Below are 115343 nucleotides of genomic sequence, written 5' to 3' on the forward strand. Positions count from 1 at the left end.
TCGGGCATATCAGCGGCTGCCATCTCAACCCGGCAGTGTCAGTGGGGCTGGTCGTGGGCGGGCGGTTTCCGGCCAAGGAGTTACCGGCTTACATCATCGCGCAGGTGATCGGCGGCACCGTCGCCGCTGCGCTGTTGTACTTCATTGCCAGCGGCAAACCGGGGTTCGAAATGGCGTCGGGCCTGGCTTCCAATGGCTATGGCGAGCATTCGCCCGGCGGTTACTCACTGGCAGCAGGGTTTATCTGTGAACTGGTGATGACGGCGATGTTCGTGCTGATCATCCTCGGCGCCACCGACCGTCGTGCCCCGCCGGGCCTGGCGCCCATGGCCATTGGCTTGGCCTTGACCCTGATCCACTTGATCTCCATTCCCGTGACCAACACTTCGGTCAACCCGGCGCGCAGTACCGGCCCGGCACTGATCGTCGGCGGGTGGGCGCTTCAGCAGTTATGGCTGTTCTGGCTCGCGCCGATACTTGGCGCGGTAATCGGCGGCGTGGCCTATCGATGGCTGGGCAAGGAGGAACCGGCCTGAGGCAAACGGGTTCAGCCCTGCCGATAAGGCAGGGCTGAGTTAAATAAGCTGTCGTCAGCCTTGATGGGCCTGCATGTACTGGCGCAATAGCTGGTTTATGCGCGTCTGGTAGCCAGTACCCTGACCTTTGAACCACTCCAGAACATCAGCATCCAGTCTAATAGTAACCGCCTGCTTCACCGGCACACGTAGCTCCGCACGCCGGAAAAACTCGGCGTCCAGCTCAGGAATATCGCTGGTATCGATTTCTTCATCACTCATCTTGGCCAGGCGCTCCCAATCAGTTTTCGATGTTTGCGTCATAGTATTTGGCCTCCTTCTTGGTTGCTTTTCGGGCAGAGATGATTCGGATCACATCACCACACCGTTCGGTGTATACGACCACACCCATTAACAGTTTTATCCAGCCAATACTGATCCAACGCTCTTCGCCATAATCTGCCCGATCATCGCGCAAGGCCAGCATTGGATGCCGAAAGATATCTGGAACGTCATTAAAATCGATGCCGTGCTTGGTAATATTGGCTTTATTTTTGGAGTCATCCCACTCAAAAAGCATGGCACATCCTGTATGTACTTTTGTACATACAGCATAAAAGATTTCGTCACTTTTGGGTGGGCTCGCCAGACCGATGGTTCAGCCCTGCCGATAAGGCAGGGCTGCCCTCGCCTCTTCGGCATACGCCAGAATCCCCACGCGCTCGCGCTCCAGGAAGTCCTCTACGGCACTCTTTAACCCTGGATGGCGCAGGTAATGCCATGAACGAGTAATCACCGGCTCAAACCCACGAATCAATTTGTGCTCGCCCTGGGCGCCGGCGTCGAAGCGTTGCAGGCCATGGGCGATGGCGTAGTCCATGCCTTGGTAGAAGCAGGTTTCGAAATGCAGGCGGTCGAACTCCGCCAGGCAGCCCCAATAACGTCCGTAGAAGCTATCGCCACCGATCAGGCTGAAGGCCATGGCCACCGGGCGTGTGCCTTGTTTGGCCAGTACCACGCGGATCGCCTCGGGCATGCGCTCGGCCAGCAGGCTGAAAAAGGTGCGGGTCAGGTAGGGTGACTGGCGACGCACGGCGTAGGTGTTGGCGTAGCAGGCGTAGACAAAATCCCACTGCGCTTCACTCAGCTCATGGCCTTGCAGCCATTCGAACTCGATGCCCTGCCCCGCCACTTGTTCGCGCTCTTTGCGCATCTGTTTGCGCTTGCGTGAGCTCAAGGCGTCGAGAAAGTCCTGAAAGTCGCGATAACCGCGGTTCTGCCAATGAAACTGGCAGCCCAAGCGCTGCAGCCAGCCCGCTTGCTCCGCCAACGCCGCATCGGCCAAAGGGTCAGTGAAATTGATATGAGCGCTGGAGAGCCCTTCGATTTCCAGGTAGCCCGGCAAGCTGTTCAGCAACTCGAAACCGTCCTCAACCGTTCTCGCCAGCAAGCGCGGCCCACTGACCGGGCTGAACGGCACCGCCGTCAGCAACTTGGGGTAGTAATCGATACCGGCGCGCTCACAGGCATCCGCCCAGCCGTGATCAAACACGTACTCGCCGTAGGAATGCCATTTGCGATAACTGGGCAACGCCGCCACCAGACGATCGCCTTCCCAATGCAGCAAATGCTCCGGCTGCCAACCCGAGTGCGGGCCCAGGCTGGCGCTGTCTTCCAGCGCGCTCAGGAACGCATGCCGCACAAACGGTTGGGCCTGCGGCACGAGGGCGTCCCATACCTCGGGGGCGATTTCGGACAGGTTATCCAGGCGTTGCAACGGCATCGGCATCCTCACTACTTCGGGGCGTGAAAGCCTGGCGAGTATCGCTTATCGACGGGCTTTACACATCTTCAAATCGCGGGACAAGGGCTAAAACCAATAGTTCCGTTTCTAAATGTTTTGTCATCTAGATGACATCACTTAGCCACTCTTTCGTCATAAGTGATCGCGATACTGACGCTTGTTTTTAGAGCGCCAGGTTCTACCAGGCAGCTATTTTCCGTCCGTCATCGGTCGGTTGTGTCCTGGATGGTTTGCCATCCCTCCTCACTTTCGGAGATTGATATGCGTCTTGCTTCCACTAAAACTGCGGCGCTCCTGTGTGGCGGCCTGTTGCTGGCCCTGAGCGTTCCGGCCAGCGCCGCAGTCGACGCTAAGTTGCTCGACATGCTCAAGGCCAACGGCCAGATCACCGCTGCGCAGTACACCGAACTGCAAGCGGAATTGGCCAAGGACCAGAAAGAAAAGCAGATCGCACGGCAAGCTCAACAAGAGACCAACGAGCAGATCGCGGCCACCGCGAAAAAAACCAATGACTTGAGCGTGTTCGACCAGAAGCTGGCCTGGGCTGCCAAGACCCAGTTCAAGGGTGACGTACGCTTCCGTCAGGAAACCGTGAAGATCCAGGGCGAATCCAACAACGGCGGCCGTGACAAAGACCGTCAGCGCATCCGTGCCCGCCTGGGTGCCTACACCGAGATCAACTCGCAAGTCGACACCGGCATTCGTATCGCCACCGGCAGCAGCGACGACGCGCGCTCCACCAACCAGGACCAGGACAACTACTTCGACAAGAAGTCGATCTGGCTGGACCTCGGCTACATCGACTACCACCCGGACCAGATCAAAAACCTGCACGTGATCGGGGGCAAGATGCTCCAGCCGTGGGTCAACATGGGCGACGTGATCTGGGATAGCGACATCAACCCGGAAGGTCTGGCCCTGACCTACAAATACCCACTGGGTAGCAGCGCGGAGCTGTTTGGTAGCCTGGGTAACTACAACCTCAAGGACAACGTTGACGGCGACGGCGTGCAATTTCGCCACGACCTGCGCCTGACGTCCGGCCAGTTGGGCACGCGTTTCTCGGTGACCGACAACCTGAAAATGACCCTGGGCGGCAGTGTCTACGCCTACCAGAACGACAAAGACAGCCGCTGCACAACCACCACCACGCCTTGCGCATTGGCGGTTAACGGCAACTCGGCCGACAACCAATTCCGCCTGTATGAAGGGTTTGCCCAGGCTGACATCGGTGGCCTGGCGGTACCGCTGGCGTTCTACGGCCAGTACGTGAAAAACAACGATGCTGTGACCGACCAGGACACGGCCTGGTTGATCGGTGCCAAGTCCAAAGTGTTTGGCTTCAACCTCGACTACAACTACCGCGATATCCAGCGTAACGCTGTGGTTGGCGCCTTCACTGACTCGGACTTCGCCAACGGCACCACCGGTTCGCGCGGTCATAAGATGAAGGTCAGCTACGACATCGACAAGAACTTCGCCCTCGGCGCCACGTACTTCCTGACCAAGGCTGACTACGCCAGCCGCACGCAGCGTGATGCCAACACCAACACCCTGCAGTTGGATGCCGAAGCCAAGTTCTAAATGTGCATGCAATAAGCCTTGGGCCAGGACGGCCCGAGGTCGTTTTTAACAGCCTTGCGTGGGTGGTTCGATCCCCATCATCCGTTCGACTCCCCCACGCGAGCCTGCCCTTCGCAGACTTTACTGATCCTTCAACCGCTCGGCTGCCAACCGTGTAGCCAAATCATCAGCGTCGCTTACCGGTTCCTCCGGCATGAGCTTCAATGTCGCCTGCATCAGGCGCATCTGACGGATAAATCGCCGGCAGTTAGGGCAAAACATCAGGTGATGACGCACCAGCAGGCGCTCACGAAAGGTCAATTGCCCGTCGAGGTAATCACTGGAACGCGCCACTTGCTCTTTACAGGTCAACATTCGCCCGTTTCCTCAAAATGCTCCACCGTCGCGAAGACTTTAAGCCGTGCTCGATGCAACAGCACACGAACATTGGAGAGCGAGAGCGTCAGAAGATTACAGATCTCTTCCAACTCCAATCCTTGGCGTTCACGCAACACCAGCACGCTGCTTTGCAACTCCGACAAACTCAGCAACGTATGCTCCAGGCATTTGCGCAATTCATCTTCGGTCAGCAAGGCTTCCGGGGTGTCTTGGTGCCAGGCGTACGGCGCGACGGCCCAATGGCCATCGTCGGGCACGAAGCGGTCATCGCCAATGGTGCCGTGGGGTGAGGGCAAATCGTCGAGCAATACTTCTCGGCGATTGCGTTTATAGCGGCCCTTGGCAGAGTTGGCGGTGATAGTCAGCAGCCAGGTCTTGAGGCTGGAGCGCCCTTCGAACTTGGCCAAGTTGCGCACCACCGACAGCCAGGCGTCCTGCACCACTTCGTCGGCGTGGCGCTGGCCGACGATGGCATAGGCCACCGCGCGCATGGCGCTCTGGTAGGTGGTAACCAATTCTTTATAAGCCCGCTGCTCGCCCTTGAGCAGCCGTTCGAGCAGGTGCGCGTCGTCCGCTACTGCCATTCAGAACCTCGATTTCAAAATGCAAACCCAATCAATGTGGCAAACCGACTCCTATGGGAGCTGGCTTGCCTGCGATGCAGGCACCTCGGTAGTTATGATGCGCCGAGGTGATGCTATCGCAGGCAAGCCAGCGCCCACATTGACCGCGTTTAGCGTTTGCGCAGGATTACGCTGCCGATTGAGTAACCCGCACCGAACGAACTGAGCACCGCCACAGAGCCCTTGGGCAGATCGTCCTGGTAGGTGTGGAACGCAATCACCGAGCCCGCCGAGCTGGTGTTGGCGTAGGTGTCGAGAATCACCGGAGCCTCTTCCACCGAGGCTTCGCGGCCGAGCAGTTTTTTCACGATCAGGTGGTTCATGCTCAGGTTGGCCTGGTGCAGCCAGAAGCGCTTCACATCGGCCACATTCAACTGATTTTCTTCCAGGTGCACACCGATCAGTTCGGCAACCATCGGGCAAACATCACGGAATACCTTGCGGCCTTCCTGCACGAACAGTTTGTCCGGCGCGCCGATGCCCTCTTCCGCCGCGCGGTTGAGGAAGCCGAAGTTGTTGCGGATGGTGTTGGAGAACTTGGTCAGCAGCTTGGTGCTCACCACATCGAACTGGTGCTCGGAGGTCGCCAGGTCAGCGCGCTCAAGAATCACCGCCGTGGCCGCATCACCGAAGATGAAGTGGCTGTCACGGTCGCGGAAATTCAGGTGGCCGGTGCAGACTTCCGGGTTGACCATCAGGATCGCCCGCGCCTGGCCCAGCTTGATGCTGTTGGCGGCGTTCTGGATACCGAAGGTCGCCGACGAGCAGGCCACGTTCATGTCAAAACCGAAACCTTCGATGCCCAGGGCTTCCTGGACTTCAATGGCGATGGCCGGGTAGGCGCGCTGCAGGTTGGAGCAGGCGACGATCACGCCATCGATGTCGGCGGCGGTCTTGCCGGCGCGCTGCAGGGCTTGTTCGGCAGCGCCGATGGCCATCTGGCAGAGTACCGACCATTCATCATTGCTGCGCTCGGGCAGGCGCGGAGCCATGCGCTGCGGGTCGAGAATGCCGTCTTTGTCCATGACAAAACGGCTCTTGATGCCCGACGCCTTTTCAATAAAGGCCGCACTGGACTCGGTCAGTGCCTGCACGTCACCGCACTCAATGGCGGCGGCGTTATCGGTATTGAACTGCTGCACATAGGCATTGAAAGACTGCACCAGCTCTTCGTTGGAAATGCTGTTGGCCGGGGTGTACAGGCCAGTGCCGCTGATGACGACGTTATGCACGGTCGTTCCTCTAAATCTGTCAGGCAGAAGATATTGGTACCGTCGTACCAAACTTTAAGTCGTTCGATTCCGTCCAGCGGGCATCAAACTGGCAACGCTTTATTCCATCGCACCGTGGTTGCAACAGCCCTTCACGGCGATCCCGGCATTTATAACCGCGAAGTTTGCCACAACCCCAAGGATTTGGCGCCATTTCCCGGATAAACCCGGTACACCTGTGGGAGCTGGCTTGCCTGCGATGCAGACACCGCGGTGTATCAGTCAAACCACTGTGATGCCATCGCGGGCAAGCCAGCTCCCACATTGGATGGGGTTTGTCTGGGGAGCCAAGCACCACGTCAGGCCTCCACCAAGCTCCACTGCTTGCTCAATCGCTTGTCAGAAATCGGCACTTTGGTGCCCAATTGCTGGCCAAACAGTGACACGCGATATTCCTCCAGCCACCAGCGATACAGCTCCAACTGCGGGTCGCGCTTGCCTTCCTGGGTATGTTTGTTCAGGCGGTTCTGGTACTGCGCCCACAGGCCGCTCAGCTCGGCGCTCCACACCCGATCTTTTTGCACCTGGCTTGGCAGTTTCTCCAGGCGCAGCTCGATGGCCTTGAGGAAACGCGGCAGTTCCTTGAACCACTGCGCCGGGGTTTCGCGCACAAAACCCGGGTACACCAAATGACTCAGCTGCTGCTTGATGTCATTCAAGGCCACGGCCTGGGCCAGATCGATCTTACCTTTGAAGCGTTTTTGCAAGCCATGCCACAGCTTCAGCACTTCCAGGGTCAAGCGTGCCAGGCGTTCGGCGTGCTCGGTCCAGCTGCCGCGCTTACGTTCGGCCAAAGCGGCCAGACCCGCACCGTCACGCGGCAAGCTGGCTTCGCCTTCCAGCACGCAGGTGTCCAGGCTGGCCAGCAGAATGTCTTCGACCAGCGCATCGATGCGCCCCAATTCGCGGTACATCAGGCCCAGCTCAGTCAGGCCGGGCAATTTGCCGCGCAGGAATTTCGCCGGTTCGGCCAATTGCTGCATCAGCAGACGCTGCAAGGCGCGGCGGTGCTGGAACTCGGCCTCGGCGGCCGTCGAGAACCGCCCTTCCTTGACCGTGCCATTCTCTTCGACCAGCGCCGGGTAGACCGTCATCGACAGGCCGGCGATCTTTTGCTGGGTCTTCTCGGCCACCGCCGCAAACACCTTAGCCTCCACCGGCTGCTGGCTTTTCGCGGTCTGCGGTACGGCCAATGCGACCTGGCTGGCCTCGGCAAAACGTGCCGTCAGCTCGGCCAGGTCACGGCCTTCGCCGAGGAACTTGCCCTGACCGTCGACCACTTCCAGGTTCATCTTCAGATGGTTTTCCACCTGCTGCGCCGCTTCCGCCCAGGCTTCATCACTGACCCGCGCGCCGGTCATGCGCAACAGTTCGCGCCCCAGCGCCTGGGGCAACGAGCCCTGGCCAAATTCGATGCGTTGCAGCGCCGCCTTGATGAAATCCGGCACCGGTACAAAGTTTTTGCGCAACGCTTTAGGCAGGTTGCGCACCAGCGCGATGCACTTGGCCTCGATCACCCCCGGCACCAGCCATTCCAGGCGCTCCGGCGGCAGTGCCGGCAGCAGTGGCGCCGGCACGCGCAGGGTCACGCCGTCGCGCGGGTGGTTGGGTTCGAAGTGGTAACTCAAGGCCAGGGCCAAATCGCCCAAGTGCAAGGTGTCCGGGTAATGCGCGGCGGTGACTTCGCTGGCCTCGCGGGCCAGCACGTCTTCCTCGCGCATGATCAGCAGTTGCGGGTCTTTCTGGCTGTTGACCTTGTACCAGCTGTCGAACGTGGCGGTCTGGTGGATCTCTGCCGGCAGGCGCGCATCGTAGAAGGCGTACAGGGTTTCTTCGTCCGCCAGGATGTCGCGGCGGCGCGCCTTGGCTTCCAGTTCGTCGAGCTGCTCCAGCAGTTGCTGGTTGGCCGTCAGGCACTTGGCCCGGGACTGAATCTCGCCACGCACCAAGCCTTCGCGGATAAACAGCTCGCGGGACACCACCGGGTCAATCGGCCCGTAATGCACAGGGCGGCGCCCGACCACAATCAACCCGAACAGGGTGATCTGCTCAAACGCCACCACTTGGCCGCGCTTCTTTTCCCAGTGCGGTTCGAAATGGTTTTTCTTGATCAGGTGCCCAGCCAGCGGCTCGATCCAGTCGGCATCAATCTTCGCCACCATGCGCGCATACAGCTTGGTGGTTTCCACCAGTTCGGCGGCCATCAGCCATTGCGGGCGCTTTTTGCCGATGCCCGAGGACGGATGAATCCAGAAGCGCCGCTGCCGCGCGCCAAGGTAATCACCGTCTTCGGTTTTCTGCCCGATCTGACTGAGCAGGCCGGACAACACGGCCTTGTGCAGCTTGGCAAAGTCCGCCGGCTCTTTATTGACGGTCAACTGCATGTCGCGGCAAATCAGGCTCAACTGGCGATGCGAGTCGCGCCACTCGCGCAGCCGCAGGTAATTCAGGAAGTTCTTACGACACCAGTTACGCAACGGGCTGGCCGTCAGTTCCTGGCGCTGCTCTTCAAAACCGCGCCATAGGTTAACCAAACCGGCGAAGTCGGAATCCGCATCCTTCCACTGGGCGTGAGCCTGATCGGCTGCCTGCTGACGCTCGGGCGGGCGCTCGCGCGGGTCTTGGATCGACATCGCGCTGGCGACGATCAGCACTTCCTGCAAACTGCCGAGCTTGGCGGCTTCGAGCAGCATGCGGCCCATGCGCGGGTCCACCGGCAGGCGCGCCAGCTGGCGGCCCAACGGCGTGAGCTGGCTGTTGCGGTCCACCGCCGAGAGCTCTTGCAGCAAGTTGAAACCGTCGCTGATGGCCTTGCCGTCCGGCGGTTCGATAAACGGGAAATCGGTGATCTCACCCAGACGCAGGTGCAGCATCTGCAGGATCACGGCGGCAAGGTTGGTGCGCAGGATTTCCGGGTCGGTAAATTCCGGGCGGCCGATAAAGTCTTCTTCGCTGTACAAGCGGATGCAAATGCCCGGTTCGACCCGCCCGCACCGACCTTTACGCTGGTTGGCGCTGGCCTGGGAAATCGCCTCGATCGGCAGGCGCTGCACCTTGGCGCGGTAGCTGTAGCGGCTGATGCGCGCAGTGCCGCTGTCGATCACATAACGAATGCCCGGCACGGTCAGCGAGGTTTCCGCGACGTTGGTCGCCAGCACCACGCGACGACCTGGGTGGGACTGGAAAATACGCTGCTGTTCGGCCGGTGACAGGCGCGCGTACAGCGGCAGAATTTCAGTGTGCTTGAGCTGGGCCTTGCGCAGCATTTCGGCGGCGTCGCGAATCTCGCGCTCACCCGGCAAGAACACCAGCACATCGCCGGGGCTGCGGCGTTCGCTGCGCTCGTAAGCGGCGATTTCATCGAGGGTGGCGAGGATCGCCTGGTCAACGGTCAAGTCGTCCTCGACGCGGTTGCCCTCCTCGTCCTGCTCCAGGGTCAGCGGGCGATACCACGTGTCCACCGGGAACGTGCGGCCCGAGACCTCGACAATCGGCGCATCGTCGAAGTGCTTGGAAAAACGCTCCAGGTCGATGGTCGCCGAGGTGATGATGACTTTCAGGTCCGGGCGACGCGGCAGCAGGGTTTTCAAGTAGCCGAGCAGGAAGTCGATGTTCAGGCTGCGTTCGTGGGCTTCGTCGACGATGATCGTGTCGTAGCGTTCCAGGTAACGGTCGTTCTGGGTTTCCGCCAGCAGGATGCCGTCAGTCATCAACTTGATCAGGGTGTTGGAATCACTCTGGTCTTCGAAACGCACCTGATAGCCGACCAATGCGCCCAACGGCGTGGCCAGTTCTTCGGCGACGCGGCTGGCGACGCTGCGAGCGGCAATTCGGCGCGGCTGGGTGTGGCCGATCAGGCCGTACTGGCCACGGCCGATTTCCAGGCAGATTTTCGGCAGCTGGGTGGTTTTACCCGAGCCGGTTTCGCCGGCAATGATCAGCACCTGATGCTTGAGCAGCGCTTCTTTGATCTCGTCGCGCTTGGCGGCAATCGGCAGGCTGTCGTCATAGCGGATCACCGGCAGGCTGGCACGCCGCGCCGTGACCTGGGCGCAGGACGCCTGCATGCGCGTAACCCACTGCGCCAGCTTCTCCTCATCGGGCTTCTTGCGCAGCTCGAGCAACTGGCGCCGCAAGCGGTGGCGGTCGGCGAGCATGGCGTGATCGAGGTTTTTCAGCAGTGGGTCGATAGCGGGCGCTTGGTCAGTCATCAGGTACGTATGGGTCGTCTATTTATGCAGGGGGCGGATTGTCGCAGAAAACCGCCAACGCGCGCGCCCCTCATTCGTTATCGCGGTCTTTGCGCCGGTACGGGAACACGTCGATGACCTTGCCGGCGCGAATCGCTTCCTGCAGGCCTTTCCAGTAGTTCGCGTCGTACAGCTCACCATGCAGCTCATTGAACAGCTTGCGCTGGCCGGCGTCGGCAAACAGGAACGGCGGGAATTCTTCGGGGAACACATCCAGCGGGCCGATGGAATACCAGGGCTCCGACGCCATTTCATCCTCCGGCGTGCGCGGTGCAGGGATGTGGCGAAAGTTGGCTTCGGTGAGAAAGCAGATCTCGTCATAGTCGTAGAACACCACGCGGCCGTGGCGGGTGACGCCGAAGTTCTTCAGCAACATGTCGCCTGGGAAGATATTCGCCGCCGCCAGTTGCTTGATGGCCAGGCCGTAGTCGTCCAGGGCTTCGCGCACCTGAGCGTCGTTGGCGTTCTCCAGGTAGAGGTTGAGCGGGGTCATGCGCCGCTCGGTCCAGCAGTGGCGGATCAGCACCGTGTCACCTTCCACTTCGACGGTGCCGGCAGCGACTTCCAGCAGCTCGGCCAGGCACTCGGGTTCAAACTTGCTCAAGGGGAAGCGGAAGTCGGCGAACTCCTGGGTGTCGGCCATGCGCCCTACGCGGTCGACACTTTTGACCAGGCGATACTTCTCGATCACCGTGGCGCGGTTGACGTTTTTCGACGGCGAAAAACGGTCCTTGATGATCTTGAACACCGTGTTGAAGCCCGGCAGCGTGAACACGCTCATGACCATGCCGCGTACGCCGGGCGCCATGATGAACTGATCATCGGTGGTCGCCAGGTGGTTGATCAGCGCGCGGTAGAACTCCGACTTGCCGTGCTTGTAGAAGCCGATGGACGTGTAGAGCTCAGCGATGTGCTTGCCCGGCAGGATGCGCTTGAGAAAGCCGATGAACTCCGCCGGCACCGGCACGTCGACCATGAAATAGGAACGGGTGAACGAGAAAATGATCGACACATCGGCTTCGTCAGTGATCAGCGCATCGATCTGGATGCCGCGCCCTTCACGGTGCAGCAGCGGAATCACCAAGGGCCATTGTTCGTCGCGGGTGTAGATGCGCCCTACCAGATAGGCACCTTTATTGCGGTAGAGCACCGAGGAAAACAGCTCGACGTTGAGGTCCGGGTCTTTGCACACCCAGTCGGGCAGGTTCTCGCGCAGTTGGGTTTCGAGGCGGCGCAGGTCGGCCGCCAGGTCGGCGTAGGGCTCGCTGAACGCGTAATCGGCGAAGACCTGCGCCAGCATCGCTGCGAGGTCGCCGGCTGGTTTATAGGTACGGGTTTGCGCCGCCCGCGCGCGGCGCAGGCTCGGCCGGGTGGTGTGGATGAACATGCAGCCGTCGCTGATCAAGTCATGGCTGAACAGGCCGCAGAAGATCGAGTTGTACCAAGTCTCGGAGAGTTCATCGTCGAAGCGCAGGTCAATCAGGCTTATATAGGCGCTCTTGACCACCGGCCACATGTCGATCTCCAGCAACGCAGCCTCATCGAAGCTGGCCTGGAGGCGCGCCGTCACTTCAGCGACTTTTTCCTCATACAAGTTGATGCGCGCCGCCGAAGCCGCCTGCCCCTGCTGCCACTGGGCCTTTTCGAACCGTTCACGGGCGCCGTCGGTGATCTGGCGGAAGTGCTCACGGTAATCGTCGAAGCCGTCGAGGATCATGCGGGCGATAGCGAGGGCGGATTGCGACATGCGGGAAACCTCTAGCGGGCATCTGGAAGCCCTGAGCTTAGCCAGTGAACGGGGGCAGGAGAAGGAGGATTTTTCGGGTCACTTTGTACAAGTTTGTACACATCGCAGATTTATTTTCAGATTCCATAATTCGACCGTACGGTCAATAAACACAGCAACACGTCGCACTGCCATCACTTACAGGCCCGCAACCGCGTGGCCTGGCGCTTTACGCCGAAAAAACCTGCGAAACCGACCTTTCACAACATGTGCAACCGAATTGATACAGCGTAGGGGAAACCCTGATTACCACCTTAGTGGCACTTTGATATACAGCGCGCCCTCTCCCATCCTAACAAGGTCTGAAGACCGATCCGGGAACAGGTTCTAATCGCCTAAGGAGCATTGAGATGTCATTGAGGAATATGCCGATCGGACTGCGTGCCAGTCTGAGTTTTGCGGTTTTGGCCAGTATGTTGGTCGTTGTCGGATTGTTTGGCCTGGGGCAGATGGCCAAGTTGCGCGAAAGCGCGCTGGTTATCGAGGAATCGTGGATGCCGAGCATCGAGAATATCCACGACGCCGCAGCCTCTGTGGCCAGTATTCGCCTGGAAGCCTTGCGCCTGGCGAGCACCGACGAGTCGCGGATTCGCGACAACAGCAAAAACCTGATCAGCCGCCAGAGCAACGAGCTGCAAACGCTGCTGACCCATCACGAAGGCCTGAACAGTGGCGAGACAGAAGCCGACCTGCTGAAAAAGCTCAAAGGCGACGTAGCCACCTACCTCACGATCGTTGGCCAGATGGTTGCCCTGGTGGACAAGGATCAGCAGCAAGACGCCATCGACCTGCTCACCAGCCGCCTTGCGCCACAAGGTAGCGTCCTCAACAAGCGCTTGGAGGACATGATCACCTTCAATCAAAAAGGCGTGGAAGACGCAGCCAGCTCAGCCGCACAGATGTATTCCCGCGCGCAATGGGTGGTCGGCCTGATCATCGCTTGCGCGTTGATCGCCACCTTACTACTGGCCTGGCTGCTGACCCGCAGCATCACAACCCCCATCGGCCAGGCCCTGGCCGTAGCGCGCACGATCGCCGGTGGCGACTTGAGCCAACCGATCAAGGTGCACGGCAGCGACGAAGCGGCGCAATTGCTCAGCGCCCTGGCCACCATGCAAGCGCAGTTGCAGACCACTGTCCGCAGCATCAGCGAGTCAGCGCAGCAACTGGCCTGCGCCACCGAAGAGATGAGCTCGGTGATGGAACAGAGCACCCGTGGCCTGCAAGCGCAGAACGATGAAATCGAACAAGCCGCGACTGCCGTGACCGAAATGAGCGCAGCGGTGGACGAAGTGGCGGGCAATGCGGTGTCCAGCGCCGAGGCGTCCAAGGCATCCGACGAAGACAGCAAGCACGGCCACTATCAGATCAGCGAAACCATCAGCTCGATCCAGAGCCTGGTGGACGAAGTGCTCGGCGCCTCGAACAAAGCCGAAGGCCTGGCGGTGCAGGCCCAGGACATCAGCAAGGTACTGGAAGTGATCCGCGGCATCGCCGGGCAAACCAACCTGTTGGCCCTCAACGCCGCCATCGAAGCTGCGCGAGCAGGCGAAGCCGGGCGTGGGTTTGCGGTGGTGGCCGATGAGGTGCGCTCGCTGGCGCAACGTACTCAGGACTCCACCGAAGAAATCGAGCAGATGATCACCGGCATCCAACAAGGCACCCAAGACACCGTCGACGCCCTCAACAGCAGCGCCGAACATGCCGGCCAAACCCTGCAACGCGCCAACAGCGCGGGCAGCGCCCTGGAGAAAATCACCGCCGCCATCTCGCAGATCAGCGAGCGCAACCTGATGATCGCCAGTGCCGCCGAGCAACAGGCACTGGTGGCGCGTGACGTCGACCGCAGCCTGGTCAACATCCGCGACCTGTCCACCCAAACCGCCGCCGGCGCCACCCAGACCTCAGCGGCCAGCCAGGAACTCTCGCGCCTGGCCGTGGACCTCAACGGCATGGTGACACGGTTTGTCCTGTAATTAGCAATTGTGTCGAACAGGCCTCTGCGCAACACTCGCCGCCTTATTGATGTAGGAGTATTCCGTGAGACCTGTCGACACCCTGTACCTACTGGGGCTGGCTGCCATCTGGGGCGCAAGCTTCCTGTTCATGCGCATCATCGCGCCAGAAATCGGCAGCGTACCGACGGCGTTTTTCCGCGTGTCGATCGCCGCCGCCGGTTTGCTGGTGATCCTGACCGCAATGCGCGTGAACTGGGACTTCCAGGGCAAATTCAAGACCGTACTGCTGCTAGGCGTGATCAACTCCGGCATCCCCGCGACCATGTACTCGGTGGCGGCACAAGTACTGCCGGCGGGTTACTCAGCCATCTTCAACGCCACCACACCGCTGATGGGCGTGCTGATCGGCGGGCTGTTCTTCAGCGAACGCCTGACGCCGTCGAAAATCGCCGGGGTGAGCCTGGGCCTGTTCGGCGTGGGCATACTGACTCGCGCCGGACCAGTGGCGTTTGACCTGCAACTGTTGATGGGCGCGCTGGCCTGCTTGCTGGCGACCACCTGCTATGGCTTTGCCGGGTTCCTGGCGCGGCGTTGGCTGGATCAACGCGGCGGGCTGGACAGCCGACTCGCGGCGCTGGGCAGCATGCTCGGCGCCACCTTGTTTCTGCTGCCCTTCTTCGCCTATAGCGCCATCAGCCATCCGCCAGCGAGCTGGGGTGGCTGGCAGGTGTGGGCGTCTTTGCTGGGATTGGGATTGGTGTGTACGGCGTTTGCCTACATCCTGTACTTCCGCTTGCTGTCGTCCATAGGGCCGGTTAAGTCGATGACGGTGACGTTTATGATTCCGCCGTTTGGGGTGCTGTGGGGGGCGTTGCTGTTGGATGAGCCGTTGTCGATGGCGCATGCGTATGGCGGGGTGTTGATTGCGGGGGCGTTGTGGTTGGTGTTGCGGCCTGGGAAATTGGCTAAAGCGTTGTAGGAGATCGTGCCCACCCCAGGACGGGTGTGGGCACGCTGAAGTGCCTGACAGGAAGGTCAACTAGGCGAAGGTTTCAGCATCAGCAAAACGGGTGGCATTGGTATCTTTGGCCGACAGCGTAGGCGGCTCGGAAATCGGCCAATCGATAGCCACGTCGGCGTCATTCCACGCAAGACTGCGCTCATGCTCTGGCGCCCAGTAATCGGTGGTTTTGTACAGAAACTCAGCACTTTCAGACAGCACTACGAAGCCGTGAGCGAACCCCTCGGGTATCCAAAGCTGGGCTCGGTTGCTCTCGCTGAGGTAGGTGCCCGCCCACTGGCCGAATGTGGGCGAGCTTTTACGCAGGTCCACTGCCACGTCAAAGACTTCCCCGCGTATCACACGCACTAGCTTTCCTTGGGCCTGCTTGATCTGATAATGCAGGCCGCGCAGCACGCCTTTTGCAGATTTTGAGTGGTTATCCTGCACGAAATGGACAGGTTTTCCGACAGCCTCCTCGAAAACCTTCTGATTGAAACTTTCGTAGAAAAACCCGCGCTCGTCCCCAAATACTTTCGGTTCAAACAGAATAACGTCCGGGATAACGAGGGAAGTGGCTCTCATCTTTACGGTGTCTCCAACATGTTATCGGGCCAGCTTGGCGGCGCCACGGCTCGACCTTAAGGCAGCAACTGGGGATGCCGCGTTCCACTCAGGCCATCAAAAAATCTTGTCACTCAGCAAACGCTTGAGATATTGGCCATAGCCATTCTTGGAAAGCGGCACCGCAAGTTTCTCCAACTGTTCGGCGTCAATCCACTTCTGGCGAAACGCAATTTCTTCAGGGCAGGCCACTTTAAGGCCCTGACGATGCTCAAGCGTTGCAATGAAGTGGCTGGCCTGTAGCAGTGAGTCATGCGTGCCTGTATCCAGCCATGCGTAGCCACGCCCCATGATCTCAACCGACAACTTGCCCCGCTCCATGTAGAGACGGTTGAGGTCGGTAATCTCGAGTTCGCCACGCGGCGATGGCTTGATGCTTTTAGCCATTTCAACCACGTCCTGGTCGTAGAAATACAGACCGGTAACCGCGTAGTTTGACTTGGGTTGCAGCGGCTTCTCTTCCAGGCTGATCGCTTTGCCCTGGGTATCGAATTCTACAACGCCATAACGCTCCGGATCGGTCACGTGATACGCGAAGACACTGGCGCCGTCCTGACGCAACATTGCGCTATTGAGCAGCTCATTAAAATCATGACCGTGATAGATGTTGTCACCCAGCACCAGTGCAGATAGGTCATTACCGATGAAGTCCTCACCGATGATGAACGCCTGCGCAAGGCCATCCGGAGACGCCTGTACAGCGTAGGAAATGTTCAAACCCCAGTTGCTGCCATCGCCCAAAAGTTGCTCGAAACGCGGGGTGTCCTGTGGCGTGGAAATGATCAAAATGTCGCGAATACCCGCCAGCATCAACGTGGTCAGCGGGTAGTAGATCATCGGCTTGTCGTAAACCGGTAGCAACTGTTTGGAAATAGCCAAGGTTGCAGGGTGCAGGCGCGTGCCCGAACCGCCGGCCAAAATAATTCCTTTGCGTTTTAGCATAGTCATTTCTCTAGAATTTCTTTAAGCATCCGTGCCACACCGTCCTGCCATTCAGGCAAGCGCAGCGAGAAGGCATTCTGCAGTTTTTGAGTATTGAGTCGAGAGTTGCCAGGACGTTTGGCAGGCGTGGGATAAGCGGCCGTGGTTATCGCGCCGACGGATGCCGAAGGGACTTTGAGCACCACGCCTGCCGCCTGCGCCTGTTCGAGCACGAAGCAGGCATAGCGGTGCCAAGTGGTCTCACCGGCTGCCGCAAGATGGTAGATGCCTTGCAATTGAGGGTTCAAACGCATCGCACGGATAGCATGTGCGGTGACGTCCGCCAGCAGGTCCGCCCCGGTGGGGGCGCCGAATTGGTCGTCGATCACATTCAGGCTGTCACGTTCTGCTGCCAGGCGCAGCATGGTCTTGGCGAAGTTATTACCGCGCGCCGCATACACCCAACTGGTGCGCAAGATCAGGTGCGCGCAACCGGAAGCCTGGATCGCCTGCTCACCTTGCAGTTTGGTCGCGCCATAGACACTCAGCGGGCCCACTGGGTCGCTTTCCTGCCACGGCGTATCACCCTGGCCGTCAAACACATAGTCCGTGGAGTAATGCACCAGCAAGGCATTCAGCTTTCGGGCTTCTGTCGCCAGCACCGCGGGGGCTTCAGCATTCACGCGCAGCGCCTGATCCGGCGCACTTTCGGCCTTGTCGACGGCGGTGTAAGCCGCTGCGTTGACGATAACCTCAGGCGCAAACCGCTGCACGGTAGCTGCCAACCCTTGCAGATCGTTCAAGTCACCGCAGTAGTCCCGGCTTTTGGAGTCCAACGCCAGAACTTGACCCAAAGGGGCCAGACTACGTTGGAGTTCCCAGCCTACTTGGCCATTTTTGCCAAGCAGCAAGATTCTCATACCGAACGCTCGGAGTAGTGCTTCGCTACCCGGCCCAATGCCACGTTTGCACCGATAAAGCCTGCACCGCCGGTTACTAAGATAGTCATTGAGTTAAATCTTTTCAGTGATGTCGCAAGGATGGGCCCGAAGTTTCCCATCAACGTCTGCCGATTCACACCGGCCAACCGAAACCCTAGCACTCGTCTGATAAAACCGCCTCGCCAATTAACAGGCAAGCAACACGCTGAATGAGCGCGCTTGAAACGCGAAGAGGTCGGCGAAACGGGGGGAAATTAGGCGTTGCACCAACGAAACCGCCACATTGAGTACGACGACAGTATAGAGACGGATTTTAAACAAATACGGCCTGCAACCACGACTTTGTCACTAGAGAGAAACCCTCGACCGAAGCCAGCAGCATTGCTCAGCCCACCGCCTCCTGCAGACGTACCGATTACCCCATATAAAATAATAACTTACATTCTAAAGGTCGGAATTATTACAGCATTGCCCTACAGGTACAACATGACCCTCTGATGACCAAGGGGGCGTTTCGGCGTGCGATCTACCGCCCCCTTGGTGCTCACCTTCTAGTGTTTACGGAAAACAAACGCCAAACCGATGATGATCAAAACCATCCCCAGCACACTCAATACCGCGAGCCGATTGCCAAAGATCAGATAGTCCATCACGGCCGTCACCGCTGGCACCAGGTAAAACAAGCTGGTGACATTCACCAGATTGCCTCGGGCGATCAGGCGGTACAGCAGCAACGTCGCCAGCAATGACACCACCAGCCCCATCCACAGCACCGGCAGGTAAAAGCCGGCACTGTGCTCAAAGTGAAAGGGTTGGAACGGTACAAATACCGAGCACAGCAGCAACCCAGCCAGGTACTGCAGCGGCAGCGTACCCAAAGGATTGTCGGTGATGCGCTTCTGCATGATGGAGCCGAAGGTCATGCTCACCAGCGCCAGCAGCCCAAACAGCATCCCCGCAAGGGACATCCCCGCCAGGCCAATGCCTTGGTAGACCACCATGATCAACCCCGCCAACCCGAGCCCCAGGCCGAACATCCGGCGCCAGGAGCGCTGGCGCTCCATCAGCACCACCGTGAGGATCGGCTGCACGCCCATGATGGTTGCCATCACACCGGGAGTGACTTTGAGGTCCAGGGCCAGCAGATAGAAAATCTGATACGCCCCCAACAACACCAACCCGGTCGCCGCCGCATAGAACATGGGCTTGCCGGGACGTGGCAGTTTCAACTTCAGGATCGGCACCAGGATCACTAGGCCCGCCAGGGCAATAGCAAAACGAATCAACAGAAAGGCGAAGGGCGAAGCATGGGCCAAGCCCAATTTGGAGAAAATCGCCCCGCTGCTCCACAGCAAGACAAACAGGCTCGTCGAGGCCGCCGCGGCCACGGATTGTTTCGAAAAAACAGACATGGATACCACCTGTAATCAGGCAAAAAAGCCAATTCAGCCAAGGCTGAAACTCAGTAGGTTTTTCAGGCGGGCACAGGGCAACAGCTATTCGCTGATCAGCCCGGAATGCCAACACCCGGCGGTGATACGACTGCGTACACCGGCGTGCTACTGACAGGTGGGGGGTATTGACCGATCTGCGCAGGCTGCTGATTCCCACACGGCACGACCACAGCGTTGACCGCTGAATCGACTACCGCTATGCATTGGGAAGCAGGCATGGGCTGATCTTGTGTGAAGGGATGTAGAGGCAGTGACTATAACCAGCCGTCGACCGGTTTTGCAATCGACTCAATTCGCGCGGAGGAGTTTTTACTTTGAGACAAAGACACGGTCGTTATAATGCCGACCAGTTTTTATCCAAGGATTTCACATGCTCGCTCTACCCTGGCTGTACCTGGCGCTTCTCTCCATTGGCTATGTACTGGCCTTGACCTATGGGCAACTCGGCGCGCTGGCGGCGGTGTCGGTCGCCCTGCTGCTGATCGCCGGATACGCCGTGCGCCAGCAACGTACACCTTGGGCGCGTTACGTCGGTCACGGGCTGTTCATCGTACTGGCCCTGGGCCTGGCGATGCACTGGCTGCCGGGTTTCTACAACGGGCGCGGGATTGACCCCCAGCGCTTTACACCAGACGCCGTACCGTTCTCGATGTACCTGAACCAAGACAAACCGCTGATTGGCTTTTGGCTGTTGCTGGCCTGCCCATGGATTGTGGCGCGGCGCTCATTGCGCCTGACGATTTGCGTTACGGCCCTGGCCTTGAGCCTCACGGCCATCGCCGCATTGGGCGGCGCGCTATTGCTGGGGATGACCAACTGGGCACCGAAATGGCCGGAACAGGCGTGGATTTGGGTGCTTAATAATCTATTGCTGGTGACACTGGTGGAAGAGGCACTGTTTCGGGGCTACATCCAGGGCGGATTGAGCCGGCGCTTTAAACAACTGCCTTATGGGGAAAACCTGGCGCTGCTATTGGCTTCACTGTTGTTTGGGCTGATGCATGTCGGCGCTGGGTGGCAGTGGACGTTGTTGGCGGGGGTTGCGGGGGTGGGGTATGGCTTGGCGTACCGGTTTGGCGGGTTGGGGGCGGCGGTTGTGACGCATTTTGGGGTGAATTTGGTGCATTTTGGGTTGTTTGTTTATCCGATGGTGGGAGGAGTGGTTGGCTAATCAAAATCTAACCAACAAAATCAAAGGCAGTTTGGCATGCCAAAGCAGGAGATGTTAAAGTGCATAGGGGCTAGAATTGTTTCTAAGATTTACCAACGTGGCGTTAATGAATGTCACTAGGAATCATCCATTTTCGAGGTGTAGGCCAAGCATTCTCATTCTGTTTCGTCACATCTTGGGAAGTGAAACTTTTTCCAGTCCAGGCAGGAAGCCAGCGGGTTTCTCTATACACAACCTCGACACATGCCAGTTCGTCACCAGAACTAAATCAGAGAGTAACCATGACCTTTTTCCCTTGTTTTTTGTCAGTTGTATTCGTAGTAAGGAACCGGTCGGCAACCATTGAAAGAATACTATCTGAGGCCGTGTCAGCCATCTCAAAAATCGTTCCTGACTACGAACTAATTATTGTTGACAATGCCTCTACTGACAACAGCGTTGATGTATTAAAAGCGCTAACGAGTGAAACAGGCTTGGCTAATTTGCAAGTTTACGCACTGACAAAAGAAGTTGATACGGATACCGCGTCCTGGGTTGGCCTGGAAAATGCCCTGGGTGATTTTGTTGCAGTGGTTGACCCAATGACAGACGACATTCACTTCCTCCCACAGATGCTCGACAAAGCCGTCAGCGGTGCCGATGTGGTTTTTGCCAACAACGAACAGAAGCCTACGCAGAGTTTTGCATACCGTAGCGCTTATGCAATATTCCATGGCATTTACAACAAGCTAAACGGCGTTCATTTAGCTAAAGAAGCCCCGCTCTATCGAATTTTGAGCAAACGAGTAATAAATTTTATCTTGCAACACCCACAACCAGTCATTACCTATCGCCACCTTCCTGCAACTGGCGGTTTTACGCGTGCGCACCTGACCTATAGCGCCCCGCCTAAGGAGCTAATAAAGAAGAAGCTAGGCGATAGTATTGACCGCGGCGTCCGCCTATTGGTTTCTACAACGCGCGCGCCCATGCGCCTAGTCACCTACTTATCTCTCTTCGGGGCACTCGCCAACGTAGTGTATTCAATCTATGTCCTTACAATAGGATTGCTAAAGTCAGACATCGCACCAGGATGGGTCAGTTTTTCCCTACAACAATCCGGGATGTTTTTCCTAATATCACTCGTTCTACTGGTACTGGGTGAATACATTATCAACATGGCCAGCCTTTCAAATGAAGGCCCGCTTTATCATGTAGGGCAAGAGTTCACAAGCGCGCGCATGACCCGACTCGAAAAACTCAACATTGAAGAAGCGCCTTCTTCCCCCTCGAACGGCGACTACAATAAAGAGCGAATACTCTGATGGTGGACACGGCCCAACATCAAGATGCTGTGGTGATTGGAGGTGGTTTTTATGGGGCTGCTATCGCAATTTATCTAGCTAAACAGCGTGGCCTGAAAAAAATCGTCCTGATCGAAAAGGAACCAGCACTTCTCATGCGGGCATCTTTTAACAATCAAGCTCGAGTACATAACGGGTATCACTACCCGCGTAGCTTTACGACTGCTTACCGCAGCCGGATAAATCTACCGAAATTTGTATCCAACTGGCCAAGCGCGGTAAAACAAGATTTCACAAAATTATATGCGATCGCTCGGCGCAATTCTAAAGTCACCGCCAAACAATTTGTACGCTTTTGCGAAAGTATTGGATCAACGATCGAGCCGGCAGACACAGCGTTACGAGAACTTTTCGAGCCCAGATTAATCGAAAATGTATTCCTAGTGGAGGAGTATGCCTTCGACTCGAAAAAACTCGCCAACTGGGCTGAGACGGAACTGAAGGAACTTGGCGTTCAGATCTATTACAATACGCGCGCAGTCGACATAAAGAATACTGAGAACTCGGCACTAAAAGTAATGACACATTGCGCTAAAGGAAAAGAGCAACCAATAATATGTGATTACGTATTCAATTGTAGCTACAGCGGCCTAAACCAATTTGAAGGCGATTTCCCGGGCACGCAAACAGGGTTGAAGCAGGAAATTACGGAAATGCCCTTGGTGCTGATGCCCGAACCGTTGAATAACCTTGGTATTACCGTAATGGACGGTCCTTTTTTTTCCATCATGCCTTTTCCAACACGAAATCTCCATACGCTATCGCACGTACGGTACACCCCACACTTGCATTGGACCGATCAACAAGGCGTCGACCCTTATCAAAAGCTAAAACAATACGATAAAGCCAGCCGTGTGGACCGAATGGTCAGAGACGTGGGGCGATACATTCCGGCTGTACTGGATGCAAAATATATAGACTCACTGTTTGAAGTCAAAACAATTCTTACAAAAAGTGAAGGCGATGATGGCCGCCCCATACTGTTTGAAAAACATTCAAACTTACCAGGCTGCTACTCAATACTGGGCGGAAAGATAGACAACATTTACGATGCTCTAGAAAAATTAGATACAGAAGTATTTTGTCAACGCGCAGCCAACATACAGAGTATACAATGACAAACACCATTGAGATAACTATACCCATCCTGAATGAAGAAGACACTCTGGAAGCGCAAGTAAACAAAGCACGAGACTATATTCAAGAAAATCTTCAACACCTCGGCAACATTACAATTGTACTCGCCGACAATGGATCCACTGATGATACACCGAATATAGGCAACCGTCTTGCAGAGCAGTTTTCAGATGTGACATTTTTACGGCTCGAGAAACGAGGTGTAGGCCTGGCACTCAAGTCATCATGGGGACGATCCAACGCTGACATCGTTGGTTACATGGACCTCGACCTGGCGACAGATTTAAGCCACTTGCAGCCTGCGCTGGTCAGTCTGATTTCCGACCAAACAGATATCGTAACGGGCTCGAGACTGGCTCGCGGCGCACAGGTTATTGGCAGAACACAGCTAAGAAACTTCACAAGCCTATGCTTTAATCAACTCATTAAAATATTTTTCAGAACGTCTTTCACTGACGGCATGTGCGGCTTTAAATTTCTTAAAAGGAAGATATTACCTCAGTTAATGGAGACCGGGGCTCAAGCAGATGGGTGGTTTTTCGCGACCGAAGTACTCGTTATCGGAGAACACCTCAAATATAGAATTTTTGACCTGCCAGTTACATGGACAGATGACCCCAACTCCAAGGTAAAAATAGTAAAACTTACAGTCGAGTACCTAAAAGCCATGAGACTTTTAAGGACAAAACTGAAAAACTCCACAGGAGCGGTTTAATATGTTCAATTTTTCCACAGACAATAAATCTTTAATACTGGGTACCGCATTGTGGGGCTGGGGAGTCTCCAAGGCAGAAGCGTTTAATTTGATTGATAGCTTCCTTGAACAGGGCGGAAAGTTTATTGACACGGCAACAAACTACCCGATCAACAAGAGAGAAGCTGATTTCGGGCTAGCCATTAACTGGATAGAAAGCTGGATTAAGGAAAACCCTAATTCAAACCTTTCCGTCATAGCCAAAGTCGGCTCGCTTGATAATTCCGGAGCACCTAACTCAAATCTAACACCTGAAAAGTTAATTGCCGACGTTGACGCTCTAATGGAACGGTTTGGCAACATGCTAGGCTGTGTTTCCGTACACTGGGATAACAGGGGCGATACCACTGAAGATCAACTCGCGATTGAGAAAACAGCCGACTCGCTTAACAACCTTCGAAATCAGGGTATTGAAATTGGTCTTTCTGGAATAAAAAAACCCGAACTCTATCACAACGCTCTGCCTGAACTTTCAGAGCAGTGGATCATACAAGTCAAAGAAAATTTGACTACCTCTAATGCACGATCGGCATACACCAAATACTTCCCCAAAGCCAGGTACCTCGCCTATGGAATAAACCTCGGCGGCATGAGTAGCATACCCGCTAAGAAAGATAGCTCTTCAACACTTAGAGCGATCACTCACTCAAAGGCCCTGATTGATCATGTTTCAGACCTGATTAATTCCGAGCACAACTTCAAACCATGCCCTCGGACGCTAAATGAGCTCGCGCTACTCAGTACCTATATGAACGCCGCTCTGTCCGGAGTAATCATTGGCCCGAGAACCGTCGAACAGCTCTCGGACACGCTGACCTACTGGAAAAAACTGAAGTCTTTAAAAAAAGACGAGATCGATATTAACTTTATCAAGCAACTGAAAGACTATAGCCAATAGGCAGTGTACGACATGCAAATTATAAAATACATCATTAGCGGAGTTATCAACACTGCAATTGGCTATTGCACTTTCTTATTCTGCCTCAATCAATTGAACTTTAAAGCAGAATATGCAAATACCGCAGGCTACGCCGTAGCTCTAATAGCTGCATTCTTTCTAAATAAAGTCTTTGTCTTCAACGATACAACATTTCGAAGCGGGATGATTTTTAAGTTTATTATAGCATTCGTTATCGCATTCTTAACAAACCAGGCGATACTACTGATAGGTATTCACCTTGTAAACCTAAAAGCAGAGACTGCTCAAATATTTGCAATGTGCACATACACTATTATCTTCTACGTTTTAAATAAAAAATACGTATTTAATACATTGCCTGACTCAAACTCCCTACCTTGAAACAGCCCAATAAATAGCAAGCCCCCCCCTGACAGAGACATACAGCATGCTCCCCAAGCGCCCAGTAAAACAGATATCGTTCCATGCTCATTTAGATAAGAATACCACCAGTGCATGGGACATGCTCGCTAACCCTCTGGTACTAGTTTTTATCGCTTTGGTGTGGCTCTTGTCCATCGACATGCATCTTTCCGCTGACGGTGTTGAACATCTACGCCTGACCTTGGCGAATAAAGAAATCTTCATTGTCAATGAAGCGAGACTGCATGCATATTGGCTTCTTCAGTGGCCTATTGAGGTAGCATTCTTTCTGGGGGCGCACCAGCTAGGCACATTTGTAAAAGCTTTTGCAATTGGCGTGCTCTTTGTACTTGTGGCCCCGTGGATTCTATTATCGTTTAAGATTAGAGAGCGCGGCCGCTATACTTCACTTTGTTATTTGTACCTGCTTGCAATTGCGTCGACGACCCTACCAACAATTTATATTTTGGGAACAGACCATCAAGTCATAATACCCCTGACATTCATGGCAAGTCTGTTGCTATCTCAACTTCATAAAAATACGATGCCCTGGAACATCCTTGCACTGATCTTTATGTTCCTACTGTGCAAGACCTACGAAACCAATCTTATTCCACTTACTACATTTCTTGTCTATCTTATATACACCGCCTACAAAAAAAACCTAAGCACTAAAACACTATTTATTGTTGGCGCGGGCATTCTTATCTGCCTTACCGGAATATATGACTCAACCATCAGCATCATTTATCCACGCGACTTATCCAATCGTGATAGTTTTGTTGGCGCTTTTAAAAACTCACTTAGCAACCCAGCCTTCATCACATTTATGCTTGTACTTTCCGCCATCATAGCTCTACAGTGGAAAAAAACAGTCGCCGTGCTACTCCTATTCGCAGCGGCACTCTATCAATTTTATTGTTATCAAACGCCTAACCTGTACCAGTTCGCCGCAGGCATCAGCTTTTCCTCAAGAACACTCACCTTACTGTTTCCTAGTTTCTTTGCAGTCATTATCCTGACGAAAACAAAATTCAAAGTCACCTTTCCCATCATGTGGTTCTCAAGCTGCGTCTTGGCCATCAGCCTGACTCTTCTGGCTTACCCTTTCTATGATTTCAAACGTAAAGTTGTTGCAGAACTTCAGCACACTCAAGGCTTTGTAGCAGCAGCAGACCATAAATTGGGCAACCATCCGGCCGCCTGGCCATGGACATTTCCGAGCATTAGCATGGTCTGGCAGCCCCTTTGTGCGGGAGGAGCGCTCTTGAATCCGAATCCAGGGGGCTGGCAGCCCTACGACCCTGAAAACGTTTCCGGGTTCGGAGATTATCTTTCCTACAAACCCTGGATGTATGCAGATAACTCTGAATTGAGCCGTTGTCTGTAGGTTGGTGACTGCTGTAGATGTGACGGCACCTGTGCTTCGATTCCTATCGCAGCACTGCTATCCCTGCAGGAGCAATAAAGTTAGGCGGGGGCCCGTAACAACGAATAACCACCCATTGCGGGGGCAGGATTATCCGCTGAACTGGTCAATTAAATCAGAGACGGACGCGTAGAGGGTGCAAACGCTTCCTAATTGAAAATCAGATATTCAGCATTTTTATCCGTAGTCATAACACGTATAACTATGTGACATGGTTAGCGAGCCAACAATTTAGAGTAAATGTTAACGTAAGACTCACCCATGGAATGGGAAGTAAATACCTCCAAATAACGCTCCCGAGCTGCCTGACCATAACGAGAGGCCAAAGCAGGAGAGTTCCATAACTGCTCCATCGCAAGACGCATGCTCAAGGCGTCACGCGGCGGCACCACCAAACCCGACACACCATTTTGGTTGATAAAACTGGTGCCCGTACCGATCTCACTACACACCATTGGCTTACCAAACATGGCGGCCTCCAGCAGACTGATGCCAAACGCCTCTGAGCGCAGGTGGGAGGGGAATACTACCGCATAACATGCTTCCAGTAAGTTAACTTTTTGCTGCTCGGTGACCTGCCCAATGAAATGCACATTGTGTAGCTTTCGCTCAGCCGCAATCTGAATTAACTCTTGTTCTAACGGGCCGGCGCCAACAATCAACAATGGCCAATCCTTTCCTTCCATTGCTTGCAGTAAAAACTCTAAACCTTTGTAATAACGCAGCACGCCGATGAACAAAAAGAACTGACCGTGCCGCTCACGCAATTCCGAAACCTTATCAGCCTCGGGTGCCGGATACATGGTTTCTTCCAAACCAATAGGAACTGCACTTGACTTTTCTCTAAATTTAGCGAGAACCGTTGAGCTTTCAAGATAATTGGGGCTGGTCGCAACAATGGCATCTACGTTGTTTAGAAAGGCGTATTGCAAGGGGCTGTACAAATACTTCAGAATTTTCTGTCGAACGATATCTGAATGGTAAGTCACTACCGTTGGTTTATTCACGCGCGTTGCAAAATGGACCAAGTCCATAAAGGGCCAGGGAAAATGGTAATGAACAATATCTGCAGTTTTAGCCAACTCCTTGAATGTCTTGAAGGAAGACAAAGAAATACCTGTCGATGCAAGATTGTAATCTTCCTTTGCTTGCACTAGTTGATAGTCTGCCTCCTGAACCGAAGATGCGCCATCCCTGGAAAGGGAGAGTACAATATTCTCGCAACCTTGCCGGCTAGTAGCGTGTGTGAGATGGCGGATAAACATTTCCACACCACCATGCTGGTCCGCCGAAAACGTTTTATAAAAATGTAGAATTCTCAAAATACACCTACTTAAAACGGTGGCATTCTTTGCATATTACCAAAAGAAACTTCGCCATCGTTATTATAGTCTCATATAAAAATTATTTAACTTTTACGTTGAACTCAAGCGGTTTGACATCTTTAGATTCGAACCACGACACACCTTCCTGAACAAGGCTGACCTGAAGGATATAATTCCCAGGAGCAGTAGGAGCCGCCACACCCAGCTGGATAGTCTCTCCAGAATTGGGTGCGACAGGAGCTGTAAATGCAGTGCGATTACCATCTACCAACAGCATTTTTTTATCTGCTCCCAGCCAATGATAAGCAGCCAGAACAGGCCTCTTCGTGGCCTTGGAGTCCCAGGCGGCGGTACTGGTGTTTTTGACGGTCAGCGGCAAAGTAAAATTACTAGACGCAGTCACTTCCAAACTATTTTGAGGCGCACTGTACTGTGCAGAAAAAACGCTTTTCGGTTTACCGCTATCACATGCGCTCAACACAGCAACACATGCCATTGCCACTATCAGCTTACCTAGCTTCTTCATAACTACCTCGTGAGTGATTTTTTTCAGCCTCTGCATAAACCTGCAGAGTCTCCTGCGCACAACGAGCCCATGAAAAACTATTTGCTTGAGCCAGAGCGACATTCGCCATTCGCAAACGCTGCTGGGGGCTCTCAAGCAACTCCACGATAGCCAGTGCGAGCGCATCGCAATCATCTACATCAAAGAGCTTGCAACCCCCTTGGGCGAACTCGGCCATTGAGGTGCCTTTACCGCAAATTACCGGTACGCCACTCGCCATCGACTCAAGCACTGGCAAGCCAAAACCTTCGTACACCGAAGGATAAATAAAAGTTGCAGCCCCGGCGTAAATAAACGGCAACTCGTAGGCATTGACGAACTGGAGAAACCTCACCTCGCCTTTAGCCTGCAGCGTTTGCATGCGTTTAACGAATTCAGAATTGCGCCACCCTGGAGCTCCCGCAATAACGAGCGGCCAGTTTTGGCGCATCGTTGCAGGTAAACGCTCCCAAGCGTCCAGCAGCACTGATAGTCCCTTGCGTGGCTCAATCGTACCCACAAACGCAAGATATCCGCCATGTACCAACCCATACTTGGCCAACACGGCCCTACACTCTTCTGGCGACCGAGGGATAAATCGGGCATCCGCACCAAGGTAAATAGCCCTTACTCGATCAGGTCTGACACCGAACTGCTGGATCAGTTCGGACCGTACCACCTCTGAATCAGCAATGACATAATCCGCCCGCTCAAGCGTTCGTGGCAGTTGACGACTCAACCATCTGACACGTTCCGGCGGATGGAATTCAGGGTGTCTAACAAACGACAAATCGTGCACAGTCGTCACACACGGCCCGTCGTGAGGTTTAAGGATAAAGTTGGGCTCATGATAAACGAAGCCCGAACGAGCTTCCCCTCCTATCTTGAAGCGCACATTTGACCAAGCTGATTTCAAACGGTAAGCCAACGGCAGCCCACGCAGCGTTTTACGCAACTGCGCCTTCGCGCCCCCTTGGTGGCGACTTTCGGTAACCGGTTCAATTAACAGATCCGCAGTCATCAACACGCGCTCAGCTGTTGAAAACCGATCACCGTTGAAACAGTCAATCGCCTCAACATCCGAGCGCAACTGCAATTCTCGTATGAGATTAAGCGTGTAATTGCCAATACCCGTCAACGGTGGACGAAGTGACTCGGTACCGATCAACACCTTCACTGTTCGGCTTCCACACGTAAACGCCAGTCAGCCAATAATGAGGCTAACGTTTCATTCAGCGGAACCTTTGGCTCCCAGCTCAAGACATTACGTATGCGATCACACTTACCAACCGCAAACGGGACATCCGAAGGGCGCAAACGTTTAGGGTCAAGCTCTACAGAAATAACCGCAGTGCTTTGGCTCACCAGCTCATCTAAAATGTCGCGAATTTTGCGTGCGTTCCCGGATGCAATATTAAATACACGCGGGTGATCCTGAACGTCACTGAGCCCGAGCAACTGCAAATAAGCCGCGCAAACGTCCCGCACATCAAGGAAGTCTCGGCGAGCCTCGAGATTACCGACCTGTATCACTGGCGCCTGTTTCCCACTTTCGATCAATGCGATCTGTCTGGCAAAGGATGCAGTTACAAAGTCTGGCGACTGGCCAAGCCCGATATGGTTGAACGGGCGTGCGATCACACCGCGGATACCTTGTTTAAAGTACTGCTCAAATGCCAGTTCCGCAGCCAACTTACTCGCGGCATAAGGGTTAATTGGCAAGCAAGGGCTAGTTTCATCCAGCGCAACACCGGATTGGAAAGACTCTCCATAAACTTCAGAAGAGCTGGCAAATACCACAAACGCATCAGGAGTTTGCTGTTTAATTGCCTCCAGCAGATTCAGACTTCCCAGCACGTTGGTATTCCACGTCAACAAGGGGTGACGAAAGCTGGTCGGCACATGCGAGATGGCCGCCAAATGAATAATATGAGTAGGTTTAATCCGCTCAAGCGTTGCAACACAGGCACTAGCGTCACGGATATCCAACCTGACCTGATCAATACCCACGCGAGGTGTAGGATTCGATGTAGAGCAAGCACAGCTTACCTGATAACCTGCCATCAATAATTGATCAAGCAATACTTTACCGACAAAGCCATTAGCTCCGGTCAACAGAACATGTTTCACGACTCTTTACCTCTGGCCTGAATAACACGACTAGGACGAAAGGATCGAAAATTCGGTCCTTTCGTTTGGAACACAAAACCGCGCCCCATTGGCCTTAGAAAGAAAAACCTTGCTCATTGCGGCGCAAGTCTTCCTGAACCATCATCCGACAAAGTTCTTCTAGATTCGTTTTCGGCTCCCAACCCAACTTTTCCTTGGCTTTAGCAGGATCACCAATCAGCAACTCAACTTCAGCTGGGCGGTAAAACTTCGGATTGATTTGCACGACGGTCTTGCCGCTTTCCGCGTCAATTGCATGCTCCTGGTCGCCCTCACCTTTCCAGTCGAGATTGATGTCCACGGCCTTGAAGGCGAGCGATACGAAGTCACGTACAGTTTCAGTGCGATTGGTAGCCAAAACGAAAGTATCGGGTTCATCGACCTGAAGCATGCGCCACATGCCTTCAACGTATTCTTTTGCAAAGCCCCAATCACGCTTTGCATCCATGTTCCCCAGCTCCAGAACCTCCAGTTTTCTTTGGGTAATCTTGGCGACGGAGTCAGTGATCTTGCGGGTCACAAACTCACGACCACGCAGCGGAGATTCGTGATTGAACAAAATACCGCTCGCACCAAAGATGCCGTAGGACTCGCGATAGTTGATAGTCATCCAGTGCGCGTAAAGCTTGGCAACGCCATACGGGCTACGCGGGTAAAATGGAGTGGTTTCGATTTGGGGGACAGCTTGAACCTTACCAAACATTTCCGAAGTGGACGCCTGGTAGTAACGAACCTTTGGGTTCACGATACGAATTGCTTCTAACAAGTTAACCGCGCCTAACCCTGTGATTTCAGCGGTGGTTACCGGCTGGTCAAAGGACACGCCGACAAAACTCTGCGCTGCCAGGTTATAGACTTCAGTCGCCTCCGTGCTCTGCAGCAAACGAATGCTAGAGGAGAGGTCAGTCAGGTCATATTCAACCAGATGCAGGTTCGGATGTTGGGTAACGCCCAGTTCATCCATACGCCAGAAATTGACCGAGCTGGTGCGACGATAAGTGCCATAAACCATGTAGCCTTTTTCCAGCAACAGCTGAGCAAGGTAGGCACCATCTTGGCCCGTAATGCCTGTAATAATTGCTTTTTTCACGTGTTACTCCCTGAGCGAACTGCACTTAATCTATAAAAAACTCAGACAAAGAAACTTTCTGAAGTTTCTCATGCATAAAATGATAAGTCGTGCTTAACGACTCATCCTGTTCAAACACCTTTTTAAAATTCAAGCCTTCCGTAGCACTTATCGCTTCGCGTAGTGCATACGCCCTGACCCAAGGATCAAAGAAGGCGTAAAGTGCTCGATACAACATCTTCAGATGCACCGTGGATGGATCATAAATTATTTTAACCGTCGGTAAGTAACACGGAAAAATAACATCACCATCGTCAATACCAGGCGCCATGTAAAAGCAACTGGCAGAGGTGCGCCCCTTAATCAACTGAGACCAGAGAACACCATCAGCTCCACGAACATCTGGCAAATAGCCTGGGTGAACATGGATAAATTTTAAGTGCGCAAGCTGCAAGCTCCGAGCAGGAACGATCCCCCCACCGGTGAACAGCAAGTTTGTCTCGGGTAAAACTGCCAAATAATTGTATAAACGATCATCTGCCAAGTCATTGATCATCAGTGTCTCGACATTTGGGCAATATCCGCGCAAGTCCGATAACGCTAAAGCATTCTCCAACACTTCCGAATCAAAAAACAAACTCTGTGCCACAGACGATCGAATAGCAACGCACAACTCGGGTTCTTTTTTTAGCAACTCGGATGCCCAATAATGAATACTATTTTTTTGCACCCCTTGGGCATAACCGTCACGCAAAAAGCTTGGCAGATATCGCCCTACGGGCTTTTTGCTAACCAAGTCTAAGGCAGATATTAGATGTATGATTCGCTCCGGACGATACCCCATGCTTTTGATGGCAGCGAGGTATGCCCGAGCAATTGGCCCTTCCCAAAAAAGCACGGTAATCGGAAGGACCTTTTGCTCAGATGCCACCGCTGAAGGGAACGTCAACCGGGCACTTTCAGATGCAACACCAACTGAATAACGATTCAAAAACAGCGCTGACTGGATATCGATAGCCTCACGCAGGTCGGTAAAAACTTCCCGTTTCGACCCAATAGAATGAATTGAATCAACGAGTTTGAAAATCGCGTTCAAGCGCTTGAACGCTACTGATTCATGCCCTGACATTTCGGACAGTCGCAAAAAATCGCAAAAAAACACACCCAACGCAACCTCGCTCCACTGAGTCTCTACAGGATCGTCAGCGATTTTTTTGCCTTCTGGACCGTAAGCACAGAATAAGCGTCCCGCAATCTCCACGCGCATGGATAGAAAAGCAAGCAGCTGGTCTTGCTCCGCTGAGGGCACCTGATTGCTGGCGAGCCGATACAATTCAAAGACCGTATCAACGTATACGTTCTCGTCTCTGGTCGGCACCTGTTCGGGCAAAACCCTCAACAGCAAAGAATCTATCATCCGCTCCTCAATCATTACGCGCAGCCAATTGCTGATGAACAAATTGCAGAATATTGGCCATCGTCCAATACAGCACCATTCCAGAAGGGAACGAATAGAACAAGAGAAAAAAGACCAATGCCATAAGCGAGAGGAAAAAATTCTGGCGAAATGCTTCTCTTGCAGTGGCCGCTGGCGCTTGAGAAAACTTGATACTCATCAATGTACTTAATGACATCAATACCGGCAGTAAATTGAAATACGCACCAAAAAAAGGAATGTCCACCCCGAAGGAAAACAACTGGTCAGGTTGCGCGAGGGTATCCATCCACAAAAAAGGTTCATTACGCAGCTCAAATGCCTGGCCCAGCAAGTGATAAAGCGCCACAAAAATGGGAATCTGTATTAATACAATCAGCAAGGGTTTCAACCCAGCTAAAGGACTAACCTTATGGCATTCGTAGAGTTCTAAAATGCGCTCACTCTGTTCTCCACCCTTGTAGTTTCGCCGAATTTCCTGCAGTTCCGGCTGAATACGCTGCTGAATGGCGACAAACTTCTTTTGGGCAGCGATGGCTCTTTTCGCCACTGGATACATTGCCAGTCGGACCAGAACAGCCAACAGTATAATTGACACTCCCCAACTGCTGACAGCCCGATGAATAACTCCGAGTACAAACATTATTCCAAAGATGAGGGTGCGCATCCACCCCCATAGGCCCGCGAACATTATATCGGAGAGCATCGGCTGTTGGGCAGACAATGCTACGTATGATTTGCCACCACCGTAGACATCCCAACGCAGAATTTTAGGCAAATCACTATTACCTCCTACCAAAGGAATCCCGATTTGAAGAGTCGTTTCAAATGAAGGCTGCCGAGGATACCAGACACCCTCTACTGGAGCATGAACCTTCCATTCCAGACTCTTCTCGACAGCGCCTCTAGGAATCAAGATCAACGCAAAATAACGACTTTGTAGCCCGACCCATTTGGCAGCGTCCTGGTCAACGAGCGAAGTGTATTCATAGACACCATCATGACCTAGGCGTTTCGTATCTATACCTGCTGCGCTGCGATAAATCAGCTCGGCGAACGAATAAATCGACTGACCCACCCCTAGGCCGTGCGTAGGCACTTCCCCCAACCCGGGCCCAAGTTCCAACCATAGATTATCGCCCTCTTGCTTGCCCACCCCACGGAATTGAACACTCAATTCAAACCCGACACGCGAAGGCTGCTTGGTCAGACTCCAGGTTTTACGAATAACAAATGGCACGCTGTCGCCTTGAAGTGCAACAGACAAAGTTTGTGCGTCACTTAAAACAGTTTTCCAGCCCCCAGCAATGTCGGCCCACTCTTCAAGCGTCTTGCCTCGCAAGACCCCCCTGAGCGCGAACAACTTTCCAGCGGGTGCTGCAAGATCCTGCGGTAGCCCTTGAGCGTTGAGCACCTGAGGTAAGCGCCAATGCTCAATCGTACCTGCAGCCAAGTCCAGCGACAACTCTACACTCGAGTCGCTCGACAACAATATTGTCGGTGCGGTGGCATCCGCAAATGCAACCGGTGCCAGAATCAATAATAACCAGAGCGTCATAAGCCGCTGGATTTTTTTTCTATGAGTAGACATTAGGCAACTTTATATAATCAGCTCAAACAACTTAGATTGACTGACAGTCATTATGCGTATTGACACCTGTATAGAAGCGGCCAACTTCCGAACATTAGATCTCACGCGGTTCTAGCGCTAAATCCTCACTTCTCTGTCGTTTTGCTGGCGGGCGTGTCTTTCTTGACCGTATTTTTACGAAAACCCAACATTTTTAAAAACCGATACCAGTAAAGCTTCAGCACTACCGCAATCGCTGCCAACGCACCGAGGATACCCTGTAATACAGCGCTGCCAGTACCGGGATCCAGGTAAGCGAACGCATTGATCGGCAACACAACCAGGCAGATAAGGGCCACCAGGGAGAAACTTGAGTTTTTCATGCGAGATACTCCAAATCAATCCAACAAAGAAACCAGATGAGCCGCAGCGACGCTGCCACTGGTGCCCGAATTAAAAACCCAATGCTCGCGGGCAGTCCTGATACTTGACTGCCACTGGTGCGCATCACCTATCAAATCGGCAGCTATGCTGCCTAAGCTGGCAAGGTCCTGAGGTGCGACAATAGTACCAATTTGAGTCCGAATACGGGCTTCCAAGGGATCAAGGCCAATGGCCTCATAACCTGGACTAAGGATTTTACGCGCAACGTCAACAAAAAGGGTGGGTCTTTCAAGCCCAAGCGAAAACTCAAGTGCTGCTCCCGACCAATCGCTTACCATCAAGTCAGACTCAATCAATGATGCGCGACCGTCGCCGTCTTCATCCAGACGGAAAAGAGGCTCGTCACGATAATGTTCGCAAATGGCATCCAAAATCTCTGGTCGAAGCTTACGAGTGCGTGAATGAGGGCGCAGAATCACCCGTAACCCCGCATCCACAAGTGGCCTGATCACGTCCAGCCCATGTTGTTCCAACAGCCCGCTTTCGCCCCAGGAGGGTGCGACCAGAACCTGTGCAGATACTCCTACTGATCGCGTCAAAGGCCCAGTGTTCCCCTCTACGAGAATTGCGTCGAGACGACCGTAGCCGTGCTCAATCAACACCTTGGCGCGTAACCCGGCCAACTGTTCCCGAACACGGGTTTCCTGAACATGGTGAGGGCCTACGCACAGAATGGAATCGAAGTGATCAAACGCCGCCTGGCGGTACACCATATGAGTGCTGACAATTGAATGATGAAGATAAACATAGTGCACAGGATGAAGCGAACGCTTGATATGAAAGCTTTGCAAATCAGGCATGGTCATCAATAACACCCGTACGTCCAGCGTCGAGAAGAACAGCGTTCGCATGCTACCCTCACCGACATAAAACGCTTGCATCCCCTCGGGAGGATTAAGCAACAAAGGATCATTTTCAGCGGACGTCACGTAGACTATGGGATGAGCGTGTTCATCCTGCAATGCCTTGAATATCGCCTCGAAATAAGTCCAATAACCTCGGCCCTCGGAGTAAAACACCAGTTGCCGCTGGGCCTTGGGGAGCTTCTTGAATGCCTCCAAGCCTTTCCATTCGCGGTATGTTTTGCGCAAAGACTCAAACATGATTAAACCGAAAGCAGCATAAACGATGCCAACTGCCCAGCTTCGTGCATGTGATGATACTGATCGAGGTCTTCGACGGTATCAACTTCCAGCCATCCGTTGTCCGTAAACGCAGCCTTGGCTTCCCACCCTTCGTTAATCAGATGCTGAAGGAAGCTGGTCATATACATGTTGTCGAAGTCTTTACCGTCATAGGTAGCCTGGCGATCCAAGACGTGCCAGGCAGCTCGAAAGGCTGCGACCTGATCACCGCGCACTTTGATCAGGCCCAAATATTGGCCCTGAATTTCACTGTAGTCATTAGGCTTCTTGCCCAACTCAACAATGCAGTTCTGTGCATCCAACTTGAGGGTTTCGGCATCGGCCAGCGGATTTTCCATGCGAATCGCCCAAAATTTGCGCCATTGACGATCAACCGCAACGGAGAGAAACGCGTTGTTTTGCAACACGGCCTGAAGTACCCGCGGTTCATAGATGATATCGCCGTACGTAATCAACAGGTCTTGCCCTTCTTGCATCAACGCTTCTGCACAAAACAACGTCGACACCATATTGGTTTCGGCATATCGCTCGTTGATCACTACATCGATACCTTCTGCCTGCAAGCCATCGGCGCAGTATCCACCCACCAAGGCAATGTCGTTAAGTCCGCAGGATCGCAATACTTCGAGTTGGTGGTGCAACAGGGGCTTGCCAACTAACTCGACCATGCATTTAGGCCGGTCATTGGTATACGGACGAAGACGAGTACCCTGACCTGCAGCAAGAATGATTACTTGCATCACGTATTCCTTGATTCGAAAAGCTTGCGAATGAGCTGAATATCAAGCGAGCTGAACGGCACTTCACGCTCGGGATGCCACATCACTCCAACCCAAGGCAATTGATTGTGAGTGAACGCCTCGACTGTATCGTCACCTGCGCGGACCTGCGCGCAGAGCCCCAAAGCCAGGTCGCTGGCGCCGATCCCCCAACGATGATAGCTGTTGACTTCCCGGTAGGAACTGAACAGAGGGTCATCATTTAATGCTGAAACCGAGTGCTTGACGGCACTATGGTTGGCCACGGGCATCAGTGCTCCCCCCAGAAAATGATTCAGCATTTGCATGCCCCGACAAACCCCTAATACCGGTATCTGGTTAGAGGCAGCCCATGATAATAGAGCGAGCTCCGTAGCATCCCGCTCCGGTGCCGAGCGCAATGCATCAACCAAGTGGGCCAAATCGTTGCCTCCGGTCAAAAGTAGCCCTCCCACATTTTGACGCGCCAGCCATGCTGCGGGGTCCTTCAATTTATTAGGTACCGCTACTGCGTCAATCCCCAATATTTCCAACAAGGCAGACCATTGCTGATCTAGACAATCGCGGCGTTCGTTATAGCTTTGCACCCACTCAACTCGCTGGGTAATTGCAATACGCATCAGCGAATGATCCTGATCAGACGATTAGCAGCATTGAGTTCAAGCACCTCAGCCGCAGACAACATCTGATACTGCGTTTCGCCAACTCCGATCGCTGCAGGCATCCCAAACTCGGCAGCGCGAATTGCCATATGTGAATTAGCCCCACCGTACATAGTGATCAAGCCTGCAATTTGTCGACCAAAGAGCCAGTCATAACCTGGGTCGGCTTGAGGTATCAAGGCAATTTTCCCAGTCAAATCAACATCGTCATCGCTTTTGCTTAATTCAACACAATCAGCTGAAACCTGACCACTACCGACGAAATTAGCTTGTGTAGATGGGTAAAGGAAAACTGAGAAATCTGCCTCCCGGCACAGCAATGGAGGGAGTTCGCCGGCGGAAGCCAAGCCATTCATTGCCTTGCCTTCTGCAGCACGTTGCAATAGCCAAGAACCCGGCGTCGAAGTCGCCACAGAGCCCGTACGTAATCCCAAAATGTCCTCCAGATTTACATGGGCGAGCGCCTCCCGGGTCAACCCCATGGGAGCTGCCCATTTGGCCAATTCATCCAGCGCCAAGGACAAATTTCGGGTAAAGGCAAACTTGGCGTATTCGCGTCCTTCAATGGCCTCATGGAGGAACGCCTCAAGGCCAGCAGCATCACACTGCAGGCCCTGTTCTCGCAATGCGTCCACAAAACGCTGACGAGCGGCACCCCACAAGCTCCCCACCATCTTGTTATCCACCCCAGCTCCAGTGAGGTGTGCAGTGCTGGTGACAATAGGCCTCAAATAATACTCGGGATCAGCGTTATAGCTAGGTGAAGCGATATCGTAAGTTCCAGGCCGCAAATGCCCGTACATTTCGACAAAGTCTTCCCAACTCAAATTCCCCGACGCACAAGCGATGGCATCACGAGTCAACTGATGGCTGACAGTACGAATTGTGCCGAAAAAATCCTCGAGCTCCGCCGCACTCAAAACGCCGACACTGACCGCCGAGCGCAACAGCGTGACGGCGACAAATGCGCTACGCGCAAGATGAGCAAACGGCAACGTGCCGTACTTGCGACAATCATGCAAAAGCGCCCACACTTTCTCCAACGGCGGTAACGGTGACTGCCGCAAACGTTCAAAACGCTGTTCAAGATTCTCGATCTGCGCCAAATCGTCATAACTACGCGACATGGCCTTGGTCGTAACTTCACGCAAGGCAGTACGTAGCGCATTCAACTCTTCAGCGCTGAACCCCCCCTGTTCAATCAAGCGAGTTTCCCAACGCTGGAAATCAAGTGCAAAACAGGTCGGCACGACGTCAAACTCAACTTTATCGTGCAAGTGAGGATGGCGTTTAAGCCAATCAAGGTAAAAATCCACCAGACGCGTTGCCAACTGGTCATTCAACGACGCCGGCACAAATGAGTTAAAGCTGGCGCGTACATCTACATAAGGGTGCCCGGCAAACGCAATCAACAACGGTTGCGGCCTTACATCACGGTAACCATACTCAGCGCGCTGAGTGGCCCACACCTGATCCATGATCAAAAACCGGTATAGACTGAACGCTAGCAATCCCGGTTTGGTACCGATGATCTCTGCAGGGTTCCAATCCGGCATGATGCCGAAAATCCCGCTGTGCCCAACAACAAAGGGCGAGGGTGTTTGCAGCATAGTAAAACGCTCACAGGCCTCGTCGATCAGGGAAATCAACTCGACGTCATTGCCACTCCACCCGGAATGATCAACGGCAATCGGCCGCACCTGCAGGATATGCACGCCCCCCTTGGCAGTGATTGCAAACTCAACATCAAGCGAATCATAGCCGAGCAAACTCTCTATCTCACGCAAGGCAGGCAGTAACTGAGTCAGGTGCGTGGGAATGTTGGGATTATCCTGCGCAGCATCTCGGCGCATAACCAAAGTCTTATGTTCGCGGCTGCTGCCATTCGTGATCGATTCGGTACTACCACTGACATCATCGTAATTGGCTATGTAGTAAGGCGCACCACTGCTCAAGCTGCGGGTGAACACGACGCCACTGGCCAAAACTTGTGCCAGCATCGGTTGCACCAACACCTGGTCTTCGGGATTGAAGCCCGGATACGAGGCTACAACCTGTTCGATTGCAGAATTCAGCACCGATAGGTTGCTACCATCGATACTCAGCAAGCTTGTGTAAGCACCCGCATTAGAGTTAATGAAGCCATCTTCTGATAACGCACTACTCCGAATGACAAGCTCCTGCATCGGGAAATGCCGTTGAATGACCAACATCAAAGCTTGGGCATTCTGGCGCCACTCAGCAACAGTAAAACTGACCTGATCCTCAATACGACTCAATGTGACCATGCCATACAGACGCTGTAATGTCTCAGCTTTGGTCCCCAGTACAAAATGTGCCAAATCTCTCGGCTCATTCAGCTCGGCCCAATCGCCCAAAACATCGACTGCCCGAACAACGAAGCCTTGCATACGCAAAACCTCAATCAGATCGGATAAGTTTCCATGGCGCAAACGCTCACGCAGATCAGCCTTCGCCAGTGTCAGCGCTGCCACAACCCTAGGTGCAAAGCGAACACACCCGAGGAATTCCGCTGAAGCGATTTCAGGCGCGATATCTGCCCCAAGTCGGGTGACCAGCGTTTCATACAAGCAGACTTTTTCACAGCGAGTCAAATCCCCCTGAGTCCGTCCGGAAAAACGCTTCCGCCAATGGCTATCCACCGCAATCACAATATCTGCGTCCACAGCAGTCAGTGCGGAAACTAAGTTCTTACGTATGAGGATGTCGGAATAAGATACCAGGCAGTCTCTTAAGGCAGGTAACTCCCCATGTAGCAAAGAGTAGGCTGAACGCGTAGTTTGCCATTCTTCATTTACCCAATAGGTGAACTCGGGATAGCGATCTTGGATAGTTTCAACCTGGTAACCGCCCACAAAATAAACAGTAGGCTGGATTGGACTTACTGCACGTAGTAGCCAATCCAGAACCCGCGACTGGCCAAGGGCGTTGCGCAGCGCAACGTGCTCTTCTCCCCGATGCGGCCGACCGGCACCGAGAATAATGAAGACAGGCTGCATCAGTGAGTTGCTCCCTGCTCGATGATCACAAGTGACTGAGCAGAAATACCCAGTAACCGGCAGTCTTTGGACTCCATTACATCACAAGGTCGGGCAGGAGCGTTGAATTGGAACTCGACATTGAGCTCTCCCGTTCCGACAACTGCTGCGGGAATCTCAACCTCATACCAGGCGAGGCCTGAAACCTGCCAAGAGCCGATCTTCGTCTTATTCACTATGATATCGACATTTTGGAACTGGGTACCCGGAGGCAGAAATGAACTCGCATAAAGCTTGAGCGTAAGCCCTCGCTTACCGAGAGGATCCGTATTAAATGCAGCGTAACTAACAGTACCATCACTCCAGCGATGACCGGGCTCTTGATAGCTCCAACCACGTTTGAAATAACCGGTTGCGCCACCCTCCTCGCCCACAGAAAGATATTCGCCAAACTTATACTCTTTTATCTTAGGCACGTCATGATGGCGCGCTTCCTCATACACCCGATAATTACTGCTCCAGGAAGCCATATCGCGGATATCACCCTTGACAGCGTACTCATACATAGGAGGCATAAAATCTTTACTGCCATCAAAATAGTCCTTAGTCCAATGGTAATAAAAGAACGTACGAGAATCCTGTGAGTGCCCACCAAACGTTGTATCACATCCAAATTCGCTACTATTCCTGGAGAAAACACAAGGAATGTTACGTAATTGCATGGGTGCTTCCGATATCGCGAGCACCGCTAAAGAATCAGCTGGCTTGTACAAAAATAAAGGTCGAGAAGAAGCTAAAACGTTATCAGGAATTTCGTCAACGTTGGATAGCTTACTAGCCCGCATGTCGTTAGGGACTATATAGTGGCTGCCGTGATCACCTACGACCACTATTTCAGCACTGTCGTACACACGGAGTTGCTTGAGCTTCTCAAGCTTTCGACGCAGCAATGTCAAAACGCCACGTGACTGTTGAATGTAGGACTCGCGCTCCTCTGGCATACCCGCTTTATAGTTTAAATGCTCATCCAACTGCAACGGCCAGTGTGCACCGGCGTAATGATAAAATTTAAACTCTCCGGCCGTTTTCAAATCCACAGTCGCTTGCTGTTCAAAAGCCTCCAAAAAGCTCAGGTCCTGGCCATGGATGCCGGGCAGCGCATTCGTATCAGAGCTCAAGCGCGAGAAGTACCAATTTCCCTCGCTATAAAAGCCAGGCTTCCAATGTGTAGGCAATGCCCTGAAAAAACCGCCATCAAGCACTAGTAAATCATTCTGCAACACTGCGCGCCATCCAATGCGCCCAGCGGTACTGATAGGTTGAGCGGGGTAGCGTGTCCCTTCAAGAGTAGAGGGAAGTATCGTAACGAGGCTGACGCTAAACCCATGATCACCTAGAAAATTTGCTATGTTCTTATGTTCATGGGTTTTACGTGTCCATTCCCTGATAGGAATTTCATTTTTGTATTGTTCACCTGTCATGATTAACGGGACGGACGCAACAGTAGTCGGGAACCCACCAGCGGTATCAGGATAGAACGTAAAACCTTTTAAAAACTCAACTTCTTCAGGCCATCGCTTGGAGATCTCCAAGAACACGTCAGACTGAAACGTATCCAGAATGACGAGAATCTTGTTGTTACGCTCACTAAAAGTAAATGCACTGTTACTTGCATCTCCGCCCGAGGCATCACTACGCTGCAGGCTCGCAACTATTCCTGAGCTTACAAGCGTTAGTATCCCAAGGAAAATAGTTCCTTGCGCAAGAAGACGCACCCCCTTGAACGAGCGAAATGCGAGGACTACTGAAACGAGAAGGATCGCGCCCCACGCCCAAAGCTCCCATTGAGCGTGGCCATCCCATTTAGCCCAATCAACCCCCCGGCCATCCAGAGGCCCAAAATCCCATGCGAAAATCTGGCTTTGAACCCAAGCAGCAACCGCAGTCCCAACCAATAGCCCACTGAGCACATTAAACACAGATGGGAGCTTGCGAACGTTCAGCAACAGCAAAAAGAACAGCAGAAATAAGCCAACAGCCACGGTGCAAAGTAACAACAGTATTGACGAAAAAGACGCCACATACTCCAAGACATTACCAAAATAGAACGCCAATGGCACAACTACGAATATGACAAATGGCAATACCCCTGCCACCACAGCAATTTTCTTATTCTGCTCGCCCACAACGCCCCCATTGCAATTTTTAAATATTAATTCGCAAATACAAGCAGCGACCAATCATATGCCTGTCAACAGTCGACACTCGGCCAAGAAGCCATCTCCAACTTCACGCCAGCTGTATTTCAATGCGGTCACTCGTCCCGCAATTGAGAGTTTGGTACGCAACGGCTCATCCTCTACTAATTTTTTAATTGCATACTGGAGCTGTGAAGGCGTCACCATCAGCGCATTTTCCCCATCGATCGCCATATCATGAAACGCAGCACAACCTTTGTTCACGATAACGGGCTTTCCGGCGAGCCACGCTTCTAGTAGCACAATACCAAAGCTCTCACTGACGCTCATATTTACCAAGGCTACGCAGGACATCAACGCCCCACGTACGACATCACGTGGTTGGCGCCCCAAATAGGTCGCGCAGGATGATGTGACGGCCAGACGGTCATCATCTGGCCCGATGAGCACTACCCTCAGAGGAGTGACTTTATTTATAGCCGCTACCGCATCAATAACATCCCTGTAGCCCTTCGCTGCTGCTTTACGGCCCAGAACAAGAACGAAAGGGCCGTCAATGCCATAAACATCTTCGAAAGCGGTCACGTCACTGGCGGTAAACCGCTCATCCACATTAATCCCGGCAGGCAAATAGCGGACAGCTGCCCCTCGTTCTGCATAGAAATCACACGCTGCGTGAGGAGCAGCCAAGACTAGTGTGGCATTTAACGCACTGTCCAGTACATCCGGAAAGTGATAAAAGTCATCATCCAAATGCGCATGCGGGATCATGATGCTCGGCACATTGTTCTTACCCGCGTGTTCAATAGCGACAACCGCAGGCCGGAAGATATTGTTATGGGTAATCACAAGATCGTATTGATGTATTGAGTTTTCGAGAAAAGACTCCAACTCGGAAGAAAACGGCCCCCTCATGTTCGTCAAGTTGATAGACATTGGGCGCCTAACAGAATCGGCAGCGTTTGCCAAAGCATTGAAACCAGCGCGTGGACTAAGGTTTGAAATACTGGTTATCAGCGTGCTACCCAGATCAAGTTCGCTCCCATCCACGGTAACCTTGAGTAACATAAAGGCCAGTGGTCTTGCGTCCGCAGTACTAACCTTGGTTTTTGATGACAGGATTTCAACCTGTCCTGCTTCTGCTGAGCAACTGACTTCAAATGCGCCCGAGACAGTACTATTAAATAGCAGGCACCCTTCACCGTCTTGTATCACTAGCGTGATCGGGTCGATAGCATATCCACTGATCACAACTTGTGCGTGGGACGCCAAGTGTAGCGCGCATGCCGTATACGCCCAACGGAAGATTCCGCCGTCGCCGCCCGACTCGGCATTGCCCCACCCCCATGCCAGAGCATGACGATTCAATAAGTCGCCTAGCCCCTGGTAGACTTTTCGCTCGAACTCTGGCTGAATCGACCACGCTCTACGAATCTCGTCGCTGATTTCGTTAGCAGATCGCTCGAGAACAGGGAATCTGGCAAAACGAGTGTTTTTCAATTCAACAAACGCACCAGTCACCGCCTCAAAACCATAATGCTCAGAAAAACGGGCGTTATTGGAAATGGTGCTAACTTCTGGGGCAACTAGATCGATATCAAATTTGTCGGAAGCGTCCAGACTCCTCAGCAAATTTTCGATCATGAACTCCGCGCCTCCAAGACAAGGAGCAACATAGCGATAAGTCACGAACAGAATGCGTTTCTTTGGTACTTCAAAATTTCGCAGGAGATCTACGAAGTCTTTTGCGAGCGCTTGCATCGACAGGAAGCGATCAAACATCTGTTTGCGTTCGACCTTGACCTCGACGGACTCATGAGACAACGCATCGATAGCGTCACGCGCCGCACTGGAGAACTCATCCAGTGAAACAGATCTGACATGCGGCTCCACCACACTCGGGTAGCCACGCTGGCCAAATTCGGTAGTGACGACATACAGCCCATTACCCAAGTAGTCTGCGAGTTTCACATTCGACCCACTGCCCTCTATCATCGGGTTGATTGCGATCGCACAAGACTGCATGACAGCAGCTTTGTCGTCTTCGTCCAAAATCCCCCAAAGTTTGATATTTTTTTGCTCTAGAGACCCAATCGCGCTACACACCGATCCAATCAAGTGAAACTCGATGTCCGGACAGGTGGGCGCAAGCACTTCAACAATAAAACGCGCAGCATCCACGTTAGGCATGTGCGCGGAGCCTAGAAACACAGCAGATTGCCGCTTGATCGTTTTTTGGTGCTTTGCCAGTAAAACAGGTTCTGGTAGCGCCGCTTTAGAAGCGCCATTCCTAATAACCCGAACGGGTCCGGCCGTCTCGATACCTTGCACCAGAGAGTCAGCATCCTCTCTGGAAACCGCAACCACCAAGGCCGCACGCATTACTGCCGCGCGCTCAAGCATCGCGACACTGTTCGTTAAACGCGAAACCTCTGGGTGATATTGCAGAAGCCGAGTTTTAAGCAGCGTTTCATTATTCTGCGAGGAATAAACAAACTTGTCAGAATACGTCAGAGGCAACGCCGTCAAATAAGGATGCTCAACAACAATCGAACGTGCACTTCTTGCCAGTGCCTTATACAACAGCACCAGCGTATTATTTGAAAGAGAAAACTCCCCAGCAACAATATCGTCACAACTAACATGAAACAACGAATTAAGTCGCCGCAGCTCGGTCCAATGGTCAGTCGTTTTCGGCACCGCAACAACCGTTATTCGCTCACCTTCACTACGAACCGTTAACTTATCATCACTCGAAAAACACAGAAACACTATACGCGACCACTCACTAACAGCCGCACATATACCCTTCGTCCGAGTCGCACCCCCTCCTACGCTGGCGAACGAATCATAGTCATTCAAGAAAAGGACGTATTTATCCGAACAGTTTTTTTGCTCAAACAAACTATCAATATGTTTGACAAAACGACGAACAGTGACATCCCACGTATATTCAGTCTTCGCAACTCTATACCCTTGCTCACCTACACGTTTTAGCTCATCAGTAGCGCCAACCCACTCTTTCAGCAACCTGGTAAAATTCGCTCGATCAGCGCTTATATAGCTATCCTCATGAATAAGTTCGATACCGCGCACACCAACGGGGGTCGACAGGAGCGCCAAGCCGATGGAGAGATAGTCAAAGACTTTAATATTTGACCCACTCCCTCCCGCCATAGGATTGAGTGCAATTGCTGCCCGCGACAGTAACTCAATTTTTTTCGAGCTATCAACAAACCCGTGCCGGGTGAGATTCGCAAGATACTTACCTTCCGGCAGACAACCACCCACTATATGGAAATGAATATCCGGGCATTGCGGGGCGAGAGTGTCGACAATAAATCTCGCTGCCTCGACATTAGGTGGATGCGCGCTACCAATAAAGATTGCCGTGCGCTTCTGCACTGTTTTCGACAGGCGCAAAGGTTGCGCAAGCATTCCATTGGGCGCAAATAGTGATTTTGCTACTACACCGGGTACCATCCGCTCGAACGCGTCAAGGTCAGCCTCACCGCAATACAGTATGCAATCAGCCAGAGAAAGCAGCTTTACCTCTTCACCTTCAATAAGTTTATGAATAGATACTGACTTTTTCTCAGGATGCAGGAGACGATAGAGTTCAGATTCGCAATTATAAGAGTTGTAAACTCTTAACTTCTCATCCAACCCCAAAAAAGTATCATAGCTGGCAGTAAACGGCGAATCATGAATAATAACATCCGCTGCCTGATACTCTTCCAAATACGCAGTATGTAGCGGTGTTACGTATTTAGAGCACGCCGCTAGACAAGGGCCAGAGAGGTCCCCACCACTGCCAATCGACTCTAGCAGCCCCCACTCGTGAGCAAAATAAGAGTCTTTCGGAATTCGACGTTCAACGAAGTTTGGCCCGTGCTGAATAACCTCTTCGACAACCCCCATGTGACTGGACGTAAGAAGCGTGACATGATGATAACGGCTCAAGGATCTGTAAAAGTTGAACAGCCTCACTTCTCCACCGTTAGACGGTGGAACAAATGCAGGAAAAAAGCTGAAGGCTAAAATTTTTTTCATAAAATATTCACTTAAAAAACCAGGACTCAAGCGGCCCCTTCGTATCCCTACGAGCATTACCTTCAGGAAGGTAAAAATTCTGAGGTTGCACACGCTCATTCGAGTGAGATTCTTGCGCACAACTCTCTCTATCTTCTACATGCCGAACACCATCGGATCTGTTCGACACCGTCGACCGCTCCGCAGCCAGAAAAATGCTCAAATCAGAGAAGTCAGGTGCAGTAGATGTTGGATTTGACGTCACCAGAAAAACGCCTGGTGCCTGAGGCAATATACCTTGACGTACTGAGAATTTTTTAAGATGCGCGTGCAACCGCGGATAACGCTTAAGTTTCGCGTTTAAACGCCCACGCAGTCCTGGGCGAGCCAATACCACACCGATAAATGGCTTCAAAGCCGGCTTAAGAATAGCTTTAGTCAAGACAATAGGCGCTTTTAGCAAGATGCTCGCTCCTTTCCTTACACCGCGCAACGACATAGTAAGACGCCAAGAGGTACTACCGAGAATCTCCTTCACCCTCGTTTCATGAGTCTGCGCATGTGTCCACCAATGATGGGCGCTTCCAATAGTTTCCTGAAGGCGTGAACTAAGCTCTTCGACTTGCGCGGCTAACTCTTCGACATGGCTGAGTGCCGCATCACGCTGAGCCTCGATAAGGTGTGCTGAATGGTTACTCTCAGCCACTGCCAGTTTCGATTTTTCCAGCGTTTCATTAACTTGATAAACAAGCGAGTCAGCCTGCACGGTCTGGCCATTCACGCGCTTCAAGCAAGACTCGTCACCTTTCAGCAACGCAACCAACAACGCCTCATCTTCGCTGAACGCCTTCAAACGACGCTCTTGTTCACCTAGCATTACTTTTAAGGCGCGAATTTCTTCGGTTGCCTGATAGCCAGACGACTCCAACTGCTTGATTAGTTCTTCGGCATCGGTGATCTGGGCACTCCTTACCTCCAGATTAGCTTCAAGGAGCTCCTCACGGTCCCTCCCATCAGCCAGCTGCATGGACAGCGTGGCCAGCACCTCGTGTTTATCAAGCAGTTCGCTTTTTAGGTATTCTACTTCAATGCCAAGCTGGGCATGTGCGGTCTTCAGCAGGTTGATCTGCTCATCGCTCGCAACGATCTGTGCTCTGCTGGCCAGATAATCAGCCTCATTTAGCTCTTCACGCTCCTGCGACTCTTCTAGCAGTCGCATGAGCCGCGCAAGCTCTACTTCCTTTGGCGCCAGTTGCTCCAATGCTACTTTTTGATACTCTGCCTCCAACTCTGTCAGCTCGAATTCAAGACGTTGAGTTTGAGCGGCTTGCTCGGACGCTGTGCCGTTGAGGATACTCACTTGAGTCTGCAGCACCACGGCTTGATTTGACGCTGTTTTGAGTTGCTCCTGAAGCATATCATTCATCTGTTGAGCAGCGTGTAAGCGGGCTTCTGCCTCACTTGCGTGACTAACTGTCTCTTGGAACTGTCGGCTTACTTCGGTTGAGTTTATTACCAGTGCTGACAATTTTGAATCGCTAGAAGCATTGCGTCCGCACAGGTCGCGGACAGCCTCCTCCAATAGCGTATTTTGCCGCGCGACTTCTTCAATTTTTTGAGTAACGGCACCTAACTGCTCACCCAATTCATCTGTACGACCTTGCAGCTGGTTATGACGCCACTGAGCCTCTGCGTCATACCGATGAGCCAATACCTCTAACGCTAGACCATAGTCTTGTTGGAACACCTCATCGAAATGTTCCAGGTCCACGGATAACGCACTCTTTTGTGCGACAATCGCATAATCAGGGCTTACAGCTCCGAGAACACTCATTAACGCGGTTGAAGATGCAGTAGCGATCTCTTTCGACTCCTGCAAGCGCAGCAGCTTGGATCGGCAAAACCCGCTGTACTCAGTAAGAAAACTGAGCAGCAAGTGTGGAATGGGTCGCTCATGAGTAGGATCTAAATAGAAACTCTGCGTACCGACCACAATATTTTCAGAGTTTGGCGTTTCCAGAATAAGTAACCCAGCAGGCTTCAGGACGCGGAACGCTTGCGCCACCAACTCTTTCAAGTTTCCGAAAGGAATATGCTCGGCAATATGAAAACCCGAGACTACAACCTGACTCTCATCTGGAAGGCTTTTAAGAATATCAAGCGCATCTCCCTGAATGGCCGGCAGGCTAAGTGCCTTACAGCCTTCCAGCATCCCCTCATCCAAATCGATCCCTGTGGGTAGAAAGTCATTTTGCAACAAGACCTCCAACCACTCACCACGGCCACACCCAAGATCCAGCGCTGGACGCTCACCGTATAACCGTTTCAAGGGGCTGATAAAAGGCACATAAATATTCAGACGTCCCAGTATCAGAGCACGCGAACCACGGTGACGATCCTCAAAAGCACGATAAAATGGCGCCGTCATTTTCTGGTGCACTCCACGTTAGGTGGTATCCAGGCCAAACCTACGAACTCGGCCTTTGAAATATTTACGACATTAAAAACCAATGCCAGATCAAGCCATTCAAAATTTTTCGAAAGGTGGGTTTCCGATGTGTGCAAAGCAACGGCCACGGAGTAGGAGCCAACACCCAGATTCGCGGGAAAGGAGAAGTCATACTGGGCGACCTCATCAGCATGGAGATTTTCCAATTTGCAACCAAGATAGTGCGTATTAGTACCGAACACAGGTTGCCCCAGACGATCCTTGATAACGTAACCTACTACCAGCTCTGGAATATCTGCATTAATGTGTATTTTGACGCTCAGAGAAACTGCCTCTGCAACTGGCACATAATCAATGGATTCACCAGCCGCATTATGTAAATTGACCGACTCTATACGGGCTTCCCCCGTTCCGGAGCGAGTCTGAGATGAGCCATCTCCCAGTTCATGTACCTTGACCGTACTGCTCTCTTTTTCTGCAATCAGGGCATTATAGAAATCCATAACTTCTTCGGGATTTCCGTCCTTTATAACAGTGCCACTCTCGAGCAGTAGCGCACGACTGCATAAAGCCTGAATAGCTGCTTTGTCGTGTGAGACTATCAACAGCGTAGTACCGAGCTTCTGAAACTCACGAATACGATCAAAACTTTTATGTTGAAAATATGTATCCCCGACAGACAGCGCTTCGTCAACAATCAGAATTTCGGGACGGATCGCGGTAGCGACAGAAAAGGCTACCCGCATTTGCATCCCGCTCGAGTATGTTCTAACCGGATCGTCAAAGTACTCACCGATCTCTGCAAACGCTTCGACATCATCAATAACCCGATGCGTCTCTTCGACGGTAAACCCCATCAACCCTGCTGCATGATAAACATTCTGGCGCCCAGTCAAGTCGGGGCTGAAACCCATGCCAAGCTCGAGAATGGCGGCAATTCGCCCATTGACCTGAACACTACCCTCCGTCGGTTGCAGCGTTCCGGTAATCATTTTCAGCAGCGTCGACTTACCTGCGCCGTTCTGCCCAACGATACCAATTGCCTCTCCCGCGCGTATTGAAAAACTGATGTGTTTAATGACCCAGTGCTCTGAACTATGCTTTGTCGGCAGCCCAAACCATCGTCCAATTCGCTGAAACTCAGACGTGTAAGTCCGGTAGGCTTTACCTAGGTTAGTGACCGTTAAAAGACTCATAAAACATCCACCATCTCCGGCGCTGCCCGCCTGAATATAAACAGACCAAACAACATCATTATTACGGAAACACCTAGCGGCCCAACAAGAGTCTGCATGTCAGGCGGCTGCGCATATACCAAGACATTATGATATGCGGACACAACAGGGAACATGGGATTAAAGGCCATGAGTCCTTTAAATTCTTCAGGGATAATATTCGCCGGATAAATAATAGGCGTAAACCAGAACCATGCCTGAAGGACGATTGGTATAACTTGCCCAACATCACGAACAAATACGTTTAAAACACCTAAAATCAACCCCAGCCCTACCGCTAACGCAGCTACGATAAACGTCAGAGGAAAAACCCACAACATTTGTACGCTGGGAAACTGCCCAAGAAGCGCAAATACAAAAAGCAGGGCACCAAACAACAAAACATAATTTAGTAAGCATGAACCCACGACGATTACAGGCAATGTGATGCGGGGAAATCTTATTTTCTTCATTAGATTACCCTGATCGATAAATAACGTCAGGCAACGTCCAATAATTTCAGAAAAAAGACTCCACGCCAAAATGCCCGCCATCAAGTACAGCGCATAGGCATATTTGTTATCAATACCCGGCAACTTCGCCGCCAGCACGTTGGACAGCACTAGCGCATAAATCGCAACCTGCGCCAGCGGGTTAATAATCATCCACAACCCGCCCAAGCGACTTCGGGCGAAACGGGCAACGAATTCATTACGAATGGACGACCAGACGAAGCCACGGTATTCCCAAAGGCTTCTAAACAACCCCAACATCGCTGACTCCTGAAAAAAGGTCAGGCGTACGCCTGACCTAGTGCAACACCTAACACCGGCTCCGCACCCTCATACCTCAAGCATTAAGAGTACAAAACACGAGCCACTAGCCATATATCTTCGGTCGCATACTCAGCCTGCGACCCGACCATAGATGTCCTCGAACCGAACGATGTCGTCCTCACCTAAATAATCGCCACTCTGCACCTCAATCAACACTAGATCGATAACGCCTGGGTTCTCCAGGCGATGGGTATGACCTGCCGGGATGAACGTTGATTCATTTGTGTTGAGCAAAAATTCGCGATCGTTGTTAACAACGCGTGCCATGCCGCTCACCACAATCCAATGCTCGCTCCGGTGATGGTGCATTTGGAGTGAGAGCGATGCCTGGGGTTTGACCACAATACGCTTGATCTTGAAACGCTGGTCTTCTTCCAAGGTCGTGTAAGCGCCCCAAGGACGGCGGACAGTGGTGTGATCAAGGTGCGAGCAATGCCCACTCTTCTTTAACTGAGCGGTGATTGCCTTGATGTCTTGTGCATGGTCTTTGTGTGCGACCAGCAGGGCATCCGGTGTGTCGACGATTATTAGATCCTCGACGCCAACCAAAGCGGTCAGACGACGCGGACTACGCACGTAGTTGTTGCTGGCACCATGAAAAATGGCTTCACCCTCGACACGGTTGCCCTGTTCATCAGCCGGTGAAAGCTCACTCATCGCATTCCACGAGCCAATATCACTCCACCCGATATCACAAGGCACGGTTGCTACCTTGCTTGAGCGCTCCATCAGGGCGAAGTCGATGGAAATATCAGGGACCTTGGCAAAGCTTTCCGGCTCGAGGTGCAGGCTTCGGTGGCTATTGCCAGTCATCGTGCCGGAACCTGCCAGGCACAGGTCTACTGCACTGGACACATCCGGTGCACAGAGTGCCATTTCTTCAATTAACGTACCGGCGCGGAAACAGAACATACCGGAGTTCCAGAAGTACTCACCTGAAGCCAAATAGCCTTGGGCGGTTTCCAGGTCTGGCTTCTCGACGAAACGTTTGACCTTGAAGCCATTACCGAGAGGGCTGTCATTGTCTTTCTGGATATAGCCGTAACCGGTCTCAGGGTACTCAGGCTTAACGCCAAAAGTTACCAGCCAACCGTCTTTGGCCAACTCGGATGCCGCCGAAACTGCATGAGCGAATGCCGCATGGTTATCGATCAGGTGATCAGCGGGCAGCACCAACATGATGGCATCTGGCCCATGAGTGCGCGCTACTTCTTGAGCCGCCAGCGCAACAGCCGCTGCGGTATTACGCCCAAAAGGCTCAAGAACAAAACTTAGATTCGTGAACTGAGGCGCCTGCGCGCTGTATTCGTCGAGCGTTTTGAAATAGAGGTCACGATTAGTGATCGTCAGCACTTCACTGACTGCGTCCAAAGCCAATGCGCGGCCATAGGTTTTGCGAATCAAGTTACCGCCACCAGGCAGTTCGATAAACGGCTTGGGATGTGCTGAACGAGAGACAGGCCAAAGGCGACTGCCAGCACCGCCGCAGATAATGACTGGAACGAGTGTCAAATTGTAACTCCTTTACGTACTGCCACTTCATTTCGACTGCAGCGCTCGCCCCTCGATGCGGCAGCCCCAAAAGCGAAGTGACGTAGAGTCTTTCAGCTAAATTAAAGTAAGCAGGCTAGGCACCCGGGGGGGGAAAATATAGTGTTTTCCTGACACATAAACGCGAACATTCTTATTTAAATGGTCATTTATGTCTAGGAAAACACTGAACAATCCGACAGCAAAAAATCCTTTTCTCCGAGTGAAAATAATAGCAGGCCAAAAACGTGTCATTTTTCCACCTCCAAGATTACATGCGGACTCACAAAGAGCCGCAAGCCTTGATCCCCCTTGATCTAGAGCCTTCGCGGGTGCTGTCGCTTTTCAGTGTGTCGTTTTGACTACACTGCTGATCGGAAAATTCCCTCAACAATTACAGATTGCTGCCGATACCCCCTGAAAGCCTTGCGGATTGAACAACCATGCGTAATAACCAACCCGTTACCCAGCGCGAACGTACCTTCCCCGCTCAGCAACGGTTGATCTCCACCACAGATGCCAAAGGGGTCATCACCTACTGCAACGACGCGTTTGTCGATATCAGTGGGTTCACCCGTGAAGAACTGATCCGGGCACCGCACAACTTGGTGCGTCACCCGGATGTGCCGCCGGCGGTGTTCGCGCATATGTGGTCCACGCTCAAACAAGGCTTGCCATGGATGGGCATCGTTAAGAACCGCTGTAAGACCGGCGATCACTATTGGGTTAACGCCTATGTGACGCCGGTTTTCGATGGCACCCAGGTGGTCGGCTATGAATCGGTGCGCATCAAGCCCACCGCCGAGCAGATCCGCCGGGCCGAAGCGCTTTATCAACGTATCAACCAAGGCAAGTCGGCTGTTCCTCGGCGTGATAAGTGGCTGCCGGTGTTGCAGGACTGGCTGCCGTTTATCCTGGTCAGCCAGTTGAGCTTCATGATCGGTGCGTCACTCAACTCTCACTGGGGCTTTGCCCTGGCTGCAGGGTTGTCGGTGCCGTTGGGCCTGCTGGGCCTGAGCTGGCAGCAGCGTGGGCTCAAGCGTTTGCTGCGCTTGGCCGAGCAGACCACTTCCGACCCGCTGATCGCGCAGATGTACACCGACAGCCGGGGTGCACAAGCACGCTTGGAGATGTCGATTCTCAGCCAGGAAGCGCGCTTGAAGACCTGCCTTACGCGCTTGCAGGACACTGCTGAACACCTCAACGCCCAAGCGGCGCAGTCCAATACCCTGGCGCATAACAGCTCCAGCGGCCTGGAACGCCAGCGCGTGGAAACCGAACAGGTGGCCACCGCCGTCAACCAGATGGCGGCGACAACCCAGGAAGTGGCCAGCCATGTACAGCGCACGGCTGACGCCACCCAGGAAGCCAATCGCCTGACGGGCCGTGGCCGCGATATCGCCGGGGAAACCCGCGAGGCGATCCAGCGGCTGTCGGTTGCCGTGGGTGAAACCGGTGTGACCGTGACCCAACTGGCCAAAGACAGCGACGAAATCGGCGGCGTGGTGGATGTGATCAAGGGCATCGCCGACCAGACCAACCTGCTGGCACTGAACGCCGCCATCGAAGCGGCCCGTGCCGGGGAGATGGGCCGTGGTTTTGCGGTGGTGGCTGACGAAGTTCGCCAACTGGCGCAGCGCACGGCCGAATCGACCGGGCAGATCCATGCCTTGATCGCCAAGCTGCAGCAGACGGCCGCCGTTGCCGTGCAAGCCATGGACGCCGGGCATCGCCAGGCCGAAGAAGGTGTGGCGCGGGTGCTGGAGGCGGATCAGGCGTTGGTAGGCATCAGTGAAGCAGTGGCCAATATCACCGACATGACCACGCAGATTGCCGCTGCCACCGAAGAGCAAAGCGCGGTGGCCGAAGAGATCAGCCGCAATATCAGCACGATTGCGCTGTTGGCGGACCAGACCTCGGAACAGGCGATGAACTCGGCGCAGTTGAGTGAAGAGCTGACGCATACGGCGAATACCCAGTATTCGCTGGTGGAACGTTTTAACCGCTGATACAGATCGTTCCCACGCTCTGCGTGGGAACGCCTCCCGTGACGCCCTGCGTTACGACTTTAGAAGCGGACGCAGAGCGTCCAGGCTGCATTCCCACGCGGAGCGTGGGAATGATCAGTGGAGAAACCCAGCCACTTCCACCGCCGCCGCCTCCAAATGCTGCTCATGCGTAAACCCCGAAGCCTTCAACGGTTTCAAGTCATGATCCCCCGCCACCAACCACATCACCTCGATGCTCGGCGACAAGTCATAGCCCTGCACCGCCGCCCGATTACCCAGGGCATCGCGCTCGCCCTGCACAATCAACGTCGGCGTCTTCAGCCCGGCCAAATGCTCGACCCGTGGCTTTTCCGGTTTGCCCACCGCGTAAAACGGATAACCCAGGCACACCAGCCCATCAGCGCCTAACTCATCAGCCAAAATGCTCGCCATCCGCCCGCCCATGGACTTGCCGCCAACGGCCAGTTTCCCCGCGACATGACGTCGCACCTCGGCATACACCTCACGCCAGCATTCCAGCAGTTTCGGCGCCGGGTTCGGTGGGCGTTTGCCACCGTCCAAACGGCGTTGAGCCATGTATGGAAACTCGAAGCGCAACACGTTCACGCCATGCCCGGCAAGGCGTGCAGCCATGTCGTTCATAAAGGCTGAGTCCATCGGTGCGCCTGCACCGTGGGCTAGGATCAACGTCACAGGTTCGCGCGCGATAGACCCCGTCGCCGCATCCCACAACCAGCCACGTTCCCGCACACACTGCGCCCATTGATCCCCGTCAATACTGGCCTTGTGCTCTTTGCCCATGCTTGCCTCGCTTTTTAGTCTGCCTATAACTCCAGCCCAAGTGCCGCATTTGCTTGGGTTGAACCGTGGATGGGGAACCATGAACACTACTTTAAGTACCGCCTATAACTACAAGGTGGTCCGCCAATTCGCCATTATGACGGTGGTGTGGGGCATCGTCGGCATGGGGCTCGGGGTTTTTCTCGCCGCTCAATTGGTTTGGCCTGCACTCAACTTCGATTTGCCTTGGACCAGCTTCGGCCGCTTGCGCCCGCTGCACACCAACGCGGTGATCTTCGCCTTCGGCGGCTGCGCGCTGTTCGCCAGCTCGTTTTACTCGGTGCAACGTACCTGCCAAACACAGCTGTTCGCGCCGAAAATCGCCGCGTTCTGCTTCTGGGGCTGGCAGTTGGTCATCCTGTTGGCCGCGATCAGCTTGCCGCTGGGCTACACCAGTTCCAAGGAATACGCCGAGCTGGAATGGCCGATCGACATCCTGATCACCATCGTCTGGGTTGCCTACGCCATCGTGTTCTTCGGCACGATCATGAAGCGCAACACCAAGCACATCTACGTCGGCAACTGGTTCTTCGGTGCGTTCATCATCACCGTGGCCATCCTGCACATCGTCAACAACTTGGAAATCCCGGTCAGCCTGACCAAGTCTTACTCCCTCTACGGTGGTGCGACAGATGCCATGGTGCAGTGGTGGTATGGGCATAACGCGGTAGGCTTTTTCCTCACCGCCGGCTTCCTTGGCATGATGTATTACTTCGTGCCGAAACAGGCCGAGCGGCCGGTGTATTCCTATCGCTTGTCCATCGTGCACTTCTGGGCGCTGATCACCCTGTACATCTGGGCCGGCCCTCACCACCTGCACTACACCGCGCTGCCCGATTGGGCGCAGTCGCTGGGCATGGTGATGTCACTGGTACTGCTGGCGCCAAGCTGGGGCGGCATGATCAACGGCATGATGACGCTCTCGGGCGCCTGGCATAAGTTGCGCAGCGACCCGATCCTGCGCTTCCTCGTCGTGTCCCTGGCCTTCTACGGCATGTCGACCTTCGAAGGGCCGATGATGGCGATCAAGACGGTCAACGCCCTCTCCCACTACACCGACTGGACCATCGGCCACGTACACGCCGGGGCGCTCGGTTGGGTGGCGATGATTTCCATCGGCGCGCTGTACCATATGATCCCGAAAATCTTCGGCCGCGAGCAGATGTTCAGCCTCGGCCTGATCAACGCGCACTTCTGGCTGGCCACCATCGGCACCGTGCTCTACATCGCCTCGATGTGGGTCAACGGCATCGCCCAGGGCCTGATGTGGCGTGCGGTCAACGAAGACGGCACCTTGACCTACTCCTTCGTCGAAACCCTGGTGGCCAGCCACCCAGGCTTCATCGTGCGGCTGGTGGGCGGAGCGATCTTCCTCAGCGGCATGTTCCTGATGGCTTACAACACTTGGCGCACCGTGCGTTCGGCGCAACCCGCTGAAGTCGCCACCGCCGCGCAGATGGCCTGAGGAGTCTGTGATGAAACACGAAACGATTGAAAAGAACGTCGGCCTGCTGATGCTGCTGATGGTGCTCGCCGTGAGCATCGGCGGCCTGACCCAGATCGTCCCGCTGTTCTTCCAGGACGTGACCAACAAACCGGTCGAAGGCATGAAGCCCTACACCGCACTGCAACTGGAAGGCCGCGACATCTACATCCGCGAAGGCTGCGTACAGTGCCACTCGCAGATGATCCGCCCGTTCCGCGCCGAAACCGAACGCTACGGCCACTACTCGGTCGCCGGCGAAAGCGTGTGGGACCACCCGTTCCTGTGGGGCTCCAAGCGCACTGGGCCGGACCTGGCCCGCGTCGGCGCGCGTTACTCGGACGACTGGCACCGCGCGCATTTGTACAACCCGCGCAACGTGGTGCCGGAGTCGAAAATGCCGGCGTACCCATGGCTGGTCACCGCGCAGGTCGACAACAGCCACACCGAGACCAAGTTGAAAGTGATGCGCACCCTCGGCGTGCCGTACACCGACGACGACATCAGTGGCGCCGTCGCCAGCCTCAAGGGCAAGACCGAGATGGACGCGCTGGTTGCGTACCTGCAAGTGCTCGGCACTGCCATCAAGAGCAAGAGGTGAGCCATGGGATTTGAATTCGATGCAGGCACCATCCGCGGCCTTGGCACGCTGGTGGTCGCCATCGCTTTTATCGGCCTGTCGCTGTGGGTGTTCAACAACCGGCGCAATGAGGAATTCGAGCAGGCCCGCCTGCTGCCCTTCGCCGATGAACCTTCTCCATCCGACGCTCAAGAAGAGCCTGTAACAAGGAGCACTCGCCCATGACTACCTTCTGGAGTACATGGATCTGCGTATTGACCCTCGGCAGCCTGATCGGCCTGACCTGGCTATTGGTCGGCACCCGCAAGGGCGAGACCAAGGGCAGCGTCGACCAGACCATGGGCCACGCCTTCGATGGCATTGAGGAATACGACAACCCGCTGCCGCAGTGGTGGTTCATGTTGTTCGCCGGCACGTTGGTGTTTGCCGTTGGCTACCTGATCCTCTACCCGGGCCTGGGCAACTGGAAAGGCGTGTTGCCGGGCTATGAAGACGGCTGGACCTCGGCCAAGGAATGGGACAAGGAAATGGCCAAGGCCGATACCAAGTTCGGGCCGATCTTCGCCAAATTCGCGGCCATGCCGGTGGAAGAAGTCGCCAAAGACCCGCAAGCGCTGAAAATGGGTGGCCGCCTGTTTGCCTCCAACTGCGCGGTGTGCCACGGCTCGGATGCCAAGGGCGCCTACGGTTTCCCAAACCTGGCGGACAACATCTGGCGCTGGGACGGTTCGGCGCAAGCAATCAAGACGACCATCCTCAATGGTCGCCACGCGGCAATGCCCGCCTGGGGTGAAATACTGGGCGAAGACGGTGTGAAGAACGTCGCCGCCTTTGTGCGTCACGACCTGGCCAAGCTGCCATTACCCGCCGACAGCACCGCCGATCTGGCGGCCGGTCAAGCCGCTTTCAACACCACCTGCGTCGCCTGCCACGGCCCACAAGGCCACGGCATGGAAGCGATGGGCTCGCCGAACCTGACCGAGCCCGCCGGTTTCATTTACGGCACCAGCCTGGCGCAACTGCAGCAGACCATCCGCCACGGCCGCCAAGGCCAGATGCCAGCGCAGGAAGTGCTGCAAGGCAATGACAAGGTGCACCTGCTCGCAGCCTATGTTTACAGCCTGTCCCACAACGCTGATGGCGCAACGCCAGAAAGCCAACCGCAGTAACCGGTGACTGCCGCCCCAATGTGGGGCGGCAGCACTACCTTTCTAAGCGACCAAGTGTCGCACCCTTCCCGACATCCACTTTCCCCTCCTGCCATTCGGGTCTACGCTTGCCCAACAGCGGGCCGGTTTTGGCGCACGTAGCTGCTGGCGTTGCGACCTGAAATTTTTCCTGTCTACTCGATCAGTTTTTTATTTCTGGTTTTGTCCTTACACCAAACATGGAAAGGGCGCAGAATCTGGCGTGGAACGTATTGATACAGGTCAGCCATTGCGTTGCAATGACCCCTCGCTTTCTACATACTTGCGGCCGATTTTACCTATAAAAAAACCTAAACCGTGGAACCTTAGAATGAGCACAGCAATCAGTCCGACTGCTTATAACTATAAGGTAGTCCGCCAGTTCGCCATCATGACGGTGGTCTGGGGGATCCTTGGCATGGGGCTCGGGGTGTTCATCGCCTCGCAATTGGTTTGGCCGGAGTTGAATTTCGGTTTGCCATGGACGACCTTCGGCCGCCTGCGCCCGCTGCACACCAACCTGGTGATTTTTGCCTTCGGTGGCTGTGCGTTGTTTGCCACCTCCTACTATGTCGTGCAGCGAACCTGCCAGACGCGACTGATCTCCGATGGCCTCGCCGCCTTCACCTTCTGGGGCTGGCAAGCCGTGATCCTCGGCGCCATCATCACCCTGCCGCTGGGCTACACCACCACCAAGGAATACGCCGAGCTGGAATGGCCGATCGCGATTTTGCTCGCTATCGTCTGGGTGACCTACGCCGTGGTGTTCTTCGGCACTATCGTCAAGCGCAAGACCAAGCACATTTATGTGGGCAACTGGTTCTACGGTGCCTTCATCCTGGTCACGGCGATGCTGCACATCGTCAACCACGCGTCGTTGCCGGTCAGCCTATTCAAGTCCTACTCGGCCTACGCCGGGGCGACGGACGCAATGATTCAGTGGTGGTACGGCCACAACGCCGTGGGCTTCTTCCTCACCACCGGCTTCCTGGGGATGATGTATTACTTCGTGCCCAAACAGGCCGAGCGTCCGATCTACTCGTATCGCCTGTCCATCGTGCACTTCTGGGCGCTGATCACCCTGTACATCTGGGCCGGCCCTCACCACTTGCACTACACCGCGCTGCCCGATTGGGCCCAGTCGCTGGGCATGGCGATGTCGATCATCCTGCTGGCCCCAAGCTGGGGCGGCATGATCAACGGCATGATGACCCTGTCGGGCGCCTGGCATAAATTGCGCACCGACCCGATCCTGCGTTTCCTGGTGGTGTCGTTGGCGTTCTACGGCATGTCGACCTTTGAAGGGCCGATGATGGCGATCAAGACCGTCAACTCGCTGTCCCACTACACCGACTGGACCATCGGCCACGTCCACGCCGGCGCTCTGGGTTGGGTGGCGATGATCTCCATCGGCGCGCTGTACCACATGATCCCTAAACTGTTCGGCCGTGCGCAGATGCACAGCGTCGGGCTGATCAATGCGCACTTCTGGCTGGCCACCATCGGCACCGTGCTCTACATCGCCTCGATGTGGGTCAACGGCATCACCCAAGGCCTGATGTGGCGTGCGATCAACGATGACGGCACCCTCACCTACTCCTTCGTCGAAGCGCTGCAAGCCAGTCACCCGGGCTACATCGTCCGCGCCATCGGTGGTGCATTCTTTGCCAGCGGCATGCTGTTCATGGCCTACAACGTGTGGCGCACCGTGCGTGCCTCCGACCCTGTAGAGGCTGAAGCCGCCGCCAAGATCGCCGTTGTGGGAGCTCTCTGATGAAGCATGAAGTAGTCGAGAAGAATATCGGCCTGCTGGCCTTCTTCATGGTTATCGCCGTGAGTATCGGCGGCCTGACCCAGATCGTTCCGCTGTTTTTCCAGGACGTGACCAACAAGCCGGTCGAAGGCATGAAGCCGCGCACCGCGCTTGAACTGGAAGGCCGCGACGTCTACATCGCCAACGGTTGCGTGGGCTGCCACTCGCAGATGATCCGCCCGTTCCGCGCCGAAACCGAACGCTACGGCCACTACTCGGTCGCCGGTGAAAGTGTGTGGGACCACCCGTTCCTGTGGGGTTCCAAACGTACCGGCCCGGACCTGGCCCGTGTCGGCGGGCGTTATTCCGATGACTGGCAGCGTGCGCACTTGTACAACCCGCGCAACGTGGTGCCGGAGTCGAAAATGCCGGCGTACCCGTTCCTCGTGGAAAACAAGCTCGACGGCAAGGACACCGCGAAGAAGATGGAAGTCTTGCGCACGCTGGGCGTGCCCTACACCGACGAAGACATCGCCGGTGCAGCCGCAGCCGTCAAGGGCAAGACCGAAATGGACGCATTGGTGGCCTACCTGCAAGGCCTTGGCACCATCATCAAAAGCAAACGGTGACCTACATGGATATCGGGATGATTCGTGGCCTGGGCACCGTTGTGGTGATGGTGGCCTTTATCGGCCTGGCACTGTGGGTGTTCAGCCCAAAGCGCAAGTCGGAGTTTGACGACGCAACCCTGTTGCCCTTTGCGGATGACCCCGAAGCCATCAAGCACGTCGAGCAAGCGTCTAGGAGTAACAAAGAATGACTACGTTCTGGAGTCTGTACGTCACAGTCCTCAGTCTGGGTACCATCTTCGCCCTGACCTGGCTGCTGCTGTCGACCCGCAAGGGCCAGCGCACCGAACAAACGGACGAGACCGTCGGCCACTCGTTCGACGGCATCGAGGAGTACGACAACCCGCTGCCAAAATGGTGGTTCATGCTGTTCGTCGGCACCATCATTTTCGCCCTCGGCTACCTGGTGCTGTACCCAGGCTTGGGCAACTGGAAAGGCCTGCTGCCGGGCTACAACTACCTCGACAATGACAAGCAAACGGCCTTCGCCAACGGCCAGACCGGCTGGACCGGCGTGCACGAGTGGGAAAAGGAAATGGCCAAGTCGGACGCCAAGTTCGGGCCGATCTTCGCCAAGTTCGCCTCGATGCCGATTGAAGAAGTCGCCAAGGACCCGAAAGCCTTGAAGATGGGTGGCCGCCTGTTCGCCTCCAACTGCTCGGTGTGCCACGGTTCCGACGCCAAGGGCGCCTACGGCTTCCCCAACCTGACCGATGCCGACTGGCGCTGGGGCGGTGAACCCGCGACCATCAAGGAAACCATCATGAAAGGCCGCCACGCGGTGATGCCGGCCTGGGCCGAAGTCATTGGCGAGCAAGGCGTGGCCGACGTGTCAGGCTTTGTGCTGACCAACCTCGACGGCCGCAAACTGCCGGAAGGTGCCAAGGCCGATGTGGCCAACGGCGCGAAACTCTTCGCCGCCAACTGCGTGGCCTGCCACGGCCCTGCCGGTAAAGGCACACCCGCGATGGGCGCACCCGACCTGACACACCCGGGCGCATTCATCTACGGCTCGAGCTTCGCGCAACTGCAGCAGACCATTCGTTACGGCCGTCAGGGTCAGATGCCTGCGCAGGAGTTGTTGCAGGGCAATGACAAGGTGCACTTGCTGGCGGCGTATGTTTACAGCTTGTCCCATGGCGATAAGCAAGCTGAGGAGCAGTAAGGCCTCGGCAACGAAAAAGCCCCGCATTGCGGGGCTTTTTCGTTTCTAACGCCTGAGCGATTCAATGGACGCATGACCGCTGGTAACGACGAGCTTGATGCCTGCCATCGGCAAGTAGTAACGTAACTACATATAGCCTGCCGAAGGGGGATTCCCCATGACCATCACCACCATTTCCAGCCGTGAATTTAATCAAGACACAAGCGGTGCCAAAAAAGCCGCCCGTCAGGGGCCGGTTTTTATCACCGATCGCGGCAAGCCTGCCCATGTACTGCTAAGCATTGAGGACTACCAGAAACTGACAGGCCTCAACGCCGACATCGTTGACCTGTTGGTGATGCCAGAAGCGGCCGAAATCGACTTCGAAACCGAACGCGCCGTGATCACTCATCGACCCGTGGACCTCTCTTGATGTATCTACTCGACACCAACGTAATCTCTGAACTTCGTAAACCCCAGGCCGACGCAAACGTGGTCGCCTGGGCCAAAAGCGTCATTGCGCTGCGTATGTTTATCTCCGCGATTACGCTTAAAGAATTGGAAACCGGGGTACTGCGCATGGAGCGCAAAGACCCGGCCCAGGGAAAGGTTTTGCGTACCTGGCTCAAGCGTCATGTCCTGCCGGCATTCGATGCCAGAATCCTGCCGGTCGATGCCGCAGTCGCTTTGCGTTGCGCCCATCTGCATGTGCCAGACCAGGCGAATGAACGTGATGCGCTGATTGCTGCCACTGCTCTGGTTCATGGACTTACTGTCGTCACGCGCAATGTCAGTGACTTCAAATCGAGCGGCGTTCCATTGCTTAATCCGTGGGGCGAATGACCAGCCTGCGCGCAAAAACCAGCCATACTTCACAAGTCAATTGATCCACGTCACCTACACCATCAATTGATTTCCCCCAACGCGACCAAAGGTCGCACCCTTTCAGCAGTATCAGGGGCGTATCATTACGCCACTGCAACAGCCTATTTTTGACCCCGGTTGGCACGTACTGGCCGAGGCAAATCTCCACCGCCGTGGGATGCAATGATGAGCAACCAAATACCGGTACATGACGTTACCCCGCCTGCCAAAAACTCGAGCCAATCCGTCGACCTCTATGCGTCGCGAGAGAAGATCTACACCCGTGCCTTCACCGGCCTGTTCCGCAATTTACGCATGCTCGGTGGCGCTGGCTTGTTCCTGCTCTACTTCGGCACTGTGTGGCTGAACTGGGGTGGCCATCAGGCCGTGTGGTGGAACCTGCCGGAGCGTAAGTTCTTTATTTTTGGCGCGACTTTCTGGCCCCAGGATTTCATTCTGCTGTCGGGCATTCTCATCGTCGCTGCCTTTGGCCTGTTCTTTATCACGGTGTACGCCGGGCGCGTATGGTGTGGCTATACCTGCCCACAAAGCGTGTGGACCTGGATCTTCATGTGGTGCGAAAAGGTCACCGAAGGCGACCGTAACCAGCGCATCAAGCTGGATAAAGCGCCGATGGGCGCGAATAAATTCCTGCGCAAATTCAGCAAGCACACGCTGTGGTTGTTGATCGGGTTTGTCACCGGCATGACCTTCGTCGGTTACTTCTCGCCGATCCGTGAATTGGTGTTCGATTTCTTCACCGGCCAGGCCGATGGCTGGTCGTATTTCTGGGTCGGTTTTTTCACCCTCGCCACCTATGGCAACGCCGGCTGGCTGCGCGAACAGGTGTGCATCTACATGTGCCCGTATGCCCGGTTCCAAAGCGTGATGTTCGACAAAGACACCTTGATCGTGTCCTACGACCCGCGCCGTGGTGAGGTGCGGGGCCCGCGCAAAAAAGGCATCGACTACAAGGCCCAAGGCCTGGGCGATTGCATCGATTGCACGATGTGCGTGCAGGTGTGCCCCACCGGTATCGACATCCGCGACGGCCTGCAAATCGAGTGCATTGGCTGCGCCGCGTGTATCGACGCCTGCGACAACATCATGGACAAGATGGACTACCCGCGCGGCCTGATCAGCTACACCACCGAGCACAACCTTTCCGGGCAGAAAACCCACAAGCTACGCCCGCGCCTGATCGGTTATGCGTTGGTGTTGCTGGCGATGATCAGCTTGTTGGCCGGCGCATTTTTCATGCGCTCACTGGTGGGCTTTGATGTGAGCAAGGACCGTGTGCTGTACCGCGAAAACGCCGAAGGCCGGATCGAAAACGTCTACAGCCTGAAGATCATGAACAAGGACCAGCGCGACCACACCTACGTGCTAGACGCCTCGGGCCTGCCGGACCTCAAGCTGCAAGGCCGTCGCGAGATCAAGGTCGCCGCCGGAGAAATCTTCAGCATGCCGGTGGAGCTTTCCAGCGCACCGGAACAATTACCGTCGAGCACCAACGAGGTGCAATTCATCCTCAGGGATGCCGACGACGACAGCGTCCACATTGAAGCCAAGAGCCGATTCATCGGCCCCCAGGTTCGTTAATAAAAAACTCCGTTAACTAGAGAGCACAACAATGCCCGCAGCCACTGCCGCAAGCCCTTGGTACAAACACCTCTGGCCTTGGATCATCATTGGGATCCTGGCCTGCTCGGTGACCTTGACCTTGTCCATGGTGACCATTGCAGTGAAGAACCCGGACAACCTGGTCAACGACAACTACTACGAGGCCGGCAAAGGTATCAACCGCTCTCTGGACCGCGAGCTGCTGGCCCAGACCCTGCAACTGCGCGCCAAGGTGCACCTGGACGAGTTGACCGGTGAAGTCGAATTGCACCTGACCGGCAACAGCAACCCGTCGACCCTGGAGCTGAACCTGATTTCCCCGACCCAGCCAGAGAAGGATCGCAAGATCAACCTGGCCCGCAGTGACAGCGAACCCGGCCGCTACATCGGCCAGGTCACCGACAAAGTCGAAGGTCGGCGCTTCGTGGAACTGCTCGGTGTCGAGGGCGATAGAACCTGGCGCATGTTCGAAGAAGAACAGGTCAGCCACGACAAGGACTTGCTGCTGGGTGATGAGCCGTTGCAGGGCGCTGAAGACCTGAAGAATTAAACAGCCTGCGCTTAGATCGTTCCCACGCTCTGCGTCACAACAGCGGACGCGGAGCGTCCAGCGAGGCGTTACCACGCAGAGCGTGGGAACGATCATCGGACAGCCGACTAAGATCTATACCCATGAGCACCCCAACCCCCTGCTACCACTGCGCCCTGCCCGTGCCGCCCGGCAGCCGGTTTACCGCCGTAATCCTCGGCGAGCGCCGCGAACTCTGCTGCCCGGGTTGCCAGGCGGTGGCCGAGGCCATCGTGGCCGGTGGGCTGGACAGCTATTACCAACACCGCAGCGAAGCCTCAGCCAACCCCGAGGCGCTGCCGGTGCAACTGGTCGATGAACTGGCGCTGTACGACCGCGCCGATGTGCAAAAACCCTTTGTGCGCCACGACGGCGACCTTGCCGAAACCATCCTGTTGATGGAAGGCATCAGTTGCGCCGCCTGTGGCTGGCTGATCGAGAAACACCTGCGCAGCCTGCCCGCTGTGGCCGAGGCGCGGCTGAACCTGTCCAACCACCGCCTGCACGTGCGCTGGGCCGACGGGCAATTGCCGTTGAGCCAACTGCTCAGCGAGCTGCGCCACATCGGCTATGCCGCCCACCCTTACCAGGCGGATCGCGCCGCCGAGCAACTGGCTGGCGAGAACCGTCTGGCCCTGCGCCAACTGGGTGTGGCAGGGTTGCTGTGGTTCCAGGCGATGATGGCGACCATGGCCACTTGGCCGGAATTCAATGTCGACCTGAGCCCCGAGCTGCACGTGATCCTGCGCTGGGTGGCGATGTTTCTGACCACGCCCATCGTCTTCTACAGCTGTGCACCCTTCTTCAAAGGTGCCCTGCGTGACTTGCGCACGCGCCACCTGACCATGGATGTGTCGGTGTCCTTGGCGATTGGCGGCGCGTACCTGGCGGGCATTTGGACCGCCATCACCGGCGTCGGCGAGTTGTATTTCGACGCAGTGGGCATGTTCGCGCTGTTCCTGCTGGCCGGCCGCTACCTGGAGCGCCGAGCGCGGGAACGCACGGCCGCCGCCACCGCGCAGTTGGTCAACCTGTTACCCGCCTCGTGCCTGCGCCTCAAACAGGATGGCCAGAGCGAACGCATTCTGCTCAGCGAATTGGCCGTGGGTGACCGCGTATTGGTGCATCCCGGCGCGGTATTGCCTGCGGACGGGGTGATCCTCGATGGCCAGTCGAGCGTTGATGAATCGCTGCTCACCGGCGAGTACCTGCCGCAACCACGCCACGTGGGCGATGCGGTCACCGCCGGCACGCTCAATGTCGAAGGCGCGCTGACCGTCGAGGTGCGCGCCTTGGGCCATGACACACGCCTGTCCGCCATCGTGCGCCTGCTGGAACGCGCCCAGGCCGAGAAACCGCGCCTGGCGCAAATCGCCGACCGCGCCGCGCAGTGGTTCCTGTTGTGTTCGCTGATCGCCGCCGTATTGATCGGCCTGTTGTGGTGGGAGCTGGACGCGTCGCGGGCATTTTGGATTGTGCTGGCGATGCTGGTAGCGACCTGCCCGTGCGCGCTGTCGCTGGCCACGCCGACCGCCCTCACCGCCGCCACCGGCACCCTGCACACACTCGGGCTATTGCTGACCCGTGGCCATGTGCTGGAAGGCTTGAACCAGATCGATACGGTGATTTTCGACAAGACTGGCACGCTGACGGAAGGTCGCCTGGCGTTACGTGCGATCCGGCCCTTGAGCGCACTGAACAGCGATGAATGCCTGGGCCTCGCCGCCGCCCTCGAAAACCGCTCCGAACACCCGATTGCCCGCGCCTTCGGCCGAGCGCCGCTGGCGGCCGAAGAAGTCCTGAGTTTCCCTGGCCTGGGCCTGGAAGGCTGCGTGGGTGAGCGTCCGTTGCGTATCGGCCAGCCCGGCTTTGTCTGCGAACTGAGCGGTTGCCCGATCCCCGCTTCGCCGGATGAGGCGGGCCAGTGGCTGCTGCTCGGCGACCGTGACGGCGCCCTCGCCTGGTTTGTGCTGGATGACCGCCTGCGCAGCGACGCGCCTGCCCTGCTGGCCGCGTGCAAGGCGCGGGGCTGGCGCACGTTGCTGCTGTCGGGGGACAGCTCGCCGATGGTCGCCAGTGTCGCCGCCGAATTGGGCATCGACGAAGCTCACGGCGGCCTGCGCCCCGACGACAAGCTGCAGGTGCTGCAACAACTGCACAAGGAAGGCCGCAAGGTGCTGATGCTCGGCGATGGCGTCAACGATGTGCCGGTGCTCGCCGCCGCCGATATCAGCGTGGCGATGGGTTCGGCCACCGACCTGGCAAAAACCAGCGCCGATGCCGTGCTGCTGTCCAACCGCCTCGACGCGCTGGTGCAGGCGTTTACCCTGGCGCGGCGCACGCGGCGGGTAATCATCGAAAACCTGCTGTGGGCCGGGCTGTACAATGGCCTTATGCTGCCGTTTGCCGCGCTCGGTTGGATCACCCCGATCTGGGCGGCGATCGGCATGTCCCTCAGCTCGTTGACCGTGGTGCTCAACGCCTTGCGCCTGACTCGCCTGCCGAGCGCGCCGGCTAAAAGCGCCACTTTAGTAAACCGCCCGTTGCCGGCTTGAGCCGCGCGGGCATGGAGTGCAGATGCCAGCTCTATACGTGATGATTCCGGCGGCACTGCTGTTAGTGGGCGTGGCCATTTACATCTTCTTCTGGGCAGTGGACAGCGGCCAGTACGACGACCTCGACGGCCCTGCCCACAGCGTGCTGTTCGACGACCAGGACCCGAATCACTTGGCGGCTGTCGACGAAGCCAACGGGCCAGAGCAACCGCCCAAAGACCCGCCCCATGCTTGAACTGGCGCCGCTGCTGGTCTCCGCACTCATCCTCGGCCTGCTGGGCGGCGGCCACTGCTTGGGCATGTGCGGTGGGCTGATGGGCGCGCTGACCCTGGCGATCCCCAAGGAGCAACGCAGCCGCCGCTTTCGCCTGCTGCTGGCGTACAACCTGGGTCGCATCCTCAGCTATGCCGCTGCCGGGTTATTGATCGGCTTGGCCGGCTGGGCGGTGGCCAACAGCCCGGCGGCGATGTTCATGCGCGTGCTCGCCGGCTTGCTGCTGATCAGCATGGGCCTGTACCTGGCCGGCTGGTGGAGCGGGCTCACCCGTATCGAAAGCCTCGGGCGCGGCCTGTGGCGCTACATACAGCCCGTCGCCAACCGTTTGCTGCCGGTGTCCAGCCTGCCGCGCGCGTTACTGCTGGGCGCGCTGTGGGGCTGGCTGCCGTGCGGGTTGGTCTACAGCACGCTGCTGTGGGCCGCGAGCCAGGGGAATGCGTTGGACAGTGCATTGCTGATGCTGGCGTTTGGGCTGGGCACGTGGCCGGTGTTGCTGGCCACTGGGCTGGCAGCGGAGCGCGTTACGGCGTTGTTGCGCAAACGCAGCGTGCGTGTGGCCGGTGGCTTGCTGGTGATCCTGTTCGGCCTATGGACTTTGCCCGGTCCGCATCAGCACTGGCTAATGGGCCACTAAATCGCCATGTGGCATAGCGCCGCTCCCCGTTGATGCAAATCAAGATGCCATACCCGCCACGCCTCTAGACTCGGCCCACTAGCCAATCCCGGGGACCGCCCGCATGCTCGACGCCATTCGTTGGGACACAGATCTTATTCACCGTTACGACTTGGCGGGGCCGCGCTACACGTCCTACCCCACCGCCGTACAATTCGACAGCCAGGTCGGCACTTTCGACCTGCTCCATGCCCTGCGCGACAGCCGCAAGGCCGTGCGCCCCTTGTCGCTGTATGTGCACGTGCCGTTCTGCGCCAACATTTGCTACTACTGCGCCTGCAACAAGGTCATCACCAAGGACCGTGGCCGCGCCCAGGCCTATCTGCAACGCCTGGAGCAGGAAATCCAGCTGGTAGCCTGCCACCTCGACCCGAAACAACCGGTGGAGCAGTTGCACTTCGGCGGTGGTACGCCGACCTTTCTCAGCCACGACGAACTGCGCCAGTTGATGGCAAGCCTGCGTCAGCATTTCAACTTACTCGACGATGACTCGGGCGACTACGGCATCGAGATCGACCCACGTGAAGCCGACTGGGCAACCATGGGCCTGCTGCGCGAGCTAGGCTTCAACCGCGTGAGCATCGGCCTGCAGGACCTCGACCCCGAGGTCCAGCGCGCGGTCAACCGCTTGCAAAGCCTGGAAGAAACCCGCGCAGTGATTGATGCGGCGCGCACCCTGCAATTTCGCTCGATCAACATCGACCTGATCTACGGCTTGCCCAAGCAAACGCCGATCAACTTCGCGCGCACCGTTGAAGAAGTGATCAACCTGCAACCGGATCGTTTGTCGGTATTTAACTACGCACACCTGCCGGAACGTTTCATGCCGCAGCGGCGCATCAACACCGACGACCTGCCCTCCCCGGCGGAAAAACTGTTGATGCTGCAAACCACCATCGAGCAGTTGACCCGCGCCGGCTATCGCTACATCGGCATGGACCATTTCGCCCTGCCGGATGATGAGCTGGCCATCGCCCAGGAAGAAGGCACGCTGCAACGCAACTTCCAGGGCTATACCACCCACGGGCATTGCGACTTGATTGGCCTGGGCGTGTCGGCGATCAGCCAGATCGGCGACCTGTACTGCCAGAACAGCAGCGACCTCAACCATTACCAGAACGCCTTGGCCGGCGCGCAACTGGCTACAAGCCGTGGCCTGGTGTGCACCACGGACGATCGGTTACGGCGTGAGGTCATTCAGCAGTTGATCTGCAATTTCAGCCTGAGATTCGAGCAGGTCGAACAGACTTTCAATATCGATTTTCGCGGCTATTTCGACGAACTATGGCCGCAACTGGAGACAATGGCCGCAGACGGGCTGATCGAACTGGACGCACAGGGCATTCGCGTACTGCCCGCCGGGCGCTTGTTGGTACGCTCGGTGTGCATGGTGTTCGATGCCTACCTGGAGCATCAGAACAGGCAGCGCTTCTCGCGGGTGATCTGAAGCAGTTACTTCATTGCCAGGCCGGCAGCCTTGACCGCATCAGCAGCGCTCATGTCTTTCATCGCCTTGGACAGGGACGCCTGGGCAGTGGTCAGCGCGCTCTGCAGCCCAGCCAAGGCAGTTTGCAGCCCGGCCACTTTGGCCTGGGCCTGCTCAGGGCTAAGACTTCTGTCAGCCATCACCGCAGCCATTTCGGCCTGCTTCTCAGCAATCTGTTTTCTGATCTCGCGAATCCTCTTCAGCAGATTTTTGAGGGTGTCAGACAGGCCGCTGTCGTCAATATCACTGTTAGACGTTTTTTCACCCGCTGCCGCTTTCATCGCCGCACCGGAAATGGTCACCGACACTGCAGGGTTGGAATCTTCAGCCGCAGGGTTAACCGCGTCGCTCTGAGCTGGCTCTTTTTTGGTCGTCTCGGGCAGCTTCTGAATCAAAGTGCGAGAGGCGAGTTCAGTACTAAGGGGAAGCATCTCTTGAACCTCCGAGTTCATGATCGATAGCTCCTTATCGACTATTTTCTCAAAATCTTTATACCCTGCTGCTTTTTTGTACACGCTGGCCTGATCGCCCCCCAGTGCGTTACCCTTACGTCTTATGTGTGTTTTCCCACAAGGATTTAAGAAATGTCCGAGCCAGCTAAACTGCGCGCTCACAGCCAGGTTCACTGCAAGGATTGCAGCCTGGCTCCCCTCTGCCTGCCACTTTCGTTGAATTTGGAAGACATGGAAGCGCTGGACGACATCGTTAAACGCGGCCGCCCGCTGAAAAAAGGCGAGTTTCTGTTCCGCCAGGGCGACAAATTCGATTCCGTTTATGCAGTGCGTTCGGGGGCATTAAAGACGTTCAGCCTGAGCGACAGCGGCGAAGAGCAGATCACCGGTTTCCACCTGCCCAGCGAACTGGTTGGGCTGTCGGGCATGGACACCGAGATTCACCCGGTGTCGGCCCAAGCGCTGGAGACGACTTCGGTGTGCGAAATCCCCTTCGAGCGCCTGGATGAACTGGCCCTGCAATTGCCACAGTTGCGTCGCCAACTGATGCGCGTGATGAGCCGCGAAATTCGCGACGACCAGCAGATGATGCTGCTGTTATCGAAGAAAACCGCCGACGAGCGCATCGCCACGTTCCTGGTCAACCTGTCGGCACGTTTCCGTGCCCGTGGGTTCTCGGCCAACCAGTTCCGCTTGAGCATGTCGCGCAATGAAATCGGTAATTACTTGGGCCTCGCGGTGGAAACCGTGTCCCGCGTATTCACCCGTTTTCAGCAGAACGAGCTGATTGCCGCCGAAGGCAAGGAAGTACACATCCTCGACCCGATCCAGCTGTGTGCGCTGGCCGGGGGCTCGCTGGAGGTCTGATCCAGACGCTTGCGGCCGCGCCAATCGGCGAGGCCGCAGGTATACTTCGAGTCCGTTTTCCGCTTCCAGGACTCTTCGACGATGACCTTCGATTCGTTCGACATCAAATCCCTGATCCGCCCTGTCATCGACTTCCCCAAGCCAGGGGTGATCTTTCGCGATATCACGCCGCTGTTCCAATCGCCGCGCGCCCTGCGCCTGGTCGCTGACAGTTTTGCCCAGCGTTATGTCGAAGCCGACTTCACCCATATCGGCGCGATGGATGCGCGTGGCTTCCTGATCGGTTCGATCATCGCCTACCAACTGAACAAACCGCTGATCCTGTTCCGCAAACAGGGCAAGTTGCCAGCTGACGTGCTGGCCGAGGGTTACCAGACCGAATACGGCGAAGCCTTCCTTGAAGTGCACGCCGACAGCTTGTGTGAAGGCGACTCGGTATTGATGTTCGATGACCTGATCGCCACGGGCGGCACCTTGATCGCCGCGGCTAATCTGGTGCGGCGCATGGGGGCGAAGATCTTCGAAGCGGCGGCAATTATCGATTTGCCGGAGCTGGGTGGCTCGCAGCGCCTGGAAGACATGGGGATTCCGACGTTTTGCCTGACGCAGTTTGCGCTGACTGAGCGTTAAAGGTTGTCTGTTAGGGCCTCATCGCGGGCAAGCCCTAATGCCGTTCAGTTAAGCGAACGCAATGCCCAAAGCAGCGAAGATTAAATGTGGGAGCGGGCTTGCCCGCGATGACGTCGGCCCAGCAAACATTGATGTTGACTGACCCACCGCTTTCGCGGGCAAGTCGAATCGTCGCACCGCCGCTCCCACAGGGGATCTGCGCTTAACTGAACGGCATTAGGGCTTGCCCGGTTCCCACATTGGAACGCGGCCACCTGTGGGAGCTGCGGTGCGACGATTCGACTTGCCTGCGATAGCGTTCGAAAGAGCACCACCGATCAAAGCCCCATCTGCTTACTGATGATTTCATTCATCACCTCACGCGTCCCCCCGCCGATGGAGAGGATGCGGTTGTCGCGGTACAGCCGCTCCACCAGACTGCCGCGCATATAGCCCTGGCCGCCGAGAATCTGCACGGCGTCGTAGGTCACGCGGTCAGCGGTGTCGGTGGCAAGGTTCTTGGCCATGGAAATTTCCTTGATCACACTCTTGCCGGCCGCCATCTTCGCCGCCTGGCGGTAGGTAAATTCCCGCGAGACCTCCACCGCAGTGGCCATTTCCGCCAACCGATGCTTGAGTACCTGAAATTTGCCGATGGGCTTGCCGAAGGCTTCGCGCTGGGCGGCCCACGTGAGGCTTTCCTCCAGCGCCAGCTGCGCGGTCATATTGGCCATCAACGCCAGGGCCAGGCGCTCGCTCTGGAAGTTGCCCATGATGCAGGCAAAGCCCATGTTCTCGACGCCGATCAGGTTGCCCACTGGCACCTTGCAATTATCGAAGAACAGTTCAGCCGTGTCCGACGCCCACCAGCCCATTTTCTTCAGCGGTTGGCCGACAGTAAAACCCGGCGTGTGTTTTTCGATGAGCAATAAGCTGATGCCGCCAAAGCCCGGCCCGCCGGTGCGTACAGCCACGGTGTAGAAATCGGCACGGATGCCGCTGGTGATAAAGGTTTTACTGCCACTCACGCGGTAATGCTCACCGTCACGGGTGGCGCGGGTTTGCAGGTTGGCCACATCGGAGCCGCCACCGGGTTCGGTCACGGCCAGGGCGATGATCTTTTCGCCGGCCAAGACCTGGGGCGCAACACGCTCACGCACCTCGGGGCGCGCCCATTTGACGACCGGCGGCAGGCCGATATCCAGCGAACCCAGGCCGGCTACCACACCGCCGGAACCGCAGCGCATCAATTCTTCGCTGGCGGCGACCTTGGCGAACAGATCACCTTCATGGCTGCCGCCCAGGCTTTCGGGGTAACCGATGCCCAGGATCCCCGCCGCACCGGCCTTGAGGTACAGCTCACGGGGAAAGCTTTCGGCCTCCTCCCATTGCTCGATGCCCGGCAACATCTCGCGCTCGACAAAACGGCGCACGCTGTCGCGGACCAATTGGTGGCTGGGGTCGAAGTAGTCCTGATAGGCAGACATCGGCAAGCTCCACGGTGAGGTGGAGCGAACTTACCAAGCGCTTGCTTGGTTTTCAAGAGCTCACTTGCAACACAAAACCAATGTGGGAGCTGGCTTGCCTGCGATAGCGGCGTGTCAGGCGACATCACTGTCCCTGATCCACCGCCATCGCAGGCAAGCCAGCTCCCACATTTTGGACTGTGTTGTTCTTTAAAGCGCGATCGGTTTGCGACCCGCAAACGAATGCGCCAACGTCCCGCCATCCACCAACTCCAGCTCACCACCCAGCGGCACGCCATGGGCGATACGCGAGGTGATCAAGCCTTTATTGCTCAGCAACTGGGCGATGTAATGCGCGGTTGCTTCACCTTCCACGGTCGGGTTGGTCGCCAGGATCACTTCGGTGAACGTGCCCTGTTCTTCGATACGCGCCACCAGTTGCGGAATGCCGATCGCCTCCGGCCCCAGGCCGTCCAGCGGCGACAGGTGCCCTTTGAGCACAAAGTAGCGCCCGCGATAACCCGTTTGCTCCACCGCGTACACATCCATCGGCCCTTCGACCACACACAGCAGCGTGTCATCGCGGCGTGTGTCAGCGCATTGCGGGCAAAGGTCTTCTTCGGTGAGGGTGCGGCACTGGCGGCAGTGGCCCACACCGGTCATGGCCTGGCTCAAGGCCTGGGCCAACCGTGTGCCGCCACTGCGATCACGCTCCAGCAGTTGCAGCGCCATGCGCTGGGCGGTTTTCTGGCCCACGCCTGGCAAGGTGCGCAGGGCGTCGATCAGTTGACGAATCAGGGGGCTGAAGCTCATGAGCGAATGGTCCGACAAAACAACGAGACGCGGTTTATACCCGCGCCTCGGATTAGCGTCAAATGGTCAATCCTGCGCGACGCGTACCACCAACTTGCCGAAGTTGCGTCCCTCGAGCAAACCGATAAAGGCCTCGGGCGCCTGCTCCAGGCCCTCGACCACGTCTTCGCGGAACTTGATCTTGCCATCGCGCACCCATGGCGCCATGGCGCTGAGGAATTCCGGCTGGCGATCGCCATAGTCGTCAAACACGATAAAGCCCTGGATGCGCACGCGCTTGGTCAGCAAGGTGCGTTGCAGCGCCGGCAAGCGGTCAGGCCCGCTGGGCGCTTCATGGGCGTTGTAGCCGGCGATCAAGCCGCACAGGGGCACCCGCGCCTTGGGGTTAAGCAGCGGCAGCACCGCGTCAAACACCTTGCCGCCGACGTTTTCGAAATAGATATCCACGCCTTCGAAGCACGCCAGGGCCAGCTCATTGGCGAAGTTGGCGCTCTTGTGATCGATGCAGGCGTCAAACCCCAGCTCGTCCACCACGTAGCGGCACTTGTCCGCGCCACCGGCGATCCCTACCACACGCAAGCCCTTGAGCTTGGCCACCTGACCCACCACTGAGCCCACTGCACCAGACGCCGCCGCGACCACCAGGGTTTCCCCGGCCTTGGGCTGGCCGATGTCCATCAGGCCCATGTACGCGGTCATGCCCGGCATACCCAGCACACCCAACGCCATCGACGGGCTGAGCAGGCCCTTGGGCACCGGCATCAGGTTGCGGCCATCGCAAATGCTGTGGCTTTGCCAGCCGGTGGAGCCGACCACCAGGTCGCCCACTGCAAATTTCGGAGACCGCGACTGCTCGACACGGCTGACAGCGCCACCGGTCATCACTTCGTCGATTTCCACCGGCGCGGCGTAGGACGGTGCGTCGCTCATACGGCGGCGCATGTAAGGGTCGAGGGACAAGTACAGCGTTTTCAAGAGGACCTGGCCGTCTGCCAGCTCCGGCAGATTCACACGCTCCAGGCGAAAGTTTTCCGGGGTCGGCGCACCTTGCGGGCGCGAGACCAGGACGATGCGCTGGTTGAGAATTGGTTCTTGAGGCATGAGGAGGCTCCTTTATCGAATCCATCGGTATAGGGTGCAGACCACGCTGACTCGACCGAGGTTCAGCTCGAGTGACGTACTGGGGGCCGCTTCGCAGCCCAACGCGGGCGGTGCGCCGATTCGACAAGCCCGCTCGCCAGAGACAAAAATGCCAGGCGCGAGGCCTGGCATTTGAGTCTAGCTATTGGCAGCCGATCAGAACGGCAGCTTCATGCCCGGCGGCAGTTGCATGCCAGCGGTCACGCCGGACATTTTGTCCTGGCTGTTGGCTTCGATCTTGCGCACGGCATCGTTGACGGCCGCGGCGAACAGCGCTTCAAGCATTTCCAGGTCATCTTCGCTGGTGCCTGGCAACACGCTCGGGTCGATGCTCACGCGCTTGATGTCGTGACGGCCGGTCATCACCACGCTGACCATATCGCCACCGGCTTTACCGGTGACTTCGGCGTTGGCCAGTTCTTCCTGCATCTTGGCCATCTTTTCCTGCATCTGCTGTGCCTGCTTCATCAGGCCGGCCATGCCACCTTTCATCATGGGAATCACCTCAAAAGTACGTGGATCAAGTTAGTAGCCCGGTGTTATGACGCTGCCACCGGGGCTTCGACAGGTTCAATAGTATCGTGACGGACGACCGCACCGAACTGTTGCATCATTTGCTGGATGAGCGGATCCGCCTGGATCGAGTTCTCAGCATCACGCTGGCGGTTGATGCGTCGGCGTGACGCGGCCTGGGCCGGGGTTTCCTGCTCAGGCTTGATCAACTCGATGGCGACGGTCAGCGTGCGCTCATGGTACTGGTTCAGCGCGTCGTTGAGCCGGCGCTGCTGGGTCGCGTTGAACAGTGCGCTGTGAGCCGGGTCCAGGTGCAACAGCCAGTGGTCGCCTTCGATGGCGATCAAGGTGCAGTTGGCCGCGATGCTGCCGGTCATGCCGGAGATCGGCAGTTTCGGGAACAACTCCAGCCACTGCAACGCCAGGCCGGTGGCCGGGGCCGCAGCGGGTTCGGCTTCGGGCTCAGGCGCCGGTTCAGCGGTGTGCTCGCTGGCCAGGTCGTCCAGGTAGCTGTAGGCCGAATCCATGTCCGGCTCGATGTAGTCTTCGTCCAGCGGCGGCTCGTCGTCGAGGTCAATACCTGGGGTGGCGGCTTCGACTTGGGCAACGGTCGGCTCCGGCACTGGGGCGGACACCCACTCGGGCGCGGCGGGCACCACACTGTCCGGCGTCGGCGTTGGCATTGGCGTCAAGTCGGGCTGTTCACCGGCTGTCTCAAGCACCGGCTCGACGAAAGGCTGCAGTTCGGCTTCAGCCTCTACAGGCTCGTTCCACGGCAAATCGACCACCGCGGCCAGCTCGGGCTCGGGCTCGATCACCGGTTCCGGTGCGACCACAGGCGCGACAGCTACAGGCTCGGGCTCGGGCGGCTCAGGCTCAGACGCAACCGGCGCAGGCGCAGGCGCAGCCACTACTGGCGCAACCACCGCCGCGCCAGCCACTGGTTTGGCGGAATCAACTGTGGCCTGGCTGATCCCCACTGGCTTTAGCGGCTGTCTCGGTGCGTCTGCCGTATCAGCCGGCCGGAACGCCAGCATTCGCAGCAGGACCATTTCAAAACCACCGCGCGGGTCCGGTGCCAGGGGCAAGTCCCTGCGACCGATCAGGCCCATTTGGTAGTAGAACTGCACGTCTTCGGCCGGCAATGCCTGGGCCAACGCCAATACGCGATCGCGGTCGCCATGGCCGTTGTCGACACCCCCAGGCAAGGCCTGGGCGATGGCGACGCGGTGCAGCACATTGAGAATTTCCGAGAGCACGCCGTTCCAGTCCGGGCCTTGCTCCGACAAGTGGCGCACGGCCTCGAGCAACGCCTTGGCGTCGCCTTCGATCAGCGCGTGCAGCACGTCGAAGACTTGCCCGTGGTCGAGGGTGCCGAGCATGGCGCGCACATCGGCGGCCATGACCTTGCCTTCACCAAAGGCGATGGCTTGGTCGGTGAGGCTCATGGCATCGCGCATCGAACCATCGGCAGCGCGGCCGAGCAACCACAGGGCGTCGTCTTCGAACGGCACGTTCTCGACACCCAGCACGTGGGTCAAATGCTCGACCACACGCTCGGGGGTCATGTTTTTCAGGGAGAACTGCAGGCACCGCGACAAAATCGTTGCAGGAAGTTTCTGCGGATCAGTGGTGGCCAGGATGAATTTGACGTAGGGCGGCGGCTCTTCCAGGGTTTTCAACAAGGCGTTGAAGGAATGGCTGGAGAGCATGTGCACTTCGTCGATCAGGTAGACCTTGAAGCGGCCACGGCTCGGCGCGTACTGCACGTTGTCGAGCATCTCGCGGGTGTCTTCGACCTTGGTGCGGCTGGCGGCGTCGATCTCGATCAGGTCGACGAAACGCCCTTCATCGATTTCCCGGCACACCGAACAGGTGCCGCAAGGCGTGGAGGTGATACCGGTTTCACAGTTCAGGCATTTGGCGATGATGCGTGCAATGGTGGTCTTGCCCACCCCCCGAGTACCGGTGAACAGGTAGGCGTGGTGCAGCCGTTGGCTGTCCAAGGCATTGATCAGAGCCTTGAGCACATGGGTCTGGCCGACCATTTCGCGGAACGAGCGCGGACGCCATTTACGTGCAAGAACCTGATAACTCATCGAAAACCGTCGCAACTGGGAAGCGGAAGCCGGTAATGCTAGCGGAGCAAGGGGGAAATTGCATCCGGCACGCTCGTCTAATCTGACTAAGCTTGCCTGAATGGCCCCACAAAGGCCTGAACCCGGAGAGTGTATGCGCGTAGTCCTGGGCGCCTTATGGATGATTTCCCTTGCCAGCCTCGCGGCACCCGCGCCGTTGCGCTTCTCGGTTTCCGACAGCTGGGGGATGCCCATGGCCCAGATTGAGGACAACCGGCCGACCCAGGGCATTTTGTATGACGTGATGTTAAGCCTGGCCACTCAGGTCGAACGCCCGGCCGAGTTCCACGTCCTGGCCCGCGCGCGGATCGCCAATGCCATGGAGCACGGCGACATTGATGTGCGCTGTTATGTCGCCCAGGCCTGGGTCGACAACCTGTCCGGTGATTACACCTGGAGTGTGCCGCTGATGGTGCTGCGTAATGTGCTGGTCAGCGCTCGTGAGCAGCCAGTAGAGGTCACCTTGCTGGCCCCTCAGCCAATCGGCACCGTGCTCAATTACCACTACGGCGCCCTCGCCCCCCTCTTCGCCCAAGGCCAACTGACCCGCGACGACTCGCGCAGCGAAGAGCTGGTGCTGCACAAGCTGGTGGCCGGGCGTTTCGAATACGCGGTGATCAACGAATGGATACTGGACCGCTTCAACCTGAAGATGCCCCAGGATAAGCGGCTGCACAAGGTTGCAGTGATCGACGAGCAAAGCCTGGGCTGCATCGTGCGCAATGACCCGAACGTGCCGGTGCAGCGGATCTTGCGCACGCTGTTGCGGATGAAAATGTCCGGCGAAATCGATGACATCATCAAGCTTTACACCGGGGAAGATCCGCAACCCCTGCCGACTCCTGACAAGAACTGACAGCACCGCCTTATAGACTGGGCGCACTTAACCGCCTGTTCTCAAGGAGCCTGCATGAACACCGTCGCCCACTACTTCCTGCTGTATGTCGACAGCCCGGCCACCAGCGCCAACTTCTACAGCCGCCTGCTGGGCAAGCCGCCGGTGGAGCTCAACCCGACGTTTGCCCTGTTCATCCTCGACAACGGCGTGAAGCTGGGGCTGTGGTCGCGGCACACCGTGGAGCCGGCGGCGCAAATGACCGGCGGCGGTAGCGAAGTGGGCTTCTCACTGCCAGACCAGGCTGGTGTCGATGCGCTGCATGATCAATGGGCAGCATGCGGCGCGACGATTATTCAGTCACCGGCCCCTGTGGATTTCGGCTACACCTTTGTCGCCCAGGACCTCGACGGCCACCGGCTGCGCGCGTTCAGCCTGAGCGATTGACCGCCAACGGCCTTCCAGGCTGATGGCCGCGACACTGGCCAGCACCATCACACCGCCGAGCATCACCTGCACGGCAATGTGCTCACCCAACAGTGTCGCAGCCATCACCATCGCCACTGGCGGAATCAGGTACATCGCCACCGATGCGCGGCTGACCTCGACATGCTTCAATACATACCCCCAGGCCACATACGCCAAGGCGCTGGGAAAGATACCGAGCACCACCACAGACAGGTTTTCCGGCAGCGGTGCCCGGGCTACGGCGGCTGGCAAGCCTGGCAGGTTCACACACAGCATCAGCGTGCCCGCCCACACCATGTAACACGCCATGGTCAGCGGGCTATAGCGATGGGCGTAGTGTTTCTGGATCACGAAGTACAGGCTCCACGACACTGCCGCCACCAGAATCAGCAGGCCGCGCGGGTCCATATCCGCCACGCCATGATCGCCCCAGATCACCACCAACACGCCGAGCAGGCCCAGCAACACACAACCCCAACGCCAGGCACTGGCCTGCTCCTTCAAGCAGAAAAACGCGATTAATACGCTGAACAGCGGCGCCGACTGCGCCAGCACACTCGACGCCGCCGCCGTCACCCACTGCTGCCCGTAATTGAGGCTGGTGTGGTGCAAAAAAACGCCGAAGAAACCCAGCACCAGCAGCCACGGCATGTCCCGCCAGCGCGGCCGGCCGATGCCCACCACCAAGGCCACGCCGCCCATGAATACCGACGCAATCAGAAACCGCAGCAGCGCCAGCTGGCCGGGGCTGTAGCTGTGCAAGCCCATGTGCACGCCAATCGGCGAATAGGCCCAACAGAGGATGACGCTGGCGATGACTAGCGTAAGCTTTACGGGTGACGGGGTATTCATCGACGGCGTCCGGCAACTGAGAAGGAATGCCGCCAGTCTTGGCCCGGGCACGGCGCAGGACAATTAAGCGTTTCTGACTTCTGAAATCACTGGAACTGAGCAATGGAACTGGCCCAACTGAAAATGGTGCGAGCCGTGGCGCAAACCGGCAGCGTGGCCCAGGCCGCCCTGCACTTGCATTGCGTGCCGTCCAACATCACCACGCGGATCAAGCAGCTGGAAAGTGAGTTGGGCACGCCGCTGTTTATTCGTGCGGGCCGCGGGCTGGCGATCAGTGCCGCCGGTGAGATCTTCCTGGATTATTGCGAACGCATCCTGGCGCTGGTGGACGAATCCAAACGCGCCGTGGACGCCAACGCCATTCCCCGTGGCACCTTGCGCATCGGCGCCGTCGAGTCCAGCGCCAGCGGCCGCCTGCCGCCGCTGCTGGCGGAATACCATCGGCGTTACCCGGACGTCTCGCTCGAACTGGTCACCGGCGCCTGGGCGCAACTGCTGGACGGTCACCGGCGCCTGGGCGCAACTGCTGGACGACTTGCAACATCACCGCCTCGACGTGGCGCTGGTGGCCTCGGGTGGCAAACGCGCCAAACTCGAACACAGCGTGGTCTACAGCGAACGCCTGGTGCTGATCGCCAGCGCGTCCAGTGCACCGATCAACAACGCCGAAGACCTGGCCGGGCGCACGTTGCTGGTCTGGCCGCCCGGCTGCCCCTATCGCGCGGCGCTGGAAAACTGGGTCAAGCCCCATGACTTCAAGCCCAGCATCGCCAGCTATGCCAGCTGGGGCACGATCATCGGCTGCGTCAGCGCCGGGATTGGCGTGGCGTTGGCGCCGGAAGGCATCCTGGCCCGCTATGAGCAGGCGAATCAGTTGGCGTCTTATCGATTTGAGGAACTGCAGGCCGTGGATAACCTGCTGTTCTGGCACAAGGACACCCAGCGGCACTTGGCACGGGATGCGTTTGCCGGGCTGCTGCGCGAGACGTTTGGCTAACTCACGCAGCGAATTTCAGATATTCTCCCCCGAAATTAATTCAAAATGTAAGGGACTACCATGAATTACCTCCGCACGTTGATGGCGGCGGCCGCGCTGAGCCTGTCTGCCATACCCGCTTTGGCTGCCCCAGCGCCTGTGCCCGAAGAAGCCAGCGCACCCGCCGAAACGGCCGAACACTTCCTCGCCTCTCTCAAGCAGAAGACCGGCACAGTCACGCTGCCCAGTGGCATTGCAACCCTCAAGTTCAACAATGAGTTCTACTACCTCGACCCCGCCGACACCGAGCGCTTGCTGACCGATGGCTGGGGTAACCCGCCCGGCTTCAAGACCTTGGGCATGATCGTGCCAAAAGCCGTCAGCCCGTTGTCGGAACGCGGCTGGGGTGTGATCGTCAGCTATAAGGCTGACGGGCACGTTTCCGACGAGGACGCGGCGAAAATCGACTACGCCGAACTGCTCCAGCAAATGCAGGAAGAAGACGAAGAAGACAACAAACAGCGCCAGAAACAAGGCTACGCGGGCCTGCACCTGCTCGGCTGGGCCGAGCCGCCGCGCTACGACGACACCACTCACAAGATGTATTGGGCACGCGAGCTTAAGGCCGACGACGCCCAGCAGACCACCCTAAACTACAGCATCCGCGTGCTGGGCCGTGAAGGCGTGTTGGAACTCAACGCCGTCGCCGCCATGGCCGACCTGGCCACCATCCAGCAGGAAATGCCCAAGGTCTTGGCCTTTACCAACTTTACCGATGGCAACCTGTACACAGACTTCAACCCGAAGACCGACAAACTTGCCACTTACGGTCTGGCGGCTTTGGTCGCGGGCGGGATAGCGGCCAAGGCCGGGTTGTTTGCCAAGATCGGCATATTCCTGCTGGCGGCGAAGAAGTTTCTGGTGATCGGCGTGGTGGCGCTGCTCGCTGTGATTCGCAAGCTGTTCAACCGCAACAAGGCCTGAACCCCGGATATAAAAACGCCGCAACGTGCATGACACGTTGCGGCGTAGAGGGTTGGCTCAGTTTTTTGGTGCAGACAAGCGACTGTATTGATCCTGGCTGATCCAGCCGGTAAACGTATGGTCCTTGGCATTGGTGAACTCAACCTGAGCCCAGCCATCCTTGAAGGCCAGCACCCCGACCACATCATCCTTGACGATGTACGGGTGTTTGCCCGCAGTCTCGCCAGGCTTTTCCAGCAGGGAGGCCTTTTCGGCAGTCACCGTCACCAGGCCGATCCATGGGTTGCTGGCGGTTTGAGTCAGGTCCAGGCCGGTGGCGATTTCCGGCATCAGCACGCTCAGGCAGCCCGGATGCTGACGGCCCTGCTCCACGGTCAGGATCACGCCGCCGGAGGAAGGCGCGACGCTGCCGGGGTAAGCCTCATCGAGCCAGGTGGTGAGCGCTTCGGGCGGGCCTTGCAGGTAGAACGCGCAGCTGCGAGTCACGCCCTCGCCCAGCTCTTCGGCGTAATAACCTTCGACCTGATGCTGCGGCGTGACCGCCAGCATCAACCCTTCGTACTTACCCGAGTGCAACGCGGTGGCGTCGGCAAACACGGGCGCCACGGCACATAACGACAACACACCAATCGCTAAAAAACGGGTCATCTTATTTCTTCCCTTCCAGTGCTTCGTAGGCCTTTTTGATACGGCTGTCATAGTCGCCGTAATCCTTGCCGTTATAGTTACGCGCCATGGCGACATAGTCTTTGTCTTTCATGGCCTTTATCAACGCCGGGCTTTTGCTGCAAAAACCGAGGAAAGCCTTTAGTTGATTACCGGCATTAATCTTTAATGCCGCCGCGAACTCAAACACCGTCTTGTAACCACAGGAGGTGTAGTTGAACCCCATGATTTGAAACATGCCCCAGGACGCCGACATCAACGCCGCTTCCTGGTCCAGGGCAAACGCGGTGGCCATGGTTTCCCACGCCTTGGTCTGATCCTTGTTATTCGCCTGCCACTGCGGGCCGGCCTTTTTCACGTAAGGGTAGGACAGCAACGGGTGCGCCTGGTCGTAGATATGCTTGGTGTATTTGCGAAACAGGTGCCCTTCAAAAGCGATCACCGGCAACTTGGCCGGCCCGAAACCGGAGCGTCCGCCGGATTCCACGGTCGCGAAGGCCTTGATGATATTCACCGAAATACCGCTGCCCAACTGCGTGGCAGCGTTCTGGAAGTCGCTCTCGGTGAGCGTCATCCCCCCGTCACACGTGGCCTGGAGCATCAATTGCCGGTTACGCCGCTCGGCCTCGACCATCGCGCGCATGCGGTCCAGGTACACATTGACCGTGGCCTGCACGGCGTCGCCATTGTTATTGCCGAACACGTTGAGAAAGCTCGGGATGCGCATCGTCGGGAAGGCTTTCACCGGCACCTTCACCGCTTCTTCGATCAGGCTGTTGAAGGTCCGACCCGTGGGGTCGATCACCCCATCGGGGTGCGCGTACTTGAGATGGCGAAACTGATATTGGCTGATGCATTGCACCAACTGGCCGTCGCACTTGCCGTTTTCGGCGAGCGTAAAGCCCATCTTGGGAATGATCAAATTGAATAAATACTGGATGCACTGAACATCGGCAGGCAAGTTGCGCGCTTTACCGGGCGCGCCTACCGATGCACTGATAAGACGGGGCAACCCTTGCAGGCTTTTCATCACAGACATCCTTGTTAGTTAAAGAAGTGATGGCACTTCAATATCAAGCCAGCACACTTGTTACACCTTGAAACAAGTGGCCGGCGCACGCTAACAAGATGCTTTTAAGTTGTCCAGTAGGGGTGTCGAGCGTTGTGAGACAGCCAGCATGCGCGGCTATTTTTTTCGTTCAAACGCCTCGAAAGCTTTTTGGATTCGCTTGTCGTAATCGCCATAGTCGCTCCCATTGTAGTTGCTGGCCATGCCGGCAAAGTTCTTACTCTTCATGGCTTTGAACAAGGCCGGGTTCTTGCTGCAAAACCCGACAAACGCCTTCAATTGCTGGCTGGCATTGAGCTTCATCGCGGTGACAAAATCGAACACGTTCTTGTAACCACAAGCGGCATAGTTAAAACCCATGATCTGAAACATGCCATAGGAGGCCGACATCAGCGCCGCCTGCTGATCCAACTTAAACGCATCGACCAGTGTCCGCCATGCTGTCGCCTGGTCCTTGTTATTGGTCCGCCATTGCATGTCGGCCTTGGTCAGATAAGGGGCCGACAAATGGGGATGGCTCCTGTCGTATTTATTCTTGGTGTACTTGTGAAAGATGTGCCGCTCATACGCGATCATCGGCATTCCCGCTGGCCCGAACCCGGAACGCCCACCGGACTCAACGCTGGCGAAAGCCTTGATGATATTCACAGCAATAGCCCCACCCAACTGAGTGGCAGCGTTCTGATAGTCAGCGTCAGTCAGGTTCACGCCACCATCGCACGTGGCCTGCGTTACCAACTGCTGTTTGTCTGGAACAGCTTGGATCGGCGCCGAGGTGCGCTCAAGGCCCTGATTAACCTTGGCAGCGGGCGTTTCACTGGTTTGGGTATCAAGACTCGCCTTGCGCGCATCCTCAACCAAGCTGTTGAACGTTCGGCCTGCCGGGTCAATCACCCCGTCGGGTTTGGCAACCTTGATACGATTCAACTGATATTCGCTGATGCGCTGGACCAACAAGGGGCCGCACTTGCCGTCCTCCACTAACCGCGAAGCGGATTGGGGCGTGATCAGATTAAACAGGCGTTGAATGTTTTGAACATCAGCAGGCACATTGCGGGCCTTGCCTGGCGTGCCAACGGAAGCACTGATAAGACTGGGTAAAGCTTGGAGGCTGGGCATGGCAATCATCCTTGTTAAGGAAAGTGAGTGCCATCACTTCTTTACTACTCCAGCATCACAGTCATTTTTAAAAAATACGCATGACTGACGCTAGCAGGTGGCTCGGCGTTGTCCAGCAATGAGATTGAACGTTGTGAAAAGCGCCAAGGTTTCCACAACGTATTGGCTTTGTAGGACTCAAAAACCAAGGGTTTCGCGGTACTGCTGTTGGCTTTGGTACTCAATCCACTCAACCACATCGTAAGGAAGATAAAGCTGCTGCTTGGCACGAGAAATGGCGATGTACACCGCACAGATCCGCTCGTCCAGCGCATAAGCATTCTTGAATTTCACGTTGGTGAGCAGTTCGGTGGTCAGCAGAACCTGGTCAAACTCCATCCCCCCGGCCTCCTCTGCCAGCATCAGCAAGCAGCTCTGGCCGGGCGGGCCAATCATCCTGTTCAATTGGGTCAGATCGGCTACTTTGAAGCCGCTTTCCAACTTGGCTTCAACCCACAGAAACGACTCATCGAATTGGTTGGCCTCACGCACCTGTTTCCAGTCTGGCAGGTCGCTGAAGTAGGCGTGCACGCCCTGGGTGCTCTGGCCTGGGCTGTAGAAGTCCGACTTGAACAACTCGATGGCGGTGGTCATGAAATAGACCAGATCCCGATGCGCCCGTGGCTGCGCAAAACTGAACGCACACTGGGCATCGTGCAGTTGCAGGGCCCACTTCATCATGTCCCATTTGGACGCAGTCAGGACCACACAACCGAGTGGTGGCACGAAGCCTATCGGGTAAAACTCAATCCCGACGTCAGCGTCACGGGCCCCTTCGAAGGGCACCTTGATATTTTGCGAGTGCCGGTAAATCAACGGATTGACCAGTTGCTCGACATTGCGGCCTGAGCGCACGGAGTAGCTGATATTACTTTGTCGAACATCACGCGTTCGGTTGGGCAGGCCCCCACGCGTCTGCTGATACTGATCGCCAAGGGTGATCAGCACTTGGCGGCCACCCTCGATGATGTGCAACAGCGACTCGGGAACATCCTGGCTCTCGTCAATCAGTACGTGCGTATAACGAGGGGGCACCACATAACCCGCCAAACTTGCGCGCTTTATCATCAGCAACGCTTCAAACCCCGTCTGGCTGGCCCACAGCGGGTTCGCTTCAAGGTAGCGCCACACTCGGCTCGCATACTCAAGCAGCACCCTGATATCGACGCCAGTCAGAGGCAGTTTGAAAAACGGTAGGTGGCGTTCCGACAGGCTGTAATCCCGGGAGCGGCAATAGCACTCGAGCACCTTGAGGCAAACCTCCAAGGCGGCGGGTGCATCGAGGTGACGAAACCCCAGGATAGTCAGTTCCTGCGCCAGCGCTTCCCTGCTCGGCCCCCTCAACGGCGCCTTCGCCGGTTGTGGCCTTGGACCGTACAACAGGGTTCTCGCAAAGCCTTCGAACGTCTGGCCCGCTCGCTTCTCAGACGGCGTCACCATGCGCCGGCGCAGCGTTTCCAACTTTTCCTCTGTACGCGCCAGCAGCAGTGTCTTGGCCGGCTGTAGATGTTCCATCAAGGCAACCAGCACATGGCTCTTGCCGATCCCTGCATAGCCTTGCACATGCAGGTTCTCGTCCAGGTTGGCACGAAAGGTTCTGACCAGTTTGTCTTGCTCGGCGCTCAACCAGCGCTCGCGATGCCTGGGCGTGACCATTTGCTGACTGAACGGGTTGTTTCCCTGAAGGTGTCGCAGCTTGTACTGCGCGTCCCACTTGCCATCAGGCAACAGATACTCCTGCGCCAGGACTTCGTCCGACAGCAGAAAACGCAGCTTCAACTTCTTGACCACTTCCAGGCCGAAGTACACCTTGCGCGGGTCGAACAGACGCCGTGCTTCTGACTGTAAACCTTCACCCCCGGCCTTGCGGTTGTCGACAGCCCAGCCAATCAGTTTGGCCAGCACCTTCTCGGCAGCCTGCGCGGTAAGCTCTGTTTCAGCCACTTGCGCCAGGTTCTGGATGACCAGCAGCGCTGCCAACTCGGGGTCGGTCAGGGTGACGAGGGCTTTTGCATCAGCGGCTTCCAGCACGCCCTTGGCGGTTTCAACAGTGATGGGCAGGAAAACGGGGCTGGCTAAATCAAAATGTTCAGGGTGCATACATCCTCGAAAGCCAGTGAAGACGGGGCCACGCTTCATTCATTTAGAGATTTTCATCTGACGCATACGTCGTTTCAGAGACCGAACCCGAAGTATGCCACCCTTCAGCGCAGGTGATCGTTCTTGAGCGCACAGCACAAATCGATTCGCAGGCAGTGAATGCCGGCAAAAACTATAAGAAATGGAATAGGGGGATCTGCAAGGAGAGCGTTATGGAGGCAACCCCACCAGCCACACCCCGGCACACAATGTTCCCGCTGTGGCTGCTGCCTTCCGGCTCTGACCAGGTTCACGGGTAATCGTTGCGGGGGGACCGATGGGGTCACCATAACGATGCTAGCCTCTCGGCAAGCCGCGCCATTGTACCGATCTGATCGGAAGTTACAACCGTTGATGCCGGATTAAAATATGAAGGGGCTCAAGCACTTGCCATAGCCTTGAATGTCACCCCTCCCACATTTTGATCACTGGGCCTGTAATACCTCATCCGCCCTGCCGCCCTCTTCCTGGATCACCAAGTGAATGAAGTGCAGCTTGGCAATCACCGCCGGCGGCAACACAAAGGGATAGAAATCCGGCTGGCCCATGCTGCGCGACAGCTCGTTGAGCATGCCGGCCAGTTCGATCCACGCATTGACGAATGACAGGAACGCCGCGCCACCGGGGTGTTCGGGATCGTAAAGGGTGCTGAGGGGAAACGGCTGGTAATCCAGGTCCATCTCGCGGGCGCTCATGCCAAAGCCCAGGGCGGTGTCGACGGCGTCCATCATGTGCAGGTAGTGGGCCCAGGTTTCGGCCCAGTCTTCCCACGGGTGCATGGTGGCGTAGGCGCTGACACAGGTTTGCTGCCAATCCGGGCGCGGGCCGTTCTGGTAGTGGCGCTCGAGCGCCTCGGCATAACTGGCGCGTTCGTCGCCGAACAGGTTGCGAAAGGGCTCAAGCCAATGGCTATTGGCAATTAGCCGGTCCCAGTAGTAATGCCCAACTTCATGCCGAAAATGCCCCAGCAAGGTGCGGTAGGGTTCGCGCATTTGCACACGGATTTTTTCGCGGTGGGCGTCATCGGCTTCCTTGATGTCGAGGGTGATCAAGCCGTTGGCATGCCCAGTGGTGGGCGCGTTGCCCTCAAGGTCAATGCCGACGAAGTCGAAGGCCAGGCCAGTGTCTTCGTCAACGCTTTTGGGCACCACTTGCAGGCCCAGGCTGATCAGTTGCGCCACCAGCCGGCGCTTGGCGGTTTCGACTTTGCGCCAGCGATCGGGGTTTTCCGGGACGGACAGGTCGGGGATGGTGCGATTGAGGCTGCAGGCCACGCACAGCGGTGCGGTGCTATGGGCCGGAATCAGCCAATTGCAGGCTGCCGGGGTGTCGAGGTTGGCACAGCGACGGAAGGCGCCGGCAGCAAGGTTGTCGTCCGCCAGCCAGGTGTCGGCGACCGGGCCAGGTTGCAGGGACGATAATCGGCTCTGTTGTGGCTGGTAGCCCAGCAGCGCCTGGCAGGCCAGGCACTGGCTGTTGCGAAAGAACAGGGCTTGGCCGCAACGGCATTGCCACACCTTGCTGTTGCGCGAAGACTCGGCCATGAACGGTGCGGCGATGCGCGAACTGAGTTGCTCGAAGTAGCGGAACATGGCGATCTCTCCCTGGGTGACCAAGACTAGATCATATTCCGCCCGCAATCGTTCAACGTGTGATGGGGCTGCTGCGCAGCCCAACGCGGGGCAAGCCCGCTCGCCACACTAAGCTCTCTGCCCACGCGCGCCGTCAGACGGTGATGTTGTGCTGGGCCAGGAACGCGACGAACGCTTCTTCGTCGAGGACCTTGAGCCCCAACTCGGTGGCCTTCGCCAGTTTAGAACCCGCGCCCGGCCCGGCCACCACGCAATGGGTTTTCGCCGACACCGAACCCGCCACCTTGGCGCCCAGGCTTTCGAGCTTGTCCTTGGCCACATCGCGGCTCATCAGTTCCAGGGAGCCGGTCAGCACCCAGGTATGCCCGGCTTCCGGCAAGCCTTCGACGACCTTCTTCTCGCTCTGCCAGTGCATGCCGAAGTCCTTAAGCTGCTGCTCGATGGCCAGGGCGTGGTTGGCGTTGTCGGGGTTATCGAAGAAATCGCGCACCGCCTTGGCCTGCTTCTCAGGCAGCGCCTGGCGCATGTCCAGCCAGTCGGCCTTGATCACGCCTTCCAGGGAACCGAACTTGTCCGCGAGTTTCTGCGCGGCACCCGGCCCGACGCTGGGCACGTGCAGCTTGTCGAGCAGGCCGCCCAAGGTGGTGCTGGCAGCAAACTCGGCGCTCAGGTCGCCCTGATCCTGCAATTGCAGCGCGCATTCATCCGGCGACAACAGCGCGCCAATCACCTCTTGGTTATGGCTGTCTTCGAAGAAGCTGTGAATCTCGTGTGCCACTTCCAAACCCACGTCCGGCAAGTACGTCAGCACTTCAGGCAAGGCCTTCTGCACGCGGTCCAGGGACGCCAGGGAGCGTGCCAGCACCTTGGCGGTCTCCTCGCCCACGTCCGGAATGCCCAGGGCGTAGATAAAGCGCGCCAGGGTCGGGGTCTTGCTGTTTTCGATGGCGGTGATCAGCTTCTTGCTGGAAATGTCGGCGAAGCCTTCCAGGTCGATGATCTGCTCGTACTTGAGCGTGTAGAGATCCGCCGGCGAGCCGATGAGTTTTTCATCCACCAACTGCTCAATGGTCTTGTCGCCCAAGCCGTCGATGTCCATGGCACGGCGCGAGACGAAGTGAATAATCGCCTGCTTGAGTTGCGCACCACAGGCCAGACGCCCGACGCAGCGGTACACCGCGCCTTCGCTGACGGTTTCCTTGCCCTTGCTGCGCTTGACCAGTTGCGTGCGCTCCACATGGGAACCGCACACCGGGCAGCGCTCGGGGATCTGCACCGCGCGAGCGTCTTCTGGGCGGCGCTCGGTGACCACCGACACCACCTGCGGAATCACATCACCGGCACGGCGGATGATCACCGTGTCGCCGATCATCAGGCCCAGGCGCGCGACTTCGTCCATGTTGTGCAAGGTGGCGTTAGACACCGTCACACCGGCGACCTTGACCGGTTTGAGGCGCGCCACCGGCGTTACGGCGCCGGTACGGCCGACCTGGAATTCCACGTCGAGCAGTTCGGTCAGCTCTTCCATGGCCGGGAATTTATGCGCAATGGCCCAGCGCGGTTCGCGGGCGCGAAAGCCCAGTTCACGCTGGGAGGCAATGCTGTTGACCTTGAATACCACGCCGTCGATTTCATAACCCAGGCTATTACGCCGTTCGCCGATATCGCGGTAGTAGTCCAGGCATTCCTGAATGCCCTTGGCCAGCTTCAACTCGTGGCTGATCGGCATGCCCCACTGCTGCAACTGCTTCAAGTTGCCGATATGGGTATCGCTGATATCCGCCGTTACCTGGCCAATGCCATAGCAGCAGAATTCCAGCGGGCGGCTGGCGGTAATCTTCGAATCCAACTGGCGCAAGCTGCCGGCGGCGGCGTTACGTGGGTTGGCAAAGGTCTTGCCGCCGACTTCCAGCTGCGAGGCGTTCAGCCGCTCGAAACCGGCCTTGGACATGAACACTTCGCCGCGCACTTCCAGGGTCGCAGGCCAGCCCGTGCCGTGCAGCTTCAGCGGGATATTGCGCACCGTGCGCACGTTGACGCTGATGTCCTCACCGGTGGTGCCGTCGCCACGCGTGGCGCCACGCACCAGTTCGCCGTCTTGATATAACAGGCTGACCGCCAGCCCATCCAGCTTGGGCTCGCAGCTGTACTCCACCACCGCGCCACCGCCAAACAGATCGCCCACCGGCAGGTCGAGCCCTTCGGTCACCCGGCGATCAAATTCGAGCAGGGTGGTTTCATCAAACGCGTTGCCCAGGCTGAGCATCGGAATTTCGTGCTTCACCTGAGTGAACGCCGACAGCGCCGCACTGCCAACCCGCTGCGTCGGTGAATCACGCGTTACCAACTCCGGGTGCTCGGCTTCGAGGGCTTTGAGCTCATGGAACAGCCTGTCGTACTCGGCGTCCGGAATGCTCGGCTCGTCGAGGACGTGGTAGCGGTAGTTGTGCTGATCCAGTTCAGCGCGCAATTGGAGGATGCGGGTATGGGCGGCGGTCATGGGTGTTCTCTCAGAAAGCAAAAGAGCAGCCGAAGCTGCTCAATATGTTAATGCGCTTATTCTACTGACAACGCTGAAGACCAAGCCTCAGCGTTTTTGTGTCAGGGCGCGACGTTCGAACTCAACGATGCGCTGACGGTAGTGTTCGATGGTCTGGGCAGTCAGGACGCTGCGTTGGTCGTCCTTGAGCTCGCCGTTCAATTCCTGCGACAGCTTGCGGGCCGCGGCCACCATCACGTCGAACGCTTGTTTCGGGTGACGCGGGCCTGGCAGGCCGAGGAAGAAGCTCACGGCCGGGGTGCTGAACAGGTCGATATCGTCCAGATCGAAGGTGCCCGGCTTGACCGCGTTGGCCATGGAGAACAGCACTTCACCGTTACCGGCCATGCTTTCGTGGCGGTGGAAAATATCCATCTCGCCAAACCGCAGGCCGCTTTCCAGGATGTTCTGCAACAGAGCCGGGCCTTTGAAACCGGCGGCGTCGCGGCAGATCACACTGATCACCAAGACTTCTTCGGCGGCCGGCTGATCGTTGACCGATTGGCGCGGCGCGCTCTTAGTCGGGGTTTCATCGGGAAAGTCGTCATCACGGCTGCTGAAGCTCGGGCCGTCATCGACGCCCAGGTTCAGGTCGCCTTGATGCGGCTCGGCCACCGCAGCGCTACCGCGCTTGCCACGTTTGGACGAGGGTTCACGGGCTTCACGCACCGGCGCGCTCATCGACGGCAAGTCGTGTTCGTCCAGTTGCGGCTCTTTATGGGTATCCAGCACACGAGGCGGCCCCAGCAACTCGGCGCTGCCGTCATCGTCGGGCAGGTTGGACAGGTTGCGGTCCAGACGGAATTTGAGCTTGCCCTTGCCACCGCGCATGCGGCGCCAGCCATCAAAAAGAATACCGGCAATGACAATAATGCCGATGACGATCAGCCACTCGCGCAGACCGATTTCCATGTAATCCCGTGCCTCTATAAAAAAATGCTGAAAAATAAGGGGTTTAGCACCGTGCAAACCGCTTTAAAACGTGGCGCCAACTCTATGTTCTGACTGACGTTTTGCCCACGTATACGAGGAATTGACAATAAACTAGCACGACCTAAGATAACTTTACACAGTTGGCGCGAAATGTGTGGATCTGCCATCTTTTCGACAACATAGGCAATCTCCTACAGCAGGTGCCAACTGTGAGCTACGAGCCCTAAGCTACAAGCCTCAAGCTCAAAGCCAACTCACTTGCAGCTTTGCGCTCACAACCTGCTGCTAGGCGTCGACCATCGCCATCGCTTCTTCGACATCCACCGCCACCAAACGCGAACAACCCGGTTCGTGCATCGTGACACCCATCAGCTGATCAGCCATTTCCATGGCGATCTTGTTGTGGGTGATATAGATGAACTGCACCGTCTGGGACATCTCTTTAACCAACCGAGCGTAGCGTCCAACGTTAGCGTCATCCAGCGGGGCGTCAACTTCGTCGAGCATGCAAAACGGTGCGGGGTTCAACTTGAAGATCGCAAATACCAGGGCCAATGCCGTCAGTGCCTTCTCGCCGCCGGACAGCAAATGGATGGTGCTGTTCTTCTTACCTGGAGGCCGCGCCATGATCGTTACCCCTGTATCGAGTAGATCTTCGCCCGTCAGTTCCAAGTAAGCGCTGCCACCACCAAAAACTTTCGGGAATAACGCCTGTAAACCGCCATTAATCTGATCAAAGGTATCTTTGAATCGATTACGGGTTTCCTTGTCGATCTTGCGGATCACGTTTTCCAGGGTGTCCAGGGCTTCCACCAAGTCGGCGTTCTGGGCATCCAGATAACGTTTACGCTCGGACTGCTGCTGGTACTCATCGATGGCGGCGAGGTTGATCGCGCCGAGCCGTTGGATACGTGCAGCAATGCGCTCAAGTTCTTCTTCGGCGTCTTTCTCGTTGGCCTGGGCGGTCAGCGTATTGAGCACGCCGTGCAGGTCATAGCCGTCTTCCAGCAACTGGTCTTGCAGGGTCTTGCGGCGCACGGTCAGGGCTTGCCATTCCATGCGCTGTTGTTCGAGCTGGCCGCGAATCAACTGGGATTGTTGTTCGGCCTGGGTCCGGCGTTTTTCTGCATCACGCAGTTCACGGTCGGCATCTTCCAGGGCGATCTGCGCGGTCTTGAGTTCTTCGTCGACGGTCATGCGCTTGTCGAGCAACTCTTCAAGCTTGAGCCGCAACTCTTCCAGCGGCGCTTCGCCCTCCTCCAGGTTGAGGCTCAGTTGCTCGCGCTTTTCGGTGAGGCGCTCGGACTGCATCTCCAAGCGCTCAAGGGCTTGGCGCGTGGACGTGTGCTGAGCTTGCAGCGAGCCGAGGCGCACTGCCAGTTGGTGGGCATGGTCCTTGTGCTGGCGGGCTTCCTGGCGCACGCGGTCGAGGCGTTCGCGCAGGCTGTCGCGCTGGGCCAGCAGCAGTTCGCGCTGCTCGGTGTCGAGCGCCATGCTGTCGAGCGCTTCCTGCAATTGCAGGCGCGCTTCGCCGATTTGTTCGTGTTCCAGAGCGCGCTGCTCGCCCATCTCCGCCACTTCTTCGTCGAGGCGGGTGCGGCGCAGGGACAGTTGCTCGACCTTGGCCTTGCTCGCCGACAGCTGGGCTTTGAGTTCGCCTTGCTGGCGCGCTTCGTCCTGCAACAGACGGCGCAGGTGTTCGCGGCCGGTCTCTTGCTGGCGCTGGGTGGCACGCAGGGTTTGCAGTTCGGTTTCCAGGCTTTCCAGGGTCGCTTCGCGTTCTTCACGCTCGGCAATCAGGCTGACGATTTCCTGGCCACGCGCCAATACGCCGCTTTCCGCTTCGCTGGCACGGCGCACGCGCAAAAAGTGCCGGCCAACCCAGTAGCCATCTCGGCTGATCAGGCTTTCGCCGGCCGCCAGCTGACCGCGTTGAGCCAGGGCCTGTTCCAGGGAATCCACCGGTTTGACGTGGCCCAACCACGGCGACAGATCAATCGCCGCGTCAACTTTATCGAGCAAACTGCCCGGCACCCGAGTGCCATCGGCCGCCGGGCTGAGCAAACGCAGATCGCCCTGAGTAAAGCCGGCCAGGTCAAAGCCGCCAAAATCATCGACCAGCACGGCTTGCAGGTCGGCGCCTAACACGGTTTCAACCGCAAGCTCCCAACCGGCCTCAACCTTCAAGCCTTCGGCCAGGCGTGGGCGCTCGGCCAGATGTTGGTCGCGCAGCCACTCAGCCGTGCCGGTGCCCGGGTCCAACGCGGCTTGCTGCAAGGCTTCAAGGGACGCCAAGCGCCCGTTCAACCGCTGCAAATCGCCCTGGGCCTGCTGCTGCCCCTGGCTCGCCTGTTGCAGTTGCTGACGCAATTGCTCCAGGCGCTCCACTTGCTGTTCTTCACTGGCTTCGAGCTCTTCCAGGGTCATTTCGCTTTCAGCCAGTTGCTCGCTCAGCTGCATGATCGCTGCGTCTTCCGGGTCGGCGGCGAGCAATACGCGCTCTTCCTGCAGACGGCGCTGACGTTCAGCCAGGCGTTCCATGCTGGTTTCCAGCTGCTGGATGCGCGACTGCTGCACCTCAGCCTGGCGGCGTGGCTCGGCGGATTGCAGGTTGAAAGCGTCCCACTGCTCCTGCCAGCCGTGCATGGTGGTTTCGGATTCTTCCAGGGCGGCGGCGGCTTCTTCGGCGGCGGCGTTGGTGACTTCCTGCTCGGGGGTGAGCATATCCAGCTCTTCGCCGAGGGTCAGCAGCAAGGTGCGGTCGTGGCCCAGGTGCGACTCGGTCTCCAGGCGCGCGCGTTCGGCTTCCTTCAAATCATCCTGCAACTGGCGCAGGCGCTGCTGGCCGTGCTGGATGCTCTGCTCGACCCGGGCAATATCGCCGCCCACCGAATAGAAGCGCCCCTGCACCAAGTTGAAGCGCTCGGACAAGTCATGATGGCCGTCACGCAGGCGCTCAATGCTGGCGTCGGCATTGCGCTGTTCGGCCACCAGCGCTTCAAAGCTGATTTCCTGGGTGCCGATGATCGCTTCGCGCTGGCCGACCTGATCATTCAGCGCCTGCCAACGCAGGGCCGAGAGTTGCGCCTTGAGCTGGCGTTCTTCGCCTTTGTATTCCTGATACTTCTCGGCGGCCTGGGCCTGGCGGTGCAGGCGTTCAAGTTGACGCTCCAGCTCTTCGCGCAGGTCGGTCAGGCGGGCAAGGTTTTCGTGGGTGCGGCGGATACGGTTTTCGGTCTCGCGGCGGCGCTCCTTGTACTTGGAGATGCCGGCGGCTTCTTCGATAAAGTTACGCAGGTCTTCGGGCTTGGCTTCGATCAGCTTGGAGATCATGCCCTGCTCGATGATCGAGTAGCTGCGCGGGCCTAACCCTGTGCCAAGGAAGATATCGGTGATGTCGCGACGGCGGCACTTGGTGCCATTGAGGAAATAACTGTTTTGGCTGTCACGCGTCACTTTGCGGCGAATGGAAATTTCCGCGTAGGCCGCGTACTCGCCGACCAGCGTGCCGTCGGAGTTGTCGAACACCAGCTCGATACTGGCCTGGCTCACGGGTTTGCGGCTGGTGGAGCCGTTGAAGATGACGTCGGTCATCGACTCGCCGCGCAGGTTTTTTGCCGAGCTCTCGCCCATCACCCAGCGTACGGCGTCGATGATGTTCGACTTGCCGCAGCCATTGGGCCCCACCACTGCCGCCATGTTACTGGGGAAGTTCACCGTGGTGGGGTCGACGAAGGATTTGAACCCCGCCAGTTTGATGCACTTGAGCCGCAAGCTTAGGCGTCCGCCAACGCAGCAATCACCAGCGAGCAACTGCGCTGGCCATAGGCCGACAGTACCTGGCGAATCTGCACCAAGTCACGCGCCAGCACGGCGGCGAGCAGCTGCGCGAACAGCGCCAGGTACTCGCTCATCTCGGCCTTGCGTTGATCCAGCGCCAGGTAATAGGCACGGTTCATCGCCGGCTGCAGGTTCTCGACGGCTTCCTGCAAATACGGGTTATTCGCGAAGGGGTAAGCGGCGCGCATCACGTTGAAGCTTTCTTCGACGAAGGCGCGGATGTCCTGGCGTTCGAAACTGGCGATCAAGCGCTGCTGGATCTGCAGGAACGGCGCCATGTCGGCCTGGGTCTGCCAGCCGTCGGCAACGGCGTTACCGAGCAGGATGTACAACTCGCCCATCAACGTACACAGGCTCTGCACCTTGTGCGCGGTCAGCTCGGTCACATGGGCGCCACGGCGCGGCAGAATCGCGATCAGGTGGCGGCGTTCGAGGATCAATAAGGCTTCACGCACGGAACCACGGCTGACATTCAATGCCAGCGTGACTTTCTGTTCCTGGATCCGTTCCCCAGGCTTGAGATCGCCGCGAATGATACGTTCGGCGAGGTGGTGAGCAATTTGCTCGGCGAGACTGTCCGGCGCCTTGAACGTCATGTTTTCCCTTCAGAATCTTCTATCTATACAAGCGCGGCAGTGTAGCGCATTGGCTGGCTGATGGCGCTACGCCCACCAGGGCGAATTTGGCATGAAATAAGCAACGCTGAAAACCCACACACCGCCAAAAACGCCGGTTCCAGAAGACTGAACCATAATTGAAAGTGTTGTGATCGCAATTTCTTGACCTTCCGGTCAGAAAATCATTGACCGAAAAGTCAGACATGACTAGATTCGGCGCAAAGCGGTTAACAACAATAATGAATCTGCGAGGCCTTCCGTGATCCAGTTTTTACTTAACCAGGAACTCCGTAGTGAGCACGCCCTGGACCCCAACCTGACCGTGCTCAACTATTTGCGTGAGCACCTGGGCAAATCCGGTACCAAGGAAGGCTGCGCCAGCGGCGACTGCGGCGCGTGCACCGTGGTGGTCGGTGAGTTGCACACTGACGCGCAAGGCGCGGAGCAGATTCGTTACCGCAGCCTCAACTCGTGCCTGACGTTTGTGTCGTCGTTGCACGGCAAACAATTGATCAGCGTCGAAGACCTCAAGCATCAAGGCCAACTGCACAGCGTGCAACAGGCCATGGTCGAGTGCCACGGCTCGCAATGCGGTTTTTGCACCCCAGGTTTCGTGATGTCGCTGTTCGCCCTGCAAAAGAACAGCGACGCGCCCGACAGCCAAAAAGCCCACGAAGCCCTCGCCGGCAACCTGTGCCGCTGCACCGGCTACCGCCCGATCCTCGCCGCCGCCGAACAGGCTTGCTGCAACAAACCGGTGGACCAGTTCGACAGCCGCCAGGCCGACACCATCGCGCGCCTCAAAGCCATCGCGCCGACGCAAACCGGCGAACTCAATAGCGGCGACAAGCGCTGCCTGGTGCCACTGACCGTCGCCGACCTGGCCGACCTCTACGACGCCTACCCGCAAGCCCGGCTGCTGGCCGGCGGCACCGACCTGGCGCTGGAAGTCACGCAGTTCCACCGCACGCTGCCGGTGATGATCTACGTCGGCAATATCGACGAGATGAAGCGCATCGAAAACTTCGACGACCGCCTGGAAATCGGCGCCGCCACTGTGCTGTCCGACTGCTACAGCGCGCTGCACCACGAATACCCGGACTTCGGCGACTTGCTGCACCGCTTCGCCTCCCTGCAAATCCGCAATCAGGGCACCTTGGGTGGCAACATCGGCAACGCCTCGCCGATTGGTGATTCGCCGCCACTGCTGATCGCGCTCGGCGCACAGATCGTGCTGTGCAAGGGCAATGTGCGCCGTACCTTGGCGCTGGAAGACTACTTCATCGATTACCGCGTCACGGCACGCCAGGACAGCGAGTTCATCGAGAAAATCATCGTGCCCAAGGGCCATTCGCTGTTCCGCGCCTACAAGGTTTCCAAGGGCCTGGACGATGACATTTCCGCCGTGTGCGCGGCCTTCAACCTGAAGATCGAGAACGGCGTGATCAACGAGGCACGCGTCGCCTTCGGGGGCATGGCCGCCACGCCCAAACGCGCGAAAAGCTGCGAAGCAGTATTGGTCGGCGCCGCCTGGAACGCCGCCACCGTGGAAAAAGCCTGCGCCGCCCTCGCCGAGGATTTCACCCCGCTGTCAGACTTCCGCGCCAGCAAGGAATACCGCCTGCTCAGCGCACAGAACCTGCTGCGCAAATACTTCATCGAACTGCAAACGCCGCACATCGAGACTCGGGTGACCGCTTATGTCTAACCATCACGCCGTCGTTAAAACCCAGGCCGAACTGGCCGAGCTGTTTGCCCAGGACCTGACCTCCGGAGTCGGGCGCAGCGTCAAGCATGACAGCGCCGCCAAGCACGTCAGCGGTGAGGCGCAGTACATCGATGACCGCCTGGAATTCCCCAATCAGTTGCACCTGTATGCGCGCATGTCCGACCGTGCCCACGCCCGGATCATCAGCATCGACACCGCGCCCTGCTACGCCTTTGATGGCGTGCGCATCGCTATCACCCATGAAGACGTGCCGGGCCTGAAAGACATCGGCCCGTTGATGCCAGGCGACCCGTTGTTGGCTATCGACACCGTGCAGTTTGTCGGCCAAGTGGTGCTGGCCGTGGCCGCCCGCGACCTCGAAACCGCGCGCAAAGCCGCCATGGCTGCGGTGATCGAATACGAAGACTTGGAGCCGGTGCTGGACGTGGTCGAGGCCTTGCGTAACAAGCACTTTGTGCTCGACAGCCACACCCACCAACGCGGTGATTCGGTGGGCGCGCTGGCAACGGCAAAAAACCGTATCCAGGGCACGCTGCACATCGGCGGCCAGGAACACTTCTACCTGGAAACCCAGATCTCGTCGGTGATGCCCACTGAAGACGGCGGCATGATCGTCTACTGCTCCACGCAAAACCCCACCGAAGTGCAGAAGCTGGTGGCCGAAGTGCTCGACGTGTCGATGAACAAAATCGTGGTCGACATGCGCCGCATGGGCGGTGGTTTCGGCGGCAAGGAAACCCAGGCCGCCAGCCCCGCGTGCCTGTGCGCGGTGGTCGCGCGCCTCACCGGCCAGCCGACCAAAATGCGCCTGCCGCGCGTCGAAGACATGCTGATGACCGGTAAGCGTCACCCCTTCTATATCGAATACGACGTGGGCTTTGACGACAGCGGCCGCCTGCACGGCATTAACTTGGAACTGGCGGGTAACTGCGGCTGCTCGCCCGACCTGTCGAACTCGATTGTCGACCGCGCGATGTTCCACGCCGACAACGCTTATTACCTCGGTGACGCCACGGTCAACGGCCATCGCTGCAAGACCAACACCGCGTCCAACACCGCCTATCGCGGCTTCGGCGGCCCGCAAGGCATGGTCGCCATCGAAGAAGTCATGGACGCCATCGCCCGCCACCTGGCGCTGGACCCGTTGGCGGTGCGCAAGGCCAACTACTACGGCAAGACCGAGCGCAACGTCACCCACTACCACCAAACCGTCGAGCACAACATGCTCGAGGAAATGACCGCCGAGCTTGAGGCCAGCAGCCAATACGCCGAGCGCCGCGAAGCGATCCGCCTGTACAACGCCCATAGCCCGATCCTGAAAAAAGGCATGGCGCTGACGCCGGTGAAGTTCGGTATTTCGTTTACCGCCAGCTTCCTGAACCAGGCCGGCGCGCTGATCCACATCTACACCGACGGCAGCATCCACCTGAACCACGGCGGCACCGAGATGGGCCAGGGCCTGAACACCAAGGTTGCGCAGGTGGTGGCCGAAGTGTTCCAAGTCGAAATCGACCGCGTACAGATCACCGCCACCAACACCGACAAGGTGCCCAACACCTCGCCGACGGCGGCTTCCAGCGGTGCCGACCTGAACGGCAAGGCTGCGCAGAACGCCGCCGAAACCATCAAGCAACGCTTGGTGGAATTTGCCGCGCGCAAGTACGACGTGAGCGAAGCGGACGTGGAATTCCACAACGGCCATGTGCGCGTGCGCGATCAGATCCTGACCTTTGAGAGCCTGATCCAGCAGGCATATTTCGCCCAGGTCTCGTTGTCGAGCACCGGCTTCTACAAGACCCCGAAAATCTTCTACGACCGCAGCCAGGCGCGGGGGCGGCCGTTCTATTACTTCGCGTTCGGCGCGGCCTGTTGCGAAGTGATCGTCGACACCCTCACCGGTGAATACAAGATGCTGCGCACCGACATCCTCCATGACGTAGGCGCCTCGCTGAACCCGGCCATCGACATCGGCCAGGTCGAAGGCGGCTTTATCCAGGGCATGGGCTGGCTGACCATGGAGGAGCTGGTGTGGAACAACAAAGGCAAGCTGATGACCAACGGCCCGGCCAGTTACAAGATCCCGGCCGTGGCTGACATGCCGCTGGATTTGCGCGTGAAGCTGGTGGAAAACCGCAAGAACCCGGAAGACACGGTGTTCCACTCCAAGGCCGTGGGCGAGCCGCCGTTTATGCTCGGGATTGCCTCGTGGTGCGCGATCAAGGATGCCGTGGCGAGTTTGGGTGAGTATCGCCATCAGCCCAAGATTGATGCGCCGGCGACACCGGAAAGGGTGTTGTGGGGGTGTGAGCAGATGCGGCAGTTGACCGCTGCAAAAGCCGTCGAAACTGAGCTGGCTTGATCGTTCCCACGCTCTGCGTGGGAATGCCGCCATGGACGCTCTGCGTCCGCTCTTGTGACGCAGCGCGTCACGGTATGCATTCCCACGCGGAGCGCGGGAACGATCTGACTGGAGGTGACTATGAACAACTGGATCAGCGCCCTCGCCGACCTGCAGAACAGGGGTGAACCCTGCGTTCTGGTGACCATCATCGAAGAGCTCGGCTCCACGCCGCGCAATGCCGGCTCGAAGATGGTGATCAGCGCCGCGCAGACCTTCGACACCATCGGTGGCGGGCACCTGGAATACAAGGCGATGCAGATTGCCCGCGACATGCTCGTGCGCGGCCAGCAGAACACCCACCTGGAGCGCTTCAGCCTCGGCGCAAGCCTGGGCCAGTGCTGTGGCGGTGTGACCGTGCTGCTGTTCGAACCCATGGGCCAGGTGCAGGCGCAGATTGCGGTGTTCGGCGCCGGCCATGTCGGCCGTGCGCTGGTACCGCTGTTGGCGAGCCTGCCGTGCCGGGTACGCTGGATCGATTCCCGAGACCAGGAGTTTCCGCAACATATCCCCCAGGGCGTGCGTAAAATCGTCAGCGAAGAGCCGGTCGATGAAATTGCCGACTTGCCGGTGGGCAGTTACTGCATCGTCATGACCCACAATCATGCGCTGGACCTGGACCTCACCGCCGCCCTGCTCAAACGCAATGACTTTGCCTACTTCGGCTTGATCGGTTCCAAGACCAAACGGGTCAAGTTCGAACACCGCTTGCGTGATCGCGGCTTCGACGCCGCACAACTGCAACGCATGCGCTGCCCGATGGGACTCACCGAGGTGAAGGGCAAATTACCGGTGGAGATCGCCATCTCCATCGCCGGCGAAATCATCGCCACCTATAACGCGAACTTCGGCCAGCACACCGCGAGCGCCGAACCCATTGCCAAACTGCTGCCGGCCTCGCGCCGCAGCCAAGCTATCTAAACATTGAGATCACCATGCCTTTGACTCGCAAAGCCTACCGTGCCGCCATCCTGCACAGCATCGCCGACCCTGCTGAAGTGGGGATCGAAGCGTCCTATGAATACTTCGAAGACGGCCTGCTGGTGATCGATAACGGTCAGATCAGCGCCTTGGGCCACGCCAGCGATTTGCTGCCGACGCTGCCCGCCGACATCGAGGTCACCCATTACCAGGATGCGTTGATCACCCCAGGCCTGATCGACACCCATATCCACCTGCCGCAAACCGGCATGGTCGGTGCGTATGGCGAGCAATTGCTGGATTGGCTCAACACTTACACGTTCCCATGCGAAAGCCAGTTCGCCGACAAGGCCCACGCCGAAGAAGTCGCGGATATCTTCATCAAGGAACTGCTGCGCAACGGCACCACCACCGCGCTGGTGTTCGGCAGTGTGCACCCGCAGTCAGTCAATTCGTTTTTTGAAGCGGCCGAGAAACTCGACCTGCGCATGATCGCCGGCAAGGTGATGATGGACCGCAACGCGCCAGACTACCTGACCGACACCGCCGAATCCGGCTACCAGGAAAGCAAAGCGCTGATCGAGCGCTGGCACGGCAAGGGCCGCTTGCACTATGCGGTGACGCCACGTTTCGCACCGACCAGCACGCCGGAACAACTGACCCTGGCCGGGCAACTGCTGGGCGAATACCCGGACCTGTACATGCAGACTCACATCAGTGAAAACCTGCAGGAAGTCGAGTGGGTGAAAGAGCTGTTCCCGGAGCGCAAAGGCTATCTGGACGTGTACGACCACTACAAACTGCTGGGCGAACGCTCGGTGTTTGCCCACGGCGTGCACCTGTGCGACGACGAATGCGCGCGATTGGCGCAGACCGGTTCGGCGGTGGCGTTCTGCCCGACCTCGAACTTCTTCCTCGGCAGTGGCTTGTTCAACCTGCCGATGGCCGAGAAGCACAAGCTGAATGTGGGCCTGGGCACCGACGTGGGCGGCGGCACCAGCTTCTCGCTGCTGCAAACCCTGAACGAAGCCTACAAGGTCATGCAGTTGCAGGGCGCGCGGTTGAGCCCGTTCAAGTCGCTGTACCTGGCCACCTTGGGCGGCGCGCGGGCACTGCGATTGGAAGATAAGATCGGCACGTTGCAGCCGGGCACCGATGCGGACTTTTTGGTGTTGGATTACAACGCCACGCCGCTGCTCAGCTATCGCTTGAAGCAGGCCAATAACATTGCCGAGACGTTGTTTGTGTTGATGACGTTGGGGGATGATCGGGCGATTCTGCAGACCTACGCAGCCGGCAATCTCGTGCATCAACGCTAATTTCAGCCACAACACAAAACAATTGTGGGAGCTGGCTTGTGTGGGAGCCGGGCTTGCCCGCGATGCAGGCACCGCGGTGTATCAGGTACACCGCGGTGATGCCATCGCAGGCAAGCCAGCTCCCACACAAGCCAGCTCCCACATTTTTGATCGGGGTTACAGTTTTACCGAAGAACGCCCAGGCTTCTTGGTCTGCAACAGATGCGAGAACACCGCATGCAAATCATCCGACGCGCTTTCCTCATCGAGGTTGAGCTTGCTGTCGATGTGATCCATGTGGTGCATCATCAAATTCACCGCCAGCACCGCGTCGCGTGCTTCGATCGCGTCGATCAGTTGGGTGTGTTCATCGTAGGAGCAGTGCGAGCGGTTGCCGCTTTCGTACTGGGCGATGATCAACGAGGTCTGGGACACCAAACTGCGCTGGAAGCTGATCAGTGGCGCGTTCTTCGCCGCTTCGGCCAGCTTGAGGTGGAATTCACCGGAGAGGCGGATACCCGCACCACGGTCGCCGCGCGAGAAGCTGTCGCGCTCGTCGTTGACCATCTGGCGCAACTCAGCCAGTTGTTCAGCCGTGGCGTGCTGCACCGCTAATTCAGTGATCGCCCGCTCAACCAGGCGCCGAGCCAGGAACACTTGGCGTGCTTCTTCGACACTTGGGCTCGCCACCACCGCACCACGATTGGGCCGCAGCAATACCACGCCTTCATGGGCCAGGCGCGACAGCGCGCGGCGAATGATGGTGCGGCTGACGCCGAAGATTTCGCCCAGTGCCTCTTCACTCAATTTGGTTCCGGGCGCCAGGCGTTGTTCAAGGATGGCCTCGAAGATATGCGCGTAGACGATATCGTCCTGGGTTCCGGTGCGACCGGCCTTGCCGGCTCGCGGTTGTTTCTTGAGAGGTTGCAACTGTTCGTTCATGGGCACTCGGGTTTGGAGAACGGCGGCGAATTAACGGTAATACGGCAAGCGCGTGTCGCTGGCAAGTATCACCTAAAAACACGGCACATTGTACACAACCCAGTGCGCCAACACACTGTACGGCTGTTTGCGGCGTCGGCTGTATTGCAATGAGTAGTTACGTTTGAGTTTAGGCTTGAATCTGCGCCTTCACCGGCAAACACCCAGGTAAAAGGAACAGCGCCTCATGACCGACGCCACCCAAGCGCCTTTGCGCCCGCTGGCCGATACCTCCCCGTCGGCCGTCGTCGCCGGCTTCATCGCCATGATGACCGGCTACACCAGCTCCCTGGTCCTGATGTTCCAGGCCGGGCAAGCCGCCGGCTTGACCACTGCGCAAATTTCTTCGTGGATCTGGGCCCTCTCCATCGGCATGGCGGTGTGCAGCATCGGCCTGTCCCTGCGCTATCGCACGCCGATCACCGTCGCCTGGTCTACGCCTGGCGCGGCGCTGCTGATCACCAGCCTGGGCGGCGTGAGTTACGGCGAGGCGATTGGCGCCTACATCACCTGCGCGGTGCTGGTGACACTCTGCGGGCTGACCGGCAGCTTCGAAAAAATGGTCAAGCGCATTCCGTCGTCGCTGGCGGCGGCGTTGCTGGCGGGGATTCTGTTCAAGATCGGCAGTGAGATATTCGTCGCCGCGCAACATCGCACCGGCCTGGTCCTGGGGATGTTTTTCACCTACCTGATCATCAAGCGCCTGTCGCCGCGTTATGCGGTACTGGCCGCGCTGGTGATCGGCACGCTGCTATCGGGCCTGATGGGGCTGCTGGATTTCAGCGGCTTTCACCTCGAAGTAGCAACGCCGGTATGGACCACCCCGCACTTCTCGCTGGCGGCAACCATCAGTATCGGCATCCCGTTGTTCGTGGTCGCGATGACCTCACAGAACATGCCCGGCGTCGCCGTGTTGCGCGCCGACGGCTACAACGTACCCGCCTCGCCGCTGATCACCGCCACCGGCCTGGCCTCGCTGGTGCTCGCGCCGTTCGGCTCCCACGGCATCAACCTGGCAGCGATCAGCGCCGCCATCTGCACCGGGCCGCATGCCCACGAAGACCGCAACAAACGTTATACGGCGGCTGTATGGTGCGGGGTGTTCTACGGGATTGCGGGCGTATTTGGCGCGACGTTGGCGGCGTTGTTCGCAGCACTGCCAAAGGAGCTGGTGCTGTCGATTGCGGCCTTGGCGTTGTTTGGCTCGATCATCAATGGCTTGAGCATCGCCATGAATGAGCCGAAGGAACGGGAAGCGGCGCTGATCACCTTTATGGTCACCGCGTCAGGCTTGACGCTGTTTTCCATCGGTTCGGCGTTCTGGGGGATTGTAGCGGGGGTGTTGACGCTGTTGATTCTGAACTGGCGCAAGGCATAAAAAAACGGCGACCCTCAGGTCGCCGTTTTTTTCAGTATCACTTAGCCGCGTTGATCGGCTTTTCCGGATACCACACGTCCAGCAACGGGCTGACTTCAGCCTTGGTCAGCTCGGAACGGGTTTTCAGCCAAGCTTCGACAGCAGCACGCTGCTCTTCGGAAACCGAGCCACGCTTCTGCAGGCAAACCAGACCGAAGTCATCGCCGCCGACATAGCCCAGACCGTTGGCTTCCATGGCTTCTTTGATGAATGCTTCGAGGAAAGCGTCGATAGCTTCTTCACTCAGGCCTTCGTTGAAGTCCAGGTTCAGTTCGAAACCCAGCTCTTGAAATTCATCAACGCACAGTTTTTTGCGCAGACGCTGGGAACGGTTAGTCGCCATTGGAACAATCCTCATAAGTAATAACGGGCGGCACTTTAGCAGTTTAAGGCAAGGTTTGCCCGACTCTCTGGGACAGGCGGCTATCTGTCTGCAAAAAAACGCGTAATACCCGCTATCGTTCAGCTACAACTGGAACCACCTTGGGGCATAATGCCGACACTTTCGTGACCAATGAGGGATTTTCTTCCATACCCCTCGCCTTTTTCACCCTCCTCAGCAGTAGGGTTTTATTCTTTATGATCAAATCTTTTCGCTCAGCACTACTGGCCGGCTTTTTTCTACCACTGGCCCTTTCCGTCTCTGCCGCCCCGATCAACAACACCCTGCCACCCAACGTTGCGCAGGCTCTTCAGAAAGCCAAGCTGCAAAACACCGCACTATCGCTGGTGATGCTGCCCCTCACCGGCCCCGGCACGCCAACCGTGTTCAACGCCGACGTGTCGGTGAACCCGGCCTCCACGATGAAGCTGGTCACCACCTACGCGGCCCTGGAAATGCTCGGCCCCAACCACCAGTGGAAAACCGAGTTCTACACCGACGGCACCCTCAACGGTGGCGTGTTGCGAGGCAACCTGTACCTCAAGGGCGGCGGCGACCCCAAGCTGAACATGGAAAAACTCTGGCTGCTGATGCGCGACCTGCGCGCCAATGGCGTGCAGCAAGTCACCGGCGACCTGGTGCTGGACCGCAGCTTCTTCAACCAGCCGCAATTGCCCGAATTCAATGACGACGGCAACGACGAGAACAAACCGTTCCTGGTCAAGCCCGACGCCCTGCTGGTCAACCTCAAGGCGCTGCGCTTCGTGACCCGCAATGACTCTGGCCGGGTGATTGTGTCGGTCGAACCGCCGATTGCGAGCATCCGCATCGACAACCAAGTCAAAGTCTCCAACGCCAAGCAGTGCACCGGCGACGTGCGCTACAGCCCGGTTACCGCCGCCGATGGCAGCGTCACCGTGACAGTCAGCGGCCAGTTGGGCGATGGCTGCAGTTCGCAGACGTACCTGTCGCTGCTCGATCACGCCACCTACACCGCCGGCGCCGTGCGTGCGATCTGGAAGGAGTTGGGCGGCACTATCCAAGGCCGTGATATCCAGGCGCCAGTGCCCAAGGACGCCAAAGTGCTGGCTCGGGCGTTTTCGCCGGACCTGGCGGAAATCATCCGCGACATCAACAAATACAGTAACAACACCATGGCCCAGCAGTTGTTCCTGAGCCTGGGCGCGCAGTTCCGTAACGATGCCGATGGCGACGATGCCAAGGCGGCGCAACGCGTGGTACGTCAGTGGCTGGCGAAGAAAGGCATCACCGCGCCGCACCTGGTGATGGAGAATGGCTCCGGCCTGTCGCGCGCCGAACGGGTCAGTGCCCGCGAGATGGCGGCCATGCTGCAAGCCGCCTGGAAAGGCCCGTACGCCGCCGAATACATCAGCTCGCTGCCGATTGCCGGCACCGACGGCACCATGCGTAAACGCCTGAAGACCACCGCCATGCGCGGCGAAGCCCACGTCAAAACCGGCACCCTGAACACCGTGCGCGCCATCGCCGGGTTCAGCCGCGACAACAACGGCAATACTTGGGTGGTGGTGGCGATCCTCAACGATTCGAAACCGTGGGGTGCGTCGTCGGTGCTGGATCAGGTGCTGCTGGACGTGTATCGCCAGCCGAAGCTGACGGCGGCGGCACCGGTGCTTTAAAAGGCAACACAGATCAAAGGTGGGAGCTGGCTTGCCTGCGATAGCGGTGTATCAGTATCAGATGCGTTGACTGACACGCTGCAATCGCAGGCAAGCCAGCTCCCACATGAATGCGCACCGTCTGAAAAACGCTGTCAATCAAGCCCTAAGTCGCTCCGCTTCCACCCGATCCCTGCCCGCCTGCTTGGCCACATACACCGCCGAGTCCGCGCGCAACAGCAGCCCATCAATGCCTTCATCGACCCGCCAACTGGCCACACCGAAGCTGGCGGTCACGGTGCCGACCGCGTCCATCGGTGCACTGCGCAGCGATTGCCACAACTCCACCGCCAGGCTGTATGCCTGGTCACCATCGGTGTGCGGGCATAGCACCACGAACTCTTCGCCACCCAGGCGACAAAACACATCGGTGCGCCGCAAACGCTGGCTGATGCGATTGCACACCTCCTGCAACACCCCATCGCCCACCGCGTGCCCGTACTGGTCGTTGATGCGCTTGAAGTGGTCGATATCGAACATGATCAACGACAGCGTCCCAGAAGTGCGGTTGAGCCTGAGTATCTCGGCCTTGAGGCGATCCTGGAAATAACGCCGGTTATGGATGCTCGTCAGCGAGTCGGTGATCGACAGCGCGCGCAGCTCTTCCTCCACCCGTTTGAGATCAGAAATATCCGATACGTAGCCATACCACAGCGTACCGCCCCCCGGTAATTCTTCCGGCGTGGCTTCGCCGCGAATCCAGCGCAGGCCGCGTTGCGGCAACAACACGCGGTACTCTTCGCGCCAGTGGCTCAACTGCAACGCCGACAAGCGAATGGACAAGCGAACCCGCTCCACATCCTGCGGATGGATGCGCTCGAAGACCTTGCTTGCGTCCTGCTGCAACAGGCCGGTTTCAATTTCATAGATATCGCGCATGCCATCGCTGGCATAGATGAAGCGCCCGTTGCCCTTGGGTTCGAGGGTGAACTGGAAGATCCCGCCGGGCACGTGGGCGCTGAGTTTTTTCAGCAGACGATCCCGCGCCGCCAGGGCCTCGTAGGCACGTTTCTGCTCGGTGACATCCAGGTAAATCGCCAAGTGCCCGACCCACAAACCATGGTCATCGAGCAACACGGTGCCGAGCATGTTCACCGTCAACCGGCTGCCATCTTCGCGCAACAGCGTCCACTCTCGGGCCTCGTGCAGGTTGTCTGGGCTCTCCACCAGCATCGCCTGGCTCGGCGGGATGCGCTTGCCCATGGTCACACTTAAAGTGGCGGAGCGCGCTTCGAGTTCAGCGCCCAAGTGCAGGCTCTCCAGGGTCATGCAACCCAGTACCTGCTCGGCCTTGTAGCCCAGCATCAGCTCGGCGCCGGCATTGAACGTATTGATCACACCGCGCAAATCGGTGGCAATGATCGCGACCTGGGTGGCCGCATTCAGCACGCTGCGCAATTGCCCATGGGCCCCGCGCAGCTCCTGCTCACGCAGGCGCAACTGCTCGGTGCGCTGCTCCACCAGTTTCAGTGCGCGCTGGCGTTGGCTGACCAACACATACAGCAACGCGCTGAGCAGCAGGCTGAGCAACCCGCCCATGGTCAGGATAGTACTCATCGAGGAGTGGTTGGCCTGGTCGAAGACCCGGCTGGCTTGCACAGTCAGGGCATACACGTGGTCGCCGAGGGTGAGACGGCGCGCAGCAGTGAGATCGCTGGCGCCGACCGCATTGCTCGACGCATACAGCACGCGCTGCTGGGTGTCTGAGGTATCGACGATCTGCATCACCAAGTTGTCGCGGTTGGGGTTGGGCAAACCATCGGCCATCAGTTGGCGCATGCTGATCACCGCCATCACAAAGCCGCCGGGTTCAGCCGTGGGTAGCTTACTGACAGGCGCCACCAGCAAAACGCCGGCAGCATACGCCGGCTCCACGCCCACCAGTTGCATGGGCTGGGACACCGCAGGCTTGCCACTTTTTTGCGCGCGCTCAAGGGCCGAGCGCCGAAGCGGCTGAGCCAGCAGGTCAAAGCCCAGCGGCGAGCCCAGCAGGCTTTGGGTCTGGCTGTACAGCACAGGCACGTATTCATCGCGCTCGGGGGCCGGCGCCAATTCGCCTGACGCGTTCAATTCACGGATGGCGAAAGGGGCGCCGCGCTGGCGCGAGATCTCTTGTTCAAACGCACTACGTTGATCGCGCGATATCCGCGGCGCCCAGGCATAGGCGCGGGCGCGCAGCAGCAAGGGTTGGGCAAACCCATCAAACTCTGCACGGGACACGTCACTGGAGTTGACGAAGAAACGCTGCAGGCTCGCCAGGCGTTGTTCCTGGTCTTCAAAGCGTTCCTGAAGACGGGTGTAGCGCTCGTTGACCAGCAACTGGAAGCGCTGGCGAACCTGTTGCTGGTGGAGGTTAGCAGTGGCCCAGGCGACGATGAGCGTCAGCGCGCCACCTGCCAGTAACACCACCAATGCCACCAGCCAAGCTGACGCCTGTTCACTGATAAAGCCAAGGATTTTCGGGCGTACGGCATGCATCGGCATAGGCAACACTCACAACGCCAGCGTGCGGGGCTGTCACTTTGGCTAGGCGTTAAGTTATAGCCATGAGGCCACGGTTTGACCAGCGTAAAAAAGCCGCAAGACTGGAATACACCAGGCCTGCGGCTTTTTTGTTTCAACTTGGTGCAGCGATCAGCGTGCGGTGATTTTCCAGGCCCGGTGGATCTTCGCGTTACGCGCGAAATCCGGGTCCAGGGTCTTGTCGCTGATTTCCTCGACCGCATAGCGTTCGCTGAGGTTGTCCTCAAGCACGAACTTGCGGAAGTTGTTCGAGAAGTACAACACGCCGCCCGGTGCCAGGCGGGCCATGGCCAGGTCGAGCAACTGCACGTGGTCGCGCTGCACGTCGAAGATACCTTCCATGCGCTTGGAGTTGGAGAAAGTCGGCGGGTCGATGAAGATCAGGTCGAACTCATCGCGGCTGGCTTCCAGCCACGCCATCACGTCACCCTGCTCCAGACGGTTCTTGTCAGAGAAACCATTGAGCGAGAAGTTACGACGCGCCCAGTCCAGGTAGGTCTTGGACAAATCGACGCTGGTGGTGCTGCGCGCGCCGCCTTTGGCTGCGTGCACACTGGCGGTGGCGGTGTAGCAATACAGATTGAGGAAACGCTTGCCGGCCGCTTCTTTCTGGATGCGCATGCGCATCGGGCGGTGGTCGAGGAACAGGCCGGTGTCCAGGTAGTCGGTGAGGTTGACCAGCAACTGCACGCCGCCTTCGCTCACTTCAGTAAACTTGCCCTGGGCGCTCTGGCGCTCGTATTGCTTGGTGCCGCTCTGGCGTTCGCGACGCTTGACCACCACGCGGCTCTTGTCGATGTTCAGCGCCTGGGGAATCGCGGCCAGGGCATCGAACATGCGTGCGGAGGCTTTTTCCGGGTCGATGGACTTCGGCGCGGCGTATTCCTGCACGTGCACCCAGTCGTGGTAGAGGTCGATGGCCATGGAGTACTCCGGCATGTCGGCATCGTACACACGGTAGCAATCCACGCCTTCACGCTTGGCCCACTTGCCCAGCAGCTTGAGGTTCTTCTGCAGGCGGTTGGCGAACATCTGCCCGCCTTCGCTCAAGCGTGCCTGTTCGACTACCGGGGCCGGGGCCGGGGCTGGCTTGATCGGGTTACCGTTCTTGTTGTACTGACGCTCTTGCGGCTCAACCGGGGCTTGGTCGTAAGCGGCTTGCTCACGTTCGGCCTGGCGCTGTTCCGGGGTGCGACGCTCGCCGGTGACGAACTGGTCCGGGTTGACCTTGATCAGCAGTAGTTTGCACGGCAAGGCGCCGTTCCAGAACGAATACTGTTTGTGGCTGCGGATGCCCATCCGCTTGCCCAGGTCCGGTGCGCCGGTGAACACGGCGGCTTCCCAACCCATGCACGCCTGGCGCAAACGCTCGCCGAGGTTCTGGTAGAGGTACAACAGGCTGGCTTCGTCACCCAGGCGCTCGCCGTAAGGTGGGTTGCAGATCACCAGGCCTTTCTGGTTCTGGTCCGGGCGCGGCTCGAAGGTGCCGACTTCACCTTGGTACACCTTGATCCAGTGACTCAGGCCTGCGCGTTCGATGTTGTTACGGGCGGGCTGGATCAACCGCGGGTCGGCTTCGTAGCCACGGACCCACAATGGCGGCTTGTTCATGCCGATGGCGGCACGCTCGCTGGCCTCTGTGTGCAGCTTCTTCCACAGCGCCGGGACGTGGCCGAGCCAGGTGGTGAAGCCCCACAGTTCGCGGTTGAGGTTAGGCGCCATGTCGGCGGCAATCATCGCGCCTTCGACCAGGAAGGTGCCGACGCCGCACATCGGGTCAGTCAGCGCGCCGCCTTCGGCCGCAATGCGCGGCCAGCCGGCGCGGATCAGGATTGCCGCTGCCAGGTTTTCCTTCAACGGTGCCGCGCCCTGCTGCAGGCGGTAACCGCGCTGGTGCAGGCTGTGGCCGGACAGGTCGAGGGACAGAATCGCTTCGCCTCGGTCCAGGCGCAGGTGGATGCGCAGGTCCGGGTTGATCTTGTCGATGGACGGACGTTCGCCGGTCGGGGTGCGCAGCTTATCGACGATCGCATCCTTGACCTTCAGCGCGCCGAAGTGGGTGTTGTCGATGCCCGAGCCATGGCCACTGAATTCCACCGCCAGGCTGCCGTCCGAGACCATGTGGTCGGCCCATTCGATGTCCAGCACGCCGTAGTAGAGGTCTTCGGCGTCCTTCATCGGGAAGCGCTTGAGCACCAGCAACACGCGGTTGGCCAGGCGCGACCAGAGGCACAGGCGGTAGGCGGTTTCCATGTCGGCCATGCCGCGCACGGCCGAGGTGTGCTCGCGGGCGTCCTCAAGGCCAAGCCCGACGGCTTCCTCGATCAGCAGGCCTTCGAGGCCCTTGGGGCAGGTGAGGAAGAGTTCAAAACGGTCCGACATGGGGCATTCCAGGCTTTTCAGCAATAAATGAACGGGCGACGCATCGCCGGCTCGGTTTTCAATCAAGCACTTTTCTTGAAGAGTGCTCGCGTGGCACGAATGTGCCGTTCCACCCCGGCTGCCGGGCCCTTGGGCCAAAATTTCCGGGGCAGATAAATAATTGGTTGCAACAAAAAGAAATATTCCGACCCTTCGTCGAATAATAACCGACTGCAACGAGCGGGCATTCTCACTAAAGGATTAAACCCATCCTCTTTGCAGGGCACATCATAGCTGGGTTTGCCCAATAAAAGGGGCGAAAAGCCATCCCAGCTTATGGCTATAGCATCGTTATCGTTACGTGCTTATGACAAAACGATCATTGAATCCATGTGACCTATTGGTTAGAACTCAACACAGGTTGGCGCCGTAACGACGCCGACACATAGGCTCGCCACGCCGGCAGCGAGCCCACCAACGGCAGAAAAACTCTGCCCGGCCTCGGACGAGGCCGAAGGATATCTACACAGTCAACAAGTGAGGGAAACACCCTATGAGAAGACTTAAGCGTGATCCGTTGGAAAGAGCATTTTTACGCGGATATCAGTATGGCGTTCATGGAAAGTCCCGTGAGCTTTGCCCATTTACTCTACCGTCGGTACGCCAAGCCTGGATCAATGGCTGGCGAGAAGGACGCGGCGACAATTGGGACGGTATGACCGGCACTGCGGGGATCCACAGACTCAACGAACTTCACGCCGTCGGCTAATACAGGGCACTTAATCCGACACACCACCTTGAAGATTATGTAACGACTTAACCACGCACGCCCCATCAGGGCGGCGGGCTTCGGCCCAAGGGCTCCTTTAGGGAGCCCTTTTTATTGGCTGATCAATCAGCGCAAGGCTGCAATCGCGTCCACCGATTCGCGAATCAACGCCGGGCCTTTGTAAATAAAGCCTGTGTACAACTGCACCAGGCTGGCGCCGGCAGCGATCTTCTCAGCCGCGTGCTTGCCTTCGGTGATGCCGCCCACGGCGATGATCGGCAAGCGCCCCGCCAACTCAGCCGCCAACACCTTGACGGTGTGGGTGCTCTTGTCGCGCACCGGGGCGCCCGACAGCCCGCCGGCTTCATCACCATGGGCGAGCCCTTCAACGCCGACTCGGCTCAAGGTCGTATTGGTGGCGATCACCGCGTCCATGCCCGAATCCACCAGGGCCTGGGCGACCAGCACGGTTTCTTCGTCGCTCATGTCCGGGGCGATCTTGATAGCCAGCGGCACACGCTTGCCATGGCGCACGGCCAGGTCTTCCTGGCGCTGGCGCAACGCTTCGAGCAACTGCTTGAGGGAGTCGCCAAACTGCAGGCTGCGCAGGCCCGGGGTGTTCGGCGAGCTGACATTGACGGTAACGTAGCTGGCGTGGGCGTAGACCTTGTCCAGGCAAATCAGGTAGTCATCAACGGCACGCTCTACCGGTGTATCGAAGTTCTTGCCGATATTGATGCCCAGAATGCCTTTGTATTTCGCGGCGTGAACCCGCGACAGCAGGTGATCGACGCCCAGGTTGTTGAAGCCCATGCGGTTGATGATCGCCTCGGCTTCCGGCAAGCGGAAGATCCGAGGTTTAGGGTTGCCAGGCTGCGGCCGTGGCGTCACGGTGCCAATTTCAACAAAACCGAAACCCAATTGCGCAAAGCCGTCGATGGCCGCGCCGTTCTTGTCCAGGCCGGCAGCCAGCCCCACGGGGTTAGGAAAATCGAGCCCCATCACCGACACCGGCATCTTCGCCGGGGCCTTGCATACCAGCCCATTGAGCCCCAAGCGGCCACCGGCACCGATCAAGTCCAGGGACAGATCGTGAGAGGTTTCCGGGGAGAGTTTGAACAACAGCTGGCGGGCCAGGGTATACATGGGCGGGCTAGACTCGGAGGCGGCGAAAGGTGGCGCCGATTATAGCCGGGGTGGCGCGCCAGGTGCGAGGTGCGCCGTCCAATCGTCAATGCCGTTGTGCAACCAACGCCTCATACTGCGCCCAGATTTTTTCTGCATAACGCAGGCGCAGCGCCTCACGCTCAGGTGCCGGCCCGGCGTTGTAAGAGCCTACGGCTGTCCAGTTGTAACCGAAGCGCTGGATAAACTCGGCAAGGATCGAGGCGCCCACTTCGACCGATAAACACGGCTCACTCAGCAGCCGCTCCTCGGTAATGCCCTGTTTGGCCAGACGCGGCAGGTGCATGCTGTTGATCTGCATCAGGCCGATATCTCGGGAGCCATCGCTGTTGCCATGGTTGATCGCCTGCGCACGAGCGCCCGACTCCACGACAGCGATGGCTTGTAACAGCTCCGGCTCGATGTCGTAGCGGCTGGCCACCTCATCCCAGCAACTGGCCCAGGCTTGATGGCTGCCCACCAGCACACTCAACAGTAACCCTTTGCCCAATCGCTTAATCATGGGCCACCTGGCCACACGCCGAACAGATGTACTGCGCGCGCGCCCGTTCAGACTGGTGCGGTTCGTGCTGCTCGACTTTCACGGCACACGTAAAGCGATAGCCTCTGCCATAGATCGTCTTGATAAAGTCCTTGTCCTTCCTAAGGTGCTTACGCAGCGCATAGATGCAGCGAGTGAGTGACTCCTCTGCGACATCCCCA

The 115343-nt window shown here is 57.1% G+C and carries 93 protein-coding genes, 1 other RNA gene and 2 pseudogenes (2 of these 96 cut by a window edge); 41 read left to right on the forward strand and 55 right to left on the reverse strand.

Annotated features, from left to right (window positions below):
- Positions 1–536, forward strand: the 3' portion of a protein-coding gene (gene aqpZ / locus KZH41_RS22605; protein WP_263273739.1) for an aquaporin Z. Its footprint begins 166 nt before the window's first position; 536 of the gene's 702 nt are visible here — the last part of the coding sequence; its start codon lies beyond the left edge, outside the window; its stop codon occupies positions 534–536.
- A gap of 54 nt (positions 537–590) precedes the next feature.
- Here the strand turns inward: aqpZ and KZH41_RS22610 are convergent, their stop codons facing one another.
- The 3 genes from KZH41_RS22610 to KZH41_RS22620 all read right to left on the reverse strand — a co-directional run bounded on the left by KZH41_RS22610 (position 591) and on the right by KZH41_RS22620 (position 2298).
- On the reverse strand, positions 591–839 hold the full coding sequence (locus tag KZH41_RS22610; RefSeq protein ID WP_083357403.1) for a BrnA antitoxin family protein: 249 nt from the start codon (positions 837–839) through the stop codon (positions 591–593).
- The gene (locus KZH41_RS22615) at positions 817–1095 is read right to left on the reverse strand and encodes a BrnT family toxin (RefSeq protein WP_263273740.1); all 279 of its coding nucleotides are present in this window, start codon (positions 1093–1095) and stop codon (positions 817–819) included. The genes KZH41_RS22610 and KZH41_RS22615 overlap by 23 nt, the downstream gene beginning before the upstream one ends.
- A gap of 78 nt (positions 1096–1173) precedes the next feature.
- Positions 1174–2298 carry a GNAT family N-acetyltransferase gene (locus KZH41_RS22620; protein ID WP_094950248.1) on the reverse strand — a complete coding sequence of 375 codons (1125 nt, stop codon included), beginning with the start codon at positions 2296–2298 and terminating at the stop codon, positions 1174–1176.
- 282 nt (positions 2299–2580) lie between these two features.
- On the opposite strand from KZH41_RS22620, the gene KZH41_RS22625 reads away from it, so the two are divergent.
- Positions 2581–3903 carry a putative porin gene (locus tag KZH41_RS22625; protein ID WP_094950247.1) on the forward strand — a complete coding sequence of 441 codons (1323 nt, stop codon included), beginning with the start codon at positions 2581–2583 and terminating at the stop codon, positions 3901–3903.
- A gap of 120 nt (positions 3904–4023) precedes the next feature.
- Here the strand turns inward: KZH41_RS22625 and KZH41_RS22630 are convergent, their stop codons facing one another.
- The 5 genes from KZH41_RS22630 to aceK all read right to left on the reverse strand — a co-directional run bounded on the left by KZH41_RS22630 (position 4024) and on the right by aceK (position 12172).
- A complete protein-coding gene (locus tag KZH41_RS22630) occupies positions 4024–4257 on the reverse strand; it encodes an anti-sigma factor family protein (protein WP_094950246.1) in 234 nt (77 codons plus the stop codon).
- On the reverse strand, positions 4251–4865 hold the full coding sequence (locus tag KZH41_RS22635; RefSeq protein ID WP_094950245.1) for an RNA polymerase sigma factor: 615 nt from the start codon (positions 4863–4865) through the stop codon (positions 4251–4253). The genes KZH41_RS22630 and KZH41_RS22635 overlap by 7 nt, the downstream gene beginning before the upstream one ends.
- 149 nt (positions 4866–5014) lie before the next feature.
- Positions 5015–6136, reverse strand: coding sequence for a beta-ketoacyl-ACP synthase III (locus KZH41_RS22640; protein ID WP_242151724.1), 1122 nt, complete (start codon positions 6134–6136; stop codon positions 5015–5017).
- Between the two features lie 338 nt (positions 6137–6474).
- Complete coding sequence (hrpA, locus tag KZH41_RS22645) at positions 6475–10386, reverse strand: ATP-dependent RNA helicase HrpA (protein ID WP_263273741.1); 3912 nt, start codon at positions 10384–10386, stop codon at positions 6475–6477.
- A gap of 70 nt (positions 10387–10456) precedes the next feature.
- Entirely contained in the window at positions 10457–12172 is a 1716-nt protein-coding gene (gene aceK / locus KZH41_RS22650; protein WP_263273742.1) for a bifunctional isocitrate dehydrogenase kinase/phosphatase, read from the reverse strand.
- Positions 12173–12624: 452 nt separating this feature from the next.
- Between aceK and KZH41_RS22655 the strand changes: the two genes are divergently transcribed.
- Both KZH41_RS22655 and KZH41_RS22660 read left to right on the forward strand, forming a co-directional pair.
- Entirely contained in the window at positions 12625–14187 is a 1563-nt protein-coding gene (locus tag KZH41_RS22655) for a methyl-accepting chemotaxis protein (RefSeq protein ID WP_412548776.1), read from the forward strand.
- A gap of 64 nt (positions 14188–14251) precedes the next feature.
- Positions 14252–15148 carry a DMT family transporter gene (locus KZH41_RS22660; protein WP_263273744.1) on the forward strand — a complete coding sequence of 299 codons (897 nt, stop codon included), beginning with the start codon at positions 14252–14254 and terminating at the stop codon, positions 15146–15148.
- 60 nt (positions 15149–15208) lie between these two features.
- Here KZH41_RS22660 and rfbC read toward each other — a convergent pair whose 3' ends face one another.
- The 4 genes from rfbC to KZH41_RS22680 form a co-directional block, all read right to left on the reverse strand.
- Positions 15209–15754 (reverse strand): dTDP-4-dehydrorhamnose 3,5-epimerase, encoded by a 546-nt coding sequence (gene rfbC, locus KZH41_RS22665; protein WP_094950239.1) that lies wholly within the window; start codon positions 15752–15754, stop codon positions 15209–15211.
- A gap of 96 nt (positions 15755–15850) precedes the next feature.
- Positions 15851–16735 (reverse strand): glucose-1-phosphate thymidylyltransferase RfbA, encoded by an 885-nt coding sequence (gene rfbA, locus KZH41_RS22670; RefSeq protein WP_263275130.1) that lies wholly within the window; start codon positions 16733–16735, stop codon positions 15851–15853.
- Between the two features lie 2 nt (positions 16736–16737).
- Complete coding sequence (rfbD, locus tag KZH41_RS22675) at positions 16738–17634, reverse strand: dTDP-4-dehydrorhamnose reductase (RefSeq protein WP_263273745.1); 897 nt, start codon at positions 17632–17634, stop codon at positions 16738–16740.
- 572 nt (positions 17635–18206) lie between these two features.
- The gene (locus KZH41_RS22680; RefSeq protein WP_263273746.1) at positions 18207–19067 is read right to left on the reverse strand and encodes a DMT family transporter; all 861 of its coding nucleotides are present in this window, start codon (positions 19065–19067) and stop codon (positions 18207–18209) included.
- Positions 19068–19479: 412 nt separating this feature from the next.
- Between KZH41_RS22680 and KZH41_RS22685 the strand changes: the two genes are divergently transcribed.
- From KZH41_RS22685 to KZH41_RS22710, 7 genes are all read left to right on the forward strand, one after another.
- Positions 19480–20280: a CPBP family intramembrane glutamic endopeptidase gene (locus KZH41_RS22685; protein WP_263273747.1), complete on the forward strand. Its 801-nt coding sequence runs from the start codon at positions 19480–19482 to the stop codon at positions 20278–20280.
- A 281-nt stretch (positions 20281–20561) separates the two neighbouring features.
- The gene (locus KZH41_RS22690) at positions 20562–21584 is read left to right on the forward strand and encodes a glycosyltransferase (RefSeq protein WP_263273748.1); all 1023 of its coding nucleotides are present in this window, start codon (positions 20562–20564) and stop codon (positions 21582–21584) included.
- Positions 21584–22741 carry an FAD-dependent oxidoreductase gene (locus KZH41_RS22695; protein WP_263273749.1) on the forward strand — a complete coding sequence of 386 codons (1158 nt, stop codon included), beginning with the start codon at positions 21584–21586 and terminating at the stop codon, positions 22739–22741. Before KZH41_RS22690 ends, KZH41_RS22695 begins: the two co-directional genes overlap by 1 nt.
- On the forward strand, positions 22738–23475 hold the full coding sequence (locus KZH41_RS22700; protein ID WP_263273750.1) for a glycosyltransferase: 738 nt from the start codon (positions 22738–22740) through the stop codon (positions 23473–23475). The genes KZH41_RS22695 and KZH41_RS22700 overlap by 4 nt, the downstream gene beginning before the upstream one ends.
- Before the next feature lies 1 nt (position 23476).
- The gene (locus KZH41_RS22705; protein ID WP_263273751.1) at positions 23477–24412 is read left to right on the forward strand and encodes an aldo/keto reductase; all 936 of its coding nucleotides are present in this window, start codon (positions 23477–23479) and stop codon (positions 24410–24412) included.
- 12 nt (positions 24413–24424) lie between these two features.
- Complete coding sequence (locus KZH41_RS30540) at positions 24425–24814, forward strand: GtrA family protein (RefSeq protein ID WP_412548777.1); 390 nt, start codon at positions 24425–24427, stop codon at positions 24812–24814.
- 46 nt (positions 24815–24860) lie between these two features.
- Positions 24861–26225 carry a hypothetical protein gene (locus KZH41_RS22710; protein WP_263273752.1) on the forward strand — a complete coding sequence of 455 codons (1365 nt, stop codon included), beginning with the start codon at positions 24861–24863 and terminating at the stop codon, positions 26223–26225.
- Between the two features lie 254 nt (positions 26226–26479).
- Here KZH41_RS22710 and KZH41_RS22715 read toward each other — a convergent pair whose 3' ends face one another.
- The 18 genes and pseudogenes from KZH41_RS22715 to KZH41_RS22800 form a co-directional block, all read right to left on the reverse strand.
- Entirely contained in the window at positions 26480–27586 is a 1107-nt protein-coding gene (locus KZH41_RS22715; RefSeq protein ID WP_263273753.1) for a glycosyltransferase, read from the reverse strand.
- 82 nt (positions 27587–27668) lie between these two features.
- Positions 27669–28115, reverse strand: coding sequence for a hypothetical protein (locus KZH41_RS22720; RefSeq protein WP_263273754.1), 447 nt, complete (start codon positions 28113–28115; stop codon positions 27669–27671).
- On the reverse strand, positions 28099–29310 hold the full coding sequence (locus tag KZH41_RS22725; RefSeq protein WP_263273755.1) for a glycosyltransferase family 4 protein: 1212 nt from the start codon (positions 29308–29310) through the stop codon (positions 28099–28101). The genes KZH41_RS22720 and KZH41_RS22725 overlap by 17 nt, the downstream gene beginning before the upstream one ends.
- Positions 29307–30263: a GDP-mannose 4,6-dehydratase gene (locus tag KZH41_RS22730; protein ID WP_263273756.1), complete on the reverse strand. Its 957-nt coding sequence runs from the start codon at positions 30261–30263 to the stop codon at positions 29307–29309. The genes KZH41_RS22725 and KZH41_RS22730 overlap by 4 nt, the downstream gene beginning before the upstream one ends.
- A 94-nt stretch (positions 30264–30357) precedes the next feature.
- Complete coding sequence (gene gmd, locus KZH41_RS22735) at positions 30358–31392, reverse strand: GDP-mannose 4,6-dehydratase (RefSeq protein ID WP_263273757.1); 1035 nt, start codon at positions 31390–31392, stop codon at positions 30358–30360.
- Positions 31393–31417: 25 nt separating this feature from the next.
- Positions 31418–32788, reverse strand: a complete 1371-nt coding sequence (locus tag KZH41_RS22740; protein WP_263273758.1) for a hypothetical protein — start codon at positions 32786–32788, stop codon at positions 31418–31420.
- A 7-nt stretch (positions 32789–32795) separates the two neighbouring features.
- Positions 32796–34364 (reverse strand): YidC/Oxa1 family membrane protein insertase, encoded by a 1569-nt coding sequence (locus KZH41_RS22745; RefSeq protein WP_263273759.1) that lies wholly within the window; start codon positions 34362–34364, stop codon positions 32796–32798.
- 158 nt (positions 34365–34522) lie between these two features.
- A complete protein-coding gene (locus tag KZH41_RS22750) occupies positions 34523–34759 on the reverse strand; it encodes a hypothetical protein (protein ID WP_263273760.1) in 237 nt (78 codons plus the stop codon).
- Positions 34760–34774: 15 nt separating this feature from the next.
- Entirely contained in the window at positions 34775–35923 is a 1149-nt protein-coding gene (locus tag KZH41_RS22755) for a CDP-glycerol glycerophosphotransferase family protein (protein WP_263273761.1), read from the reverse strand.
- Positions 35924–35925: 2 nt separating this feature from the next.
- Complete coding sequence (locus tag KZH41_RS22760; protein WP_263273762.1) at positions 35926–36705, reverse strand: phosphocholine cytidylyltransferase family protein; 780 nt, start codon at positions 36703–36705, stop codon at positions 35926–35928.
- Complete coding sequence (locus KZH41_RS22765; RefSeq protein ID WP_263273763.1) at positions 36705–37343, reverse strand: gamma-glutamyl-gamma-aminobutyrate hydrolase family protein; 639 nt, start codon at positions 37341–37343, stop codon at positions 36705–36707. Before KZH41_RS22765 ends, KZH41_RS22760 begins: the two co-directional genes overlap by 1 nt.
- Entirely contained in the window at positions 37343–40405 is a 3063-nt protein-coding gene (locus KZH41_RS22770) for a PEP-utilizing enzyme (RefSeq protein ID WP_263273764.1), read from the reverse strand. Before KZH41_RS22770 ends, KZH41_RS22765 begins: the two co-directional genes overlap by 1 nt.
- Positions 40405–42570, reverse strand: coding sequence for a sulfatase-like hydrolase/transferase (locus tag KZH41_RS22775; protein ID WP_263273765.1), 2166 nt, complete (start codon positions 42568–42570; stop codon positions 40405–40407). The genes KZH41_RS22770 and KZH41_RS22775 overlap by 1 nt, the downstream gene beginning before the upstream one ends.
- A gap of 54 nt (positions 42571–42624) precedes the next feature.
- Positions 42625–46635 (reverse strand): glycosyltransferase, encoded by a 4011-nt coding sequence (locus KZH41_RS22780; RefSeq protein ID WP_263273766.1) that lies wholly within the window; start codon positions 46633–46635, stop codon positions 42625–42627.
- A gap of 1657 nt (positions 46636–48292) precedes the next feature.
- Positions 48293–49042 (reverse strand): annotated as a pseudogene (locus KZH41_RS22785) (methyltransferase domain-containing protein); the annotation flags it as partial.
- On the reverse strand, positions 49039–50259 hold the full coding sequence (locus tag KZH41_RS22790; protein ID WP_263273767.1) for an ABC transporter ATP-binding protein: 1221 nt from the start codon (positions 50257–50259) through the stop codon (positions 49039–49041). The gene KZH41_RS22790 and the pseudogene KZH41_RS22785, both read right to left, overlap by 4 nt.
- Positions 50256–51050, reverse strand: a complete 795-nt coding sequence (locus KZH41_RS22795; RefSeq protein WP_263273768.1) for an ABC transporter permease — start codon at positions 51048–51050, stop codon at positions 50256–50258. Before KZH41_RS22795 ends, KZH41_RS22790 begins: the two co-directional genes overlap by 4 nt.
- Before the next feature lie 132 nt (positions 51051–51182).
- Positions 51183–52625 (reverse strand): mannose-1-phosphate guanylyltransferase/mannose-6-phosphate isomerase, encoded by a 1443-nt coding sequence (locus tag KZH41_RS22800; protein WP_263273769.1) that lies wholly within the window; start codon positions 52623–52625, stop codon positions 51183–51185.
- A 461-nt stretch (positions 52626–53086) separates the two neighbouring features.
- Between KZH41_RS22800 and KZH41_RS22805 the strand changes: the two genes are divergently transcribed.
- Entirely contained in the window at positions 53087–54652 is a 1566-nt protein-coding gene (locus KZH41_RS22805) for a methyl-accepting chemotaxis protein (RefSeq protein WP_263273770.1), read from the forward strand.
- A 114-nt stretch (positions 54653–54766) separates the two neighbouring features.
- Here the strand turns inward: KZH41_RS22805 and KZH41_RS22810 are convergent, their stop codons facing one another.
- On the reverse strand, positions 54767–55453 hold the full coding sequence (locus tag KZH41_RS22810; protein ID WP_094949615.1) for an alpha/beta family hydrolase: 687 nt from the start codon (positions 55451–55453) through the stop codon (positions 54767–54769).
- A 79-nt stretch (positions 55454–55532) separates the two neighbouring features.
- Here KZH41_RS22810 and ccoN (KZH41_RS22815) point away from each other — a divergent pair, with 79 nt between their 5' ends.
- The 16 genes from ccoN (KZH41_RS22815) to hemN all read left to right on the forward strand — a co-directional run bounded on the left by ccoN (KZH41_RS22815) (position 55533) and on the right by hemN (position 70275).
- Positions 55533–56957 (forward strand): cytochrome-c oxidase, cbb3-type subunit I, encoded by a 1425-nt coding sequence (gene ccoN / locus KZH41_RS22815; RefSeq protein ID WP_263273771.1) that lies wholly within the window; start codon positions 55533–55535, stop codon positions 56955–56957.
- A gap of 10 nt (positions 56958–56967) precedes the next feature.
- On the forward strand, positions 56968–57576 hold the full coding sequence (gene ccoO, locus KZH41_RS22820) for a cytochrome-c oxidase, cbb3-type subunit II (protein WP_094949613.1): 609 nt from the start codon (positions 56968–56970) through the stop codon (positions 57574–57576).
- 3 nt (positions 57577–57579) lie between these two features.
- Positions 57580–57780: a cbb3-type cytochrome oxidase subunit 3 gene (locus tag KZH41_RS22825; RefSeq protein WP_094949612.1), complete on the forward strand. Its 201-nt coding sequence runs from the start codon at positions 57580–57582 to the stop codon at positions 57778–57780.
- Complete coding sequence (gene ccoP, locus KZH41_RS22830) at positions 57777–58724, forward strand: cytochrome-c oxidase, cbb3-type subunit III (protein WP_263273772.1); 948 nt, start codon at positions 57777–57779, stop codon at positions 58722–58724. Before KZH41_RS22825 ends, ccoP (KZH41_RS22830) begins: the two co-directional genes overlap by 4 nt.
- Before the next feature lie 349 nt (positions 58725–59073).
- Positions 59074–60516, forward strand: coding sequence for a cytochrome-c oxidase, cbb3-type subunit I (gene ccoN, locus KZH41_RS22835; RefSeq protein WP_263273773.1), 1443 nt, complete (start codon positions 59074–59076; stop codon positions 60514–60516).
- On the forward strand, positions 60516–61124 hold the full coding sequence (gene ccoO, locus KZH41_RS22840; protein WP_003193167.1) for a cytochrome-c oxidase, cbb3-type subunit II: 609 nt from the start codon (positions 60516–60518) through the stop codon (positions 61122–61124). Before ccoN (KZH41_RS22835) ends, ccoO (KZH41_RS22840) begins: the two co-directional genes overlap by 1 nt.
- 5 nt (positions 61125–61129) lie before the next feature.
- Positions 61130–61315: a CcoQ/FixQ family Cbb3-type cytochrome c oxidase assembly chaperone gene (locus KZH41_RS22845; protein WP_003183474.1), complete on the forward strand. Its 186-nt coding sequence runs from the start codon at positions 61130–61132 to the stop codon at positions 61313–61315.
- The gene (gene ccoP, locus KZH41_RS22850; protein ID WP_094949609.1) at positions 61312–62289 is read left to right on the forward strand and encodes a cytochrome-c oxidase, cbb3-type subunit III; all 978 of its coding nucleotides are present in this window, start codon (positions 61312–61314) and stop codon (positions 62287–62289) included. Before KZH41_RS22845 ends, ccoP (KZH41_RS22850) begins: the two co-directional genes overlap by 4 nt.
- A gap of 157 nt (positions 62290–62446) precedes the next feature.
- Entirely contained in the window at positions 62447–62701 is a 255-nt protein-coding gene (locus KZH41_RS22855; protein ID WP_016979309.1) for a type II toxin-antitoxin system Phd/YefM family antitoxin, read from the forward strand.
- Positions 62701–63111, forward strand: coding sequence for a type II toxin-antitoxin system VapC family toxin (locus KZH41_RS22860; RefSeq protein WP_242151795.1), 411 nt, complete (start codon positions 62701–62703; stop codon positions 63109–63111). The genes KZH41_RS22855 and KZH41_RS22860 overlap by 1 nt, the downstream gene beginning before the upstream one ends.
- Before the next feature lie 207 nt (positions 63112–63318).
- Positions 63319–64734: a cytochrome c oxidase accessory protein CcoG gene (gene ccoG / locus KZH41_RS22865; protein ID WP_242151798.1), complete on the forward strand. Its 1416-nt coding sequence runs from the start codon at positions 63319–63321 to the stop codon at positions 64732–64734.
- A 31-nt stretch (positions 64735–64765) separates the two neighbouring features.
- Positions 64766–65305 (forward strand): FixH family protein, encoded by a 540-nt coding sequence (locus KZH41_RS22870; RefSeq protein ID WP_094949606.1) that lies wholly within the window; start codon positions 64766–64768, stop codon positions 65303–65305.
- A 122-nt stretch (positions 65306–65427) separates the two neighbouring features.
- Complete coding sequence (locus KZH41_RS22875; RefSeq protein WP_263273775.1) at positions 65428–67878, forward strand: heavy metal translocating P-type ATPase; 2451 nt, start codon at positions 65428–65430, stop codon at positions 67876–67878.
- Positions 67879–67900: 22 nt separating this feature from the next.
- Entirely contained in the window at positions 67901–68113 is a 213-nt protein-coding gene (ccoS, locus tag KZH41_RS22880; protein ID WP_017735332.1) for a cbb3-type cytochrome oxidase assembly protein CcoS, read from the forward strand.
- The gene (locus tag KZH41_RS22885) at positions 68106–68789 is read left to right on the forward strand and encodes a sulfite exporter TauE/SafE family protein (RefSeq protein WP_263273776.1); all 684 of its coding nucleotides are present in this window, start codon (positions 68106–68108) and stop codon (positions 68787–68789) included. Before ccoS ends, KZH41_RS22885 begins: the two co-directional genes overlap by 8 nt.
- A 103-nt stretch (positions 68790–68892) precedes the next feature.
- On the forward strand, positions 68893–70275 hold the full coding sequence (gene hemN / locus KZH41_RS22890) for an oxygen-independent coproporphyrinogen III oxidase (protein WP_242151809.1): 1383 nt from the start codon (positions 68893–68895) through the stop codon (positions 70273–70275).
- A 5-nt stretch (positions 70276–70280) separates the two neighbouring features.
- Here the strand turns inward: hemN and KZH41_RS22895 are convergent, their stop codons facing one another.
- The gene (locus tag KZH41_RS22895; protein ID WP_263275131.1) at positions 70281–70745 is read right to left on the reverse strand and encodes a hypothetical protein; all 465 of its coding nucleotides are present in this window, start codon (positions 70743–70745) and stop codon (positions 70281–70283) included.
- Between the two features lie 153 nt (positions 70746–70898).
- On the opposite strand from KZH41_RS22895, the gene fnr reads away from it, so the two are divergent.
- Together fnr and KZH41_RS22905 are read left to right on the forward strand one after the other, a co-directional pair.
- Positions 70899–71633 carry a fumarate/nitrate reduction transcriptional regulator Fnr gene (gene fnr, locus KZH41_RS22900; RefSeq protein ID WP_242151813.1) on the forward strand — a complete coding sequence of 245 codons (735 nt, stop codon included), beginning with the start codon at positions 70899–70901 and terminating at the stop codon, positions 71631–71633.
- Between the two features lie 81 nt (positions 71634–71714).
- Entirely contained in the window at positions 71715–72263 is a 549-nt protein-coding gene (locus KZH41_RS22905) for an adenine phosphoribosyltransferase (protein ID WP_046035975.1), read from the forward strand.
- Between the two features lie 317 nt (positions 72264–72580).
- On the opposite strand, the gene KZH41_RS22910 is transcribed toward KZH41_RS22905, so the two are convergent.
- The 5 genes from KZH41_RS22910 to dnaX form a co-directional block, all read right to left on the reverse strand.
- On the reverse strand, positions 72581–73729 hold the full coding sequence (locus KZH41_RS22910; RefSeq protein ID WP_263273777.1) for an acyl-CoA dehydrogenase family protein: 1149 nt from the start codon (positions 73727–73729) through the stop codon (positions 72581–72583).
- A gap of 189 nt (positions 73730–73918) precedes the next feature.
- Entirely contained in the window at positions 73919–74521 is a 603-nt protein-coding gene (recR, locus tag KZH41_RS22915; protein WP_094949599.1) for a recombination mediator RecR, read from the reverse strand.
- A 66-nt stretch (positions 74522–74587) separates the two neighbouring features.
- A complete protein-coding gene (locus tag KZH41_RS22920; protein WP_263273779.1) occupies positions 74588–75622 on the reverse strand; it encodes an NADP-dependent oxidoreductase in 1035 nt (344 codons plus the stop codon).
- A gap of 195 nt (positions 75623–75817) precedes the next feature.
- Positions 75818–76156: a YbaB/EbfC family nucleoid-associated protein gene (locus KZH41_RS22925; RefSeq protein WP_094949597.1), complete on the reverse strand. Its 339-nt coding sequence runs from the start codon at positions 76154–76156 to the stop codon at positions 75818–75820.
- Positions 76157–76200: 44 nt separating this feature from the next.
- Complete coding sequence (gene dnaX / locus KZH41_RS22930; RefSeq protein ID WP_263273780.1) at positions 76201–78273, reverse strand: DNA polymerase III subunit gamma/tau; 2073 nt, start codon at positions 78271–78273, stop codon at positions 76201–76203.
- 133 nt (positions 78274–78406) lie between these two features.
- On the opposite strand from dnaX, the gene KZH41_RS22935 reads away from it, so the two are divergent.
- Positions 78407–79168, forward strand: coding sequence for a substrate-binding periplasmic protein (locus KZH41_RS22935; protein WP_263273781.1), 762 nt, complete (start codon positions 78407–78409; stop codon positions 79166–79168).
- Between the two features lie 54 nt (positions 79169–79222).
- Entirely contained in the window at positions 79223–79594 is a 372-nt protein-coding gene (locus KZH41_RS22940) for a VOC family protein (protein ID WP_242151825.1), read from the forward strand.
- On the opposite strand, the gene KZH41_RS22945 is transcribed toward KZH41_RS22940, so the two are convergent.
- A complete protein-coding gene (locus tag KZH41_RS22945; RefSeq protein WP_263273782.1) occupies positions 79508–80467 on the reverse strand; it encodes a DMT family transporter in 960 nt (319 codons plus the stop codon). The genes KZH41_RS22940 and KZH41_RS22945 overlap by 87 nt on opposite strands.
- A gap of 102 nt (positions 80468–80569) precedes the next feature.
- Here KZH41_RS22945 and KZH41_RS22950 point away from each other — a divergent pair.
- A pseudogene (locus tag KZH41_RS22950) lies at positions 80570–81464 on the forward strand (LysR family transcriptional regulator).
- Between the two features lie 60 nt (positions 81465–81524).
- Positions 81525–82427 (forward strand): DUF2167 domain-containing protein, encoded by a 903-nt coding sequence (locus KZH41_RS22955; protein WP_263273783.1) that lies wholly within the window; start codon positions 81525–81527, stop codon positions 82425–82427.
- Positions 82428–82484: 57 nt separating this feature from the next.
- On the opposite strand, the gene KZH41_RS22960 is transcribed toward KZH41_RS22955, so the two are convergent.
- The 10 genes from KZH41_RS22960 to KZH41_RS23005 all read right to left on the reverse strand — a co-directional run bounded on the left by KZH41_RS22960 (position 82485) and on the right by KZH41_RS23005 (position 96959).
- Positions 82485–83075 carry a hypothetical protein gene (locus KZH41_RS22960; protein ID WP_263273785.1) on the reverse strand — a complete coding sequence of 197 codons (591 nt, stop codon included), beginning with the start codon at positions 83073–83075 and terminating at the stop codon, positions 82485–82487.
- A gap of 1 nt (position 83076) precedes the next feature.
- Positions 83077–84123 carry an N-acetylmuramidase family protein gene (locus KZH41_RS22965; protein WP_242151833.1) on the reverse strand — a complete coding sequence of 349 codons (1047 nt, stop codon included), beginning with the start codon at positions 84121–84123 and terminating at the stop codon, positions 83077–83079.
- A 156-nt stretch (positions 84124–84279) separates the two neighbouring features.
- Positions 84280–85281, reverse strand: coding sequence for an N-acetylmuramidase family protein (locus KZH41_RS22970; protein WP_094949588.1), 1002 nt, complete (start codon positions 85279–85281; stop codon positions 84280–84282).
- 177 nt (positions 85282–85458) lie between these two features.
- On the reverse strand, positions 85459–87420 hold the full coding sequence (locus KZH41_RS22975; RefSeq protein ID WP_242151837.1) for an AAA family ATPase: 1962 nt from the start codon (positions 87418–87420) through the stop codon (positions 85459–85461).
- A 222-nt stretch (positions 87421–87642) separates the two neighbouring features.
- Positions 87643–87739: signal recognition particle sRNA small type (gene ffs / locus KZH41_RS22980), an RNA gene on the reverse strand.
- A gap of 145 nt (positions 87740–87884) precedes the next feature.
- Entirely contained in the window at positions 87885–89051 is a 1167-nt protein-coding gene (locus KZH41_RS22985; RefSeq protein ID WP_263273786.1) for a putative zinc-binding metallopeptidase, read from the reverse strand.
- A gap of 133 nt (positions 89052–89184) precedes the next feature.
- Positions 89185–91551, reverse strand: coding sequence for an NAD-dependent DNA ligase LigA (ligA, locus tag KZH41_RS22990; RefSeq protein ID WP_263273787.1), 2367 nt, complete (start codon positions 91549–91551; stop codon positions 89185–89187).
- 87 nt (positions 91552–91638) lie between these two features.
- Complete coding sequence (gene zipA, locus KZH41_RS22995; protein WP_242151847.1) at positions 91639–92502, reverse strand: cell division protein ZipA; 864 nt, start codon at positions 92500–92502, stop codon at positions 91639–91641.
- 306 nt (positions 92503–92808) lie between these two features.
- Positions 92809–96297, reverse strand: coding sequence for a chromosome segregation protein SMC (gene smc, locus KZH41_RS23000; protein WP_094949583.1), 3489 nt, complete (start codon positions 96295–96297; stop codon positions 92809–92811).
- A gap of 2 nt (positions 96298–96299) precedes the next feature.
- Positions 96300–96959: a GntR family transcriptional regulator gene (locus KZH41_RS23005; protein ID WP_263273788.1), complete on the reverse strand. Its 660-nt coding sequence runs from the start codon at positions 96957–96959 to the stop codon at positions 96300–96302.
- 280 nt (positions 96960–97239) lie between these two features.
- Between KZH41_RS23005 and xdhA the strand changes: the two genes are divergently transcribed.
- From xdhA to guaD, 4 genes are all read left to right on the forward strand, one after another.
- Positions 97240–98688, forward strand: coding sequence for a xanthine dehydrogenase small subunit (gene xdhA / locus KZH41_RS23010; protein ID WP_263273789.1), 1449 nt, complete (start codon positions 97240–97242; stop codon positions 98686–98688).
- Positions 98681–101068 carry a xanthine dehydrogenase molybdopterin binding subunit gene (gene xdhB / locus KZH41_RS23015; RefSeq protein ID WP_263273790.1) on the forward strand — a complete coding sequence of 796 codons (2388 nt, stop codon included), beginning with the start codon at positions 98681–98683 and terminating at the stop codon, positions 101066–101068. Before xdhA ends, xdhB begins: the two co-directional genes overlap by 8 nt.
- Positions 101069–101188: 120 nt before the next feature.
- Complete coding sequence (gene xdhC / locus KZH41_RS23020; protein WP_263273791.1) at positions 101189–102028, forward strand: xanthine dehydrogenase accessory protein XdhC; 840 nt, start codon at positions 101189–101191, stop codon at positions 102026–102028.
- A 14-nt stretch (positions 102029–102042) separates the two neighbouring features.
- The gene (gene guaD / locus KZH41_RS23025) at positions 102043–103347 is read left to right on the forward strand and encodes a guanine deaminase (RefSeq protein WP_094949578.1); all 1305 of its coding nucleotides are present in this window, start codon (positions 102043–102045) and stop codon (positions 103345–103347) included.
- A 156-nt stretch (positions 103348–103503) separates the two neighbouring features.
- Here guaD and KZH41_RS23030 read toward each other — a convergent pair whose 3' ends face one another.
- On the reverse strand, positions 103504–104268 hold the full coding sequence (locus KZH41_RS23030) for a GntR family transcriptional regulator (RefSeq protein ID WP_242151861.1): 765 nt from the start codon (positions 104266–104268) through the stop codon (positions 103504–103506).
- Positions 104269–104494: 226 nt separating this feature from the next.
- On the opposite strand from KZH41_RS23030, the gene KZH41_RS23035 reads away from it, so the two are divergent.
- On the forward strand, positions 104495–105685 hold the full coding sequence (locus tag KZH41_RS23035; protein ID WP_242151864.1) for a benzoate/H(+) symporter BenE family transporter: 1191 nt from the start codon (positions 104495–104497) through the stop codon (positions 105683–105685).
- A gap of 37 nt (positions 105686–105722) precedes the next feature.
- On the opposite strand, the gene KZH41_RS23040 is transcribed toward KZH41_RS23035, so the two are convergent.
- Positions 105723–106067 (reverse strand): YggL family protein, encoded by a 345-nt coding sequence (locus KZH41_RS23040; RefSeq protein WP_016979277.1) that lies wholly within the window; start codon positions 106065–106067, stop codon positions 105723–105725.
- A gap of 236 nt (positions 106068–106303) precedes the next feature.
- Here KZH41_RS23040 and dacB point away from each other — a divergent pair, with 236 nt between their 5' ends.
- A complete protein-coding gene (dacB, locus tag KZH41_RS23045) occupies positions 106304–107764 on the forward strand; it encodes a D-alanyl-D-alanine carboxypeptidase/D-alanyl-D-alanine-endopeptidase (RefSeq protein WP_094949574.1) in 1461 nt (486 codons plus the stop codon).
- A gap of 138 nt (positions 107765–107902) precedes the next feature.
- On the opposite strand, the gene KZH41_RS23050 is transcribed toward dacB, so the two are convergent.
- The gene (locus tag KZH41_RS23050) at positions 107903–110287 is read right to left on the reverse strand and encodes a diguanylate cyclase (protein ID WP_242151867.1); all 2385 of its coding nucleotides are present in this window, start codon (positions 110285–110287) and stop codon (positions 107903–107905) included.
- 150 nt (positions 110288–110437) lie between these two features.
- A complete protein-coding gene (gene rlmKL / locus KZH41_RS23055; RefSeq protein WP_094949572.1) occupies positions 110438–112708 on the reverse strand; it encodes a bifunctional 23S rRNA (guanine(2069)-N(7))-methyltransferase RlmK/23S rRNA (guanine(2445)-N(2))-methyltransferase RlmL in 2271 nt (756 codons plus the stop codon).
- A gap of 532 nt (positions 112709–113240) precedes the next feature.
- Between rlmKL and rmf the strand changes: the two genes are divergently transcribed.
- Complete coding sequence (gene rmf / locus KZH41_RS23060) at positions 113241–113456, forward strand: ribosome modulation factor (RefSeq protein ID WP_002553055.1); 216 nt, start codon at positions 113241–113243, stop codon at positions 113454–113456.
- 126 nt (positions 113457–113582) lie between these two features.
- Here rmf and KZH41_RS23065 read toward each other — a convergent pair whose 3' ends face one another.
- The 3 genes from KZH41_RS23065 to KZH41_RS23075 all read right to left on the reverse strand — a co-directional run.
- Positions 113583–114602, reverse strand: coding sequence for a quinone-dependent dihydroorotate dehydrogenase (locus KZH41_RS23065; RefSeq protein ID WP_094949571.1), 1020 nt, complete (start codon positions 114600–114602; stop codon positions 113583–113585).
- Between the two features lie 85 nt (positions 114603–114687).
- Positions 114688–115143 (reverse strand): transglycosylase SLT domain-containing protein, encoded by a 456-nt coding sequence (locus tag KZH41_RS23070; protein ID WP_094949570.1) that lies wholly within the window; start codon positions 115141–115143, stop codon positions 114688–114690.
- Positions 115136–115343: the 3' portion of a winged helix-turn-helix domain-containing protein gene (locus KZH41_RS23075; protein WP_094949569.1), read on the reverse strand. It continues 194 nt past the right edge of the window; 208 of the gene's 402 nt are visible here — the last part of the coding sequence; its start codon lies beyond the right edge, outside the window — the gene reads right to left on this strand; its stop codon occupies positions 115136–115138. The genes KZH41_RS23070 and KZH41_RS23075 overlap by 8 nt, the downstream gene beginning before the upstream one ends.

The sequence above is a fragment of the Pseudomonas sp. YeP6b genome (genome assembly GCF_025642995.1).
Classification (GTDB): domain Bacteria; phylum Pseudomonadota; class Gammaproteobacteria; order Pseudomonadales; family Pseudomonadaceae; genus Aquipseudomonas.

Bases quoted from the DNA above. Each gene is read 5' to 3' on its own strand.
- KZH41_RS22610 (WP_083357403.1), bottom strand. From the start codon at position 839: ATGACGCAAACATCGAAAACTGATTGGGAGCGCCTGGCCAAGATGAGT.
- KZH41_RS22615 (WP_263273740.1), bottom strand. From the start codon at position 1,095: ATGCTTTTTGAGTGGGATGACTCCAAAAATAAAGCCAATATTACCAAG.
- KZH41_RS22620 (WP_094950248.1), bottom strand. From the start codon at position 2,298: ATGCCGTTGCAACGCCTGGATAACCTGTCCGAAATCGCCCCCGAGGTA.
- KZH41_RS22625 (WP_094950247.1), top strand. From the start codon at position 2,581: ATGCGTCTTGCTTCCACTAAAACTGCGGCGCTCCTGTGTGGCGGCCTG.
- KZH41_RS22630 (WP_094950246.1), bottom strand. From the start codon at position 4,257: ATGTTGACCTGTAAAGAGCAAGTGGCGCGTTCCAGTGATTACCTCGAC.
- KZH41_RS22635 (WP_094950245.1), bottom strand. From the start codon at position 4,865: ATGGCAGTAGCGGACGACGCGCACCTGCTCGAACGGCTGCTCAAGGGC.
- hrpA (WP_263273741.1), bottom strand. From the start codon at position 10,386: ATGACTGACCAAGCGCCCGCTATCGACCCACTGCTGAAAAACCTCGAT.
- aceK (WP_263273742.1), bottom strand. From the start codon at position 12,172: ATGTCGCAATCCGCCCTCGCTATCGCCCGCATGATCCTCGACGGCTTC.
- KZH41_RS22655 (WP_412548776.1), top strand. From the start codon at position 12,625: ATGTTGGTCGTTGTCGGATTGTTTGGCCTGGGGCAGATGGCCAAGTTG.
- rfbC (WP_094950239.1), bottom strand. From the start codon at position 15,754: ATGAGAGCCACTTCCCTCGTTATCCCGGACGTTATTCTGTTTGAACCG.
- rfbA (WP_263275130.1), bottom strand. From the start codon at position 16,735: ATGCTAAAACGCAAAGGAATTATTTTGGCCGGCGGTTCGGGCACGCGC.
- rfbD (WP_263273745.1), bottom strand. From the start codon at position 17,634: ATGAGAATCTTGCTGCTTGGCAAAAATGGCCAAGTAGGCTGGGAACTC.
- KZH41_RS22680 (WP_263273746.1), bottom strand. From the start codon at position 19,067: ATGTCTGTTTTTTCGAAACAATCCGTGGCCGCGGCGGCCTCGACGAGC.
- KZH41_RS22685 (WP_263273747.1), top strand. From the start codon at position 19,480: ATGCTCGCTCTACCCTGGCTGTACCTGGCGCTTCTCTCCATTGGCTAT.
- KZH41_RS22690 (WP_263273748.1), top strand. From the start codon at position 20,562: ATGACCTTTTTCCCTTGTTTTTTGTCAGTTGTATTCGTAGTAAGGAAC.
- KZH41_RS22695 (WP_263273749.1), top strand. From the start codon at position 21,584: ATGGTGGACACGGCCCAACATCAAGATGCTGTGGTGATTGGAGGTGGT.
- KZH41_RS22700 (WP_263273750.1), top strand. From the start codon at position 22,738: ATGACAAACACCATTGAGATAACTATACCCATCCTGAATGAAGAAGAC.
- KZH41_RS22705 (WP_263273751.1), top strand. From the start codon at position 23,477: ATGTTCAATTTTTCCACAGACAATAAATCTTTAATACTGGGTACCGCA.
- KZH41_RS30540 (WP_412548777.1), top strand. From the start codon at position 24,425: ATGCAAATTATAAAATACATCATTAGCGGAGTTATCAACACTGCAATT.
- KZH41_RS22710 (WP_263273752.1), top strand. From the start codon at position 24,861: ATGCTCCCCAAGCGCCCAGTAAAACAGATATCGTTCCATGCTCATTTA.
- KZH41_RS22720 (WP_263273754.1), bottom strand. From the start codon at position 28,115: ATGAAGAAGCTAGGTAAGCTGATAGTGGCAATGGCATGTGTTGCTGTG.
- KZH41_RS22740 (WP_263273758.1), bottom strand. From the start codon at position 32,788: ATGATAGATTCTTTGCTGTTGAGGGTTTTGCCCGAACAGGTGCCGACC.
- KZH41_RS22745 (WP_263273759.1), bottom strand. From the start codon at position 34,364: ATGACGCTCTGGTTATTATTGATTCTGGCACCGGTTGCATTTGCGGAT.
- KZH41_RS22750 (WP_263273760.1), bottom strand. From the start codon at position 34,759: ATGAAAAACTCAAGTTTCTCCCTGGTGGCCCTTATCTGCCTGGTTGTG.
- KZH41_RS22755 (WP_263273761.1), bottom strand. From the start codon at position 35,923: ATGTTTGAGTCTTTGCGCAAAACATACCGCGAATGGAAAGGCTTGGAG.
- KZH41_RS22760 (WP_263273762.1), bottom strand. From the start codon at position 36,705: ATGCAAGTAATCATTCTTGCTGCAGGTCAGGGTACTCGTCTTCGTCCG.
- KZH41_RS22765 (WP_263273763.1), bottom strand. From the start codon at position 37,343: ATGCGTATTGCAATTACCCAGCGAGTTGAGTGGGTGCAAAGCTATAAC.
- KZH41_RS22770 (WP_263273764.1), bottom strand. From the start codon at position 40,405: ATGCAGCCTGTCTTCATTATTCTCGGTGCCGGTCGGCCGCATCGGGGA.
- KZH41_RS22780 (WP_263273766.1), bottom strand. From the start codon at position 46,635: ATGAAAAAAATTTTAGCCTTCAGCTTTTTTCCTGCATTTGTTCCACCG.
- KZH41_RS22790 (WP_263273767.1), bottom strand. From the start codon at position 50,259: ATGAGTCTTTTAACGGTCACTAACCTAGGTAAAGCCTACCGGACTTAC.
- KZH41_RS22795 (WP_263273768.1), bottom strand. From the start codon at position 51,050: ATGTTGGGGTTGTTTAGAAGCCTTTGGGAATACCGTGGCTTCGTCTGG.
- KZH41_RS22805 (WP_263273770.1), top strand. From the start codon at position 53,087: ATGCGTAATAACCAACCCGTTACCCAGCGCGAACGTACCTTCCCCGCT.
- KZH41_RS22810 (WP_094949615.1), bottom strand. From the start codon at position 55,453: ATGGGCAAAGAGCACAAGGCCAGTATTGACGGGGATCAATGGGCGCAG.
- ccoN (WP_263273771.1), top strand. From the start codon at position 55,533: ATGAACACTACTTTAAGTACCGCCTATAACTACAAGGTGGTCCGCCAA.
- ccoO (WP_094949613.1), top strand. From the start codon at position 56,968: ATGAAACACGAAACGATTGAAAAGAACGTCGGCCTGCTGATGCTGCTG.
- KZH41_RS22825 (WP_094949612.1), top strand. From the start codon at position 57,580: ATGGGATTTGAATTCGATGCAGGCACCATCCGCGGCCTTGGCACGCTG.
- ccoP (WP_263273772.1), top strand. From the start codon at position 57,777: ATGACTACCTTCTGGAGTACATGGATCTGCGTATTGACCCTCGGCAGC.
- ccoN (WP_263273773.1), top strand. From the start codon at position 59,074: ATGAGCACAGCAATCAGTCCGACTGCTTATAACTATAAGGTAGTCCGC.
- ccoO (WP_003193167.1), top strand. From the start codon at position 60,516: ATGAAGCATGAAGTAGTCGAGAAGAATATCGGCCTGCTGGCCTTCTTC.
- KZH41_RS22845 (WP_003183474.1), top strand. From the start codon at position 61,130: ATGGATATCGGGATGATTCGTGGCCTGGGCACCGTTGTGGTGATGGTG.
- ccoP (WP_094949609.1), top strand. From the start codon at position 61,312: ATGACTACGTTCTGGAGTCTGTACGTCACAGTCCTCAGTCTGGGTACC.
- KZH41_RS22855 (WP_016979309.1), top strand. From the start codon at position 62,447: ATGACCATCACCACCATTTCCAGCCGTGAATTTAATCAAGACACAAGC.
- KZH41_RS22860 (WP_242151795.1), top strand. From the start codon at position 62,701: ATGTATCTACTCGACACCAACGTAATCTCTGAACTTCGTAAACCCCAG.
- ccoG (WP_242151798.1), top strand. From the start codon at position 63,319: ATGAGCAACCAAATACCGGTACATGACGTTACCCCGCCTGCCAAAAAC.
- KZH41_RS22870 (WP_094949606.1), top strand. From the start codon at position 64,766: ATGCCCGCAGCCACTGCCGCAAGCCCTTGGTACAAACACCTCTGGCCT.
- KZH41_RS22875 (WP_263273775.1), top strand. From the start codon at position 65,428: ATGAGCACCCCAACCCCCTGCTACCACTGCGCCCTGCCCGTGCCGCCC.
- ccoS (WP_017735332.1), top strand. From the start codon at position 67,901: ATGCCAGCTCTATACGTGATGATTCCGGCGGCACTGCTGTTAGTGGGC.
- KZH41_RS22885 (WP_263273776.1), top strand. From the start codon at position 68,106: ATGCTTGAACTGGCGCCGCTGCTGGTCTCCGCACTCATCCTCGGCCTG.
- hemN (WP_242151809.1), top strand. From the start codon at position 68,893: ATGCTCGACGCCATTCGTTGGGACACAGATCTTATTCACCGTTACGAC.
- KZH41_RS22895 (WP_263275131.1), bottom strand. From the start codon at position 70,745: ATGCTTCCCCTTAGTACTGAACTCGCCTCTCGCACTTTGATTCAGAAG.
- fnr (WP_242151813.1), top strand. From the start codon at position 70,899: ATGTCCGAGCCAGCTAAACTGCGCGCTCACAGCCAGGTTCACTGCAAG.
- KZH41_RS22905 (WP_046035975.1), top strand. From the start codon at position 71,715: ATGACCTTCGATTCGTTCGACATCAAATCCCTGATCCGCCCTGTCATC.
- KZH41_RS22910 (WP_263273777.1), bottom strand. From the start codon at position 73,729: ATGTCTGCCTATCAGGACTACTTCGACCCCAGCCACCAATTGGTCCGC.
- recR (WP_094949599.1), bottom strand. From the start codon at position 74,521: ATGAGCTTCAGCCCCCTGATTCGTCAACTGATCGACGCCCTGCGCACC.
- KZH41_RS22920 (WP_263273779.1), bottom strand. From the start codon at position 75,622: ATGCCTCAAGAACCAATTCTCAACCAGCGCATCGTCCTGGTCTCGCGC.
- KZH41_RS22925 (WP_094949597.1), bottom strand. From the start codon at position 76,156: ATGATGAAAGGTGGCATGGCCGGCCTGATGAAGCAGGCACAGCAGATG.
- dnaX (WP_263273780.1), bottom strand. From the start codon at position 78,273: ATGAGTTATCAGGTTCTTGCACGTAAATGGCGTCCGCGCTCGTTCCGC.
- KZH41_RS22935 (WP_263273781.1), top strand. From the start codon at position 78,407: ATGCGCGTAGTCCTGGGCGCCTTATGGATGATTTCCCTTGCCAGCCTC.
- KZH41_RS22940 (WP_242151825.1), top strand. From the start codon at position 79,223: ATGAACACCGTCGCCCACTACTTCCTGCTGTATGTCGACAGCCCGGCC.
- KZH41_RS22945 (WP_263273782.1), bottom strand. From the start codon at position 80,467: ATGAATACCCCGTCACCCGTAAAGCTTACGCTAGTCATCGCCAGCGTC.
- KZH41_RS22955 (WP_263273783.1), top strand. From the start codon at position 81,525: ATGAATTACCTCCGCACGTTGATGGCGGCGGCCGCGCTGAGCCTGTCT.
- KZH41_RS22960 (WP_263273785.1), bottom strand. From the start codon at position 83,075: ATGACCCGTTTTTTAGCGATTGGTGTGTTGTCGTTATGTGCCGTGGCG.
- KZH41_RS22965 (WP_242151833.1), bottom strand. From the start codon at position 84,123: ATGAAAAGCCTGCAAGGGTTGCCCCGTCTTATCAGTGCATCGGTAGGC.
- KZH41_RS22970 (WP_094949588.1), bottom strand. From the start codon at position 85,281: ATGCCCAGCCTCCAAGCTTTACCCAGTCTTATCAGTGCTTCCGTTGGC.
- KZH41_RS22975 (WP_242151837.1), bottom strand. From the start codon at position 87,420: ATGCACCCTGAACATTTTGATTTAGCCAGCCCCGTTTTCCTGCCCATC.
- KZH41_RS22985 (WP_263273786.1), bottom strand. From the start codon at position 89,051: ATGTTCCGCTACTTCGAGCAACTCAGTTCGCGCATCGCCGCACCGTTC.
- ligA (WP_263273787.1), bottom strand. From the start codon at position 91,551: ATGACCGCCGCCCATACCCGCATCCTCCAATTGCGCGCTGAACTGGAT.
- zipA (WP_242151847.1), bottom strand. From the start codon at position 92,502: ATGGAAATCGGTCTGCGCGAGTGGCTGATCGTCATCGGCATTATTGTC.
- KZH41_RS23005 (WP_263273788.1), bottom strand. From the start codon at position 96,959: ATGACGTTCAAGGCGCCGGACAGTCTCGCCGAGCAAATTGCTCACCAC.
- xdhB (WP_263273790.1), top strand. From the start codon at position 98,681: ATGTCTAACCATCACGCCGTCGTTAAAACCCAGGCCGAACTGGCCGAG.
- xdhC (WP_263273791.1), top strand. From the start codon at position 101,189: ATGAACAACTGGATCAGCGCCCTCGCCGACCTGCAGAACAGGGGTGAA.
- guaD (WP_094949578.1), top strand. From the start codon at position 102,043: ATGCCTTTGACTCGCAAAGCCTACCGTGCCGCCATCCTGCACAGCATC.
- KZH41_RS23030 (WP_242151861.1), bottom strand. From the start codon at position 104,268: ATGAACGAACAGTTGCAACCTCTCAAGAAACAACCGCGAGCCGGCAAG.
- KZH41_RS23035 (WP_242151864.1), top strand. From the start codon at position 104,495: ATGACCGACGCCACCCAAGCGCCTTTGCGCCCGCTGGCCGATACCTCC.
- KZH41_RS23040 (WP_016979277.1), bottom strand. From the start codon at position 106,067: ATGGCGACTAACCGTTCCCAGCGTCTGCGCAAAAAACTGTGCGTTGAT.
- dacB (WP_094949574.1), top strand. From the start codon at position 106,304: ATGATCAAATCTTTTCGCTCAGCACTACTGGCCGGCTTTTTTCTACCA.
- KZH41_RS23050 (WP_242151867.1), bottom strand. From the start codon at position 110,287: ATGCCGATGCATGCCGTACGCCCGAAAATCCTTGGCTTTATCAGTGAA.
- rlmKL (WP_094949572.1), bottom strand. From the start codon at position 112,708: ATGTCGGACCGTTTTGAACTCTTCCTCACCTGCCCCAAGGGCCTCGAA.
- rmf (WP_002553055.1), top strand. From the start codon at position 113,241: ATGAGAAGACTTAAGCGTGATCCGTTGGAAAGAGCATTTTTACGCGGA.
- KZH41_RS23065 (WP_094949571.1), bottom strand. From the start codon at position 114,602: ATGTATACCCTGGCCCGCCAGCTGTTGTTCAAACTCTCCCCGGAAACC.
- KZH41_RS23070 (WP_094949570.1), bottom strand. From the start codon at position 115,143: ATGATTAAGCGATTGGGCAAAGGGTTACTGTTGAGTGTGCTGGTGGGC.